Genomic DNA, 84946 nt, shown 5'->3' on the forward strand with positions numbered 1-84946 from the left:
GGGGCAGCTCGGAGCCGAGTTCAACCCGTCGACCGTGAGGTCTCCCGCTCCGCCCGTAACCGGAGGAACGAAATTGCCGAAGAACACCTTGCCCCCTCGCGAAGCATCGATGCCGAACCCGCTGGTTGAATCGATGGTCACGTCAAAAGTTCCGCTAATAACGACGACGCCTCCCCTTCGGCATTGTATCGCGGTGCCTGCGTCTGCGTTCACGTCTAGCCGCCCCGTCGAGGTCAGTAGAGAGCCATCTCGGACGCGAATGGCGATTCCCGAAGCGCTCTTATCGACGCGCAGTAAAAGACCTGCGCTCAGGTTCACGAGGCTAGCTCTCGCACCCTGCCTCAAGTCCAGCGAAGGGGCTCCCGACGCATCGCCAAAGAGTCGTCCTCCCCGGAGACCGAGCGCAGCATTGTTGCTCAAGAAAATGCGATTCAATACAACGAAGCCGCCCAGCCGCGAGAAGTCGCCCGAGAAAATCGGCGAGAGCGTCGAAGCAACTGCGAGGGGTTTCGTTAGACCCCAACCGAACCAAGAGGTGTTCGAGGGCAAGCTAAAGTCATCCCGCGCCGAGGTGGCTCCGGCCGCATCAGCGTCTGTACCAAAGCTCACAAGGGTCTGGTCGAAGAAAACCGCAAGAGCCACATCGTCTATCTCTACGCCGTGCATCTGGATGCGAGATCGATGGAATGAAGCGAACACGGTCGGTCCCGAATTTCCGAGGCGTAGGTTCACGAGGAATAGTCCCACGAGATCGGGGTGATTCCTGAAGGACCCGTCCTTGCCGAATCCTGTCGCGATGCCCACCCCGACTTGAATAGGATCGGTGCGCAGAATATCGATCTCCACATCAGGCTCGATCACTCGATAGGTCGAGCCTGCGGGAGAGGCTGAAAACCGTCTCGCGGGCCTGAAGATCGTGCCATCGTTCTCCGTGATCGTGCGCCGATCCCCAACGGCGGGCCCGGACGTGATCTCCAGAGTTTTCCCCCGGAACGCATCCGCCACCATTCCGCCCGGCCCGAACACCAGCCCCGAATTGCTAGATGCTCCGTCTGCCGTTCCGCTGTTGCCCGTACCAGCAACCGCGACGAATCCGTCTTCACCGGGTTGCCCCGCGCCGTCCCCGATAACCCACACCCTGGCCTGAATGACACGCTCCTTGAAAAGAGGGGCCGCATAGGGGCTTCCGCCGGCGTTACCCGCATGGATGATCACCCGATGAGCGATCACGTCAGGCAGTACGCTCTCGGCCTTGGTGAGCGTCGCAAACGGGCTCGACGGGCTGAGCCCATCATTGGAATCGTCGCCATTCAGACCGGAGACAAACAGGTCGAGCGGGGCGATCGTCTTCGTGGCACTCGTCGGATCGAGCGGACCCCCGATGACAAGGCCACCGGCCACCACGTACTCGGGATCCGCGGTCCACTCCAGCTCCAGCTCTTTGGCCGCCACCTGGACCTGGATCGCCGTGTATCCGGCCACATCGATGCCCCCCACAACGCCATTGATGGGGTCGATCGCCAGGTTCGGCCTCAGCTCCGAGGTCACGTTCGTGGCGGGCCCCCGTGCGGGAGGCAGGAGGCTTAGCGAAAGCGTTACCGCTGGGCTCGTAGACGCTATTACAAGGGGGGAGCCGGTCTTGTTGTACGCCAGCAGGGCCATGCCGATGAGTCCTCCGCCATCCGACGCGGAGGCTACACCGTCTCCCTACCGGATTCCACTTATGAGGGCATGGCGACGGCGCCCTGGGCCTAGTTGACCTCTCCGCCCTGACAGAGAAGGCATGAGTATGTCTCCACAAACCCCTCCTCGGCGGTTGCCACACCAACCATGTACGGCTGACACCTGACGCAGTAGAAAATGTCGCTGTTCCTGCTCTCCTTGTCGTAATTATTCGCTCTCAAAGCCTGATCCACCACATCATCATCGATATCGAACCGGTCCTTCATTAGCCTGCGGAACATGCGCAAGAAGTTCTTCATGAGGTCCAGCACCAGCGCGTCGGCCAGACTTGGATCCTCTCCAAGCGCGATGGCCGACGCCGCCGCGCCCATCGAGCTTCCGAAAAGCACGATCTTCGCGTTCGGCTGGCGCTCGCGCACCCACTTGGCCGCAGCCGCCACGTCGAGCGCTTCGAGCTTCCCCATCGTGCAGGTTCTGCCGCCGCTCTTCCCGTGCGAGCGGAAATCGAAGAACAGCCAGCTCGCCTCAAGGTCGGCCAGCCGAATCATCATCGGCATCAGCTCGCACCGGTTCATCAGGTAGCCGTGGCAACAGATGATCGCCAGTTCGCCGCTGCCGCACTCGCTCCACCACCCATCAAGCTCGACCCCGCCGCTCTCCAGTCCAACGCGCTCCTCCGGAAACCCGAGCATCGCAGGCGACAACCAAAGCGGGACGCGCGGAGGGTGGATGCTGACGTAGGTCACGACGATCAGCGCCCCGATATACAGCACCAAGAGCAACACGATCAGAGATGTAACGAAACCAACCATTGCAGGGGACAATCAGCGACTTATACGTTTCACAGCGGGCACTGGTTCTGATAGAATATCTGGTGTCGAGGATGTACGCGCTCAACTTCTACCCAGAACTGTACGACGATTTGCTGTTGTCGAACCGCAAGACAGTTACGATCCGGCTAGGCGACAAGTCGGACAAGTACGAATCTGGCGTCATAGTATGGATCACTGTCGGGCCGCGGTACGGCAAACGCAAGAAGTTGTTCTCCGCGATTCTGGACCGAGTCGAGGTCAAGCGGATTCAAGAGCTTTCGCCAAGGGACATCGAGCGGGAGAGCCCGGAGCTTCGCACACACGACGAGGTAATCGGCCTCATGTCTCGCATCTACGGTGAGTTCATCACCCCAGCGCACCTCGTGACAGTCATCTACTTCTCCCGGATCGAAGAGTAGCGGTGGCTCGTGTGCGTGTAGCTACTGCCGAGCAATGCCGCGAGATCGATCGGCTAACGATCGAGGAGCTAGGAGTGCCAGTAGCCCAGCTCATGGAGAAAGCGGGGCAAGCGGTCGCCAACGCAGTCGTCGAAATCGCCAGGCCCGGCAGCTTGGTCGCGATTCTCTGCGGTCCCGGGAACAACGGTGGCGATGGGCTGGTCGTCGCAAGGCTCCTGCACAAGCTGGGCTATGAACCGCGCGCGTACCTAGCCGCCGAAGATTCGAAGCTCTCTGACGACTGCCGCGCCCAGCGCGATGTGCTCCAGGAGATCGCAATACCCTGCGCTCAACCGGGCTCCGACGGCTGGGATCGCCTGGCTGCCGACGTGGCGGAGTCGCCAGTCGTCGTTGACGGTTTGCTGGGCACGGGTCAATCCGGCGCGCCGCGCGGCGCGATCCTCGAGTGCGTGGAAGCAATCCGGTCGTCCGACGCGGCCGTTGTGAGCATCGACGTTCCGACCGGCATCGATGCTGACTCAGGCGCGTCGCTCGGAGCACACGTTGACGCCGACGTGACGGTAACGATGGTGGTCGCCAAGCAGTGCTTCTTTCAGGGCAAAGGCTCAGAGGCGTGCGGCGTGTGGGCCATGGCGGAGATCGGAATTCCGCCAGAAGCGTATCGCGGCCCGCTCGTCGGCGCTATCCTGACTGCGGCCGAGGTGTCGAAGTCGCTCGGCGTACGGTCGATCCACTCTCACAAGGGCGAAAACGGGCACGTCCTCATCGTCGCCGGCAGCGAACAGATGCGCGGCGCGGCGACGCTGGCGGCTGCGGGCGCACTTCGCGCGGGCGCCGGGATGGTGACCGTCGCCAGCACCCCGGCTGTGATCGACGCAGTAGCAGCCCATCTGCCGGAAGCAATGCTGATGCCGCTGGACGCCACGGCAGACGCAAGCCAGATTCTCGGCTCAATGGACCGGTACGGCAGCGCAGTCTTTGGACCGGGATTGACGACAAGCGACCCTGTTCCAAAGCTCCTCGCAGAAGTTTGGCGACCGTGGACCGTGCCATCGGTCATCGATGCCGACGCGCTGAACGCCGTCGCTCTTGGCGTTGATCTGCCAAAGGCGGACTGCGTGCTGACCCCTCACCCCGGCGAAATGGCTCGACTGCTCTCGACCACGACGGATAAAGTCCAGAGCGACCGCTTCGGACAGGTGCGCGCGGCGAGCACGAAGTACGAAAAGTGCGTCGTCCTCAAAGGAGCGTACTCACTCATCGCCGAACCAGGATCGGAGATCGCCGTGAACCCAACCGGCAACCCGGGCATGGCCGCCGCAGGCATGGGCGACGTGCTTGCGGGCGTGATCGCCGGACTCATCGCGCAAGGCCACACACCCCTGGAGGCAGCCAAGATCGGCACCTTTTTGCACGGGGCGGCCGGAGACCATTGCGCCGAAACCTACGGCCCTGTCGGCTTCACTGCGCTTGAAGTAGCTGGTGCAATCCCTGTAGCACGGGCTAAACTGGAAGCGTGTTGAGCAGAGCGGCTTGCTGCATCGCCCTTGTGCTGACCGGCGCGGCGGCGTTCGGCCAAGATGACCGGACGGTCCGCATCACGTTCCCATCGCAGGGCGAGAGGCAGATTTGGTTCGGAACGCCCGGCGACTTTTCAGAGCCGACAAGCCCGGTCAGCTCGATTGCGCTAGGCGTGCAACTCGACATCCCGGACGCGGCGATGTCGAAGTGGATTTTCGTGCACACGCTTTCGACAGGCGATGTCGCTGTCCGGAAGGTCGAGGACGCTCTTGAAGATGGCGTGTGGACGATAGCCGACGACGAGTTCGACCACCAGTTCGTAATGGAGATTCGGCTGGAGCACGACGGCTTGGCCGTTGCTTCGGCCATAGTCGAGCTGTCGGCAGCAGGTTATCAAGCGACAAGGCTGATCAGCGCAAACGACGAGGGCCAGGCCAAGTTCTACGCCATACCGTTCGGCGAAGTAGAACTGAGCGTCCAGTACGAATCTGAGGGTGAGGATCTGTCGCTGCCGACGCAGATTTTGAGCGCAAAGGCGGCCAGCGCAACCGCGTCCGTGTACTTGCTTCAGATCACCGATCCTGTGGAGACCGTTGCATCGGACGAGGCGGAAGCGGTTGCCGCTACCGACGAAGTCGAAACAAGCGGCCCGTCGATCCTCGTCTCGATCGTCAAGATGGTGATCGGCCTCGCTGTCGTGGCCGCCATCGGTTACTTCATCATCCAGTACCTGAAGAAGAACAGCGACCAGGCGCAGGAAGGGCTCGCCAAACTCGGCATCTCAGTTCCAGGATCGGGCGGCGATCCAGCCTCAAGCACGCCCGTGGCGCCCGCTAGACCGAAGCAGATCATCCTCGGCGGAGGCGCCGCGCCACAGCCGGCCGCGCCGACGCCCCCCGTTGCGCAAGTGGTGAAGAACCCGCGACTCGTCAAAGCGGACGGTTCGATACTCATAGTTCCCGATGGTGAACAGACCGTGGGTCGCGACGACACAGCAGACATCGTCGTGGCAGGGGAGTCGAGCGTCAGCCGCAAACACGCCAGCCTGACCAGGGAAGGCGACGCGGTCACGATCAAAGACCTAGGAAGCAGCAACGGTACGTTCGTCAACGGTAAGAGAATAAGCGCCCAGCAGACGCTGAGACCGGGCGATACAGTCCAGTTCGGCGGCGCGCAGTACCGGTATGAAGAGTAGAGCATGGGCCAAGTCCTCTTTCGTGCGTTAGCGTGTGGCGCGGGCGGCGTTGTCGGCTGGCTCGTCGTCGAGCCGTTCTTGCCGACTACGGGTCGGCTCGACCCAAGCTGGGCGCCGAAAGAAGCCCTGATGATCACGCTGATCGGAGCGCTCATCGGGCTGGCAGCCGGCGTTATTCAAGGCCTTTCCAAGGGCGGCAAGCGAAACGTTTTTCTCTCTGCCGCGCTCGGCCTGGTCTTCGGCGCGATCGGAGCGGGGCTCGGCCATCAGATCGGCGGAAGGATCTACGAGTCCATGGGGGGCGACGCAGAAGGGCTCGCCGCAATGCCCGCCCGAATCGCTGCGTTCATCCCGATGGGCGCTATGATCGGCATGGCGGTCGGTTGGATACAACTATCGACGCGCGGCCTGTTGTCCGGTCTGCTCGGCGGCCTGATTGCAGGGGCGGTGACCGGCGCGATCTTCGATCCATTGTCGATCATTCTCGCCCCGGCCACAGAAGCGGTGACTGCCGGTTCCCTGCCCGCAGGTCTTCCCGCAGAAAGCGGAGCGCCCGGTCGCGCCGTCCTCGGCCTCGGACTCGGAATCTTCATCGGCACCTTCACGGCGCTCATGGATCGCGCAACGCGCCAAGCTTGGCTGCGTCTCGTGCTCGGTCGCAACGAAGGCAGGGAATGGCCCATCGACGCGGCGCAGACGACCATCGGCCGCGACGAGCGGGCGCACGTGCCGCTCTTCGGCGACATGAACGTCGTTCCGCTGCACGCGGTGATCGAAAGGCGCGGCGCACAGTACGTCCTCATCGACCAAGGCAGCCCGATCGGCATCGGGTGGAACGGCCAGCGAATCGGCGAAGCCGTCCTCAGCCCCGGAGACCAGATTCAGATCGGCTCGTTCAACCTGCAGTTCCTGATGAAAGCGGGCGCGGCGAACCGGGCGATGGAAGGCCGCGCACACGGCCAGCCGGTCGGCGGCCAGCAACCGGGCCAGCCGATTCAACCGATTCAGCAACCCGGCTACACGCCGCAGCAAGCGCCGATGCCAGGCCAGCAGACCGTAGCCATGCAACCGATGCCGCAAACCGGTCAGCAGACGGTCGCAATGCAGCCAACGACTGGACTCGCTCTTGTTGCTGAGAACGGGCCGCTGGCAGGTCAACGAATAGCCATCACCGGGCCGATGGAGATCGGGCGAGAGGCGTCAGGCATCCAGTTGAGCTACGATGCGAAGGCGTCGCGCCACCATGCAAGCGTGACCCCGCAAGGCAACACCTTGGTCGTGCAGGACCTCGGAAGCACGAACGGCACCCTCGTCAACGGACAGCGCGTTCAGCAAGCCGTTTTGAACCCCGGCGACGTTTTGCAGATTGGAACTACGAAGTTTCGTGTAGAGTAAAGGAGACTTTGGCTATGGACAAACCAGAACAATTCGACCCGAACAAGACCGTAGCCGGAGGGCCGGTCGACAACCGCACGCGGGCGATGGACGCCCCGCCGACCGCCAGCGACGCGAACCGCACGACCGCCTGGGAGCAGCCGGAGACGCTCACGGTGACGGTGACGCCAAGCCGAGAGGCGACCATGGCGAACGGCCCCGCGCGCGAACAGTTCTTGATCGAGCTGACCGCCAACGACGGCGGCGCTCTTCCGGGAGTCGGGACGTCCGGCGTTCGCACACCGCTCAACCTCTGCCTCGTGATCGATCGGTCGGGCTCGATGGAGGGCGCGCCGTTGGATTACGCAAAGCAGGCTTGTCAGTACGTCGTCGATCTGCTTTCGCCAACCGACCAGCTAAGCATCGTCGTGTTCGACGAGATCGTCGACGTGCTGATGCCGCCGCAGCTCGTCACCGACAAGGAGGCGATCAAGGACGGCATCGCGCAGTTGCAGCCGGGCTACACGACGAACATATCTGATGCGATGACGATGGCCGCGCAGCAGCTCGCGCCGGGGCTCGAGGACAAGTCCCGCGCGACGAGAATGGTGTTCCTCACCGACGGCGAGCCGACCGCTGGAATCCGCGAGTTCCAACCGCTTTTGCAGCATGCGTTCGACATCAAGCAGCGCGGGATTACCTGCACTTTCCTCGGCTTCGGGCCGGAGTACAACGAAGAACTGCTCGCGTCGATGGCGCGAAAGACCGGCGGCAACTACTACTACATCTCGCAGCCGCAGCTGATCCCGGAGATCTTCCGCACAGAGCTTGAAAAGCTGATGACCGTCGCCGCCGTCAACCCAAAGCTGGAGATGAAACTCTCCCGATGGGTCACCCTTCGATCGGTGACCGGGCAGTCGGTCGCGCCCAGTGGAAAGGAGTTCACGCTCGATCTCGCCGACCTAGAGCGAGGAGCGACGATGTCGCAGGTGCTCGATTTCGAGTTTGAAAACCACCCATTGGGGCACTACCGAGTAGCCGGGGGCAGGCTGACGTTCGAGGACGTCACCGGCGGCGCAAGCAAGGTGATCGACGTGGACCTCGTGATGGAGTTCACCGCTGACAAAGCGCGGTATTCAATGCCGGTCAACCCCTTGGTCGAGCAGGCGTTCCAAGTCTCAGCCGCGTCGCGGGTCGTCGAGAAGACTATCATGGGCCTCAAGACGCACCAGCTCACCGCCGAAGGCGCACTGGCGGAGCTTGAGAAGACGCAAATGCTGCTGATCCAGGACGGCCGCACGGAAGAAGCGCAAGAGGTCACCCTCGCCATGCAGGCGATCAAATCGGGCGACATCGGCGGCGCAGAGAAGACGCTAATGGGCGCCATGCTGCACCTCGATCAGGGCAAGAAGTCATAGCCGAGATCGTGACCGAACTGTCTAGGAAAATCGAGTTCGACGACAGTTCAGACACAATATTCAGTGACGAGTATTCGATACCCTATTGGCGAAGTGGCGCACTCATACGAATGTCAGCTTTACCTGTAAGCGTGGCCGCCTCGAAGCGATCTTGCGAAGGGAAGTACAGCGTCATGGCTTTCCCGTTAAGGCTATTTGCTAGCATTTGTTTAACCACCTGATCGACATTCACGTCTATCGTTCTACCGTATAAAGCCTCGGCCCGACCTAGAGCACGAGCAACCATCTGTGTCAGCTCAGGAATGGTGTAAGTGCCTCTTGGAGTCGATGAAAACTCCAGCGTTCGAGTCGTACCTGGCCGAATCGGTGTAATTTGTCCTCCAACCTGGAGGAGTTTTCCAACGTTTCAGTTGAAGGCGATTATTTGGCCTAGCCCCTCCAAATCAATTATTCCTACGTCAACACTCCATAGCTGCATGCCGGCGTCGGAGTTAAGTATCTTGCCCACGCCAACCATTGCGCCGCTAACTTCAGCAACGCCCGCGCCTCTTAGCGCAGGAATGGTTGCGTTAAAAGGGTAGACGACATCCACCCAGCCTGTCTCGAAGTTGAATTTCATCTTCTGGAACATCGGCTGCCGTAGAGATCTGCCAACTCTGATTGCAACTGGCCCACTCATTGTTGCATTTGGGCCTGGGCTCAGGGCGAAAGATGATAACGTTACGTCCATGCGTACAATCTCACCTTCGATTCTAATGGCTCGCTGGGAGGCCTTCTGGGCCTCCGCACTGCGTGATTGATCTGCGAACACAAGGAAGGGCACTGCCAGCAGCACTGCTGCAGTTCCAGTCATAGTTAACCGTTTCATGTTCATTTCTTTTCTCCATATGCTGTACAGCTGCTACTGCTAATAACAACTCACTGCATTGTAATTCTCCACTTCCAAATGGTGTGATATCTACTACAATAATGAAATGCGCATGAAATATCGCATTTTCTTGCATTATTTCTCCAGGGCTGTGGGCTGGCAGCCATTGCGTTTTCGTCGTTACTCCCTGCTTCTGAAACTTCACGCGGAAGGTGGCCCTCCCGCGACACCATGCCCGGTTTTAGAGCCCAGGACTCTCCATCAGCAAGAAAGCCGAAGTGCCATAGGCAAGCCTGTCGGATCTGTCGTTGCTTTCGGAGTTCGGTTTTTGATCGCCGCGCTAACTACCGCAGGCCGCCGAGTCGCACGTCTAAGCCACCATCCCCCGACCGCCGTCCTTCGACCGAGCCCACCATCCGTCATTCTGAGCCACGTCATCCTGGGTCTGTCGAAGGACGAAGGACGGCGGACGCTGGGCGTGGCTCTGGCGACGCCGGCGAACGGCGTGATAGCCCGTGAGCATCCGCGCGGCTCGCGGGGTCTTTCCTTCGTCAAGCTCAGGACAGGCTCGCTCAGTATGACGCGCTCACCCCCCAACCCTCGATCCTGATCGCGATCGCGTAGTGCCCCACGATACATAATCTCCGTAACCGATGGTCAAACCCACCATTCTCGGTGTCCCTTACGACGCATCGTCCTCATTCATGCGCGGCACGGCAGATGCGCCGCCCGAAATCCGCAAGGAAATCTGGTCCGAATCGCGCAACACTTGGTGCGAAGCGGGCATCGACCTCGACGGGGTTTTGTCAGACGCTGGGGACGTAACGATCGGCGACGATCCGCGAGAGGAGATCGAGGCGGCGGTTTCTTCGGTCTTGAATTCGGGTGCGACGCCGATCGTGCTCGGCGGCGACCACTCGATCACTTACCCGGTGCTGCGGGCTTTCCGTGCCCAAGATTTCGACGTGCTGCACATCGATGCGCACGCTGACCTATACGACTCGCTGGACGGCGACCGGTACTCACACGCCTGCCCCTTCGCCCGGTCAATGGAGGACGGGCTCATCCGTCGCCTCGTGCAGGTTGGCGTCCGCACGATGAACGGCCACCAGCAGGAACAGGCCAACAAGTTCGGTGTCGAGGTGATCCAGATGCGCGACTTCTCTTCCGGAATGCGGCCGAAGCTCAACCCGCCCGTGTACGTGTCGATCGACATCGACGGCATCGACCCCGCGTTCGCGCCGGGGGTCTCGCACTACGAGCCCGGCGGCCTCTCCGTCCGCGATGTGCTGACCATGATCCACGCCCTGCCCGGCCCGATCATCGGCGCAGACGTAGTCGAGTACAACCCCAACCGCGACGTGCAAGGCATGACCGCCAACGTTGCAGCGAAGCTTGTGCGAGAGCTTGCCGGACGGATGGTGACAGCCTAATATGTGTGTGCCACGGTCAGGCCCGTAGGGTTTGTCCGTGATTTGGGAATAGGACGACTTCAGCCCCGCTTTGAGAAGCTGGCTTCAGGCTGCACACTTTTCGCGATGGAGTGCACCGCTCCGTCGACGCCGGCGAACGGCGCGACAGCCCGTAAGCATCCGCGCGGCTCACCCTCCCGAACCTCCGAACCTCCGAACCCCCGAACCCCCGAACTACCCCTCGACCAACGTCCAACCCTCGGCCTTCGCGCGATCCCAATCGTAAACGAACGACCACCAGTTGCGCAGCTTCTTTCCTTTGTAAGTCAAGCCGTGATCGACGCCCGGGATCGCCTGCAGCCAGTAGATGCGCCACTTGATCGGGTCGCGGTCCCAGCGGTCGGCGTTCATCATCTGCGTCTTGCCGATGCCGTCGGGCTTCCAGTCCTCGATGTCCGTCTCGACGTAGCGCGGGTTCGCCCAGTCGTAGTCGCGCTCGCTGTTCGGCGCGTAGTGCGTCCACCCGCAGCGCGCCGGGCTCGTGACGATCTTGTGCGAATAGTCGCTGCCGACGAACTTGCCCCAGAACAGCAGCTCGCTCCACTTCTCGGGCGGGGTCGTTTCGCGGCCATCGACGTGGTTGAGAAGGTGCTCGAGCTGGTGCATGTGGTTCTCCAGCATCTCGCCCAATCCGCGCCCGTAGTTGTAGTGGTAGACCGTGTATGTCTTGCTGAACACCGGCAGGTCGTCACCGTCGCGGTTCGAGTTGCTCACGTCGCCGGTCGGGCTGGACATGTTCGACTCCCACAAGTTTATAACGCCACCGTGGTAACCCCACATCCAAATCTGCTTCACGCCTTGTTCTTCGACCAGTTCCTTCGCGCCGATTCGATTCATGATCGCGTTGTAATCGGGGAGCGGCGGGCTGCTGCCTGTCTTCAACTTGAGAGGGATCGCCTCTTTGAATTCCACCTGCCCGATGACTTCATATCTGAGCGCCGGCTCGCTGTCCAGCTTGTACCCGCGGAACCGCGACCCCCTCTCCAACGCCTCGCACGCCTCCTTCGTCAGCCGCTCGGTCTTGGCCTTCAGGTCTGCATAAGAACCGCCGACGTCGCCCGTGACCGCCCGGTCGATCTGGTCGCCCTGGACCGGGAAGAAGCTGACGACGAACACCTTGATCGTGGACGTCTCTGCAAGAGTCGCAGCCAGCGCGAGAGCAACGATCATGCCTTTAGCATGACACGATAGCCCCCTTCCTCTTGCTCGGCGCGAAGCAGAGCGGAGGAGGCAAGGGGGTTGGGAGATGGAGGTTCCGACAGCGAAGACGTCGCCCGATTTGGCAGTGCGGTGCTTCAGCACCGCCTTTCTGCACAGCGGTCGCGAGTTGAAGGCACATGCTTAGAACCACAGGTTCGCGGAAAAGCCCTACGGGCCTGACCGCGGAACACGACCCTCATGATCGGAAGGTTTGACCCCCTTCCGAAAGCCGCCAAATCCAAAATCGCTCGGCTCATATACACCGACCAGCGATACGTCCGCGCGATCCGGAACCGACAGCCCGACCATCCAGTACGCGCCGTTTACGAGCAACCGCCGGAGACCTTCGTTGAGTAGATCCGTAGCAGCACCCATCGTCGTCGTGAGGATCCGGTTTGCGTTTCCGCTTTCGTTCTTAAAATCACGCAACCAAACGATCGACATCTTGAACTCGTTAAGACCCTGTTCATTGCCAAATACGTTCATCTTCTTGCCTGTGGCCGCTGGCGCATCTGGTCGCATTCCATCTACGACCTCGCCGAACATCAAGGTCGTGCCGTTCGGATGCGCTTCGTACACGTCTGTCGTCACGAACACATCCTTCACACCGCGGAGCACGAGGTGGGATTCGGTCTGTGGACTAAAGATTCCACGTGTGGCCTGAACTCCGTGGATCCCCCAGTGGCTCACCCATGTCTCACCAAGAACGTGCTTCCCAAAACCGCCCGGCCACTCTTTGCTCCGAAAACCGAACCGCTTATACGCGCCCGACTTATGGTCGAACGCGTGAGTCGAAGTCCGAAGCGCGATGATCGGTTTTCCCGCCAAGTAGTAGTCGACGAAGTGCTTCATCTGCTCATCCGGCCACTCGCGGAACCGTAGCAACATTACACAAAGGTCGGCTTCATCCAGCGCTTCGAGACCCGGTTGGTTGTCGCGCACATCGGGATCGATCACCCCACCCTCGCCGATCGAAAACAGCACGGTGCACTTGAAGCCGTGGCGAAAGGCGAGGATCTTCGCGAGCTGCGGAAGCCCCTCCTCCGACCGATACTCCTCGTCGCCGGCCAAAAACACGATGTGCTTCCCCACCCCCGGCCCTTCCGTACCTTCGTACACGACCCAGTCGTTTGCCGCGGATGTCGACATGACAGCAAGAGCGGTTAGTGCGAGCAGCATCACCGTTTCTGCTCGCAGACCAGCCGAAAGCCGACGAAGTGTCCATTGGAGAGCCACCAGCGGCTCTTGGGGAGTTGGGGGTCGTGCGCTTGCCACTCCTTGGACCAGTAACGCCGCAAAGAAGGCGACATGTCACCCAGCGAGTCAGTGAAGATCCCACCGCAAAGAACAGGCTTGCCCGCAAGGTCCGTAGCCCATTCGCCGACGTTGCCGAACATGTCGAAGAGGCCGAACATATTCGGGGTTTTCTTGCCGACGGGGTGTGTCACCTCGTCGCTGTTCCCCTCGTGCCACGCGCTCTCCTCCGAGGCTTCTCCAGCGCGGCACGCCAACTCCCATTCGGCCTCGGTCGGGACGCGGTACTTTTTGCCGGTGACCGAGGAGAGCCAGCGGCAGAACATCATGACGCTCGTAGAGGAAACGTTGATGACGGGGTACCCCTGGTGCCCCCATCCCTTGTCGGGCAGGATGTAGCTGCGGCTCGGTCGTGCGATGGCGTCCGGCGCGAACTCCGTCTGGTCGTATGGGCGCGACGGCTCGCCGCTCAAGAGGAACTGGTCGAAGACCTCCCACACAGTCTCCGTAGCAGCCATATAAAAAGGATTCACCGTGACCTTCTCGTCACCGATCACAACCGTCCCGCCAGGCACAGGAACCATGTCGAACTTGACCGCAGACTCGGGCAGAGTCTCAGTGAAAGGTTTGTCCTGGGCGTCGCCTGGTAGTCGCCAGGTAGTCGCCAAATTGTCGCCAGCACGACAAGGCGACGACAAGACGACGCCGGAGGCAAACGACGACCAGGCGACGGATTGGAAAACAGTCGCGGCAAGAGCAACGGCGGCGATCATGCTATAAGCATGACACTACTCGCCGAGACATTAAGGTCCCCTCCCACCAACGAGGGGGAGGGTTAGGGAGAGGGGGCGAACAGACAAAGTCCTTTCCAATTCTCAGTTTGTTTTCGTCGGATGAAACTTAAACGGAAAGGACTCTCGAGCTTGAACCCCTCACCCAGCCTCTCCCTTAAGGGGAGAGTGGTTGCGACGCGTGGCGCGACGATCCCTGGCTAACGTCAATACTCGCGTTCCCCTTTTCGCCCGGGCTCGGGAACGGGATACAGGCCGTCTGCGCCCGGCATCAGCGGAGACGGCGTCTCGTAAGTCAGCTTGTCAACATCCGGCGCGAACTCGTGCTCGCTGTTGAGCATCTGGTCGAACGAAACCTCCTGGCCAGTGTGCGCGGCCCTGCGGCCCATGCTGCAAGTCAGGCTCGCATAGACTCCGCGCTCGACCTCGTTGTGCGGCTCGTCATTCCGGATCTTTTTGATCAGCACGTCCCACTCGTTCTGGTACGGGTTGCTCCTGTTCGTCGACCGCCAAACCTCGGCCTCGGGGGTCATGACTTGTCCCTTGTAGATCGCCTGAGGCCCACCCATGTCGCCGGAGCGCGCGGCGATCGCGACGCCCTTCGCGCCGTGGACATAACTGGCGAAGTTGCCGTGCGCGCCGGTCATGCAACGGCCGTCGAAGAAGAACTTGCAGCCATCGTCGAACGTGTACTCAACCGCGTACGAGTCGAAGTTCTGATCGACGAACGGCACGCCTTCGGAGTTCTCCCTGTAGTGCCGTCCGCCCAGCCCCTGTGCTTTGACCGGCCACGCGTTCTTCATCCAGCAGAGGTGGTCGACGTGGTGGATGTAGAAGTCGTTGAAACAACCGCCGCTCGCCCAAATGAAGCTGTGGAACCGCCGAATCTGATACTCGAGGTGCGACATGCCGTCGGGCTTCGGGGTGGACTGGAACGTGGCGGCGGGGCCGTGCATCCGGTATCCGCGCATGAACATGATCTCACCGACTTCGCCGTCTTGGATGCGCTTGTGAAGCTCTTGCAGACCGATCGTGTGACGGGACATAAGTCCGACGCCGACTTTGAGATTTTCGGCTTTCGCATGTGCGTTCAGCTCGAGCATGCGTCGGCTGCTCGGCCCGTCGACGGTGACAGGCTTTTCCATGAACACGTTGAGCTTCTTCTCAATCGCGTACCGGAAGTGCACCCACCGGAACGCGGGCGGGGTCGTCAGGATCACGACGTCGCCCGGCTTGAGGGAGTCCATCGCGTTCTTGTAGGCGTCGAAACCGAGGAACCTGCGCTCTTCCGGCACGTCCATCTTGCCGCCGACGTTGTTGCTCAGGTTGTTGTAGGTGCTGTTGAGGCGGTCTTCGAACACATCGGCCATCGCGACCAGCTTGATCGGCCCGCTTGTGGTCGAAACCGCGTTGACGGCCGCTCCACCGCCACGCCCTCCGCACCCGACGAGCGCGACTTGGATCAAGTCGCTGCTCTGTCCGTGGACGCCGGCTTTGGCGATGCCCGGTATCAAGGATGCCGCCGCCAACCCTCCCGTCGCCTGAAGGAACCGTCGTCTCGAAGTCTTGTTCTTGTCTGTGCTCATGGTGGGCTGTTTTCACTTTTGTCAGGCGATTTCCGTTCCGTGTCGGTACGGTTCGCAATCCTTCCCGATGTACCTGACCGCAAGTATAACCAGTCATAGCGAGAACGCGACGACGGAGTTGAGAAGAAATCGTCTTCAGTGGTCTCAATCATGTAATCGAAACTTAGCCCTTGCTCAAACGCTTCAGGACACGCCGGGAAGTCGGCAGGTCTTGAAACAAGAAACTATCATCAGCCTTGGCCGGTGCCTCTAGGTAGTACGTGAGCGTACCATTCCACTCCGTGAAAACGAGCCACTCCTTACGATGGCGGGCGCGCAAAACGCGGTCCATCGTCAATTGGACGTGTTTCTTGATTGCCCGCTTGTTTTCGCCGGTCCCGAAAGTTACTTCCTCGAGCTTCATATCTTCCCATTGACGAATGGCAATGCCATCAGAGCTTTCGAAAACCCAGAATGGATTGACATACCACTCGATCTTAGTTGCGCGCCCGAGGCTCGAAATATCATCTTCATGGTGCCGCCAGACGTTGCGCTCGCGATTCAATCGCTCTGTGAGTTGTTTCACCTGTTCATCCCCTTTTGCAAGGCGCCGCACCCACCACTCCCGAATGAACAATAATGCCAGGGTAGTTGCGACGCTCGCGGCAATTGTTTGCAGGTCAGTCATCGGAGCTCCTCACAAATAGACATGCTACTACTTCGCTACGAATCACGTGCACAATTGCCTCATCGTTGTTTGGTTTTTCCCCATACCTCAGCACGTACTTGCCTGCTCGCGAAACAAGCTGTCGGGGGCGTCCTGAGGCATGACACGCGCCTACATTTCCTCAATACGTCGGAGCCAAGTTTCCTCTCGATTCTGTTGAACGACATGCGTCTGAATCTTGGGTGACCACGAAGGCGTCGAGGCCCAGAACACGTCAATCGAATCATCCGATACGAATGCCGACAACAAGACTTTGTCCTTCAAGATTCTCACCAGCGTCTCCGTGGTAAGAAGTTCCAAAAAGAGCAATTGCTGATTTGCCAGTTTTTGAATTCTAAATGCCGGCGGAAGTGCGTGTAAGTGGGCCGTCGAACTCCTCAGGTCATACGCCTCCCTCAACATTTTCCTGTACTTCGTGCCAGTCAAAACAGCAGCGCGCCTTTCAAAGTCCGCAGCCCCGCTACCTTGACGTGTCTTCAGAACACCATCCAAGGTGCGAACAAACATGTGCATGCGTTCATATGGATTCTGCTCTACGCAAGCGCGGCAGTACGAATTCAACGTGCGCCTGAAGCGCATCCACTTTGTCGGACTTGAATATACGGCTGCAATTATTTCCGCCAGTGCTATCGCTTCAAGTAAGACTTGGCGGTCTGCAAATATGCACTTTGCTTCTTTGTACTGATAGAGTGCCTTTCCCTGAGTACTGGCTCCGTGTATCCGAATCTCGCGTTCTTCGTCATATCCACCGCGCACAACAATGTGATCCTCCGTCTTGGAGCCCAACAACGCAAGTGCTATTCGAATGTAAGTTATCCTATCGTTCAAATGTCGCATTTCCGTACTCCGCACTGTTTGCGGCCCTTTCGGTTGCCCGTGCGCCACGATCTTGACAGAGGCGTCCGCGATGTCCTCTATCACGAACTCTCCAAGCTTTCTCGACCAATAGCTGCCTAGCTCAAACGGTAGGTCATTGGAGATAAGTAGTCCCTCCTTCTCGATATCCTCAAATCCAAGTTGTGCGCCGATCACGTTCAAACATGCGCAGACAAACACTTCTCCGTCAGGTAAAGACCATCTCACTTCACGTTCCCTTTGTGCCATTTATCAACATTCCTCCGTAACTGACTCCTACGGCTACAAGCCCAGCTTCGGCCACAGCACGTCGATCTTAGCTTTCACGTCGTCGGACATGGTGATCAGTTTGGGGAAGTCGCGGGAGAAGCCGTTCTCGCCGGGCCATTTGTGGGTGCAGTCGAAGCCGATCTTGCCGCCAAATCCCTCGGCCATTGCAGCGTGGTCGAGCTGGTCCACAGGTCCCCGTGTGTGCAGAGCGTCGCGGCCGGGGTCGCAGTTTGCGCCTAGCCGGAACAGCACCTGCCCGACGTCCTGCACGTCGCAGTCCTCGTCGAACACGAACACGAACTTCGTGAACGACATCCCGCCGAGCCCCCAGATCGCGCTCATCACCTTGTACGCGTGCCCCGGATACTTTTTCTTGATCGAGACGAACGCGACGTTGTGGAAGCACGCCGCGACCGGCAGGTGGATGTCCACGATCTCGGGCACGGTCAGGCGGATCATCGGCATGAAGATCCGCTCGACCGCCTTGCCCATCCAGCCGTCCTCCATCGGCGGCTGTCCGACGATCGTCGCGGGGTAGACCGGCCGCTCGCGCTGAGTCATGCACGTCACGTGGAACACCGGAAAATCGTAAGCCAGCGAGTAGTAGCCGGTGTGGTCGCCGAACGGGCCTTCTAATCGAGACTCCGAAGGATCGACGTACCCCTCCAGCACGATCTCCGCGTCCGCCGGCACTTTCAGATCGACCGTCTTGCACTTGACCAGCTCCGCGCTCTTTTGTCTTAGGAACCCTGCAAAAGCCATCTCGTCCATGCCAGGCGGGAGCGGCGCGATCGCACTGAAAGTGTAAGCCGGATCCCCTCCTAGGGCGACCGCGACCTCGATGTTCTGTTTCTTCTCGGCGGCTTCTTCCATGTGCCGCGCGCCGGTCTTGTGCATCTGCCAGTGCATGCCGCAGGTGTTCTTGTCGTAGAGCTGCATGCGGTACAGGCCGACGTTGCGCTTGCCGGTGTTCGGGTCGTTGGTGAAGACCAGCGGGAGGGTGATGAACGGCCCGCCGTCCTCGGGCCAGCAGGTCTGGATCGGGAGCTTGGTCAGGTCGATCTCGTCTCCCTCCATCACGACCTCTTGGCAGATGCCCGACTTGACCGTCTTCGGGATCGCGTGCTTGACCTCCTTGAACGCCTTAACGGCAATTCGAAGACCTTCCTTGGGAGATTTCGGAATCGGCGGGGGCAGTAACGCCGCGATCCGCTCGGCGTGCTCCTCGAAGTCGTCGCAGCTCAGCGCCATGCTCATGCGTTTGCGCGTGCCCATCACGTTGATGGACAGTGACATATTGTATCGGAGCCCCCCTCCTCCATTCTTGCCCTGCGAAATGGAGGAGGGGGGTTGGGGGGTGGAGGAGTGGATCGACTCATGCCCCATCACCGCGCTCATTGGGTCGGGCGTCCCCATCCTATGCGGCGGTCCGACGACGTTCTCGAACAGCAGCGCAGGCCCGCCCGCCTTCATCACCCGGTCGGCGATCTCGGTGATCTCCAAGTACGGGGAAACAGGCTCCTTGATACGCTTGAGCTCGCCCTTGCTTTCAAGGACTTCGAGGAAGTGCTGATAGTCGCGGTACGCCACAGCGCTAGTTTACGCTAGGGGCGCAAACTGACTCTCGCCGGGCTGACTCTTGGCTCCCGCCTGACTCGTGTTCCTGTCACTGAGGTGATTTGCCTACCGTCCAGACGCGACGCCGAGTATCCGATCGGCGAGTCCCTCAGGGTCGTCGCCCGCCAACTGCGCGTGATGCAGACCCTCGACGAGCCAGAGGTCTGCGCCGCTGGCCGCGGCCAGCTTTTCTGCGTTGTGCGTGCCGAACATCGCGTCTTCCGTGCCGTGGATGACGAGCGCTGGGCCGCTCCACTTCTTCGCGCCGTCCACGGGCCTCACCTTCGACGGATCGATGCCGCCCTGGATGTTCGCGAACCAGATGACAGGGCGCATCAGGCCCGATCCACCTCGGAACGCGCTTTTCATGAACTCGTCGGATGCACTCTCGAGAGTCGCGAAAGCGCCCTCGGTCACCACGGCGTCGAACAACTCCGGGTGCTCGCCCGCAGCCAGCCAACACGCTGAACCGCCGAGAGAAACGCCGAACAGGACGACCTTGACGTCGCCTTCGTACTGCGCCCTGGCCCAACGGGCTGCCGACGCGATCTCCGCCGCTTCGCCCGGGCCGAAGCCCACCATCTCCGCAAGGCTCGCGTCCTGCCCGTGCATCGCGGGCGCGACGATCTCAGCGCGCTGTTCGAGAAGTTCGATGAGGAGCGGCCAGTGGTCGCGGTTGGCGCCGTAGCCGTGCACCAGGATGACGACCGTGTCGTGCTCGGGCTCGCCCGTTGCGAGCGATCGCGACGCCCAGGCGACGAGGTCGTGCGGTTCGTGGTCGATGATGACGGCCCGCATGGAGCTCGGCATCCATTCGGCGACGTTCCGAGGCGGCTTCACATAGCCGCTCGCCAAGTACCAGCAAAGTCCGAAATAAAGGAGCGGCAACACGCCGAAGTAAACGACCAATCTGATCCACATCCGCTTGCGCCGTTGCGCTTTCATGCTCCATAGGTTAGCCGCTACGGCTGACTCCTGCAAGCTGACTCTTGGCTGAAGCCTGTCTCTCGTTTCACTGACTCTCGTTCCTGCCAATGACAGCGAAGCGAGAGTCAGGAACAAGAGTCAGCAAAGCAAGCGACAGGCTATTGCCGCGCAGCCGCCTCGACCGTATTCCAAAGCAGACTCGCCACGGTCATCGGCCCGACGCCGCCGGGCACCGGCGTGATCCAAGCCGCGACCTCGGAACAAGAGGAAAACTCGCAGTCACCGACGTCCTTGTCCCGGCCTTCGACCCTGTTGTACCCGGCGTCCAAAACGACCGCGCCGGGTTTCAGCCAGTCGCCCTTCACCATCTCAGGCCGCCCGACCGCCGCCACAACAATATCCGCTTCCCGAACCAAGGTAGGAAGATCCACAGTGCGCGAGTGGGCGATGGTCACAGTCGCGTGCCGCTCCAGGAGCATCAGCGCGGCGGGCTTGCCGAGGATTACAGATCGCCCAATCACGACCGCACGCTTCCCTTCGCACTCAATACCGTAATGGTCGAGGAGCTTCATCATCCCAAGGGGGCATGCACACCGAAAGCCGGGCAGGCCCGCCGTCAACCGACCGAGAGACGCCGAAGTGATGCCGTCGACGTCTTTCGACGCACCGAGCGCCGACAGAGCTGCGTTCTCGTCGAGGTGCGGCGGCAAGGGGTGCTGGATCAGAATCCCGTGCACAGCAGGATCGTCGTTCAGCTCAGCAATCCGAGAAAGAAGCTCAGGTTGCGTTGTTTCGGAATCCGCCGACCAAGAGCCGCTCTCTATCCCGCACAGCCCCGCCCACTTGCGCTTCATCTTCACATAAGCCAAGGAGGCACTGTCCTGCGAAGCCACGATCGCCTCGATCCGAGGCACCACGGACATCGCAGAAACGCGATCTTTCAACTCAGCCCGAATCTGACGCGCCAGACCGAGCCCGTCGAGGATTTCTGCGCTCATCCTCGGCGCGACACCTCGGCGTTCTTGTCGAGCACCATCTTCTCTTGTTCCTGCTGAAACTCATCGAGACGCGCAGACAACCCGTCATCGGAGCAAGCGAGAATCCGCACGGCGAGCAAGCCCGCGTTGGTCGCGTTGCCGATTGCCACGCATGCGACGGGTATGCCGCGCGGCATCTGCACGATCGAGTACAGCGAGTCCAACCCGTCCATTCCGCGACTCTTCACAGGCACGCCGATAACGGGAAGCGAAGTCAGCGAAGCGACCATGCCCGGTAGATGCGCAGCACCCCCAGCCCCCGCAATGATCACGCGCAGTCCGCGAGAGCGAGCAGACTTGGCGTATTCGACCATCCGATCAGGCGTCCGGTGCGCACTCACGATCTCAAGCTCATAAGGAACCTCGAAATCCTTCATGACGACCTCTGCCGCCTCCATGGTTTCGAGGTCGCTGTCCGACCCCATGATGATTCCGACGACCGGCTCCGACATGGCACTAGGATACACCTTCGAACGTGTGGAAAAGTTCGGTTCCCAATTCCTGCCCGGGTTGCGGCTTTTCCAGGTTCGTTCACGTCCTAAATGACGGCTCTGCTCGTGTGCGGAGCACTGGTCGTTACAAGGACCGAACGATGACAGGAAGAAACCTCTTCGACTCACAGGTAGTCATCAAGGTGATGGGTGTCGGCGGCGGCGGGTGCAACGCCGTCAACCGCATGATTCAGACCGCTCTAGAGGGCGTGAAATTCGTCGCGCTCAACACGGACATGCAGGCGCTGAACGCATGCTACGCCGAAAAGAAGCTGGCTCTGGGCGATATGATTACGCGAGGACTCGGCACCGGCGGCGACCCGACCAAAGGCCAAGCTGCGGCCAAGGAGAGCGAGCACGCGATCGCTGCGGAGCTGGAGGGGGTCGACATGCTCTTCATCACTGCCGGCATGGGCGGCGGGACTGGAACCGGCGCGGCGCCCATCGTCGCGCAGATCGCTCAACGGCTCGACATCTTGACGGTCGGAGTCGTGACCAAGCCGTTTGGCTTCGAGGGGCCCCGGCGACGGCGTATCGCCGAAGAGGGAATCGCCCGAATGCAGGAGCACGTGGATACTCTCATCGTCATCCCTAACGAGAAGCTGCTGACGGCGGTCGATCGCAAAACGTCGCTCGAAGACGCCTTCAGGTACGCCGACGACACCCTTCGCCAGGGGGTCCAGGGCATCAGCGACATCATTCTCAAGCCAGGGCTGATCAACGTTGACTTCGCCGACGTCAAGAGCGTCATGAAGGACGCGGGCGTCGCGCTCATGGGGCTGGGCCGAGGAACCGGGGAGCACCGAGGTCGAACTGCGGCAGAGGCTGCAGCGACGTCACCGCTGATAGAGACCGACGTTCGCGGTGCGAAGCGGCTGCTCATCAACATTACCGCCGGACCGGACTTCAGCTTGGGCGAAGCGAACGACATCATGGAGTACGTCATGCAGTTCGCCGACGCGGAGGACGCAGCGATCTTCATGGGGCACGTCACCGACGAAAGCATGGGCGATCAGGTCTCCGTGACCCTCCTCGCGGCCGGAATGCCTGCAGTGTCCCGCCGACAGGCCGACCGCGAAGTGTTCGTCAGAGAGGAGGCGCCGACGTCCTCCGGCGAGGACGCCGTAGCGCGGCCAACGCTCGACGCCATCGAACTCGACGAGATCGACTTCGACATCCCGGCGTTCCTGCGGCACCAGCACTCCGGCCGAAGATAACAAACGACTTGCATCGAAACGTACTGGTCCAACGAATAGCCCCGCCCCCGTGGCGGGGCATTTTTTTGACGGGTCGCTTGCTTTGCTGGCGCTGGCTTCGCTGACACTTGCTGCGCTTACTCTCGTGACTGCCCGCAGAGTCAGCAAAGCGAGTGACGCAACCTAGCGCTTGTCCAAACCCCGTGCGCCCAGGAAATCCTTTAACACGTCCCGCCCGGAGAGATGATGCTCGTCGACTCTGCGACCGCTGCGCATCGACCAGGCGACGTCCACCTTCAAGTTCTGCGAATCATTGAACGCCTTCATACGCTCGTCGTAGTCGCCGACTTCGACCTCTCGGTCGTACTTTTCGCGGAACCAAACCTTGTCCTGCGAGAGCCGAGGCTTGATCACAGCAGAGCAGTCATCGGCCGGATACCCCAGGCACAGGCCAAAGACGCCGAACGTGCCATCAGGCAACTCCAAAAGCTCGGCAACGGCCGACGGCGAGTTGCGCAGCGCCCCGATGTAGCAGATACCGATGCCGGTCGATTCGGCCGCGCACACCAGACGCTCGGCAGCGAGCGCAACATCCACCAGCGCCATGGTGTAGTACTCGTTGTAGTCCAGCCCGAGACACTCCTCGCCAACCTCTTTTGCAACCTCGCGAATGCGGAAGTGGTCGACGATAAAACAGAGGAACCAACTGGCGTCGCGAACTTGATCCTGATCCGCGCAAAGCTCGGCGATCGCGGCTCTGCGATCCCGTTCCTGGACGGAGATCACCGACCACAGTTGCAGGTTGCTGCTCGTCGCGGAGCTCTGAGCCGCCGCAATCAGCCAACGCATCGTCTGCTCCGATATCGGCGCCTCCGAGTAGTTGCGAACCGAGCGATGCGCTAGCAGCCTGGCAGGCAGTTCAGAGGGCGGCGATGAGGCGCTGGAGCCGTATCGGCGGTTCCAAGACTCCGACGGAGATTCGTCAAACACAGCCGGAATTATGAACCCTCGAGGGCCGCGCTCAATTCATCGAGGTACCAGTCGATCCCGCCGTACCCCTCGACCCTTCCGATCTCTTCGCCGTCGGCGTTCATGAAAATCGTGGACGGGATGGATTTCACTTCATGCCGAATCGAGAGCTGAATCGTCGCCGGCGAGTTCATTATTATGCTGACTGGCACAAAGTCAGTCAATTGGTCGGTGATCGGCTTGTGTTCCATGGCGTCGTCAAGCAGAAACTCAGATTGATTCTCACCCGGCTTCCAAAAGACCAGCATGACGCCTTGGCCGGTCTCTTCAGCCGTCTCGAACGCCTGTGCATAGGTGTCCGTCCAGGCAACAGTGCCCAGCTTGTCGCCGTGATCAACCTTCTTAGCGCCATTCCCGCAGCCAAGCAACGCCAAGGCAGACAGTGCGAGCACGAGCGGGGCCAGCAATCTATAAGTACTCATTGATCAAATTCTCAAGCCGCTCCTGCCGTCCAGACGTTCGAGCGGGCTCATCCGCCGCTCTAGCGTGTTCGGCGCACTGCTCCAGCGAACGCTCACCCTTTAGAACGCCATCCCCAAACGGATCATTCCAACCTGAGTAACGATCAGCCAAGATTCCGGCCAGTCGACCGTCTTGTCGAATCCTGCAAGCGATCTTGAGCCCGAAAGCGAAGGCGTCCATCCCCCCGATGTGCGCGTACAGCAAGTCGACCGGCTCGTGCGATGCGCGCCTGACTTTGGCGTCGAAGTTCAGACCGCCGGTGGTGAACCCTCCCATTTCCAGCACCTCGAGCATCACCTGCGTCGTGAGGTACACGTTCGTCGGAAACTGATCGGTGTCCCAGCCTAACAGCTCATCGCCGCAGTTCGCGTCTACCGAACCGAGCGCACCGGCATACCGAGCGACTCTCAGTTCGTGCTGCATCGTATGGCCGGCGAGTGTAGCGTGGTTCGTCTCAATGTTGAGCTTGAAGAACCCCATTAGCTCGAACTCCCGCAGGAAGTTCAGGCACGCCTCGACGTCGCTGTCGTACTGGTGTTTGGTCGGCTCCATCGGCTTCGGCTCGATGTACAGCTGTCCCTTGAATCCGATCTCATCGGCGTACTCGGCCGCGAGCCTCAAGAACGTCGCCAACTGCTCCCGCTCTCTCTTTAAGTCTGTGTTCAGCAGCGTGTCGTACCCTTCGCGCCCACCCCAGAACGTGTAGCCAGCTCCGCCGAGCTTTTTCGTCGCGTCCATCGCGCTCTTGACCTGCAGCGCCGCGCGCGCAAAGACGTCCGGATTCGGGTTGGTCGCCGCACCGCACTGGTAGCGAGGATGGCTGAACAGGTTGGCCGTACCCCAAAGCAGCCGCACACCGGTCGCCCGCTGGCGGTCCAAGGCGTACTCGACCATCTGGTCGAGATTCGCCTCGTACTCGTGAGGAGACTCGCCCTCCGGCGCGATGTCCGTGTCGTGAAAACACCAGTAGCCGACGCCAAGCTTCTGGAACAACTCGAACGCTGCGTCCATGACGATTTTGGACTCGCCAACGTCCTTCGGCACCAGAGGCCACGGTCTGACCATGGTAGCCGAGCCGAAAGGATCGACGCCGCCGCCGCGCATCGTGTGCCAGTAGCAGACGGCGAACTTCAGGTGCTCGCGCATCGACTTGCCCGCAATCTCGGACTCGGCGTCGTAGTGCCGGAATGCCAGCGGATTCTGGCTCTCCGGGCCCTCGTAGGCAATCGGCGAATCGACCTCGGGGAAAAACGTCACCTTCCGAGCGCGATTCTCTTCATGACGTCGTAGGCAACAGGATCAATGAGAATGACTCGGATCCATAGCTCTAGCCGCTGGTCGATGGTCATTGTCTTCGGGTCGAGCGTCGGGTCGAAAAACCGTGGATTGAACGCTTTTGCCGCTGCGGCAATCTGCCCTTCGTTGAGCGTTTGATTCAGCTCGGCTTGAAGATCGGCGACAATACCGTCGATGATCGCCTTTCTCATCATATTGAACGCGCGAAACATGTTCAGCATACGCGCCATGAAGTCCTCTGTCGGAATCTGACCCCGGTCCCTCGCCTTTTTCAGCGCCGCGTCGATCTCGACCTCGAAGGACTTCATCATCTCGTACTCCTTGTCGTTGTGGCGCTTCATCTCAGCACGACCCTTTTCGAGCACAGTAAGAAGCTCGTCCGCCTGCTTCGGCGTGATGAGCACCGGCAGAATCTGATTGTAAATCTCAATCTCCTGAACCTTGCGAACAATCTCATCGCTGTGCTTCGCTTGAGCAGGATCGACCTGTGCCAGGGCAGAGGCGGAGAGGCAGGCAACTATGACGAGGGTGACTAGCGGACGGAAGTTCATGTTTGATCGTTCTCCTGCGAATTGGACGTATCTGAAGCTGCCGCCGTTTCTGAACCTACCGCCGATGCGAGCATAGCTGCGGCCCCGAGTACCTGAAGGTGGATGAACAACAGACCTAGAACCGCTACGATCGGCCAGGCCCACAGCGTCAAGGCGCCATCTCTCGTACCGCCGAGCGCGTCCAGCGCGAACAGTCCCACGGCCAGCACGAACAGCCCTAAAATCAGGCCGCCAGCCCCAAACATCACCCGTTTCTGGGGTGTGAGGCCCTGCATGCGCGTTTTCAGCGCCGCCGAACGTCTGCGCATGGCCAAGCCGTAGGCGATCCAGACCAGAAAGCAGACAGATGACTGCAGCCAGATCATAGGCCCGACCTTACCTGAAGGCGTTCGTACACAATATGGGCACATGATCGTGGTTTACGGAACCGTGTGCCTCGATCTCCTGCATCGAGTCGATTTCTTGCCCCAAAAGGGTGGCTACACGGAGATCACCGAGGAGATTCACATGCTCGGCGGCGAAGCAGCGAACACGGCTGCTGCGCTCGTCCGATGGGGCGCAGACACGACGTTGGTCGGAAATCCGATCGGCCAAGGGGCACAGGCTGATCTGTTGGCTGCGCTGCTCCGCCAACACGGGCTTGGTCAGGCATTGCTTCCCCACGCCGACCACGCAGCGCCCGTTTGCCACATTTTCGTTACTCCCGATGGCCAGCGCACGATGTTCGGACGTGGATTCGCGGAGATGGAGAAGAGATGTGATCCGGCTCTCGCGCCTCTGCCGGCCGGATCGTGGTTCACGGCAGATCCGAATCACGGCAAGAAGGCCCGCGAGGCGATCGCGTTGGCCTCGAAAGCCGGTATGAAAATCTACTTGCTCGACTTTGTCCGAGACGACGAGACGGTTCCCGTTGGAGCGATCTGGCAGAGCAGCACCGCGTGGGTCGGCCGATTCGGCGATGCCCAACACAACTGCGACTGGGTTTCTCGCTGGCTGGAACAGCACGACTGCTTCGGAATCCTCACGGACGGCGTCAACGGGTTTGTCGCAGGCAGCAGGGAGTTTGGAGTCCACAAGTACCCGGCGGTCGATATCCCTGACTCGGTCGACTCGACCGGCGCTGGCGACATGTTCCGCGCGGGGGTGCTGTTCGGGCTTGCCGCTGGCTGGGAGATCGCTCAGTGCTTCACGTTCGCTTCGACTGCAGCGGCGTTCAACTGCAGGAAGCTAGGCGCGATCGGCGGACTCGAGTCAAAGCAAATGATCGACGCGTTCTTGGCAGACCATCCGGAAGTCGCCGGCCATTACGAGTCAGCGAAGCGATAGGGACTCAGGCCCGCTCACGCCATTGTGGTGCGGGTCTCCAGACCTGCACGTATGCGCGGAGCCGACGGCTGGCGCGGCTCGCGGTGACGCTCGCCCTCCCAGTTCGTGTAGTCGCGCTTGCTGCTCCGAGGAGCACAAACGCGCAGAATGGTTGTCCCGATGCCCGCGCGACATGGAGCGCGGACTCTTAGTTCGCATCTCGGCCTTCGGACTCTCAGTCCGATGAAGGCACGCCGCCTGCCGTGAACAGGTGAAAATGATATCGTCCCGGCGTCTATCTGGCGACTACTTGGCGACCACCAGGCGACGAGTTCCGAGCTTTGCTCACGGCAACCGACCCGCTGAACACCTCGCTGGGCGAGGACGTCGCCAGCAGTTCGCCCTGCCAGGAATCCGCCGAAACGGTAGTCTCGCCACCTTTGCTGACCACCCTGATCTCGCCGCCAAAGCCGCGTCGGCGCATCGCGACAACCGCCGCCGCGCTCGCGCCGGTGCCGCAGCCAAGCGTCTCGCCCGCCCCGCGCTCCCAGATACGGATGCTCAGCTCAGACTCGCTCACGATCTTGGTATAGATGATGCTTGTGCGCTCGGGGAAGAGGGGGTCGACTTCGATCTTAGGGCTGACGGCAAAAAACGTTCGGTCATCGGGAAGCTCGTCCACGAACGAGACGAAGTGCGTGCTTCCGACGTTGACGGCCGTGCCGATAACTCCGCACACGGGCTCTTCGACCAGTTCCGTCTCATGAAGTCCGGTGTCGAGAGGAACCGCCTCGGGATCGAAGTTCGCGCGCCCTCCGTCGGTGGAAACGCGCCCGTCCTCATGGACGGTTGCCGACACATTGCGCCCGCCGTGCTCGATCACGTGGCTGGCAGACACCCAGCCGCGCCGAACCGCATAAAGCGCCGAGCAGCGAGATCCGTTTCCGCAGACGTCCTCGGAGCCGTCAGGATTGAACATCCGCAGCACTAGCCCGACGCCCTGCGAATCCAAAACCAGAAGCCCGTCGCTACCGATCGACGTGCGCCGGCTGCAGAGCGCTCTTGCGAGATCCGGCAGGCGCTCGTCGCACGCAACTCGCTTCAAGTCTGAGAGTTGGACGAGCACAAAGTCGTTTCCCACCGACTGCATCTTGCAAAACGGCAGCACGCTCATCTCAGGTGCTCCAAGTAGTAGAACGCCCTTCGCATCGTCGCTTCATACCAGCGTCCGTCAGGCGAGACGAGCGGGAACCACCACGCCGAAGGGCGGTGCCCGGCGTTGCGCAACCCGTCTGTCGCAATGACCGCTTCTCGGATCAGCTTGAGTCGCATCAGCTCCGCCTCGAAAGCGATCGCCTTGCGGCGGTCGCCGCTTCTGAGCACCTCCGGACTGTTGACCAGCGCATCCTGCTCCGCCTTGAGATCACGCCAATCTTTCTTGGCCCGCTCGATCTCCTTGGCCACGCGCGAGACCTCGTGTGTCAATCGCTCTCTCTCGTCAAATTCCGCCTGAGTCGGGCTCCTTTCAAAAATATTCGCGCGCCAGTGAGCGCCCTTTTCGACTTCGGCTATCGACCGCTGCTCCCTCAACCTCTTGGTGCGCTGCACTAATTCGCTCCTTCGGTCCTTGATCTCGCCAACCTCGGCGTTCAGTGACAGCATCGACGCGTTGATCGAGTCGTACTCCGCGCTCAAAGAGCTCCACTGGCCCGCGAGGTGAGAGTCCAAGAACTGGAACAGCTCCAGCGGTCGCCTCAACTCCGCGAGCTTCGCCAGCAGGGAGGTCTGCTCATCGGCCACGCCTCGCCACCGCTTCGCGAAACTCTCTGCGCTCAGCTCGTCAACTCCGAACGGCCCGCGAAGCGGAGGGGGCAGTCGGAACCACGACTTGCACTCGATCAGCGCGTCCCAAGGCTCATACCGGACTCGTAGAATCGGCTTCAGCGACAGGTCCAGACCGGCCGCGGAGAGCTTCTGGTGCAGCAGCCGACTGTACTTGACGTAATTGCTCGCGCCCTCGTGAAACACGAAGACGAACTCTGCCGCGAGCATGCCGATCAGGGTGACGGCTTTGCCGACGACTACCACGTCCTCGCCGAACTTGCGTTCGAGAACTCGTGCGAGATCAGAGACGTTCTTCAGCGGCTTCTTGAACGAGAACCCGATCGGCTCCGTGGTCATGACGACTCCTCCCCGTTTCCCCAGCTTGAGCGTCCCCCGCCCTCGGCCTGGGATGTAGACGTCGAACGGCAGAGCGCCTGCGCCAAATCGGCTCAACGGGTAGATCTCTGTGCCCTCGATCGTCTCGTCGTACGCCTTGCACGCCGCATCCCTGGTATTCGGATCGATGAACAGGTTCAGTATCCGAAAACGGGGCAGGTCGCAAGTACCGGAGTTGAGGCGCAGGAGCACGGTCGTCTTCGTCACCTCAAGATCGACTTCGCTCTTGGATACTTCGCCGTACAAGATCGGGGCGAGCTTCGCGTAGTAATCGGCCAGGTTCAGGTTCTGACGGTCGTCTGCCGCGTCACAGGCGATCCCCTTCAACCCCTCGCCGACGGCGACCGCACGGGCTCGCTCGTCGCCTGCGATACACTCCAAGCTCTCGTCGATCGCCCACTCCAGCGTGTCGTACAGCGGGTCGAACAGCCTGCTCAAAGCCGTGTCAGCCGTGGTCCTGCTGCTCGGCTCGTAAGAGACAACGCCGCGCCAGCCCCAAGCTTCCGTGATGCCTTCCAGGTATCCCGGCCGTGCGTGGGCGATGCGGGCAACCTTGCCTCCCGCCGCTGCCAGGCGGTCTCTTCCGATGACGGTCTCTGAGCCGAACAGTGCGGAGAACTCACCTGCGGCGCTCCATATCGCCTTCGTCGTCGTGTCGTTGTGCGGCAGGGCGTGGTACCCGGTCTTGATCGAGCGGTGCGAGTACTTGGCGAAGTAGTCGGTGTCGTGAATCCCGCACACGAACTTGCGCCTGAACCCGAGCCTGTGTCCGGCTTGGATGACGCCGATTTTCAGCGGCTCGTCCCAAAAGACGGTCTGCCCGAGCGCCAAGAACGGTGCGCCCGGCGCTAGGTTCTCCAACTCGTTCAGAGCGGCAGTCTGCGACCGACAAAACTCTTCCATATCAACGAACCGTTAGATTGTACGGCAGTTCCGATCCGCCGTGCGGGCCTGTCAGGGCCGGGAAGTTCGGCTCTCCAACTACGTAAGGCCGCAGATCGGCACCGCGTTCCACCTAGGATCTAACGTGCGTTCCTACCTGTAAACCCTGCAAATCTACTGGGATTCGCCGATATGTCCTATGGAAGCAGCCGAACCAGGCAGCCTCCGAGATCAACCGGTATGCAGGAATCCGCATCCAGCGCGCGTTCAGAATCGCCTGTCAGCATCAGCATGGCAAGCCAAATTACTGGCGTCGAGGTCCACACCCTGCGGTACTGGGAAAAGGAGTTCCCCGGGTACCTAAGGCCGAAGCGGACCACCGGAGGCCAGCGACGGTACTCGCCCGAGGACATTCGGACCGTATTCACGCTGAAGCGGCTCCTACGCGACGAGATGTTCAGCATCGCCGGCGCCAAGCGCCACCTCGTCAAGATCCACGAAGTCAGCCGAGCCGCCTAGCTTCTGCTTCACTCTCTCAATTGTGGTGCGGCTCTCCAGAGCCGTACGCAACCAGCCCGATAACCGTCATCCTGAGCGAAACGTAGGCGCGCGGAGCCAGCCCCAGACCCGTCATCCTGAGCGAAACGTAGGCGCGCGGAGCCAGCCCCAGACCCGTCATCCTGAGCGAAACGTAGGCGCGCAGAGCCAGCCCCAGACCCGTCATCCTGAGCGAAACGTAGGCGCGCGGAGCCAGCCCCAGACCCGTCATCCTGAGCGGATCGAAGGAGCGCGGGTCTGGGGCGGTCGCATCGAGGTAGAGTTCTCGCCAATGTGAAGTACCCCGCCGTCTACATGCTCGAATGTCGAACAGGAAAGTTCTACATCGGAGTCACGTCCGATCTCGAATACAGGCTGTCGGAACACGAGCACGGAGTAGTCGAGGGTTTCTCGAAGTGGAACGGACCGTACCAACTGGTCTGGTCCACGAGCTTCCCAGACATGGATCAGGCGATTCAGTTCGAGAAGAGAATCAAGGGTTGGCGGCGAGAAAAGAAGATCGCCTTGATCGAGGGGCGAATCGAGGACCTGCCGGGGCTGGCGCTTCCTTATAATGAGCGAGAAGTTCAGTAACCCCCCACCGCGCTCCTTCGATCCGCTCAGGATGACGGTGGGCGGTACAAAGCTTCTTTAGCTAGCTCTGGCTCGGAAGGGCCGGTTCTTCCGGCTCCTCGATCGGAACTGACGCCTTAATTTTCTCCAGCTTCTGCTCGAAGATCGCAAGGCTCCGCCCTTTCAGACCACTTTCGCCGCCGTCCAGCATCTTTGCCAAAGCTACACACTCCTTGCGACTGAACCGAGCGCCGTGAAGCGAGTGCTCCTCGAACGCCTCATAAGCAAGCGGTGAGACGGCCCGCGCACACCTAGCCATCGCCTCAGCAAAGACCCGGATCTCGTACTGCGCATGGCTGTCCATCCGCAGGCGCAGAAAGTGGAACAGGTTGTGGAGGTCGATCTGCCAATACCACTCCGTGTAGAGCGAAAGCGGAAGGTTCGTTCGCGCCAACTCCCGTGCCAGGCCCTCGTTGATCATCCCCTCGTAGTGCTCGTAGATCACAGCCTGGTCGTCCACCAGCTCTTTGAGCATCTTCTCAACCACCGGGTCAGCGAGCGTCTCGTCGCTGCGCGCCTGTTTGTTGTCGCTGCTCTGGCAACGCATCTGGTCTTTGGCAGGCACGTAGAACTCGTCCTTCATGATCGAGTACCGCCCGCTGATCTCGTTGAGCCGCGCGGTCCTGTGCCGCACCCACTGGCGCGCGACGAAGATCGGCATCTTCGTATGGAACGTCAAGATCACCTGCTCGAACGGGCTGGTGTGCTCGTTGCGCAAAAGGTAGTGGATCAGCCCGCGATCTTGCCGCACGGTCTTCGTGCCTGCACCGTAGCTCACCCTCGCAGCCTGAACGATGCGATCGTCCCCTCCCAGGTAGTCCACCAGCCGCACGAACCCCTTGTCGAGGACTTTGATCTCCTGGTCGATCAGGGCATCGGCTTCGGGGACGACAGTTCGGGCCATTGATCGATTTTGGCACGGCGTGCTGCAACGCGGCCGGCCCGTTTCCCGCAATGTTCTTAACAGGGCGGCGCCGTGAAGAGACAGACAAAACAGGTCGCGTGGATCTTTGTGCTTTTCGTGCTCCCTATCGGCGGGCTCATCGGTATCCAAGCGTTCGGACAGTTCGCAAGGATGGAGCACGGCGCGCTGGAGGCATGCCACGCCTATCTTGAAGACAGAACGGGCGAGAAGATCGACCTAGAACGCTTGGAGACTTCGGCGATCGAGGTCGTGTTCCCCAAGCCGTTCGACAAACGGTTCAGATCGACCTGCACCTATGGCGAGGTATCCGTCGCAATGGAGGCCAGACCGTTTGAGGATTGAACCATCATCAGTACCATCGGGCTAGACTAGACGCAACCGATGAACAAAGGCACGATGATCGCCATCGGCGTACTGGTCGTTCTCGCCGGCTTCTGCTTCCTGTGGATGTTTCAGATGTTCAAAGGGTTCGAGGTCGCCATGGACGAGTCCAGGTCGAACGCAAAGACGTTCGGCGAGGAGACCGTGGCGCTGTTAACGCTGAACTGGGATTTCGAAGACATCAAGCTGCGGTCTGCTCAGAGCCTCGTGGACAGCGACCAAGATGGAACGCTGTCGGCTCAGCTTCGGGCATATGGAGAGAAACTCGGACAGCTGAAGTCGAGCATCGGGCAGGTCACAGACCTTGCGGTCGACAACAACGGAGAATCGCAGGTCTTGCGCGCGACGTTCGTAGCCGAGGTCGATTTCGAGAACGGCTCAGCCACGGTCAAACTCGAACTTGCAAGACTGCCGAGGAACTCCTGGCAACTTGTGGGAATCGAAGTGCTGCCCGACGAGGGGACGGTCAACTAGCGACCTGCTGGCCGCACAGGTCCACGAAGTTCTGCACGATCGTCATGCCCTGCTCGGTCATGATGGACTCTGGGTGGAACTGGACGCCGTAGATCGGGAGGCCCGTGTGCCGCAACCCCATGATCTCGCCGTCGTCCTCGGCTGTCGCAGAGACCTCGAATCCGTCCGGAACCGTGTCGCCGGTCAAGATCAGCGAGTGGTACCGAATCGCCCGAAACGGATTCGGCATGCCAGCGAACACACCTTTCCCGTCGTGCCGCACCATCGAGGACTTGCCGTGCATGATGTTCTTCGCTCGCGCCACCGTGCCGCCCGCGACGTAGCCGAACGTCTGATGCCCCAAGCACACTCCGAACAGCGGCACGCCCTTCAGTGCACCGTTCGGTTCGAGGACTTCGCGCGAGATGTCGATGCACACGCCAGCCTTGTCCGGCGTGCACGGACCCGGCGAGAGCAGAATCCCCACAGGATTCCTCTTAATGATCTCATCCAGGTCGATCTCATCGTTCCGCTCGACCTCGACCTCCGCGCCGCACTGACCAAGGTACTGCACGAGGTTGTACGTGAACGAGTCGTAGTTGTCGATGACGAGAATCACGCGTGCTAGTTTATCCCGGCCTCGCGTGATAGGTCCTATACGTCGTATAGGTCTTATCCGAAACTGCGTCCTGGCAGGATCGCCGTACCCGTTCACAACGAATCTGTCGGGAATTGTCCGCCAATCATGATAGTATTGTAAACATGACCTTCAAACAGATTAGCCGTCGCGACGTGCTGGCCGTCGGCCTTGCCGCTCCGTTTGTACTCAGCTCGGCCGTTGCACAGCAGCGAGAGAGGCCGCCCGCGATCGCGGGCGAAGCCGTACAAGAGTTCGTGATAGCCGGTCACAGGGACCTGGACAAGGTCAAGGAGATGCTCGCCGAGACCCCCGGGTTGCTCAACGCCACGTGGGACTGGGGCGCAGGCGACTTCGAAACAGCACTCGGCGGAGCCGGCCACATGGGCCGACGCGACATCGCCGAGTACCTGATCGGAGAGGGCGCAAGGGCCGACGTGTTCGTCCACGCGATGCTCGGCGACCTAGCCGTGGTGAAGGCGATGCTAACGCGATTCCCCAACCTCAAAGACGCCAAAGGCCCCCACGGAATCCCGCTGAAGCGCCACGCCGAGAAAGGCGAAGAGCGAGCAAAGGCCGTGCTGGAGTATTTGGAGTCGCTGGACGACTAGACCACGACGCCGCGTCGCTCGGCGACCCGCCGCTCGCTTTCGTCAAGCAGCTTCTTCCGGAATCGCAGCATCTTCGGCGTAGCCTCGAGCAGCTCGTCGTCGCGAAGCCAGCTCAGCGCCTGTTCTAGCGAGAAATCCTTGTGCGCGTCGAGCGCGACCGTCGACTCCTGCGTCGAGGAGCGCATATTGTTGGCCGCCTTCTGCCGCGTGACGTTGACGATCATGTCGTCGTCGCGGCTGTTCTGCCCGATGATCATCCCGGCGTAGACCTCGGTGCCGACCGGATAGAAGAACCTGCCCCGCTCCATCACGTACTCATACGCGTAGCGCGTGATCTTGCCCATATCCTTGCTGATGAGCGAGCCGTTGACGCGCGAAACGATCTCGCCGCGGAACACCTCGTAACCCTCGAACATCGACGCCATCAGCCCGTCGCCGCGCGTCAGCGTCAGGAACGCGTTGCGAAAGCCGATGACCCCGCGCGTCGGGATGCTCGCCACGACTTTCGTGCGGCTGCCGCCGAGCGTCACCATGTCCTCGATCTCGGCTTTTCTCCGGCTCAGCTCCTCCATGACTCCGCCGAGTGATTCGTCGGGCACCTCCAGCGTGAGCTGCTCGATCGGTTCGAGCTTCCTGCCCGAATCGTTCTCCTTGTAGATCACCTGAGGCCGCGCGATCGCCATCTCGAAACCCTCGCGGCGCATCGTCTCGATGAGCACGCCCAGCTGCATCTCGCCGCGAGCCGCGACCTTGACAGTGTCCACCGGCGCAGTGCGGTCGATCTTCAGGCTGACGCTCACCTTCTCCTCTCTCTCAATCCGCTCGCGGATCTTGTGGATCGTGAGGTACTTGCCCCCGTCCTTGCCCGCAAGCGGCGAATTGTTAGCGTAGAAGCTCATCGTGAGCGTGCTCGGCTCGACCTCGATCCGCGGAAGCGGCTCGATGAACGATGCGTCGCAGATGCTGTCGCTGATCAGCACGTCGTCGAGCCCGCTCATCATCACGATCTCGCCAGCTTCGGCGGTTTCGACCTCCACCATCTCAAGCCCCTCGTAGACCCAGAGCTTGGTGACGCCGAACGCCACCTCCTTACCTTCGCGGTGCTGGACGAGCCTGTCGCCTATGTGCAGTCGCCCACGGAGCAGTTTGCCGCCGAACATCCGCCCGAGGTAGTCGCTGTAGTCGAGGTTGTTGACCTGGAGCTGGACCGGCCCGTCTTCCTGTACCGTCGGCGGGGGAATCTCGTCAACCATTGTGTCAAGGAGCACCTGCAGATCGGTCTCCTCACCATCTGGTTTGTTCCTCGCAAATCCGCCAGTGCCGCTGACGTAGATCACCCGAAACTCCAGGTCGTCCTCCTCTGCGCCGAGGTCGATGAACAGGTCGATGGTCTTGTCGTACGCTTCGAGCGGGCGCGCCCCGTCGCGGTCGATCTTGTTGATGCATACGACGACCTTGTGGCCGTAGTCCAGCGCCTTCTTGAGTACAAACCGGGTCTGCGGCATCGGCCCCTCGCACGCATCGACGATCAGCAGCACGCCATCGACCATGCTCAGCACCCGCTCGACCTCGCCGCCGAAGTCCGCGTGGCCGGGGGTATCGACGATGTTGATCTTCGTGCCCTTGTAGGTGCAGCTGGCGACCTTGCTCAGGATCGTGATCCCCCGCTCGCGCTCGAGTTCGTTCGAGTCCATCACGCGGTCTTGCACGGCCTCGTTCTCGCGGAACAGTCCCGCCTGACGAAAGATCGCATCGACCAAGGTCGTCTTCCCGTGGTCGACGTGCGCGATGATCCCGATATTTCGAACGTCCAGAGGCATTTGGGGGCCGAGAGAATGTACCTCTGAAGGTGGTTTTGCTGTTGGGAGCGCTCCCCCGCTTTCGACAAGTTCTGCAGGCGCAGGCTACGCCTTCCCCCCAAATAAGTCGTATATGACTCATACGACTTATCCTGATGCGCCGCGCTCCCCTATAATCACTGCAGTGAGGCAGTTCTACGACGAGAACGGGTTCTTCGTGGTCGAGGGCGCGCTTTCGACTGCTGAGATAGAGGCTTTGAACAAGGAGACCGTGAAGATCTGTCGCGGCGAGCGCGGCAACTTCGACGGGCACCAGGAGACGACCGACGACGAGACCGACGACGAGGTCATCGGCAAGTACCTCTGCATCCACTTTCCGCACAAGATCTCTCCGTTGATGACCGAGCAGATCAGCCACCCAGCAATCGTCGAGGCACTCACTACCGTGATCGGCCCGAACGTCAAGTGCATGCAGTCGATGCTGTTCGTGAAGGCTGCGGGCAAGCCCGGCCAGGCGTGGCACCAGGACGAGGTGTACATTCCGACCCGTGACCGCTCGCTGACCGGCGTGTGGATCGCGCTCGACGACGCGACGCTCGAAAACGGGTGCCTCTGGGTGATCCCCGGCTCGCACAAGTCCGGCGTGCTGTGGCCGATGCGGTTCCACGAAGACGACCGGTTCGACTGTTCGCACGAGTCGTACCAGACGCCGTACTCCGACGACGACGCGGTGCCGGTGGAGGTCAAGGCCGGCTCGATCGTCGTCTTCAACGGGTACTTGCTGCACCGCTCTTTGCCGAATCGCGCTTCTTCCGGATTCAGGCGCGTCCTGGTGAACCACTATATGAGCGCAGAGTCGCTCCTCCCCTGGATCTGGCCCTCGGAGCCGACCGGTCTGGCCTTGCACGATCACCGCGACATCATCCTCATCGCAGGCGTCGATCCTTATGCGTACAAGGGCACCGAAGAGATCATGAAGCCCCACATCCGCCCTGACGGCGAAGGCGGCTGCGTCGACGGCGTGCGCAAGGACAAGGGGTACGGCTAGATTTCGGAGTGCGCGGACGCGTCCGCGCTTTTGATAGTGGTGGAAATCGTGTTTTGTACTTGCGGATTCGCTTCGGTAGCGCTATGGAAAGCTCCAACGCGTCGGAGCACTCCCGAATCTACTCTGGAGGGTGGCGCTCCTGCGACACCGGCGAACGGCGCGACAGCCCGTGAGCACCCGCTCGGCTCACGAAGACGCTAGCCTTCAACAGCCGCTCGTGCGGCGGCGATGTTCGCCTCGGGAGTCGTGGTCATCGTCACGCAGCCGGTGCTGATCACGAGCCTCTCGCCTCCGGTCTGGGAGATTGCATCCTTAACCTCGGCGGTCACCTCGTCGGGCGTACCGTGCAGCATGACGCCCTCGCGGCCGATCCCTCCGACGACTGCGCCCTTCGTGAACTTCGCATGGCCTTCGCCGAGCGTCGGCGACGTCTCGCGGTCGTGCCAGTTGACCATGTCGACCGGGTACTCGTCGAGCAGCTCGAACATCGGGTCGGGGCCGTGCAGGTGCATCAGCACGTGCGTATCTGAACCTGAGAGCGCGTCCAGCACCGTCATGTCGTAAGGCACGCCGAACTCCCTGTACTGCTCGTCGGTCGCCATGCTCCTTCCGATGTATTGCGTGGCGAAAAAGATGCTGTCAGCGCCGCTGTTCAGGCTGGCGGTGATGTAGCGGGCCATCGTCTCTGCAACGGTCTCCAAGCCCGCCTTCAGCGCATCGCCGTGGTCGCGCATGCTCTCCGCCAGCAGCTCTTCTCCCGCGAGCTGCTTGCCGATCGTCAGCGGCGAGAAGATCGTCTGCAAAACGTGAACGTCCGGCCCGACGCCCTCGCGGACAAGCCGCAGCGTCTCCAACTCCCGCGCGAGCACTCCCGCCTTGAAGTCCAGTGCTGGAAGGGCGGCCCAGTCCCCCGGTTCCTGAACGGCGGGCTCGATGCACTCGCGCGTGCCCTCCTCGTTGTCCTTGTGCTTGAACGTCGCTCCCCAAGCCTCCGCCGGATAGCTCGATGTCGGCGTGACCTTCACCAGGTCGAAATCGAACTGCTTTTGAAAGCTGATGACGGCATCGGCATGCCCTTGCGCAGTCTGATCCTCGTGCGGAAAGTGCCTCCAAAGCGCAATCGGCACCCTGTCGGTCTTCTCCCCTCTGATGGCGGCTTCGATTCGTTCCCTATGCGTCATTGTCGCTTCGATTGTACCGAAGGAGCGAAGCTCAGTTTGGGGGTGCGACCTTGCCTGCGGGGCGCACGTTCTCGCCGGTGGTCTTCGTCAGCGCGTCGCCGAGGTCGCGGCGGGCTAGCTCGGCCAGCCGCAACAGCCGCTCGACGATCTCGGGGTACTCCTCGACCAAATTAACCGTCTCGCCAATGTCGCGGCGCAGGTTGAACAGCGACAGCCCGATCTGCCTTTGCACCTGCCCGGCGCTCTTGCCGCCAACCCCCGGCGCGCCTTCTTGGTGCCGGTGCTGGTGCGGGAGGTGCAGCTTCCAGTCCCCCACGCGCACGGCCTGCAGCTGCCGAGGCCAGTAGTAGAAGAAGTACCGGTGCGGCGAGACGTCGGTCTCGCCGAAAAGCACCGGTGCGATGTCCCTGCCGTCGATGATGCGGTCCTGCGGCTCGGTCGTGCCGGCCAGCCGTGCGATCGTCGGCAGAAAGTCCATGGCGTTCACAAACGTGTCCGAAACCCGGCCAGCGGGCACGCGCCCCGGCCACCAGGCGATGAACGGCTCGCGCATCCCGCCCTCGAACGTCGTCCCCTTCCCCTCGCGCAACGGCCCGGAGACCCCAGCGTGGTCACCGAACGGCAGCCACGGCCCGTTGTCGGACGTGAACAGCACGAGCGTGCTCCTGTCCAGCCCCTCTTCGCGCAGCGTCTTGATGATCTGGCCGACAGACCAGTCCACCTCGACCATCGCATCGCCGTAGTACGTGTGCCCGCTCTTACCCTTGAACGGCTCGGAAACCCCGAGCGGTACGTGCCCCATCGAGTGCGGAAAATACAGAAAGAACGGCCCGTCCTTCTTGCGCTTGATGAAGTCCACCGCGTACTCGGTGTACCGGCGCGTGAGCTGGTCCTGGTCCGCCAGCGTCTTGACCTCCTCGACCGGCTCGTTGCCACGGTAAAGCATCAGCGGCGGCCAGTCCTTGCCGAGCCCCGGCCACATGTCGTTGGAGTACGGCAGCCCGAAGTACTCGTCGAACCCCTGGTTCAGCGGGAGCAGCGGCGGCGTGATGCCCAGGTGCCACTTGCCGACTATCGCCGTGGCGTACCCCTGCCCCTTCAAGATGTCCGCGATCGTGATCTCATCCGGGTGCAGGCCGCTCTTGCTCGCTGGGCCCAGCACTCCCGGCACGCTGACACGCTGCGGATAGCAACCGGTGAGCAGCGCCGCCCGAGAGGGTGAGCAAGCCGGCGAAGCAACCAGAAAATCCGTGAACCGCGTCCCCTCGGCGGCCAGCCTGTCGAGGTGCGGCGTCTGATAATGAGTCTGCCCGTACGAGGAGAGATCGCCGTAGCCGACGTCGTCCAGGAAGATGATGACGAAGTTGGGCCGCTCCTGCGCCTGCGCCAGCCCACCGGCAAGGAGACATAGGGGGATTAGGCTTGCCCGCATGCGGCGAGTTTAGCAGACCGGCTAGCGCGGCAGCCCCGGATAAATCTCTCTGTCCAAGGAGGCGACGACGACCTTCCACTCGTCGTCGATCTTCCTCAGTTCGAGCTCGAATCGGTCTGGAAACGCGCTGTTCTTATCGGAATTCCTAATCAGCTCCATTCGGACAGCGGCTTTGTCTTCGCTCTGCCTAACGGAGTCCTCGATACTGAATTGAAAAACGTAATGCGGCCCAACGACGCTCGTCGTGTACTCCCACTTTTCTCGCAATTCGTCATCGGTGACGCCATCCATGTGGCTCAGCTCCACTAGCACGTCGACATCGCCCTCTGAGAGCGCAGCCATGAACTTGGCGCCAGTTGTAGAGGGCGATTCGCCCGCCAGCACGACGATGAGGATGAGCGCCAAGACGAACGCGCCCAATATGATCGTCAAGTACGGTACGCGCCCCAATCGCTTCATGCTCATGTTGATTCTTCAGTTCCGTTCTACATGCTCTGCAACAACGCTATCGTGAGTTCCGTGTCAATTTGCCACTTTGAAAGCGGCTTTACCATGTAGAACGGCACGAAAGCTTGACCGAACCCTGCCGAAAAGTAGCCCATAGTGACGATCGCGCTGCGCCCCTTGCGCTCGATACTCACAACGCGAATACCCTCGCTGACACCCATCAGATTGAATACGCGAACCTGCAACTCTCGTGCCGATCCGCTCTCAGGGTCCTGCAGCACCACCGCGCTCAGCCGATCTCCGTCGTTGCTCAGCACCGCTACGTGATACAGTTGCAGCGCGCTCTCTGGCCCGCTGAACTGAGCGCTCGCGAACACCGAAATCGTGAGAATCGCCATGACGCCTGCCGCGACGATCGACGATGTCTGTCTGGGGAAACTAGTCAACGAGCGCGATTTTACCAGCCGTGTGAACTCCGATCCTCTTGTCTCGTCCCCTCTCACAGGCCATAATGTATGGGTAGGTGCACGGTATGAGCGAATTCTCACGTAGAGAGCTGTTTCAGCGTGGCGGCATGATCGCTGTCGGCATGATGGCGCCACCTTGGTTGGCTGCGGTTGCAAGAACTGACCTGGTCAAGAGGTCCCTAGGCGGCAAGGCGCCTTCTGAAAACGTACTCGTCGTGTGCCAGTTTTCCGGCGGCAACGACGGGCTGAACACGATCGTGCCGTACGCCGACGCCGAGTACGCCAAGATTCGCCCGACGATCGGAGTCAAGGACGACGAGGTTATCAAGCTGACCGAGTCGATCGGACTGCACCCCGAGATGGGCGGAATCGCCGAACTGTACCAGGAGGGCAAGGTCGCGATCATCCAGGGCGTCGGGTATCCGCAGCCGAATCGATCCCACTTCCGGTCGATGGACATTTGGCACTCGGCCAGTCCGACAGGCAAGATGAAGTACGGCTGGATCGGTCGGCATTTCGATAACGAGCTCTTGGCAGGTCCCGTCAACGCGATTTCCGGGATTGGCCTTTCGGTCGAAAAGCCGAGAGCGCTGAACGCCAAGAACGCGAGCATCCCGTGCTTTGCCAGCCTCGCCGATATCCAGGCGATGGTCGGCAATCAAGACGTTGAGAGGATGCTGAGAGAGATCCAGGGGAAGGAGGCCGAGGCTGGCAGCGCGACGCGAGCCATACAGATGGCGAACAACACGGCGCTGGACGCGATGGCCGAACTGCAGAGCAGACTCTCAACTTTCACTCCTCAACAGACGTACGCCAACGACCGGTTCGGCAATTCGTTCAAGCAAGTCGCCCAGATCGTTGCCAGCTGTCCGCTGACGCGAGTCGTGTACATCAGCGCCGGCGGATTCGACACGCACAGCAATCAGATCGTGAACCACGGTCGGTTGATGAAGCAGTTCTGCGACGCCATTCTCGCGTTCCAGCGGGAGATGGAGGCCGTCGGACGGGCGGACAAAGTGATAACGCTGGTGTTCAGCGAGTTCGGCCGTCGATCGTACGAGAACGGAAGCCAAGGCACCGATCACGGCGCGGCCGGACCGATGATGCTGATCGGCAGCAAAGTCAAGGGCGGTCTGCACGGCCCGCACCCGAGCCTCACCGATCTGGATCGCGGCGACTTGAAGTGGAGCACTGACTTCAGACAGGTGTACGCGACGACGCTTGACAACTGGATGGGCAGTGACTCTGGGACGGTTCTAGGCGAGGACTTCACGAAGCTGGACGTGCTCGAAGCTTAGGTCGAAGACGTTCTCGAACGCCTTGGCGATCAGCGGCATCGCTTCGTCGATCGTCACCTTGCGACCGCACGCCTCGCTCAGGCTAGTCACGCCGTGCGTCGAGATTCCGCACGGAACGATGACGTCGAAGCTGCTCAGGTCGTTGTCGCAGTTCAAAGCGATTCCGTGGAGGCTGACCCAGCGCCGGACCTTGATCCCGATTGCCGCTATCTTCTTTTGGTCAACCCACACACCCGTGTTGACAGAACTCCTCTCGCCCTTTACACCCAGATAGTCGATAGCCCGGATCACCGCCTCCTCCAAGCCGCGCATCCACTTGTGCAAGTCTTTGCCGTGCTTGCGCAGGTTGAAAATCGGATAGACGACCAGTTGGTTGGGGCCGTGGTACGTGACGTCTCCGCCCCGATCCGTCTTGACGACTTCTATTCCGAGACTCGCGTACTCGTCTGCGGAAAGCAGGAGATTCGACTCTTTGTGACTCGCTCCCAGCGTCAACACCGGATCATGCTCGACGAACAGCAGCGTGTCATCGCCGCCTTGCTCCACGTCTTGGGCGATCCGCTTCTGGAAATCCCACGCGGCGACGTAACCCATGTGCCCGAGGTCGATGCAGCGAGCGTTCATGATGCCAACGTCGGGTTGAGCACGAAGTACACCTTGTGACCGTCGATCTGCTCGCGCATCTCGGCGACACGCTCCTCTTTGACGTGCTCAAGAACCGGAAAGGTGATCGCAATGCCGCCGACCGGGGCATCCCGCTCAACGTGAGCTGCAATATCGATGATCTCGTTGAAGGGAACGTCCGATAGCTGCGCCGAGGTTTTTCCGGTATGAATGCCGACCCGAACCCGAAACGGATCGTCGAGACGATTCACTCCTCCGTTGAACCGCGCAATCTCCGACTGGATCTCCTTTCCTGCGAACAGGGCGTCGACGCACCTCGAAAACGTCAGCACGGCCCCGTCGCCCGCCGTCGACAGGACGACTCCGCCCTGGCTCGCCGCGATCCTGGCGACAAGGTCCTGAAAAGCGCGAAAGCTGTACTCGACGTGCAGCGGATCGGCCGAGGCCTTCATCTTCGTGCTGTTCGCGACGTCTACGGACATGACGCACGTCGCCTCGATCCTCGGATTGAGCCTCCATTGAATCTGCACGATCTCCGCCAGCACGATCGCTGGATCTCGCTCCCTGAGTCGCCGATGCCGCTTGGTTTGCTCATCGACGTGCGATGCCATTCCAGACACCACGGCGAGCACCAAGACCCCGGACATGCGCAAGTAGGCGCTGCCCTCGAGGAAGGTAAGCCGAAGCCAATCCGACCCATATTGGCCGTACGGCACCGCTAAGACCATGGTCGAGGCGAGAAACATGAGCCCGAGAGACAGCAGCGCGCGCCTGACACCTCCCGAACCGTAACCGACCCCCAGGTACGTTGTGCCGGCGATTCCGAGCATCACGACCCGGGCCATCGGTGGTACGGAACCTGTAGTCGACAGCGAGCCGAGGAATCCAAGCTCGATCGCACCCAGAAGCAGTCCGATTGCTACCGCCACGATCGGGTAGAGCCGCGACTTGCGCAGGGTGTCGAGCAGATTCAGGTCGCGCTTGAGCGGCTGGCCGTCCGCCTTGAAACCCTTCAGCCGCGCCTGGAGATAGAACAGCCGATCGAGAAGATCCTGACGAGAAAGCTTCTGCTCGTGCCTCTCTTCATGCTTGAGCCGCGCGTATCCGCCAAGCAGCGCTACAGGCCCCATGACGCCAAGATAGACCGCGCCGAGGACGAGCGCCGCAACGATCGGGGGGAACGTACTGTCGGCAGAGAACGAGCCCTGGAAGGTAAGCACCCCAGCAAGACCGAGTGCCACCACCCCCGCCCCGAAGATCGGGTACCGCATCCGGCCGTGCCGGGCGTAACCCACAGCCTGAAATGCCAGCATGACCACTAACGCCGTGGCCTGGGCTCTGAAGACGCCAGCCAGAGGATTGGGCTCGTTCGCCGCTTGCATCGGAGTCGTGAACCACTGCCTCATGAAATCGAAGAGCTGCACCACAGCAAACCCACCGACGAAGGTAGCGATGATGAATGCGTACGGCCTCCCTGTTAGACGCGTCGTCACGTCGCAGACGTAGCTCCAAAGGTTCTCGATTAGCTGCCGGATCGACCGCCAGAGAGCCTCGCGCGTCTCGGAGCGATAGCTCCTGCGCTGCAGAGCGTCGAGCACCTCCTCGACGAACGACTTGGACAGCCCGAAGTCCGCCGCCAGCTGCTCCGCGTCATGTACTACGACGTACGGATCGGCTTTCAAATGGGCGGCGAGATCGTCGAGCGACGACGAAGCCTTTTCCTCGGGAGCCGTCGTAATTTCGGGCAAGACAACCTCTCAGTACAGTACTACCCCAGCGAGCGCAAGAGTTTCCAGTCCTCCTGCCGACCTAGGCGTCACCCGACTCGTGCTCTTCCGGTGCTTTCTTGGCAACAGCCTTCTTCGCCGGAGCGGCCTTCTTCGTAGTCGCCTTCTTGGCTGCCGTAGCCGTCGACTTAGACTTTGCGGGACTCTTCTTGGCCGCTGGTTTCTTGGCAGCGGTTTTCGCGGGTGCCTTCTTCGTAGCGGCCTTCTTAGCCGGTGCCTTCTTCGCCGCCGGCTTCTTCTCTGCCGGCGAACCAGCGGCCTTGCTCGTTGCGCGGGACTTGCGAGCTGAACCCTTGTTCGCCTTCAGCTCCTTGATAACTGCCCGGACGTGCTTTGCCTTGCGGTGTCGCCTCTGCCGAAGCTCCTTGTTGCGAACTCTCATACTGTGATGCCGAGGTTACCCTCTCAACCGGTCCGGCCTATGCAAAGCCGCAGCACAGTCGTACCCGTTGACCAGTTCCGAGGGCGCTACTCCTCCTGCTGCGACGGTTCAGCGACAACGGCTTGCCTGCGACTGCCGAACCAGAAGAATGCGGCCAGGCCGCCCACGATCATCACCCCTGCCGCCACCTGGGCTCTCGTCATCACGTCGCTCCACGCGTACGCGGAAGTGGCCAGACCCCGCGCTACCTCGTCGTCTGTACCCGCACGCCAAAACTCGTAAATGTACCGGCTGACTCCGTAAGCGACGACCGCGGCGACGAACGATTGGCCGGGGACGAGCTTTCGGCGCTCCAACATGGACAGAACTCCCGCTCCGACCAGAAGCATCGCAGAGTCGAAAATCTGGGCGGGCGTGAACTGATAAACGTACGATCCCTGAAACACGCCGTACCAGGCGTCGGTCGGACGCCCGTAGCAACAGCCGTTCATCAGACACGCCACACGGCCAATCGCCCCTAGAATCAGCAGCGGCAGGCCGATGATATCGAACATCGACGACAGCGGAATCTTGGCCCGCCAAGACCACACCCAGATTCCGATCAGCGCGAACCCGATGCCCCCAAAACTTGTCAATCCCGCGAACTGAAATGTCCACAGTTCGTCAGGATGGCCGGAGAAGTCTTCCCAGTGCTGGGCGACGTAAACGATCCGGGCGCCGAGGATTCCTGGGATCAACGCCCATATCAGGACGTCGTACAGGCTCTCCGGTTTGACGCCGTGCCTCGGTGCGCGCCGACCGGCGAGCCAGACTGAGAACATGAGGCCCACCGCAATGATGAGCCCGAACGTCCCAACCTTGAATCCGAAAACTGTGAAAAGATCAGGGTGCATTCATCCGAAAGGATAGCAGACCACCAGTGACTACGATTGGGCTTGCCGACCGACTCAACCCGTCTATAACGTCGCAAATCGCCGCATCATCTCGAGGTACCGAACGGTAGCGCCCAGGGCTCTTTCTTCCTCGTCGGCGGCATGATACAAAATGATGATCTGGCTCCAAGCTTCGCGAACGTGGTGTTCTCGACTGATCAAGAATCGGCGACCAGCATCCTCGCTCGGATCGACGACCGTCATGAGGTGTTGATCGATCGCGTCCTCGAGCAGTGCGGCAAGCTGTAACTCCATCCCTTGTCGCCGCGCGGAAGGAAGAAACTCGTACAGCGTCGCCATCAAGATCGGTCCTTTGCCGCCGGCGGAGGCGTCGAACGTTGACCTCACCAGTCGAATGCCCTCTTCGACGTCGCCTAGCTCCGCAGTCGCTTCGGCCAGTCGCAGCGAGTCGTTCACCCGGCGATCCTCAGATTCAGCGTGTTCAACCGCGACCGAGTACAGATCGTACGTTGCCTGCCAATCAGGTATTTGGCGGAAAAGGTCTCCGTACATCCACGCCTCGTCTGGCGCCACGGCCTTGACATCAACGTCCGCAAGGAGGTCCACGACGTAGTCGCGCAGTATCTCGCTTCCCTCTTCCGGGCTGAGCTGACGTCGTAGAATTCGATCGTCAACTGTGCTGCGAGCGCGGCCGAGTCGCTTCTGTAGAGCCTCTGGACCTACCGCGCTGGCCTCAACGTCTTCCTGATTCGGCAACTGGCCAAATTGACATCCGGCGAAAGCCATCGAAGCAACAAGGAGCAAGCCCGCCCGCCCGGCCTGCGCCTTTATTCCTCGGCGGTGGTCATCCATGTTAAGCCACCGCCGGGTTGCCTGGCGAATGCTACGCGTCATGCTCGTGCGACCCCATTGGAGAATCGTGCTGAATCGAAAAGCGAGTCGCGATAAATTTCACCGCCACAGTAAGTTAGAACTGGTTTTCCCCTCATTTGCATTCCATGGAACGGCGTATTCTTGCCTTTCGAGAACGTTTTTTGCACGTCGAATGTCCACTCAACGTTCGGATCTATGACCGTCAGCTGAGCAATCGGAGTTTCGCCTGGTTTCAGCGTGCCCGCCTCGAGCCGCAGAATCTCTGCGGGCTTCGTGCTCAACTTCCTCACCGTCTCGAGAGGCGAAAGCACTCCCTTGTGCGTCGCATGAGTCAACGTCACCCCGACCGCGGACTCTAGCCCGACCATCCCGAACGGCGCCTCCTCGAACGGCACGTCAACCTCGTACGGCGCGTACGGCGAATGGTCGCTGGCGATGCAGTCGATCGTGCCGTCGTGCAACGCTTGAAGCAGGATGTCCACGTCAACGTCGGTCCGCAGAGGCGGGGTCGTCTTGAAGTTCGGGTCGAACTCTCCGACGGCGTCCTCGGTGAGGCAGAAGTGGTGCGGGCAGATCTCGCAGGTAACCGGCGCGCCGAGGTACTTGGCCTGGCGGACCATCTCGACGGCGCCCCACGTGCTGACGCGAAGGATGTGGATAGGGCAGCCGGTGTTCAAAGAGAGCAGGCAGTTGCGCATCACCATGATCTCCTCCGCGCTCCTCGGCATGCCCTTCAACCCGAGCATCGCGCTGACAGCGCCCTCGTTCATGCTGCCGTCCAAAGTCAGCGAGAGATCCTCGCAGTGCGCCATGATCGGAAGGTCCAGCTGAAGGCAGAACTCCATCGCTCGCTTCATCACGCTGGAATCTTGAACCGGATGTCCTTCATCGCTCGCAGCGATGATGCCAGCAGCCTTGAGGGCCGCCAAGTCGCTGACCACCTCGCCAGCCTGCCCTACCGTCAAAGCTCCGACAGGTGCGACGAACACGCCGCCCGCTTCCGGCGACGCGGCGCGGTCAAAAATGAAATCGACGAGAGCCGGAGTGTCGAGAGGCGGCGTAGTGTTCGGCATGCAGCAGATCGTTGTGAATCCGCCGGCTGCCGCAGCCTGCGTTCCGGTCTTGATGCTCTCTCGATACGTCTCTCCTGGCTCGCGCAGGTGTACGTGCATATCGACGAGCCCTGGGCACAGCCACAGACCTTGGCAGTCGTAAACATCGTCCGCGCCCGTCTCATTGACCTCGCCTCCGATCTGGCTGATCTGTGCGCTCTCCACGACGACGGTGCAAACCTCATCCATCTCCTGCGATGGATCGAGGACGCGGCCGTTCTTGAAGACTGTTTTCACTCTCCGCCCTCCCCGTTGCCCGACGATTGCGGATCTTGATACATCCAGGTCAAGACCGCCATTTTTACGAAGATTCCGTTCGAAACTTGATCGTTGACGCAGCTCGCCTCGCTATCGGCAACCGAATCGTCGACTTCGATCCCCCTGTTGAGCGGACCTGGGTGCAGAACGATCGCTTCGGAATCGGCGTACCGCAGGGTCTGTCGGTTGATCTGATACAGACGCCGATACTCCCCGACCGAGCTGAGCAAGCCGTCCGTCATTCTCTCCTTCTGCAGTCGCAGGCACATCACCACGTCGGCTCCGGCGAGCCCCGACGGCAGATCGTAGAACACCGAGCCGGGCAGCTTGCCCGTGTGACTCGGTATGAGCGTGCGAGGACCGACAAACCGGACGTCGGCGCCCAGCTTGTGCAACAGCCAGGCGTTGCTGCGCGCAACGCGGGAGTGCAGCACGTCGCCGACGATCGCGACGGTCAGTCCCTGGATGTCGCCCTTTCGCTCCAAAATCGTCAGCGCATCGCCCAGCGCTTGGGTCGGGTGCTCGTGCTGGCCGTCTCCAGCGTTCACGACGGGACCGCCGAAGTACTTGGCGGCGAGCGTCGCACCACCGGACGACCTGTGCCGAATGACCAGACCTTCCAGTCGCTCATATCGCAGCGTCAGAATCGTATCCTTGAGCGTTTCTCCCTTGCTCATCGAGCTGCCGGTACCCGAGAAGTTGACCATGCGGTACCCGAGGTAGTTCGCTGCCTGCTCGAACGACACCCGCGTCCGAGTCGAGTTCTCGAACAGCAGGAGCCCAATGACTTTCGGCTCGATCCCCTTCAGCGGCTCGCGGCTCGTGACCGCCTCCTTGTAAGCCGCCGCGACGTTGAGCAGCTCGGTGATATCGGTTGCTTCCAGGTGGCGGATGGCGAGCAGATGCTGACTCATTGAGCTGCAGCCTCCCGCTCTGCGGCCGTCCGCAGAACCACCCTGTCCTCGTCGTCGTCCTCGCTCAACAGCACCTCGATATAGTCGCTGTTCTGCGTCTGCACTACCTTGCCGGCGTAGTCAGGCTGGATCGGAAGCTCGCGGTGCCCACGATCGACCAGAACGGCCAGCTGTACGCTCTTGGGCCGTCCGATCTTTACGAGCGCGTCGAGAGCCGCTCGGACGGTCCTGCCGGTGAATATGACCTCGTCTACCAGGATTACGCGCTTCCCTTCGACGCGAAAAGGTATCTCGCTGTCATCGGAGTCGACGACCGTGTCATCGTCGCGGCTCGACCTCGCGTCGAGCTTCCCGCAAGGCACCGTCGTGCCCTCGATCTGAGTCATGGTGAACGCCAGCCGCTTTGCGACCGGGTATCCGCGCCGCAAGATGCCAACGACGACGAGATCTTCGGCGCCTTGATTCGACTCCAATATCTCGTGCGCCATGCGGCCGAGGGTTCGGCGCATCGCGGCGGCGTCCAGAACGACGACGCTCATCGACCTGATTATGGCCGGGCAGCGGTCGGCTGTCAAAGCCCTTTGGCCAGCGCCTTGGCCTTGTCGACCGTCTTGAAGTGCATCTTGGCGACGGCTGCGAGGGCATCCTCGCCCCTTTCGTCGATGATTCTTGCCGCGGTCTCATCCACCTGGAACCCAGCGCCCTTCGGCAGCGTGACCCCAAAATCTGCGCCGAGCCGCTGCAATCTGTGCAAGAACTCGGCGCGGGCGAGCACGCTGGCCGCAGCCACCGCGAGGTCGGCCTCAGCTCGGACCCTCGAAATCAGCTCGATGCTCCTTCCTTTTTGCATCAACGCCCGCTTGAGCCCGGCGGGGTTCGCAAACTGATCGCTGATGACGACGTTGCAATCCTGTTTCTCCAGCACGTCCTCGATCGCCCGCGCGTGTCCCCAGGCCAGTAGTTTGTTAAGATTCCCGATCTTCTTATACAATTCGTTATACTTTTTTGGGCCGATAGCGACGATGGAGTGTGGGCAAGTGCGCTTGATGACACGAGCGAGTAAGACCGCCTTCTTGTCGGTCAGCTTCTTGCTGTCCTGCACTTCTTCCAACTCTGAGCAGTGCTCGGGGCCGACGTAGCAAGCGGCGATCACGAGCGGCCCGAAGAAATCCCCCTTACCACTTTCGTCCACGCCGATCCGCTTGTCCGCCACGGGTTTGACGATACCTTGCGGCGGGGCGAGGCGCGGGGAACAAGGTGCGAGGATTCAGGGTTGAGGGTCTAGGGTCGACCATCATTGGGAGGGCGAGCGTCCTCGCGAGCCGCGTAAGCCGAGGAGTCTTGCTTGTGAACTCCTCATGGAGGGTCGTGCTCCTGTGCGACCTTACCTTTCGGCGACTACAACATTGGCATTGCGGCGGCAGCAATTCGAATGCTGACTGAATGCCGGCGCTCCGTCTGACCGCGAGAGCGGTGTCGCAGGAGCGCCACCCTCCAACACGACCGGGAAGTGTGAGCAAGCACGATCGCGCGTGTCAGGAACGCGTGTCAGCGAAAGCGCGTGTCAGGAACGCGTGTCAGCACAGCTACCAGGCATCTCTATCTCCTCCTTCTGAGCATCGCGCAGATTGCGCCGATCCCTAAGATGACGAACGTCGCGGGCTCGGGAACGAGCTGGATCATATCAACGTGCAGGGGCGCAAATTGAAGATCCTCATCACTGACGAACTCGAACATCACCCAACGAGCTTCGTCCGTCACGACTCCCGATCCTTGGTGAATGAGTTGACCGTCGAAATGCGCGGTCATCGAATCGCCCGTTCGCGCCATTCGGAATTCGTGCATGCCGCTGCGGGGCGCAGGAATGGAGTTGCTTCCGGCACCGTTGAACCATGCCGTGGCCAGCGGCGTCTCCCACGAAGGCCTCGCCTCGTAATTGACTACACCAATCGAAGAAAAACTGGGGAGAGCTAAGCTTCGAAGGATCCTCACTTGCAGCCGGTGAAACTCCGCTTCGTCCCAACCCATCAACACAGTCATTTCGAAGTCGGCCAGCGGATCCAGCCGTGCAAAGAGGTACACCTGTCTGAGCCCGGGGGGCCCCCCGAACAGTCGCGTAACGTGGAGCATGCTGTCGCTCACGTTGTGCTCCCACTGGGTACCCTCGCTGAAGAAGCGCCAGTGGCCGGCGAGCTCGTTTCCTTCGAAGTGATCGAAGAACTGCGCTGCCGCAGTGAGCGGCATCGCCAGCGCGAGCATCAAAACGTACTTTCTCATGATTCTCTCCTGTTAACGTTTAGCGTCTTACCAAACTCATTATACGACACATTCTTGTCCAGATCAGAACCACCCCAGTATGCAGGTAGATCATGTGAACGGCGATCAGACCGCTCTGCCAATAGCCTACTGCCAACAGCCTACTGCCCACAGGCGCGGCTCGCGAGGACGCTCGCCCTCCCAACTGCCAACTACCGAAGGTTCTCCGGATTCAAGCCCTCTAGCTCCGGCAGGACGAACAGCCCGTCCTTGCGGATCACCACCCCGTCGAAGAGAACCTCTCCGCCGCCGTACTCCGGCCGCTGGATGCAGACGATGTCCCAGTGCACTGCCGAGCGGTTGCCGTTGTCGGCGTCGTCGTAGGCGTTGCCGGGGGTCATGTGGAACGAGCCGCCGATCTTCTCGTCGAACAGCGTGTCCTTCATCGGGTGCATGACGTAGGGGTTGTAGCCGAGCGCCCACTCGCCGAAGTACCGCGCGCCCTCGTCGGTGTCGAGGATCTCGTTCATCTTGCGGGTCTGGTCGCCCGCGTCGCACTCGACGACCTTGCCGTCCTTGCACACGATCCGCACGTCCTTGAACTCCGTTCCCTGGTAGAGCGAGACCGTGTTGTACTGCAGCACGCCGTTGACCGAGTCGCGCACAGGCGAGGTGAAGCACTCGCCGTCGGGAATGTTCCGCAGTCCATAAGACTGCCGCACGTCGATGTCTTTGATACTGAACGCGATGTCCGTCCCCGGCCCTTTGATCTCGACCCTGTCGGTCTTGAGCATCAGCTCACGCAGAGGCTCTGCCGCCTTCTGCATGCGAGGGTAGTCCATCGTGCAGACGTCGAAGTAGAACTCCTCGAACGCGTCGGTCGACATCCCTGCCTGCTGCGCCATCGACGGACTCGGCCAGCGGAGCGCCACCCATTTGGTGTTCGGCACGCGCTCGCCCAGCACGACCGGCTGGACGAAGTTGCGGCTCCACATCGTCATGACCTCGTCCGGCACGTCGCCCGCCTCGCTCACGTTGTCGCTGCCGCGGATCGAGATGTAGGCGCTCATCTGCTTCATCTCGTACATCTCGATGTCGGCGATGGTCTTGACGTTCTCTTCCGTCATCCCCATCATGAGTTGGCGCTTGACCCGGTTGCTCTCGAGCCGCATCACTACCTGAGCACCCTTACTGCGAGCGACACGAACGACCTCTGCGACGACGGTGTCCGGAATGTCGATCGCATGAATCAGAACCGTGTCATCGGCGGACAGAGAGGTCGAGTGGGTGCAGAGCAGCTCGGCGAGCTTGGTGACGCGCGGGTCGGTCATGCGCGAAAGGTTACCGCCACGCACACGGACTGGTTCTCCTTTACGCCTTCTTGCGCCGGCAGCAAACACAGATGAACCTCGGTTGCCTTAGGAGGCCATGGCAGCTCCGCTTTGATTGAGCGCGTTGCGCGCTTGCCTTACTTCTGCCGAAGCGTTACGGTTCGATCGCCAAGGCCGTCGGTGAACGTCGCGGTCTCACCGTCCGGCCACGACACCCGAACCTCGACGGGACGGTCGTCCTTCCCGAATCCGAAGAAAAGGCACGACGTGGATTGAGAGAGATAACCCGAACCGGCGTAAACCTCCGCCGTCTGTTTCGCTCCTTTCTGCGACAGCACCGTCACCTTCGCGCCGACCGCTGTCGGGTTGCCGGGTTTGCCTTCAAGTCTCACATTCAGCAGTCTGTTCCCGGCGTTTCCCCTGTTCTGGAAAACGCGCAGCCTGCCGCTGTTGGTGCCGACGGTCAGGTCCGGCCAGCCGTCATCGTTGACGTCCGCAACGGCCATGCCCTTCGCGTCCTCCGGTACGATCAGCGCGCTCTCCTTCGGCCAGACAGGTGCGAACTCACCGTTTCCGAGGCCTTCGAGCAGGACGCTCAGTCCGCCGTCCCAGCGCCCGGTCTCCCGCTGAGGCCCGAAGAAGTTCTGGACGATGTAGATGTCCGGCGCGCCGTCTCCATTGAAGTCCGTAATGGAAACTCCATACCCCGGTGAGGCCTGGACGAAGCGCGGGAGCGGGCGCACGTCGAACGTACCGTCACCTCGGTTGATGAACACCGCTGATTCCAAGAAGTTTGCGCTCAGGCCAGTCGACTTCGAGAGCTTCTCCGGCGTGTAGATGTCCTGCGTCGTCGCCAGCGCAAACTCTCTGTACGTCCCGAACTTGTCGGCGACGAACGGCATCGCGTTTGCACTGCAGCTGCGTCCTCGCACCGGGTACTCCGTGCCGTCCTCGAACATCGACTCCACCAAGTCCAGGCGTCCGTCTCTGTCGAAGTCGCTCGCATACAGCCTGGCCGGATATTGCGGGCTGGCGATGTATTTGGTGTTGAGCCCGGCGTTGGTCGCTACGAAGTCGATGTCGCCGTCGCCGTCCACGTCACCCGCTGCGATGCCGTTCCACCAGCCGGTATGCCCCGCGAGCCCGGCCTCCTCCGTCGCATCGGCCAACTTGCCTTGCGCGTTGAGGTACAGCTTGACGGATCCCCATTCCACGGCGATCAAGAGGTCTGGCCACCCGTCCCCGTTCGCGTCGGACCACACCGCGCCGGTCACCAGTCCAATCCGCCTCAAACCGGGCGCAAGCGTGTCGCTGACGTCCACGAACTTTCCGCCGTCGTTGCGCAGGAGCCGACTGTTGGGCGTCTCCGGATACTTGCCCGGAACCACTCTAGCGCCGACGAACAGATCGAGGTCTCCGTCTCGGTCGAAGTCGCAGGCCGCCGCTACACTCCCGCTGTCCGCAAACGAAGGCAACGTCCCGGCGGACGCCTTCGCGAAGGAACCTGAGCCGTCGTTGAGGTACAGGCGATCGCGCAAGAGCCTGTTCCCCGGACTGCTTTCGACTCCTCCGCTCACGACGAACAGGTCCTGGTCGCCGTCGCCATCCGCATCAAACCAGAGACAGGCCATATCTTCGCAGGCCGCGTCTTCGTTCCAAGGCCCGCCAGTGGCCTTCACGAACTTGCCGTCTTCACCGCGAATGAAGAGCGCCCCCGGCTGGCCCGCCGCGCCACCGACGAACAGGTCATCGTCGCCGTCCCCATCCGCATCGCCCCAGGCGAGACCCGGACCCAGCTGCGAAAGCTTGTATGGCAAGAGCGGCTCCCGCTCGTAGTCGTCGAACGGCTGCTCCGTGTGAACAAACTCCAGGCCGGCCTCTCCGGTTGTGTCAACAAACTGCCCTTCATAATGAGCGGTCTTCGGCGGGGCTGGCCGCGACGAAGCTTTTGGCTCCGTCAACGTGTAAAACCTGTCGGCTCGCAAGTCCTTGACGACTTGCTTCACACCGCTCGGCCAATCTACGGTTAGCCGAGAGACGCGCTCCGAATCTCCCAGTCCGAAATGAATGAGCGGCTCGTCCTGCGACAGATACCCCCGGGCGAGCGTCAACTGCCTCACCTGCGATCCCGCCTCAGTTTCCACGGTTACCTTCGCCCCCACTCCGAAGCGGTTGCTCTGCGTACCGACGAGCCGGATCAGAAGCCTGTGCTCCGACTGGCTGTCGTTTCGATAAACGATCGCGGGGTCGTGCATGTTGTTTATAACGATGTCGAGATCCCCGTCGCGGTCTAAATCGGCGAACGCAGCCCCATGAGTCACGCCGCGAAAGTCGAGACCCCACTGCCCGCCCACGTTTTCAAACTCGAGGTCTCCGAGGTTTCGGAAAGCCAAGTTAGACTCAGGCTGGCGCGGGCGTTCGTCAATCAGCCGACTCGCCTCATCGTTGCGGCCCTGCTCCATCAACAACTCCCACTTTGTCGTCCAGTCTGAGTCGTTGACGTTCTTCTCCATTCCGTTCGTAACGAATACGTCCACCCGCCCATCGTTGTCGAGGTCGCCGAACTTGATCGACCAGCTCCAGTCCGTATTCGCCAGACCGGTCAAGTAGGCGACCTCCATCAAGCGGTCCGTGCCCGTGTTGAGGTAGAGCGTGTTCCGCATGTACTGTCTCGGCTCGGCGGAATCGAGGAACCACGCCGACCAGCCCATCGCGCCCATGGTGGTCTTCTGCATGAAGTGGGTGGTGCTGGACATGTCGCCGACCATGAGATCGAACAGCCCATCGTTGTTGATGTCCGCCGAGTCGGCGCCCATAGAGAACCACGTGGTGTGGGGAACGGTCTCCTCAATCACATCGGTAAAGGTGCCGTCGCCGTTGTTCCGGTAAAGGTGGTCGGACGACTTCAGATCGTTTGCCACGTAGATGTCAGACCAGCCGTCGTCGTTGTAGTCCCACCAGGTCGCCGACAGGCCCAAGTCATAGCCGCCGATGCCCGCCTCGTCCGACACGTTCGTGAAGGTCCCGTCGCCGTTGTTGCGGTAAAGAAAGTCTCTTTGGCCAGCTTCCACGTAACGCCCGCTCATGAGCGCCCACTGGTCCCACTGGTCCGGGCGGATGGTGAGTTCGCCGTCGATCTCAATGTACTGGATGATCGGTGCTTCTGCGTAGGCCGAGAGAAGACGGTAAGTTACGAGATACAGGTCGAGGTCGCCGTCCCGGTCGTAGTCCGCGAACGCAGCCATCGTGCTAGCGCCGGGGTTTGCAACGCCCGCAGCTGCGGCCGATTCCTTGAACGTGCCGTTGCCCTGGTTGATATACAGCAGGTCAGGAGCGTTGATGTTGCAGACGAACAGGTCGAGGTCGCCGTCGTTGTCGACGTCCGCAAAGCTGGCTCCGGCACCCATCGCATCCCCGCCGTCAACCCCGGCCTTCGACGTAACGTCTTCAAAAACCAGATCGCCGACTTGGCGGTACAAACGGTTGGCGCCGTCTTGGCTGACGAAATAGATATCCGGCTTTCCGTCGCCATCGTAGTCCCCAACGCACACGCCGGACCCGTTGAAGAGGTACTTCTTGTAATGCTCCTTCAGAAGAACGTTCTGAAAATCGATGCCCGACTCATCGGGGGAGAGAGCGTGAAAGAGCTGGTCACCGCCGCTTGAAGGGTTTGCGAGCGCCACCGACTTTACAAGGCTCTGTACGCGCGCATCTTTGCGGCATCCCGACAACAAGAAGAGAGCTGAAAAGAGTGCTCCACAAAGTAGCACAGTAGACGAAGAAACACGCCGGAATCCCGGGGTTCTGGTCGGAGCGCTGTTATTGCTCTGCATGTAACGATCTCCTTTCCCTGACCGCTCTCTGTTCGCCGGCGCGAAATCCTTGAAGGGCTGATCCAGGAACAAAGTATACAATAGTCGGGCTAGGTTCGCGGCCGCTGCACAGCGTTCGCAGGTGGCGTGCGGCGACGCCCGGATCAGCCATGCGCCAGTGGTTATCGCTAAGGACTAAGACGCCCCGGCACTTCTCTGTGCCAGGGCGTCGAGTTCAGCATTTAGCTGAGGTCGTTAGGCTGCCTTCTTGCGTCGTCTGCGAGCGACGAGCGCGGCTAGACCCAGGCCTAGAGCGATCATCGAAGCAGGCTCCGGGATCGGGGCCGCAATTCCGAGGTGCCCGTTGTTCCCAGTCTGGCCATCGAAGTCCCTTGGGTTCGGCGCGAACGGACCGGTCAGGTTGCCGGCAATGTCCGCGGTGAACCCGGTGTCCGGAGATCCCTGAAGCACGCCGGCCAGCGTGTAGCCGCCCGCCCGGTAGCCGCTCAGGCCGCCCTGGAGCGGAAACGAGAAGCCTGGTGACGGGTTCTGGCCGAAGTCTGACTGCCACTGCGTCCCAGTAGGCAGACCCGTGTTGGTGTCTACCTCGGCAACAAACGGCGGGTCTGTAGGGAGTGTCCCCCTGGTGTGCGCCCACAGGTTTCCGGTCGCGTCATCATACGCGAGTCCGTAGACGCTCATGTTGTTCGGGAACTGGTTGAGCAGAGCCCCGCCCATGGTGGTCTCGATCAGGTCGCTGCCGAAGCTCTGCGTCCAGAAGCTTCCCGCACCGGCGTTGCCGGTCGGGTCGAACGCAAGCGCGCGCCAGGTCGTGCCCGTGCCGGGCGTGGTGCCGAATATAATCTGAGTTCCGCCGCTTCCGTCGGCGTTGTGGCGAGCCACTCCCCCGCCCCAGCCGAAGTAGACGTTGTTCGCCCGGTCAACCGCGCCGTCTCGATACCCCCAGGCATCAGTCACAGCTCCAGCGACTTGGTTGTACTGGCCTGTGAGCGTGCCGGTCGCGTCCAGCAGATAGACCACATTTGCTCTACCGCCTGCAGCCGGGATGAGCCGAGACGAAAGGTGAAAAACCTGGGCATGGGCACCCGCGAAGCAAGCGCAAAGGGCAGCCGTAATCAAATATCTAGTTATTTTCATTTTCCCTCCATCAGGAATAAAATCAGTGCCGCACGACACAGCTAACCCTCGTGAGCTTCGCCGATCTGATTATATCGGTTCGTCAAGGGTTTTCGACAGAATGGCCGAATAACAGGTAGTTTCACCAGGTCACCTCTAACGTCCAGTACCAGGGTCGTACGGTGGATCAAGACGACGTCATCGGCGGACAGAGAGGTCGAGTGGGTGCAGAGCAGCTCGGCGAGCTTGGTGACGCGCGGGTCGGTCATGCGCGAAAGCTTACCGCCAGACACAAGAACGCCCCGGCACCGTCTGTGCCAGGGCGTCTAGTGCTAGTAGCTGAGGTCGTTAGGCGAGCTTCTTGCGCCGTCTGCGAGCGACGAGCGCTGCTACACCCAGGCCGAGAGCGATCATCGAAGCCGGCTCCGGAACCGCGTTGACCCTGTAGGCTACGTCAGCGCCGATGTCTATCCAGCCAGGAGGCCCGAAGAACCCGCCATTGGGGTTCGCCTGTATGGCATTGCTGCCGCCGTTGAAGGTGCCGGCAGCCCAACGGACAACGCCCGTCTGACCGAAGGGTGAGAAGTTCATTTCCGGCTGGATGCTGGCCCAGTACGTTCCCGCAGCTGGCAGCGTGAAATTAATCGTTGCGCCGAGCACCGACGTCTCGGCAAAGCCCATTGGGCCCGAAATGGTCATTGAGCCTGGCGCGAACGTCTGGGCATATATGTCACCCTGGTTCAATGCGCCTGCGGCGTTCGGCGATGAATAGATGTTGACGTGGTAGTTGGTAACCGTGCCATCGGTGAACATACCGTTCAAGAAGCCGGCGAATCCGCCCATGAGTACTTCGATAGTCGTGACAGTCAGTTGGCTGCCTGTAACAGTGAAGTCCTCAAGAACTTGAACGTCTAACGCGCTGTTCGCAGGACTGAAGTCCTGTGCAGCGTTCAAGCCCACCAAGTCTGCACCGGTGCCGCCTGTAATGTGATCGAGGACTTGTGCGTTGGCAAATGTGCCGAGCGCGAAAACCGCCACGATAACAAGGAATTTATTGCGCATATTTTTTTTCCTACTCCGATAGAAAGAATCTCGTCAATCCCAAGCGGACAGCCATTTGGCGCTTTTGCCGCTGGCCAAGCGGCTTCTAATAAACCGCCGCCGAAGGACCAACGCTCTGATCATATCCGAACTTGACCGAGGTATTTGATTATTTCAGGGGTTTAGGCCAAATACAGGCAAAGATACCAGGACGTTAATAATGCCAGTCCAGGTTCGTCACGAGCTTTGCGTGCCGCTCGATGTACTCGCGCCTCGGTTCCACCTTGTCGCCCATCAGCCGAATGAACATGGCCTCGATCTCGACTTCTTCGGCCCGATCGTAGTTCACGCGCACGAGCTTGCGGCCTTCTGTGGACATGGTCGTCTCCTCCAGCTCCTCGGCCATCATCTCCCCGAGGCCCTTGAACCTGGTGACCGTGTACTTCTTCCGGCCGAGCTTGCTGATGATCTCGTCCCTCTCTTCTTCGCTGGCGGCGTAATGCCTCTCGCTGCTGCCCACCTTGATGACGAAGAGCGGCGGCTGTGCGAGGTAGATGTGCCCGTTGACGACCAGCGGCTTCATATACCGATAGAAGAACGTGAGCAGCAGAGTGCGGATGTGCTCTCCGTCCACGTCGGCGTCCGTCATGATGATGACCTTGTGGTAGCGCAGCTTGCTCAGGTCGAAGTTGTGCCCGCCTCCGTTTTCTTCAGCCTCGCCGATCGAGCCGTCGAGTCCGCCTCTGATCGTATCGACCGCGATGCCGACGCCTAAAGCCGCGATCAGGGATTTGATCTCTTCGTTGTCGAGCGCCTTTTCCAGCCTGGCACGCTCGACGTTCAGGATCTTGCCGCGCAGCGGCAGCACAGCCTGGGTCATCCTGTCGCGCGCCTGCTTCGCCGATCCGCCCGCCGAGTCGCCCTCGACCAGGAAGAGCTCGCACTCGGCGGCGTTCTTGCTGACGCAGTCGCTCAGCTTGCCAGGCAGGCCGAAGGAGTCCATAGCCGAGCTTCGCTTGATAGCCTCTGCCGCCTTGCGCGCCTCCTCTCGCGCTCTCTGCGCGATCGAGGCCTTTTCAACGATCCCTTTCGCTATGCCCGGATTCTCTTCGAGGAACTCCAGTAGTCCGTCGCCGACCAGCGAGTTCGTCGCGCCTTGTACTTCGGGGGTCACGAGCTTCACCTTGTCCTGCGAGTTGTAGCTCGGCTCTTCGAGCTTGAGGGCGATCACGCAGGTCAACCCCTCGGCGACGTCGTCGGCGGAGAAGTTCTTGTCCCTCTCCTTGATCAGGTTCATCTTGCGGCCGTAAGAGTTGATGACCCTGGTCAGCGCCTGGCCGAACCCCGAAACGTGCGTCCCGCCGTCCGGCTGGTGGATGTTGTTGGAGTACGCGAGCAAGCTGGTGTGGTACCCCTTCTGGTACTGCATGGCGACCTCGATCTCCATCCCTTTGCGAACTCGCTGAAAGTAGATCGGCTTGTGCATCGGGTCGTTCTCGGCGTTCATGTCCTCGACGAGCTGCACGATGCCCTGCTTGAAGCAGAACGTCTCGTTCTGCTCCGGATCCACCTCGTCCTCGAACACGATCTTGAGGCCCGCGTTCAAGTACGCGATCTCCTTGAGGCGATGCTTGATGATGTGGCGGTCGATCTCGATCGTCGTCAGGACTTCCTTGTCGGGCAGCCAATGGATGATCGTTCCGGTTCGGTCAGAATCGCCGACTACCTCGACGGAAGACGTGGGCTTGCCGGCCGCGTAGCTCTGCCGGTACACCTTGCCGTCTCGGTGCACGGTTGCGATCAGCCACTTGGAGAGGGCGTTCGTACACGAGACGCCTACGCCGTGCAGCCCGCCCGAGACCTTGTAGCCGCTGCCGCCAAACTTGCCGCCTGCGTACAGCACGGTCATGATGACCTCGAGAGCGGACGCCTTCTCCTTCTTCATGACCCCGACTGGGATCCCCCGCCCGTTGTCGTCGACGCTGAGCGAGCCGTCCCTGTACAGCTTGACGAGGATCTCGGTGCAGTGTCCGGCCAGCGCCTCGTCGACCGAGTTGTCGAGCACCTCGCGGAACATCTGGTGCAGCCCCTTCTTGCCGTTGTCGCCGACGAACATGTCAGGGCGCTTCCGCACCGCTTCGAGCCCTTCAAGAACCTGGATGTCGGCGGCGGTATAGGCGCCTTCGATCTTCTTGTTCAGCTTCTCCTGGGTGTTCTGCTCGTTGTCCTTTTCGTCTTTGTTTTCCGGCATAGAGGTCTCTTTGACTGTGGCTTGGAAGCGGTGGTCAGACCATGCGAATTTCAGGTCGCATTCTAAAGTGGATTGTACCCTCATTTCAGGGCGATTCCGGGTTCGAATTGGGCCGATTCCGAAACCTGTTCCAGCCTGCTCGATTCCCGGGCTCGACTGACGCCCTCGGCCATAATCTGCCCGATGCCTCTGCTCGAGAGCCTGGCGCACCGGTTGCTCCTCGGCCTGCCCGCCGAGACCGCGCACAATCTGGCTCTCAAGTTCATTTCGCGGGGCCTTTCTCGCGATCGTCAAGTCCGCGGCGGAGACCTCTCGCACTCACTGTTCGGGGTGCGCTTCCCCAACCCGGTCGGTCTCGCGGCGGGGTTCGACAAAGACGCCGTGGCCGTCGAGGGTTGGAAGAGGCTCGGCTTCGGATTCGTCGAGCTCGGCACGGTGACGCGACACGCTCAGCCGGGCAACCCCAAGCCTCGGATGTTCCGACTGAAGCCGCAGCGAGCGCTGATCAACCGGCTGGGGTTCAACAACCACGGCGCGGACGCGATGGCTCGGAACTTGGAGGGCAAACAGGCCGGGATACCGCTGGGCGTGAACATCGGCAAGTCGAAGGCGACCCCGCTCGACGAAGCGCACGCTGACTACGCGTATTCGTATTCGCTTCTGAAACGGTTCGCAGACTACGTTGTCGTCAACGTATCTTCGCCGAACACGCCGGGGTTGCGCGAGCTTCAGGACAAAGACTCCCTTCGCAAGATTCTGGAGACGCTCAAGGAGATCGACCCGCGCAAGCCGCTGTTCGTCAAGATCGCGCCCGACCTGACGCCCGGTGGGATTGAAGACGTTGTCGCGGTTTCGCAGGAGATGGACCTCACCGGCATCGTCTGCACCAACACGACGGTCTCGCGCGACATGCTCCATCTTAACCCAGCTATCGAAGGCGGCCTCTCCGGCGCCCCGCTGACAGCGATGGCCGACGAAGCGCTGCGGTTCACTAAGGAGTGCGCGGGCGACTCGCTGAAACTGATCGGAGTCGGCGGGATCATGAGCGCCTCTGACGCGCGCCGAAAACTAGAGCTCGGCGCTGACCTTGTGCAGGTCTACACCGGCTGGGTGTACGGCGGCCCGGGGTTCGTCTCTGAGCTAGTGGGCTGCCTGGGAGAATGGGACATATAGGTCGTATAGGTCCTATAAGTCTTATAAGACCTATCTCTCCCCAGGCAGAACGATCCCGCGCATGATCACCCGCTGCGCGGCCAGGAAAACCAGCACCGACGGGATCGCCGCCAACGCGACCGCAGCCATCATCACCGACTTCGGCGCGATCTGCTGGAGCTGGTAGATGAACACCATCAGCGTCCAGATCTCGCGGTCCTGCGCGACCAGGAACGCGTGCAGGAACGCGCCGTACGCACCCATGAACGCCAGCAGCGCCATGTAGCCGAGCACCGGCTTGCTGAGCGGCAGCGCCAGGCGCAGCATCATGCGCGACTCGCTCGCGCCGTCGATCTGCCCGCTCTCGAACACCTCGCGCGGCAGCGAGTCGAAGAACCCCTTGAGCAGGAAGATCATATACCCGTTGGCCGCCGTCGGCAGCACCAGAGCCGCGAACGTGTTGAGCAGCCCCATGTTCTTCAGCAGCAGGAACGCCGGGATCATCGCTACCTCCGCCGGGAACGCCATCGTCGCCAGCAGGAAGATCAGAATCCGCGCGGTCGCCTTCATCGGGAACCGGGAGAGCGCGTACGCCGCCAGCGGGTTGACGATGAGCTGGGTCAGCACCGCGAGCACGCAGAAGATCACGGTGTTCCACAGCGCGCCGCCGTGCAGGGCGATGTAGTCGATCACGTACCTGTAGTTGCGACTGGACATCTCTCGCCTGACTTGGCCTCGATCGGCGTTCAACGTCGCCAGGTCGAACGCCCGCGTCGGCATCGGCTCCTTCGAGATTTGTGCCCAGAGCATCTCGGCGTTCGTAGTCCTGAATCTCTCAGGCAGCGCTTCTGCCTCGAACTCAGAGGCTTCTGGCGACGAGGCGTCCCACGGGATCTGCTCGAACTGCGCGGCCTCTCCGCGAATGCTCGCTGGAACGAGGTCGATCTGTGCGCCGTACTTGGACCGCAGGAACTCCTGGAAGATCCGCGTGGTTCGGATCGGGATTCGGAACTCGCTCGGCAGAGAACCCTTGAACCGCAGCCAGTCCTCCCACTTCCGATCCTGGCTCGGGCGCCACCCCTTTCTCTCCAGCAGTTCGTTCGGCACGGCGATCGTCTGGAACGCGCCGTTGATCTCGTTGTAGTCCGAGTTCAGCGCGTCGATGTCGCCGTCGTACTCCTCGCGCAGCCACCCCTGCCAGCGCATCGTCAACCTTCCGGTGATGTGGTTCGGCGCGTTGCGGAACCCGGCCAGCCAGAGGTCGGGAGGAAGGTCAAGCAGAAGCTGATCGTACTTGGCGACGGTGTCCGCTGAGGCGTCGGCTCCGGCGCTTGAGAACGAGATCAGCGAAAGGTCGCCGGCGTACTTGTCGTCGATGTACTTCTCAACCAGCTCCTGGTCGTCGGTCCAGAACGACGGGATGATCCGGTTGTCGTCCTGGTCGGTCGGCCCCTTGAACCCGGTCGAGACCATCATCAGGAACGGGTACAGCGTAGTGATCGCGGCCAGCGACAGCACCGCGTACAGCACCGCCATCGCAAACCGAGCCCGCGCCCCCCGCCGTCCGACTTTCCCGACTACCGGCATCCTAAGGCGATTCTGTCAGGCTCCGTGGTCTGCTGTCGCGGTCAATCAGTCAGGAACTGCACAGGACTTCCTGGCTAGTCAGCATCTTTGCGGTGCTGTCAGGTCGTCAGGCAAGCAACGACCTGACATGGTCCAGTGCCTGATCGGTCTTCTCCACCGATAAGCTGTCGAGCTTGCGAAGTGCTACAGCATCAACCATGGTCCACAGGTGCGAGGGGCGGATGTAACTGCAACCGTCTGGATCGTTCGCCATGAAATCCGCGCCGGTCGCGTCCGAGTGCCCAATTGGAATCAATGCCTGGTCATTGGGGTCATTCTGCGAACTGATCATGCAAACCAAATAGTCGGACGAACCGCCATACGCAACTTCAGCGAGAATGAGAGCTGGGCGCCGCTTTTCTCCACCCTCTTTGAGCGGGAACGGCACGACAACAATATCGCCTCTTACAAATCTGCCCATGCGGCATCCTCTTCAGATGCATTCCACACCCGAGAGAGCGCATCTTCAGACAGCAATTGGCATTCGAGGCGCTCTGATGCACTGCGCAATGCGTCAAAGTCAATTGTTATGTACACCGACTTCACCGTGATGTCGCCATCATGCTCTCCCTTTGTGACCTGACCGACAAATTCTCGGTCGGACACCTCGTCATAAAACACTGCTGCCATTTTATTTCCTCTGAGTTACCTCAAATTGGCGCATCGCCAGCAATTCGCTCTCGCAGGTCACTTCAACCGAATGTTGCCCTACGGAAGGGAACACGATACCACGGAACTCTAAGACCATATCCAACACCTGCAAAGGGCTGTCTGCCCGGATTTCGCCTTTCATCTCTAACAGCGAGGCTCCTTCCGGCTGGACGATCCGCACCATGATCTGGCATGGTTCCAAAACGTTCGTGAGGCTGATAACTACGAACATTCGATCGTGCCGCATCGGAGACTGGGAGCCGCTGATGCCGTTAAACGTGCCTATAAATGACTTGTTGCCGGTTCTTTTGTCCTCTACGACGTAGTCGCAGAGTAATAAGGCGACACACCGAGGAGACTCCGAAGCCATGCGACCTTTATTCTACAACGAATCGTCGGTGCAGATTGTTCTCGCGATTAGTCCTCCAGGTTCAAAGCCCCGCACCTTCACGTCAATTTGAGTCAACGCTTCTCGGCGTCCTTCTTCTCCTTCTCCCTGCGCCTCGCCTCTTCCTGCTTTGCCTCGTCAAGCTCCTCTTTCGGAACTTGAGCTATCTTCTCTGCGAGGTCTCTGAACTTGTCTGAGTCCGCGTTGTCGGGCATCTGTTCTCTTTCGGGTTCCATTGGGGCCCCCACGTTCTTGTAATCGACACCCCTATTGTACTAGGTTCAAGACAACCTAGCCTCCACGCTCCGAAAGCTCGATTACTGGCTCTTTTCGCGCTGGTTCAGCCAAGAAATCCACGCGTATTTGTACTGGGATAGACTCAAACCCCGTAAAAATACCAGAATCCCAGTATTTTTACCAGGTACCCAGCATTTCTAACAGGGAATACAGGGCTTGTCAGGCACGCAGATCGGCTCCCCTCCGGAGCTAGCCAAGGATGGCGAGCTGCGGGCCTTACGGAGGAAAAAAGGAAAAATGTCTTTTCGCATTAACACAAACCTTTCGGCGATGAATGCGCTCCGAAATCTCAACATGACGGGCGTACGATTGGCCACTTCGATTACCCGCCTATCGACCGGACTCAGAATCAATTCGGCAGCAGACGACCCTTCTGGCCTGATCGCATCGGAGAACTTCCGCGTGCAGATCAGCGGCGCAGACCAAGCGATCCGCAACAGCCAAGACGCCCTCAACTACACAAAAACAGCTGAAGGCGCCCTCGACGAAATATCGCGACTCATGCGAGAGGTTCGGTCTCTTGCAGTCGCATCTGCGAACACGGCGACCTTGAGCAGCTCGCAGCTCCAAGCCAACCAGACGCAGGTCCAACTCATTACTAAGTCCATCGATCGTATTGCGGAGCAAACTCAGTTCGGTCGAAAGAAGATCCTCAACGGAACGGCAGGCATCAACGCTATCGTCGTCGACTCGGTTAATATCAAGTCCCTCAACTTGGGCGGACAGATCGGTACACAGACGCTACAGCAAGACGGAGCAGTTGATGTCAACGTAACGACCGTTGCAACCAAGGCAACGCACACTGGCACGAGGACGACGGCTGCCGCCGACCTCGCGACATACGTCAACACTGCGCTCGGCGCGCCTGGCTCGTTCAGCATCAACGGCCATACGATCACCATGTCGGCATCGGAAACCTTCGGCGACATCGTATCGAGGGTGAACGAACTGTCCGGCCAGACAGGCGTAATCGCAGAGGCGATTTTCGGTGGCGGCGTCGGTCAGATCCAGTTGCGGCAGACGACGTTCGGCTCTAACTTCAAGGTCAACCTCGTCGATGCCAGCGGCATCATTCAGACGACAGCCGGCACAGCCAGCGTCGCAGGAATTGACGCAATCGCGGACGTGACTGTCAGCAACCTGACGCCAGTCACCTTCACCGCTGGCGCGAGCGGCTCCGACGGCCTGACTCTGTCCGACGTCAACGGCAACCGCGTTGTCTTGACAGTAGCCGGCAACGCGATCGCCAATCTGGTCGGCGCTGGCCAGGTCATCGTCGGCTCGGCGCAGTTCCAGATCGGCGGCAACGCAGGTCAGACGACCTCGCTCTCGATCCCGAACTTCAGCTCGAGCGCGCTCGGATTCTCGGGCATCGATCTGACGACGGCCGCAGGAGCGACAGCAGCAATCGAAATCGTCGATAATGCAATAGACGGCCTGAACCTGAAGCGCGGAGAGATCGGATCGTTCATGCGGCACGTGCTGCAGTCGAACATTCGCTCGCTCGGCGTGACAAAGGAGAACTTGATTGCGACAGAGTCGATGATTCGTGACACCGACATTGCCGAGGAGATGACCAACTTCACGAAACTACAGATTCTGCAACAGACCGGCTTGTCCGTGCTGGCGCAGGCTAACGCGGCTCCTCAGTCCGTTCTCTCTCTTCTGAGAGGCTAAATTGAAAGCCGCAATGAACGCGAAGAGACGCCCGGGGTTAACGCCCCGGGCAACCTCTCCGCAATTTGAAACCGCGTGGCGCCCGCCGCCAGAACGCATCCCCGCTTAGGGCGTCACGCATTTTCTTCTCTCTCTTTATTCTGCGGCGGTACTCTCTTCTGCCGCATGTCTCCCGTCTACCTTCCCGACGAGGCCGCCACCCGCGCGCTCGGGGCCAAGCTCGCGAGCAAGCTGACGGCCGGAGACGTGGTACTCGTTTCCGGCGTGCTCGGTGCAGGGAAGACGACTCTCGTCCGCGGTCTCTTGCAGGCGCTCGGCCACACCGAGCCGGTGCGCTCGCCGACCTTCAACCTCATCCAGATCTTCGACACAGACCCGCCCGTGATGCACGCCGACCTTTTCCGCGTGAAATCGCACACCGGGATCGGGATCGAGGACTACCTGGGCACCCACCTCTGCTTGATCGAGTGGCCTGATCGCGCCAAGGGGCTGGTTGAGCCCTCGCATAGCTGGCGCGTCGAACTGGCGTTTGCTGAGAAGGGCAGGACAGCGGTTGTCGAACCGCCCGAATTGTGACGAGCCATACTATCGGCATGCCAGTCCGGGTCGGAATGTTGAGCGTGGGGCACGTGCACGCGCCGAGCTACGTGCACTGCTTTCAAAACGCAGACGACGCCGAGTTCGTCGGTTTCTGGGACAAGGACTCTGCGCTGGCATCGAAGTTCGGAAGCGACTTCGACTGTAAGCCCTGGAAAGACCGCGACGCGCTGATCGACGCCTGCGACGCGGTAGTGATCGCAGGCGAGAACCTCGACCACGCCGAACTGATCGAAGCGGCCTGCACCAAGGGCAACGCGATGCTCTGCGAAAAGCCGCTCGCCGCAACCCGAGACCAGAGCGACCGGATCAGAGCGGCCGTGAACGACAGCGGCGTGATCCTGATGACCGCGTTCCCCTGCTCGTTCTCCCCGGCGTTCGAGAGCGCGATCGCCAAGATCAAAAGCGGCGACATCGGCAAGGTGCTGAGCGTCTGCGCGACCAACCACGGCCAGTGCCCCGGCGGCTGGTTCGTCGAGAAGCACAAGTCAGGCGGCGGCGCGATGGTGGACCACGTCGTTCACGTCGCCAACCTGCTCGAAATCCTGCTCGGCGAGCAACCAATAAAGGTACAAGCGGTCACAGGGAACAACAGACACGGCGAAACGTGGGAGGACAGCGCGATGCTGAGCCTTCAGTACGCCAGCGGCGTGTTCGCCACGCTGGATTCAAGCTGGTCGCGGCCGGACGCCTACAAGACTTGGGGAGACGTCACGATGAAGATCGTCGGCGAAAAGGGTGTTCTTGAGCTAGACCTGTTTTCGCAGGCGCTGGATCGGTATCAACAGGACGGCACACAACACAGTACGCTGTCGTACGGCACCAATCTGGATCAACTGATGGTTAACGAGTTCTTGCGCGCCGTTCGTGAGCAGGACGCGCCGAAAACAGGGCTGGTTGCAGGCTTGAGCGCCTCACGCGTGTTCTTGGCCGCGTACGAAAGCGCGACTATAGGCGCTCCAGTCGCCGTCTAGTCGGCCTGCCAGTCTGCTACCTGCTTGAAGTCCGTCGCTCGGACCAGGCGAGCGCGTTCCGGCTGGTCGCGCGGAGACCACACCAGCACGCCGAGCGGAGTCGCGGCGGCGCGCTCTTCGTCCAGCAGCCGATGCCGTGCGCCGGTGCCAACGTTGATCAGGATCGACCCTCCGGCTTCGCGACAGATGATGTAGCTGCTCGACAGCGCCGAGGTGACGCTTCCTCGAATCTCGGAAAACCGCCTGTGGCTGAAGTCGTCGAGGCGGCCCATTCCGATGAACGTCGTGCCGTAAGGCGTGGTCTGCTCGGTCAAGAACCGTACGCGATCGGGCAGAATCCACGCGTTCGTCGCACCGTCGGCGACTCGTTCGTACGACATTACATCGTTGTACGGATCGTACATGGCCACGGTAATTCCGCCGTTGTCGCGGACGAGCATGACAAGCTGGTCGCCGTACGACTCGAGAGTGTCGGAAACCGGCCCTGTGGACATCGAGTAGCCATCGAATCGGCCGACAAGGTGCGCTTGCGGCCTCTCGTCGCCGATCTCGATTCGCACGAACGCCTCCAGCCACGTCTTCCCCTCCGCGTCGTCCCACCGGGCGAGCAGGTACAGAGTGTCGCCGAGCAGTTCGTAGCCCGCAATCGCACTGAGCGCGGCTTGACGCGTGCCCGCCTCGATCAGTCGCACGTTCTCCTCGATCTCCTCGACGGACCACAACTTGCGAGTGTTCGTCATCGAAGGAAGCCCCGTGTATCCACCCTTGTCGCTGTAATGGATGCCGATGCCGCGGTTGTCGAACGTGATCACCGTGCCGTCCAGCTCGATTCGCAGCCGATCTGCGGAGACCGGCCGATGCTCGGTTATCGAGGAGAGCGATACCGTGTAGACTTGCTCCGCGTCGACTATCGAAAACGTCGAGTCTTGAAAGGAAATATCCGGCTGCGCGAGCAGAGCGCTGGCGAACGCGACCGCAGTCAACATCACTGACAGTATGAACTGCTGCGACTGCCCGATCTACGACGAGGATCGCCAAAGATGCCGCGACGGAAAGCTGAACCCGGCATCCTACGGCGCAGCCGTGGAGGTCGCCAACGTGTTCGGAGTTCGGGCGATCTGCTCGTTCAACGATCACAAGCAGCGGCTGGTGAGCACCAGAGCTTGTACTTACGACGGCAAACGACCAGCGGGCATAGATCAGAGCAAGCATCCATAATGGAGGCATGCCTGCGTCGGCCATGCGAAATCTGTACTCCCTTCACCTCATCGACGCGGAGCTGGTCAAGTTGCGAAATCGAGCTGCTGCGCTGGACCACGGCAAGGCAGCGGTGCAAGCGATCAAGGACTTCACGCCAGAATTTGACGAGGCCGACTCAGCGGCCAAGAGCCTCGACCAAGAGCTTCGCGACCGAGAGTTGCAGGAGAAGTCCTTCACGGAGAAGTTGGCGAGCCTTGAGGCGCACTTGTACGACGGGAGCCTGCACAGTCCCAAGGAGATCGAGAATGCGAAGAGCCAGATCGAAATGAACCGCCGGCTCTCCTCAGAAAACGACGACCGGCTCTTCGCTCTCTTTGAGCTGGCCCCTCCTGCGGTCGAGCGAGCAAGCGAGCTGAACATCAAAATGGAACAGCTCAAAGTCGAACTGGAACGGCACAAACAGGCCGCCCTTCGTTTGCACCAGGAGATCAAGCAAGAGTTCGATGCGCTCAAAGCCAAGCGCCCTGACGCAACGGCAGGGTGCGACGACGATCTGCTGTCAACCTACGAGGCTATTCGCAAGAGAAACGGAGGCATCGCCATGGCCACGACCACCGACGATTCGGCATGTAGCGCGTGCGGAGTCAACATCTCCCAAAAGAGCCTTGAGCGTGTATTTACCGACCAGTTGACGACGTGCGAGCAGTGCCAGCTGATCATTGTTGCACCGCAGATGTTCGATGAAGAGGAATGAGGCTAACGATGACCCGCTACTTCAGAGGATTCTTCGCACTTGCGACCGGATTACTGCTACTGACTAGCTGCGCGAAGCTCCCAGGAGGAGGAGGATCGTCCGACTTCACAAAACGGCTGGTGTTCACCATGACCGTCGATGAGAAAATCCGGACCAATCTCGAGGGGTTCCCGTACATTTACATCTTTGCACTGCGCCTTTCGACGGACTCCAATCCGATCGATGACGGGCCGCTGCCGGTCGTGATCCCCGGCGGGAACGGATTCGTCGCAGGGAACTGCACGCACTACATCTTGTGGAACCCTCTGGTGTTCCCCGAGTATCAGATATTCAAGTTTCTCGACCCGGAGCTCAACCAGTCCGTACAGACCGGCATACCGATCAACTACGTACAGATCAAAGAAGGGGACAACACGCTTCAGTTCGAAATCGATATGAGCCAGTTGGTGCCTGCAGGCGACGTCGATACTATCAAGAGCATCCAAGTCAACTTCTTGACGATGAACAACACGAACACCGGCGGAGGAGATCGGTTTTGGGACGCGCTCGGCGACGGTCGGATCCAGGGCGAAATCAACAGCTACTTCACGTTCCAACTGGATTTCGCCGACCTGTACACGAATCAGAACACGGGAGACATCGAGCCGCCGGGCGACGTCGTCGACCCGGACTTGGACATCATAGATTGGTCGATCGAGGTGAGGCTCCCGTAGATGCCGCGCGTCTCGATCGTCCTGACGTGCTACAACCACCTCGATCACCTAAAGATAGCAGTCGACAGCATCATTGCGCAAACGTTTACCGACTACGAAATCATCGCGCTCGACGACGGCTCCACCGATGGCACGCGAGATTGGCTGAGCGAGCTGCACCGGCGAGAGCCGCAGATTCCGCTCAAGCTGTTCTTCAACGAAGAGAACCTTGGCACTTACGGCACGCTGAACAAGGGCATCGACGTTTCGACCGGCGAGCTAATCGCGGAGTTCAACGACGACGACGTGTGGGCGCCCGAGAAGCTGGAGAAGCAAGTGGCGATGATGGACGCGCACCCGGAGATCGGGCTCGTCCACACGGCGGGCTACTTCATCGACGGCGACGGCAACGAGATCAAGGACAACCCGCTCGGCTTCGAGTGGCCTAAAACCAGCACCGGCGACGTGCTGCCGGAGCTGATCCCCTTCAACAAGATCATCGCCAGTTCCGTGCTGGTGCGGCGCGAGTGCTTCGAAAAGGTCGGGAAGTTCAACACGAGCTACTTCGGCTCCGGAGACTGGGAGATGTGGTACCGGATCGCCGAGGAGTACCACGTCGGGCACGTCGACGAGCCGCTGACGCTCTACCGCGTGCACGGCGGGAGCGCGAGCCACCTCACTGACAAGATCGCCAAGGACGACAGGCGCATCCGCGAGTGGATGACGCCACGGATCGACGGGTACGCAGACCGCGGCTGGCCGCCGGGGCTTCTCCGCAGGATCAAGGCCCACCACTGGGCGTGCCTGGGGACGGCGCGAACTTGGGAGGGCGACGTGAGCGGCGGAAGGCGGGCTTACGTCGAGTCGCTCAAGCTGATGCCCTGGCGGTTCAAGAGCGTCCTGCGCCTGGTGGCGACTGTGCTACCGCGACGGGCTTTCCGCGCCCTCAAGTGATTCTTTGTCCCGCCCGTACAGCCGGAAGAACGCCAGCCAACCGAACAGCGTAACGGCCGCGACGACGATCCTAGCCCAATCCGGCACGCGAGGGTCGAAGCTGAAGAACCCCTCGATCGGCGCGGCCATCATCGTCATCACAAGCGACAGGATGACCAGCACAAAGCCGTCCTTGCCGGCTTTTCGCAGGGCCTCCGCTCTGCTGTCCCTGCCCGGATTGATGATCGCGCCCGCCATTACAAACCCGGCGGCGCCCGCCATAAATATCCCGCCGATCTCGGTAATGCCGTGCGGAATCACGGAGAAGATCAAGAAGCCTGCCTGCCCGGCCAACACGACCTCGTGCAGCAGCGCCCCCATCATAGCTCCGTTGCCCCACATCGACGAAACTCCGAAGATGCCCACAGTTACTAGGCTGAGCGCAGCCGTCACAATGCTGACTAACGGATTGTGCTGAGCGTAGAAGAACGACGCCCCGATGCCCTGGATTCCCGTTCTCTCTTCGTGTTCGCCCGACTTCCAATGCTCGAAAGTCTCTTCCATACCCGGCGGCACGAACATCTCGAGGTAGCCGGGCGACGACTGGATCAGGCCGTAAGACACGACGATTCCTGCAAAGAAGATCACCATAGCGACTCGAATCGCAACCCGTCTGCGGCGGACCACTTGTGCCACGGAAACGAGCGAATCTTGGATAACCGTGAGGAAAGGACGCCTCGGCGCCCGGTACAGCTCAGCGTAGGCTTGCCCGACAAGAGCGTTCAGATAGTCGACAACCTCTTGGTTAGAGGAGTGCGTCATCAGATACGCTAGATCCGCCGACGTCTGCCTGTAGAGCCGCACGAACGTCTGCAGCTCATCCTCGGACAGCACCTTGAAGTTGCCGTTGCACCTCCCCAACAGGCGCTGTAGCTCCCGCCAATCGCTCTGTCTTCGTTCGAAGATCGCCTCTTCGCTCAGCATCGTTCACAACCTGCCCGATTTCCCACAATTCGTACCGGCCCCTCGAAAACCTCTGCCGTGGTTCCGGCGTACTAAGGGTTATGCGATGGGAACACGGCACGTCTTGAGTCTGTCCATCAAGATGGTGTCTGTACTGGAATACTGGCACAGATCGTGCGTGAATTGAGCCAGTTCGCCGCTTTGTGCTGTATTGCGCACAGCGTCGCCCTTCGGAGCCGTGTATGCGAAAGAACGCTGATCACGACGACGGCATACCTAGCTACCTGAGCCGTCTGACTAGAGCGCCTCTTCTGACATCAGAAGAAGAGGTCGTCTTGACGCGCGCCGCGCGACGTGGAGACGGCCAAGCTCGCGAGCGGCTGATCGAGTCGAACATGCGGCTCGTGATCAACATCGCCAAGAACTACCGCAACCAGACGATTCCGCTCGAAGACCTGATCCAAGACGGCGCGATCGGGCTCATGCACGCCGTTGAGCGGTTCGACCCTGGGCGCGGGTACCGCTTCTCCACCTACGCCACGCACTGGATCCGACAAGCGATCGGGCGGGCGATCGACAACAAGTCGAAGGCGATCCGGCTTCCTGCGCACATTTCTCAGACCCTCAGAAAGATAGAGCGCATGAAGGCCAAGGTCATGCGCGAGCAAGGGAGCGAGGCCACGGCGGATCAGATCGCCCGAGAGCTTGGGATAACCAACAAGCGCCTCCAAATGCTGCTCGTCGCTTCGCAAGACCTGCTGAGCCTGGACATGACGGTCGGCGAGGGCGACAGCACCTCGCTCGGCAGCTTGATCGAGGATCAGCTGGCCGCCAACCCTGAGTCGGTCGTCATCACTTCAGAGGTCGTCGACGAGCTGCACGCGATCATGAACCAGCTCAACGACCGGGAGCGGAAGGTGATCATGTACAGGCTGAAGTTCGTGGAGCCGCGCGACGGAGCCTCCTTCCGCGACGAGCTGTCCCAGGAGTTCCAGGTCAGCCGCGAGCGGATTCGACAGATCGAGGTTCAAGCCATCAAAAAGCTCCGCCAGGTTGCCCAGCGGCGACGCCTCCGCGAGTACCTCAGCTAGGTTCCCAACCCGACCAGGCCCAAAAAAGATACACTGTCGCCGAAATTGGTGGCGTGTATGAGTGGGCAAATGGACATCAATCGCATCATGGAGGTGCTGCCGCATCGGTATCCGATGCTGCTAGTCGACCGCATTCTTGAGTGTGACGCCGGCAAGAGCTGCCGCGGACTCAAGAACGTAACAATCAACGAGGCGTTCTTTCAAGGGCACTACCCCGACCAGCCGATCATGCCCGGCGTCCTGATACTGGAGGCGATGGCGCAGGCGGGGGCCGTCATCCTGTTGAGCGAGGACAAGTACAAAGGCCTGATGCCGGTGATCGGCGCGATCGACGACGTGAAGTACAGAAAGCCCGTCGTCCCCGGCGACCAGCTGATCTTGGACGTTGAGCTGCTGTGGGTGCGTCAGAATATCGGCCGCATCAAAGCAGAGGCCAGTGTGGACGACGAGCTGGTAGCCAGCATGATGATGACCTTCAAGCTGTTGGAACGAGAGTAGAGCGTGCCAAAGATTCACGAATCGGCCGTAGTTGATGCGGGCGCAGAGATCGACGACGACGTCGAGATCGGCCCGTTCTGCGACGTGCGGGCCGGAGTGAAGATCGGAGCTGGGTCACGGCTCGACTCCCACGTCACGATCTTGAGCGGGACGACGTGCGGTGCGCGCAACATCTTCGCGCAAGGGTCGATCATCGGCGGCGATCCTCAAGACAGAAAGTGGCAGGGGCAGCCGACGTTCCTCAAGATCGGCGACGACAACGTGTTCCGCGAGTACGTCACCGTCCATCGGGCGACGGGCGACGGTGGCACGACGATCGTCGGAGACAGGAACTACCTGATGGCGTACTGCCACCTCGGCCACAACGTCACGCTCATGAACGACATCACCATGGCGAACAGCGTCGGCGTCAGCGGTCACTGCACCATCGAGGACTTCGTCAACATCGGCGGCATGGTCGGCATACACCAGTTCGTGCGCATCGGGCGGCTGGCGATGGTCGGCGGGATCAGCCGCATCGTGCGCGACGTGCCTCCGTTCATGCTGGTCGAGGGAATCGTCGACCAGAAGGTTCACGACATCAACGCCGTCGGATTGCGCCGGAACGGCATCACGCAGGCGCAGCGGCTGGCGTTGCACAAGGCCTGCAAGCTGATATTCAAGTCCCAGCTCGGGCTCACGCGGGCGATGGAGATCGTGCAGCGAGAGGTTCAAATCACGGCTGAAGTTCAAGAGCTTCTGGCGTTCATGGAGCGCGTTATGAAAGGGAAGAACGGCCGCGGCGACCAAAGATGAGGGTCTTCTTCAGCGCAGGCGAAGCGTCGGGCGACGCGTATGCCGCAGAGATTCTGAAGCTGCTTCAGCCTGAAGCGTTGAACTACTTCCGAAGCCGATTCGCCGATTTCCAGCACGACATGGAGTCTTCTTCGAGCGAGGAGCTTCTCAAGGCGCTCCAGAGCGAGGCGATGGGGCTGGACTCGCTCGACGTCGTAGAGCTGGTCATGGCGTTTGAAGAGGAGTACAACGTTCATCTTCCGGATGACCTCGCTGCGGGGCTCTTGCCCAAGCACGACCTGATGGAGTTCATCTCACGCTATATCATCAACGACGCGAAGATGACCGACATCGCGTTCCAGGCGATAGGGGGCCGCCGACTGGAGGAGGCCGGGGCAAGGATCGTCGCGGACTCGTCGAAGTGGGGCTCCGTCGGCATCGTGCAGGCCGCCCGAGTTTCGCTGCGCGTGATCGCAGGTTTTTATCGTGCGAGGGCTGAACTCCGGAGGGGCAGCCCGGGCGTCTTCGTGCCGATCGACTTCGGGTTCTTCAACGTCAAACTAGCTCGCTACGCGAAGGGCTTAGGGTGGAAGGTGCTGTACTTCATGCCGCCTGGCAGTTGGCGCAAGGAGAAGCAGGGCACAGACCTGCCGGAGATCACGGATGCGATCGTCACCCCCTTTCCGTGGTCCGCCGAAATGCTGAACGACATGGGCGCCAACGCACACTACTTCGGCCACCCGCTCAAGCAGATGGTTGGATCGGTGCAGACTTCTGGCGAGAGGACGGGAGTCGCGATTCTGCCGGGCAGCCGGGTCCACGAGATCGAGCAGAACATCCCGATCATCGCTCGCGCGATCGAGGACATGGACTGCCCGATGCGGATCGCGCTGGCTTCGAACCTTGACGAAGAGGACGTGATGCGAGTTTGGCGCAAGTCCTCGTCGCACGATCCGATCGTCAGTCGGGACACCTACGGCGTGCTCAAGACGTCGCGCGCCGGAGTGATCTGCAGCGGGACCGCCACGCTCGAGGCGGCGCTCTGCGGCTGCCCGTGCGTCGTCATGTACCGCGGCGGATGGGCAACCGAGATCGAGTACCGGCTGCGCAAACCGCAGTTCGAGTACATGAGCCTGCCCAACATCCTGCTGGACAAGCCTCTGCTCAAGGAGCTGATCCAAGAGACGGCGACTGCGGATGCGGTCCTCACTGAGCTGGAGGACCTGCTGCGAGAAGGCGATCGGCGGGATACAGTTCTCAGGGGGTTCGCCGAACTCGCCGAGTCGCTCGGCGGCAGGGACAGCCTGACCAGCACGGCGAACCTGGTAAAAGCACTGGTTTCAGACGATCGGTCCTAGGCCGCTGAAACTACTCGGCGGCCGAGCGTGTTGAACTAGACAGCAAGTAGAGTAAACCGCGACAAGCGCAAAAGCTCCTCTCCTCAATTCGCCGAACCGGAGGCCTCACTCCCCCGGTTCGGTTTTTTTTGTAAACTGGGTCCATGGGCCTTGGCTGGGACGGTGAACTGATTCGGTTGGTGCCGCTCGATTTCGAGCGGCATTTTGAGAACTGCTACCGGTGGATCAACGACGAGGAGGTCAATCGCTGGCTCTGCGCCGGCGACTTTCCGATGACGAGACTCGGCGAGAGAGAGTGGTTCGAGAAAGCCCAGCAGCCGAGCGACTCAACCGTGCACTTTGCGATCGAGACCCTGGACGGCAAGCACGTCGGCCAGAGCGGGATACACCAGATCAACTTCCGCCACGGCACGGCGTTGACCGGCAGCTTCATCGGCGACCCGGACGAGCGCGGCAAGGGATACGGCACGGACGCTGCGAAGGTTCGGGCGTGGTACGCGTTCCACATTCTGGGGCTCCGCATGCTGTACTCGGAGTACTTCGCGGGCAACGATCTATCGCGGCGGATGCAGGAGAAGACCGGCTACCGGGAGTACGGTGTCAGGCCGAAAGCCATCTGGAAACAGGGCGAATACCGCGACTTGGTGCTCACCTATTTCTCCCGCGAGGATTGGAAAGCAAGCCAGTAATGGGGAGGGCGAGCGCGTCATCCTGAGCAGATCGAAGGATCCCGCGAGCCGGGCGACAGCTAGTGGCACGGACAAACCCTTTCGGGCCTGAGCGTGGCACACGGGAATTGGGAGTTCGGATTGGTTCGGAGTTGTTCGGGTTGGTTCGGGTTGGTTCGTGGGTTCGGACGTTCGGAAGATCGGTTCGAGACCCTAGACCCTTGACCCTTCCCTGAGAACTGAAAACTGCCAACTACCAACTGAAAACTGCAATCGAGACTCGGGAGTCACAACTCGGCACTGAGCCTTTGCGCCTGCTAGAATCCACCGATGGATCCGATCGTCGTGATGGGCGCGGGTGCGGCGGGGATCATGGCCGCCTATCGCGCCGCCGAGCTCGGCGCAAACGCCATCCTGCTCGAAAAGACCTCGCGCATCGGCACGAAGATCCTGATCTCCGGCGGCGGCAAGTGCAACATCACGCACGACGGACCTCTCGAAGACGTGCTCAAACCGTTCCGCCCGAACGAGGCGCGGTTCATCCGCCCCGCCTGCTACCGCTGGACCAACGACCAGATCGTGGCTTTTCTCACGGATCGCGGACTGCGCGTCTACACCCGCGACGACGGCCGCATCTTCCCCGTCGACCAGACCGCCAAGGACGTCGTGGCGATCCTGCACGCGCGGCTGAAGGAGGTCGGCGTCGACATCCGGCTCGACACACCCGCCACAGGGGTCGAGCGCGACGGCAACGGGGTCTGCGCAGTTCTCGTCGGTGACGAAACCATCCGCACGCGCTCCGTCGTGCTCGCCGTCGGTGGAAGCTCCTATCCGAAGTCCGGCACGACCGGCGACGGCTGGCGCTGGGCGGTGAGGCTGGGGCATTCGCTGGTGCCGATCCAGGCCGCGCTCGCGCCGATCATCCTGCGAGGCAAGAGGTGGCAGCCGTACTCGGGCGTCGCCCTGCGCGACTGCGAGCTGAAGGCCCGACAGGGCGACAAGGTGTTCGTGCGATGGCGGGGCGATCTGTTGTTCACGCACATCGGAGTTTCTGGACCTTGCACGCTCGGGATCAGCCGGGAAGTCACGGAGGCTTTGGAGCGAGGCGAGGTTTCGCTCGAGGTCGATCTTCTACCTGATACGAGCTTCGAGTCGTTGAACGCCGATCTCCAGGAGTACGCGCGTGCGCACCCGAAGCGCCGAGTCTCGACATACCTGGAATCGGTTATGCCGAACCGCCTTGCTGACGAGATGTTTTTGTCGGCTGGCCTTTCCGTCGAGTCCGAGATCGGACAGCTCAAGCGCGCTGAGCGAAACCGGTTGGTCGCGTGCCTGAAAGGCTGGAAGCTTGGGACGGTGTTCGAGGTCGTCCTCGACAAGGGCGAGATCGTCGCCGGGGGAATCTCTCTCGACGAGGTCGATCCGCACTCTATGCGCTCGCTCAAGTGCCCCGGCCTGTTCGTCTGCGGCGAGGCGCTCGACATCGCCGGCCCAATCGGCGGATACAACCTGCAAGCGGCGTTCTCGACCGGCTACGTCGCAGGCGAAAGCGCTGCCGAGAAGTAGTTCGAGAGGGCGAGTCCGGGTGTGGACTGACCCTTTGCTGGGCAATTGGTATGTGGAATTATCGGAAGACGTCTCTGGAGACGTGGTACGCCAAGCTCTCAAGCTGTTCGGTAGTCCTGTTCAAGTGCATGAGCGCTTCGCGTTCGACGCGGCTATGCCCGGAGCCGACGACGGTGGAGCTCTGGCGCGTGCTCCGTGCCGCCCAGAGCGCCTCAAGCATCGCACTGTCGGCCGCCCATGCGGTGTCAGTCCACAGGACGCGCCACGTCTTGGTCAGGCAACGGTAGATCCACCGTCGGCGTGCCAGCGCACGGTTGACCCTCACCCACGCCTGCGAGCACCGTTCCAGTTCGCTAACCACCTCGGGAGGCCACAGATCGCCGAGCATCCCCTTCGAAGCCTCGTTCCGCACTTTGCGAAAGTTCTGAACCAACTCTTCGTCGAACTCGCGCCTATCCTTGAAGTTGGCCTCTTCCCTCACTCCCCCAGCGACCACGACTCCTAAGATTACGACGACCCCGCCTATGATGGCCAGGGGCTCGCGCGAAGCAACCGCAATCGCCGCGCCGAAAAGAACGATGATTGCACCAAAGCCAAGCCACGACGGATCGCGGCGCGGCGCGGCTGAGTCGAAACGCATCAGGAACCTGCTCAGGAAATCTGTGACCTGCACTGTCCGCTCCTTGCGTTCTGCCATGAGAATTTCAGGACGCCTTGTTCAATTTTACCGCGATACTTCGCATTCCAGTTCCTCCCGGTGCTGGACGGTCGTCCTCCTGGGCGACCTCAGCTTCCGAACTACTCTTCAATGTGACATTGCCGCTAGCCACCACAGGTACCAATCGCGGTATCGCAGGATCCTTCGATCCACTCAGGATGACGTGCCACCCTCCCCGGCTACCGCAGCCTGGGAAGGCTAAGGCACCTTGACTCCGACCACCGACAGGACTAAACTGAACCGTGATCACTTCCCTCATTGCCAGCTTCGTCTTGAACGGCCAATCCGTCGAACTCAGCCACTACGACGCGCTGAAGTGGCGCAACATCGGGCCGTTTCGCGCGGGGAGAACCGTCGGCGCGTCTGGAATAGCCGAGCAGCCGAACACCTTCTTCGTCGGTGCGAACAACGGCGGGGTGTGGAAGACCACCGACGCGGGCCGGACTTGGAAGCCGATCTTCGACGACCAGCCGACCGGCTCGATCGGCGACGTGGCGGTCGCGCCCTCCGACCCGATGGTCATCTACGTCGCGAGCGGCGAGAGCCTGCAGCGGCCCGACCTCTCGACCGGCGACGGGATGTACAAGTCCACCGACGGCGGCGAGACTTGGACGCACCTCGGCTTGCGCGACGGGCAGCAGCTCGGGCCGATCCTCATCGACCCGGAGAACCCAGACAGGGTGTTCGTCGCGGTGGTCGGCCACCCCTACGGCCCGAACGAGGAGCGTGGGATATTCCGCACGCTCGATGGTGGCAAAACCTGGGAGAAGGTGCTCTACAAAGACCCCGACACGGGCGGCGCCGACCTCCAGTTCGACCCCGACAATTCGCAGATCGTCTACGCGACGATGTGGGAGCAGCGCCAGGGGCCGTGGGAGAACGCGGTCTGGCAAGGCCCCGGCAGCGGCCTCTACAAGTCCACCGACGGCGGCGACACCTGGCGGCAACTCACCGAAGGGCTCCCGACGTTCGAGGACGGGCTAGGAAAGATCGGCATCTCGGTCGCGCCCTCCGACGGCAACCGCATCTACGCGATGGTCGCTGCTTCTGAAAACCCCGGCGTCTACCGCAGTGACGACGCTGGCGAAAGCTGGCATTTGGTAAGCGACCAGAGGCGCCTCTACGGGCGTGGAGACGACTTCGCCGAGTGCAAAGTCGATCCGCTCAACCCCGACGTCGTGTACGTCGCCAACACCAGCTTCTACCGCTCCGAGGACGCAGGCCTCACTTGGACTTGCATCAAGGGCTCGCCCGGCGGAGACGACTACCACACAGCCTGGATAAACCCCCTCCACCCAGAGATTATCCTGCTCGCGGCCGACCAGGGCGCGACGATCACCGTCAACGGAGGTGACACGTGGAGCAGCTGGTACAACCAGCCGACCGCGCAGTTCTACCACGTCAGCACCGACAACCAGAACCCGTATTGGGTGTACAGCGGCCAGCAGGAGAACGGCTCCGTAATGGCGAGCAGCCGCGGCAACGACGGCCAGGTCACCTACCGCGAATGGCACTGGGCCGGCGGCGACGAGTACGGCTACCTCGCCGCCGATCCGCTCAACTCTCGCTACGTCTACGGCGGTCGGATCAAGCGGTACGATAAGGTCACCGGCGAGATCGTCGACGTGCGGCCGACGGTTCCCTACCGAGTGATCCGCACCGCGCCGGTCGTGTTCTCGACGGTCGATCCTTCGGTGCTGTTCTTCGCGGGCAACATCCTGTTCAAGACGCGCGACGGGGGGCAGAACTGGGAGACGATCAGCCACGACCTGAGCCGAGAGCAGCCCGACGTGCCCGCCAGCGTCGGTAAGTACTTCAACACTGACATGGAGACCATGGACAGGCGCGGCGTGATCTACACCGTCGCGCCCTCGTACCTGGAGATCGACACGATCTGGTGCGGCACGGACGACGGCTTGATCTGGGTGACGCGCAACGGTGGAGCGAGCTGGATCGACGTGACCCCCGCATCGATCACCTCGTGGTCGAAGATCTCGATCATGGACGCAGGGCACTTCGACGCGAAGACCGCCTACGCGGCTGTTAACCGCATCCGGCTCGACGATCAGATGCCGCACATCTACCGCACGCACGACGGAGGTACGACTTGGACCGAGATCGTGAACGGTCTGCCGCCCGGACCGATCAACGTAGTTCGCGAAGACCGTTTGAGGCCCGGCCTGCTGTTCTGCGGGAGCGAGACGGCGGTGTACTTCTCGATCGACGACGGCGACAACTGGCACCCGCTTCGGCTGAACATGCCAGCGACGTCGATCCGTGACCTGGTCGTGCACGAGGACGACCTCGTGATCGGCACGCACGGGCGCGGGTTCTGGATACTCGACAACTTTTCTTTGTTGCGTTCTATCGACCGCACGATGGGTGCGTCGAAGCTGTTTCCCCTGTCGGCGGCGTACCAGTTCGAGCGCAACTGGAGCCGCGACACGCCTCTCCCCCCCGAGGAGCCCGCAGGCCAAAACCCTCCCGATGGAGCGATGATCGACTACTGGCTTCCGAACGACGTCGAAAAGGTGACGATCGAAATCCTATCTTCGGACGGATCGATCGTGCGTACGTTCGCGAGCGACGACCCTCTCGTCGAGGTCGATCCCGACAGCCTAACGGTCATGCCCGGCTGGCTGCGCCCGCAGGTGAACCCGTCGGCAGCACGCGGCTCGCACCGTTTCGTTTGGAACCTGCGCGCAGAGGCGGTGGTAGACCCGAACGCACGGCGCAGGCGCGGCCCACCGATCTCCGCGATCTGGGGCGACACGCCTCTCGGCCCGCTCGGCGCGTGGGTCTCGCCCGGGACGTACACCGTGCGGCTAACCGCCGGAATCCGCGTGATGACGCAGACCCTGGAGGTCAGACCCGACCCACGGTATTAGGCCCCGAACCAGTGGCTGATCAGCCGCCTTTGGCCCAGATGAGATGCGGGAAGAACCACTGAATTGCGATATGCGATTTCAGTCAAGACCATGTTCCTATGACCAGCGTGCACGGAACGGTCTTCTCATGGTCCATCGACTAATGCTCACACTGTGCCAGAATGTCGCGTGCTAAGTTGGCTTCGCGTTCTTGAGCCAAATCGAGCACACCATATGGACACAATTCCACGCACTCAAGGGTTACATGTCATTCCTCGCTGGGCGATTATTGCGGGCGTCGTCTTGGCATTTACCGCCGTCCTTTCCTGCGCTCAGCCTACAGTCGACTACCAAAACCCCAAGTCTAATTCCTCATCCGAATCCGTATCCAAATCCGAAGACAGTATGAGTATCACCAGGATCAACCGATTCTCAGCGAACGCCGGTACGGGCGAAGAGCTTTATGAGCTGATCAACTCCTTTATGCCACTCATCCGAGGCTCAGATGGATGCATCGACGCCCAGTTGCTGCGCGGCGTCGACGACCCGGACAAGATCGTTGTGATCGAGGTCTGGAGAGATCAAGAGGCCCACAAAGCGTCTGCTAAGAATGTTCCGCCTGGAACGTTCGAAAAGGCGATGGAGCTGATGTCGGGCCCTCCAAGTGGCGAATACTATAACTGACCCTCTGCAGTGAACTGCTGGCGAACAGTGCTCAGTACCGCCTTCGGCTAAAACATGCGATTCACTGCCTAATTGAGCCGGAATCTGTGGCAAGCGCACGGGTTGCAAGACAGCCCGTGGCACCCTCAAATCATCCTCCCAAATCTCACGAGCAAACCCTGCGGGCCTGACCGTGGCACACAGTGATCGACTAGGGGCCGTCGTTCCGGCAAAACCTTGGATACTTCGGTGGATATTAGACCGTTTGCCCCGATATCAAGCCTGAGTTCTTCAGTCGTTGCGCTTCTATGGTTGCCTTTGCAATAGCGAGCATGTCTTTCAGCAATACACGTCCCTTTGCATTCGACGGTCGATCCGCTTTCGCCTGAACTTTGAAGACTTTCACTTGTTTGGGCGCGGTTACGTTTGCATTCAAATACCAGAGATTCTCGCTCCGCTTTTCAACAGCAAGCCAATCCCCGCCGTTGCTGCGGTTGATGAGAATGCGCCCTTGCCCGGCGTGAACAATCTCGTAAAGCACACGACCTGCGCTGCGGCTCTTCATGGCCGCCTGGCCCAAGTCCAGCTTGTACGCCGAAGCACCACTGCGATCCCAGGCCTCTCTGAGGAATAGAAGCACTCGTTCACCGATCACAGCATTGCTGACGTCACAAGCCCACGTACCCTCTGCGACGAACTCTATCGATTCATTCGGCGCAGCGCCCTTGAGCCCTCGAACTACCCTCGCGACCGCGACGCGAACACCAGACCTATCCACGATCTGGGTTACGTCAGCGACGACGATGACCTGGCTCGAGCGAGTAATGCTCTCGAAGTTGGTCTTTGGGACTCTATTGCTGGCCGACACTGGAACAACGAGGCCGAGCGCGACGATGACTGCGATCCAATACTTCATATTTCTTCTTCCCGACGACTCTTAGTGTACGACGGCACTAGCGTGGTTCACTTGCCATTGCCATTTTTAGTGGATTGAGCTGCCGCTTCGGGGGCTCGACGCCTTGCAAGTGCCCGTAGAGGTCGTGCTCCTTGCCTTCTGTGATCTGCACTTCGGCGAACACGCCCGGTGAAGCTTCGCCGCGAGCGTAGACCCAGCCGTCGATCTCCGGCGCGTCGCGGAACGAGCGGCCTGCGACCCAGCCGTCCTTGCATTCGTCGACCAGCACGCGCAGACTCTGACCTTCCCACCGCTTGTTCTTTTCCAGCGAGACGCCCTGCTGGATGCGCATGAGGCGGTCGAAGCGCTGTTGTTTGACCTTCAAAGGCACTTGACCGGGCATGTCGTGCGCGGGCGTGCCGGGCTCGCGGCTGAAGAGGAACGCGCCGACGCGGTCGAGCTTCGCATCCTTGACGAAGTCGAGGAGATGGTCGAACTCCGCGTCGGTCTCGCCGGGGAATCCGACGATGAACGTCGTTCTTATCGCTACATCGGGGATCGCCTTGCGAACCTTGTCAAAAACCTGCAAATACCGCTCGCCGTCCCACGGCCGCTTCATCCGTCGCAGCACATCGGGGTGCGTGTGCTGCAGCGGGATGTCGATGTAGTTCAAGACGTTTTCGCACGTCGCCATCGCGTCGATCACCTCGTCGGTCAGGCGGTTCGGATAGAAGTACAGCAAGCGTATCCACTCGAGACCGTCGACATCGTTCAGCTCGCGCAGCAGCCTGGGCAAGGTGAACTCCTTGTACAGGTCGAAGCCGTACTGCGTCACGTCCTGCGCGATCAGGTTGACCTCCTTCGCACCGGTCCTCGCCAGATGGTTGGCCTCTTGCAGAACCCGCTCGATCGGCTTGCTTACGTGGGGGCCGCGGAACGAGGGGATCGTGCAGAACGTACACCGGTGGTCGCACCCCTCGCTGACCT

At 60.8% G+C, this 84946-nt stretch carries 84 protein-coding genes; 31 read left to right on the plus strand and 53 right to left on the minus strand.

All coding sequences use genetic code 11. The features are described 5' to 3' along the window. Together IH944_13300 and IH944_13305 are read right to left on the minus strand one after the other, a co-directional pair. Positions 1-1662 (minus strand): hypothetical protein (locus IH944_13300; protein ID MCH7905525.1); only part of this gene is annotated, 1662 nt, incomplete at its 3' end. An 89-nt stretch (positions 1663-1751) separates the two neighbouring features. Beyond that, entirely contained in the window at positions 1752-2495 is a 744-nt protein-coding gene (locus IH944_13305; protein ID MCH7905526.1) for an alpha/beta fold hydrolase, read from the minus strand. A 71-nt stretch (positions 2496-2566) separates the two neighbouring features. On the opposite strand from IH944_13305, the gene IH944_13310 reads away from it, so the two are divergent. Genes IH944_13310 through IH944_13330 form a run of 5 tightly spaced genes read left to right on the plus strand, consistent with a single transcriptional unit; the run spans position 2567 to position 8422 of the window. After that, entirely contained in the window at positions 2567-2914 is a 348-nt protein-coding gene (locus IH944_13310; GenBank protein ID MCH7905527.1) for an RNA-binding protein, read from the plus strand. A gap of 11 nt (positions 2915-2925) precedes the next feature. Beyond that, positions 2926-4437, plus strand: a complete 1512-nt coding sequence (locus tag IH944_13315; protein MCH7905528.1) for an NAD(P)H-hydrate dehydratase — start codon at positions 2926-2928, stop codon at positions 4435-4437. Further along, complete coding sequence (locus IH944_13320) at positions 4431-5630, plus strand: FHA domain-containing protein (GenBank protein MCH7905529.1); 1200 nt, start codon at positions 4431-4433, stop codon at positions 5628-5630. The genes IH944_13315 and IH944_13320 overlap by 7 nt, the downstream gene beginning before the upstream one ends. Positions 5631-5633: 3 nt before the next feature. Further along, positions 5634-7025, plus strand: a complete 1392-nt coding sequence (locus IH944_13325; protein MCH7905530.1) for an FHA domain-containing protein — start codon at positions 5634-5636, stop codon at positions 7023-7025. Between the two features lie 14 nt (positions 7026-7039). Next, positions 7040-8422 carry a VWA domain-containing protein gene (locus IH944_13330; protein MCH7905531.1) on the plus strand — a complete coding sequence of 461 codons (1383 nt, stop codon included), beginning with the start codon at positions 7040-7042 and terminating at the stop codon, positions 8420-8422. Positions 8423-8828: 406 nt separating this feature from the next. Here IH944_13330 and IH944_13335 read toward each other — a convergent pair whose 3' ends face one another. Continuing rightward, positions 8829-9296, minus strand: coding sequence for a hypothetical protein (locus IH944_13335; GenBank protein MCH7905532.1), 468 nt, complete (start codon positions 9294-9296; stop codon positions 8829-8831). 647 nt (positions 9297-9943) lie between these two features. On the opposite strand from IH944_13335, the gene speB reads away from it, so the two are divergent. Further along, positions 9944-10723 carry an agmatinase gene (gene speB / locus IH944_13340; protein MCH7905533.1) on the plus strand — a complete coding sequence of 260 codons (780 nt, stop codon included), beginning with the start codon at positions 9944-9946 and terminating at the stop codon, positions 10721-10723. Between the two features lie 213 nt (positions 10724-10936). Here the strand turns inward: speB and IH944_13345 are convergent, their stop codons facing one another. The 10 genes from IH944_13345 to purE all read right to left on the minus strand — a co-directional run bounded on the left by IH944_13345 (position 10937) and on the right by purE (position 21457). Continuing rightward, a complete protein-coding gene (locus tag IH944_13345) occupies positions 10937-11932 on the minus strand; it encodes a hypothetical protein (protein MCH7905534.1) in 996 nt (331 codons plus the stop codon). Positions 11933-12130: 198 nt separating this feature from the next. After that, a complete protein-coding gene (locus tag IH944_13350) occupies positions 12131-13141 on the minus strand; it encodes a hypothetical protein (GenBank protein ID MCH7905535.1) in 1011 nt (336 codons plus the stop codon). Continuing rightward, on the minus strand, positions 13141-13989 hold the full coding sequence (locus IH944_13355) for an SUMF1/EgtB/PvdO family nonheme iron enzyme (GenBank protein ID MCH7905536.1): 849 nt from the start codon (positions 13987-13989) through the stop codon (positions 13141-13143). The genes IH944_13350 and IH944_13355 overlap by 1 nt, the downstream gene beginning before the upstream one ends. 224 nt (positions 13990-14213) lie before the next feature. Further along, positions 14214-15593, minus strand: a complete 1380-nt coding sequence (locus IH944_13360) for a Gfo/Idh/MocA family oxidoreductase (GenBank protein MCH7905537.1) — start codon at positions 15591-15593, stop codon at positions 14214-14216. A gap of 163 nt (positions 15594-15756) precedes the next feature. Next, positions 15757-16260, minus strand: coding sequence for a hypothetical protein (locus IH944_13365; GenBank protein ID MCH7905538.1), 504 nt, complete (start codon positions 16258-16260; stop codon positions 15757-15759). Between the two features lie 150 nt (positions 16261-16410). Further along, a complete protein-coding gene (locus IH944_13370) occupies positions 16411-17403 on the minus strand; it encodes a hypothetical protein (protein ID MCH7905539.1) in 993 nt (330 codons plus the stop codon). A gap of 33 nt (positions 17404-17436) precedes the next feature. Next, positions 17437-19014 (minus strand): menaquinone biosynthesis decarboxylase, encoded by a 1578-nt coding sequence (locus IH944_13375; GenBank protein MCH7905540.1) that lies wholly within the window; start codon positions 19012-19014, stop codon positions 17437-17439. Positions 19015-19107: 93 nt separating this feature from the next. Next, positions 19108-19986 carry an alpha/beta fold hydrolase gene (locus IH944_13380; GenBank protein ID MCH7905541.1) on the minus strand — a complete coding sequence of 293 codons (879 nt, stop codon included), beginning with the start codon at positions 19984-19986 and terminating at the stop codon, positions 19108-19110. Positions 19987-20126: 140 nt separating this feature from the next. Next, positions 20127-20966: a bifunctional 5,10-methylenetetrahydrofolate dehydrogenase/5,10-methenyltetrahydrofolate cyclohydrolase gene (locus IH944_13385; GenBank protein ID MCH7905542.1), complete on the minus strand. Its 840-nt coding sequence runs from the start codon at positions 20964-20966 to the stop codon at positions 20127-20129. Then, on the minus strand, positions 20963-21457 hold the full coding sequence (purE, locus tag IH944_13390; protein ID MCH7905543.1) for a 5-(carboxyamino)imidazole ribonucleotide mutase: 495 nt from the start codon (positions 21455-21457) through the stop codon (positions 20963-20965). Before purE ends, IH944_13385 begins: the two co-directional genes overlap by 4 nt. A gap of 140 nt (positions 21458-21597) precedes the next feature. On the opposite strand from purE, the gene ftsZ reads away from it, so the two are divergent. Beyond that, positions 21598-22713, plus strand: coding sequence for a cell division protein FtsZ (ftsZ, locus tag IH944_13395; GenBank protein MCH7905544.1), 1116 nt, complete (start codon positions 21598-21600; stop codon positions 22711-22713). Positions 22714-22875: 162 nt separating this feature from the next. On the opposite strand, the gene IH944_13400 is transcribed toward ftsZ, so the two are convergent. Genes IH944_13400 through IH944_13420 form a run of 5 tightly spaced genes read right to left on the minus strand, consistent with a single transcriptional unit; the run spans position 22876 to position 26395 of the window. Further along, on the minus strand, positions 22876-23682 hold the full coding sequence (locus IH944_13400) for a nitroreductase family protein (GenBank protein ID MCH7905545.1): 807 nt from the start codon (positions 23680-23682) through the stop codon (positions 22876-22878). A gap of 8 nt (positions 23683-23690) precedes the next feature. After that, entirely contained in the window at positions 23691-24143 is a 453-nt protein-coding gene (locus IH944_13405) for a hypothetical protein (GenBank protein MCH7905546.1), read from the minus strand. Continuing rightward, a complete protein-coding gene (gene xylA, locus IH944_13410; protein ID MCH7905547.1) occupies positions 24130-25440 on the minus strand; it encodes a xylose isomerase in 1311 nt (436 codons plus the stop codon). The genes IH944_13405 and xylA overlap by 14 nt, the downstream gene beginning before the upstream one ends. Next, a complete protein-coding gene (locus IH944_13415) occupies positions 25437-26030 on the minus strand; it encodes a hypothetical protein (protein ID MCH7905548.1) in 594 nt (197 codons plus the stop codon). The genes xylA and IH944_13415 overlap by 4 nt, the downstream gene beginning before the upstream one ends. After that, the gene (locus IH944_13420) at positions 26027-26395 is read right to left on the minus strand and encodes a hypothetical protein (protein MCH7905549.1); all 369 of its coding nucleotides are present in this window, start codon (positions 26393-26395) and stop codon (positions 26027-26029) included. Before IH944_13420 ends, IH944_13415 begins: the two co-directional genes overlap by 4 nt. Positions 26396-26438: 43 nt before the next feature. Here IH944_13420 and IH944_13425 point away from each other — a divergent pair, with 43 nt between their 5' ends. Continuing rightward, positions 26439-27356 carry a carbohydrate kinase family protein gene (locus IH944_13425; GenBank protein MCH7905550.1) on the plus strand — a complete coding sequence of 306 codons (918 nt, stop codon included), beginning with the start codon at positions 26439-26441 and terminating at the stop codon, positions 27354-27356. Positions 27357-27630: 274 nt separating this feature from the next. Here the strand turns inward: IH944_13425 and dapF are convergent, their stop codons facing one another. Next, positions 27631-28509, minus strand: coding sequence for a diaminopimelate epimerase (dapF, locus tag IH944_13430; protein MCH7905551.1), 879 nt, complete (start codon positions 28507-28509; stop codon positions 27631-27633). Beyond that, the gene (locus tag IH944_13435; protein ID MCH7905552.1) at positions 28506-30458 is read right to left on the minus strand and encodes a hypothetical protein; all 1953 of its coding nucleotides are present in this window, start codon (positions 30456-30458) and stop codon (positions 28506-28508) included. The genes dapF and IH944_13435 overlap by 4 nt, the downstream gene beginning before the upstream one ends. A gap of 270 nt (positions 30459-30728) precedes the next feature. Between IH944_13435 and IH944_13440 the strand changes: the two genes are divergently transcribed. After that, the gene (locus IH944_13440) at positions 30729-30956 is read left to right on the plus strand and encodes a MerR family transcriptional regulator (GenBank protein MCH7905553.1); all 228 of its coding nucleotides are present in this window, start codon (positions 30729-30731) and stop codon (positions 30954-30956) included. 16 nt (positions 30957-30972) lie between these two features. On the opposite strand, the gene IH944_13445 is transcribed toward IH944_13440, so the two are convergent. After that, positions 30973-31206: a hypothetical protein gene (locus IH944_13445; protein MCH7905554.1), complete on the minus strand. Its 234-nt coding sequence runs from the start codon at positions 31204-31206 to the stop codon at positions 30973-30975. Between the two features lie 62 nt (positions 31207-31268). Here IH944_13445 and IH944_13450 point away from each other — a divergent pair, with 62 nt between their 5' ends. Further along, positions 31269-31568 (plus strand): GIY-YIG nuclease family protein, encoded by a 300-nt coding sequence (locus IH944_13450; GenBank protein ID MCH7905555.1) that lies wholly within the window; start codon positions 31269-31271, stop codon positions 31566-31568. A gap of 61 nt (positions 31569-31629) precedes the next feature. Here the strand turns inward: IH944_13450 and IH944_13455 are convergent, their stop codons facing one another. After that, positions 31630-32511, minus strand: coding sequence for an FAD-dependent thymidylate synthase (locus IH944_13455; protein ID MCH7905556.1), 882 nt, complete (start codon positions 32509-32511; stop codon positions 31630-31632). A 72-nt stretch (positions 32512-32583) separates the two neighbouring features. Here IH944_13455 and IH944_13460 point away from each other — a divergent pair, with 72 nt between their 5' ends. Continuing rightward, a complete protein-coding gene (locus tag IH944_13460) occupies positions 32584-32874 on the plus strand; it encodes a hypothetical protein (GenBank protein ID MCH7905557.1) in 291 nt (96 codons plus the stop codon). Between the two features lie 39 nt (positions 32875-32913). After that, positions 32914-33387, plus strand: coding sequence for a hypothetical protein (locus IH944_13465; GenBank protein ID MCH7905558.1), 474 nt, complete (start codon positions 32914-32916; stop codon positions 33385-33387). Here the strand turns inward: IH944_13465 and IH944_13470 are convergent. Beyond that, the gene (locus IH944_13470) at positions 33380-33985 is read right to left on the minus strand and encodes an aminodeoxychorismate/anthranilate synthase component II (protein ID MCH7905559.1); all 606 of its coding nucleotides are present in this window, start codon (positions 33983-33985) and stop codon (positions 33380-33382) included. The two genes, IH944_13465 and IH944_13470, sit on opposite strands and share 8 nt — an antisense overlap. A gap of 248 nt (positions 33986-34233) precedes the next feature. Between IH944_13470 and IH944_13475 the strand changes: the two genes are divergently transcribed. Then, a complete protein-coding gene (locus IH944_13475; protein MCH7905560.1) occupies positions 34234-34614 on the plus strand; it encodes an ankyrin repeat domain-containing protein in 381 nt (126 codons plus the stop codon). Here the strand turns inward: IH944_13475 and typA are convergent. Continuing rightward, positions 34611-36434, minus strand: coding sequence for a translational GTPase TypA (typA, locus tag IH944_13480; GenBank protein ID MCH7905561.1), 1824 nt, complete (start codon positions 36432-36434; stop codon positions 34611-34613). The two genes, IH944_13475 and typA, sit on opposite strands and share 4 nt — an antisense overlap. A 112-nt stretch (positions 36435-36546) precedes the next feature. Here typA and IH944_13485 point away from each other — a divergent pair, with 112 nt between their 5' ends. Beyond that, positions 36547-37461, plus strand: coding sequence for a phytanoyl-CoA dioxygenase family protein (locus IH944_13485; protein ID MCH7905562.1), 915 nt, complete (start codon positions 36547-36549; stop codon positions 37459-37461). A 197-nt stretch (positions 37462-37658) separates the two neighbouring features. On the opposite strand, the gene IH944_13490 is transcribed toward IH944_13485, so the two are convergent. Genes IH944_13490 through IH944_13505 form a run of 4 tightly spaced genes read right to left on the minus strand, consistent with a single transcriptional unit; the run spans position 37659 to position 40967 of the window. Continuing rightward, positions 37659-38642, minus strand: a complete 984-nt coding sequence (locus tag IH944_13490; protein ID MCH7905563.1) for a uroporphyrinogen decarboxylase — start codon at positions 38640-38642, stop codon at positions 37659-37661. Between the two features lie 31 nt (positions 38643-38673). After that, on the minus strand, positions 38674-40074 hold the full coding sequence (locus tag IH944_13495) for a sulfatase (GenBank protein MCH7905564.1): 1401 nt from the start codon (positions 40072-40074) through the stop codon (positions 38674-38676). Between the two features lie 21 nt (positions 40075-40095). Beyond that, a complete protein-coding gene (locus IH944_13500; protein ID MCH7905565.1) occupies positions 40096-40539 on the minus strand; it encodes a hypothetical protein in 444 nt (147 codons plus the stop codon). A gap of 20 nt (positions 40540-40559) precedes the next feature. Beyond that, complete coding sequence (locus IH944_13505; GenBank protein ID MCH7905566.1) at positions 40560-40967, minus strand: hypothetical protein; 408 nt, start codon at positions 40965-40967, stop codon at positions 40560-40562. A gap of 86 nt (positions 40968-41053) precedes the next feature. Here IH944_13505 and IH944_13510 point away from each other — a divergent pair, with 86 nt between their 5' ends. Beyond that, positions 41054-42286 (plus strand): DUF1501 domain-containing protein, encoded by a 1233-nt coding sequence (locus IH944_13510; GenBank protein ID MCH7905567.1) that lies wholly within the window; start codon positions 41054-41056, stop codon positions 42284-42286. On the opposite strand, the gene lipB is transcribed toward IH944_13510, so the two are convergent. The 15 genes from lipB to IH944_13585 form a co-directional block, all read right to left on the minus strand. Next, complete coding sequence (lipB, locus tag IH944_13515) at positions 42245-42910, minus strand: lipoyl(octanoyl) transferase LipB (protein MCH7905568.1); 666 nt, start codon at positions 42908-42910, stop codon at positions 42245-42247. The genes IH944_13510 and lipB overlap by 42 nt on opposite strands. After that, complete coding sequence (locus IH944_13520; protein ID MCH7905569.1) at positions 42907-44658, minus strand: hypothetical protein; 1752 nt, start codon at positions 44656-44658, stop codon at positions 42907-42909. Before IH944_13520 ends, lipB begins: the two co-directional genes overlap by 4 nt. Before the next feature lie 61 nt (positions 44659-44719). After that, positions 44720-45079, minus strand: coding sequence for a hypothetical protein (locus IH944_13525; GenBank protein MCH7905570.1), 360 nt, complete (start codon positions 45077-45079; stop codon positions 44720-44722). 86 nt (positions 45080-45165) lie between these two features. Continuing rightward, entirely contained in the window at positions 45166-45972 is an 807-nt protein-coding gene (locus IH944_13530; GenBank protein ID MCH7905571.1) for a prolipoprotein diacylglyceryl transferase, read from the minus strand. 63 nt (positions 45973-46035) lie between these two features. Continuing rightward, a complete protein-coding gene (locus IH944_13535; protein MCH7905572.1) occupies positions 46036-46824 on the minus strand; it encodes a hypothetical protein in 789 nt (262 codons plus the stop codon). 38 nt (positions 46825-46862) lie between these two features. Further along, entirely contained in the window at positions 46863-48194 is a 1332-nt protein-coding gene (locus IH944_13540) for a dihydroorotase (protein ID MCH7905573.1), read from the minus strand. Beyond that, positions 48191-49129, minus strand: a complete 939-nt coding sequence (locus tag IH944_13545; GenBank protein ID MCH7905574.1) for an aspartate carbamoyltransferase catalytic subunit — start codon at positions 49127-49129, stop codon at positions 48191-48193. The genes IH944_13540 and IH944_13545 overlap by 4 nt, the downstream gene beginning before the upstream one ends. After that, positions 49126-49668, minus strand: a complete 543-nt coding sequence (gene pyrR, locus IH944_13550; GenBank protein MCH7905575.1) for a bifunctional pyr operon transcriptional regulator/uracil phosphoribosyltransferase PyrR — start codon at positions 49666-49668, stop codon at positions 49126-49128. The genes IH944_13545 and pyrR overlap by 4 nt, the downstream gene beginning before the upstream one ends. A gap of 32 nt (positions 49669-49700) precedes the next feature. Then, entirely contained in the window at positions 49701-50354 is a 654-nt protein-coding gene (gene rnhC, locus IH944_13555) for a ribonuclease HIII (GenBank protein ID MCH7905576.1), read from the minus strand. A 374-nt stretch (positions 50355-50728) separates the two neighbouring features. Beyond that, entirely contained in the window at positions 50729-51406 is a 678-nt protein-coding gene (locus tag IH944_13560) for a PEP-CTERM sorting domain-containing protein (GenBank protein MCH7905577.1), read from the minus strand. Positions 51407-51597: 191 nt separating this feature from the next. Next, positions 51598-52716, minus strand: a complete 1119-nt coding sequence (locus IH944_13565) for an aminopeptidase (protein MCH7905578.1) — start codon at positions 52714-52716, stop codon at positions 51598-51600. A gap of 137 nt (positions 52717-52853) precedes the next feature. Further along, the gene (locus tag IH944_13570; protein ID MCH7905579.1) at positions 52854-56399 is read right to left on the minus strand and encodes a VCBS repeat-containing protein; all 3546 of its coding nucleotides are present in this window, start codon (positions 56397-56399) and stop codon (positions 52854-52856) included. Between the two features lie 384 nt (positions 56400-56783). Further along, the gene (locus IH944_13575) at positions 56784-57686 is read right to left on the minus strand and encodes a PEP-CTERM sorting domain-containing protein (GenBank protein MCH7905580.1); all 903 of its coding nucleotides are present in this window, start codon (positions 57684-57686) and stop codon (positions 56784-56786) included. 327 nt (positions 57687-58013) lie between these two features. Continuing rightward, the gene (locus IH944_13580) at positions 58014-58727 is read right to left on the minus strand and encodes a PEP-CTERM sorting domain-containing protein (GenBank protein MCH7905581.1); all 714 of its coding nucleotides are present in this window, start codon (positions 58725-58727) and stop codon (positions 58014-58016) included. Between the two features lie 193 nt (positions 58728-58920). After that, positions 58921-60957 (minus strand): type IIA DNA topoisomerase subunit B, encoded by a 2037-nt coding sequence (locus tag IH944_13585; GenBank protein MCH7905582.1) that lies wholly within the window; start codon positions 60955-60957, stop codon positions 58921-58923. 183 nt (positions 60958-61140) lie between these two features. On the opposite strand from IH944_13585, the gene IH944_13590 reads away from it, so the two are divergent. Next, positions 61141-62130, plus strand: a complete 990-nt coding sequence (locus tag IH944_13590; GenBank protein MCH7905583.1) for a quinone-dependent dihydroorotate dehydrogenase — start codon at positions 61141-61143, stop codon at positions 62128-62130. 30 nt (positions 62131-62160) lie between these two features. Here the strand turns inward: IH944_13590 and IH944_13595 are convergent, their stop codons facing one another. From IH944_13595 to IH944_13615, 5 genes are all read right to left on the minus strand, one after another. Further along, complete coding sequence (locus IH944_13595; GenBank protein ID MCH7905584.1) at positions 62161-63696, minus strand: carbohydrate ABC transporter permease; 1536 nt, start codon at positions 63694-63696, stop codon at positions 62161-62163. Between the two features lie 106 nt (positions 63697-63802). Beyond that, complete coding sequence (locus tag IH944_13600) at positions 63803-64156, minus strand: type II toxin-antitoxin system PemK/MazF family toxin (protein MCH7905585.1); 354 nt, start codon at positions 64154-64156, stop codon at positions 63803-63805. Further along, positions 64141-64365, minus strand: coding sequence for a hypothetical protein (locus IH944_13605; protein ID MCH7905586.1), 225 nt, complete (start codon positions 64363-64365; stop codon positions 64141-64143). Before IH944_13605 ends, IH944_13600 begins: the two co-directional genes overlap by 16 nt. Before the next feature lies 1 nt (position 64366). Further along, complete coding sequence (locus tag IH944_13610) at positions 64367-64756, minus strand: hypothetical protein (GenBank protein ID MCH7905587.1); 390 nt, start codon at positions 64754-64756, stop codon at positions 64367-64369. Between the two features lie 92 nt (positions 64757-64848). Continuing rightward, positions 64849-65010, minus strand: a complete 162-nt coding sequence (locus tag IH944_13615) for a hypothetical protein (protein ID MCH7905588.1) — start codon at positions 65008-65010, stop codon at positions 64849-64851. A 298-nt stretch (positions 65011-65308) separates the two neighbouring features. Here IH944_13615 and IH944_13620 point away from each other — a divergent pair, with 298 nt between their 5' ends. The 3 genes from IH944_13620 (at position 65309) to IH944_13630 (ending at position 68319) form a co-directional block, all read left to right on the plus strand. After that, positions 65309-66748, plus strand: a complete 1440-nt coding sequence (locus IH944_13620; GenBank protein ID MCH7905589.1) for a hypothetical protein — start codon at positions 65309-65311, stop codon at positions 66746-66748. Positions 66749-66913: 165 nt separating this feature from the next. After that, positions 66914-67324 (plus strand): tRNA (adenosine(37)-N6)-threonylcarbamoyltransferase complex ATPase subunit type 1 TsaE, encoded by a 411-nt coding sequence (gene tsaE / locus IH944_13625; GenBank protein MCH7905590.1) that lies wholly within the window; start codon positions 66914-66916, stop codon positions 67322-67324. Between the two features lie 17 nt (positions 67325-67341). Further along, positions 67342-68319: a Gfo/Idh/MocA family oxidoreductase gene (locus IH944_13630; GenBank protein MCH7905591.1), complete on the plus strand. Its 978-nt coding sequence runs from the start codon at positions 67342-67344 to the stop codon at positions 68317-68319. On the opposite strand, the gene IH944_13635 is transcribed toward IH944_13630, so the two are convergent. Continuing rightward, positions 68316-69305, minus strand: a complete 990-nt coding sequence (locus IH944_13635; protein MCH7905592.1) for a hypothetical protein — start codon at positions 69303-69305, stop codon at positions 68316-68318. The genes IH944_13630 and IH944_13635 overlap by 4 nt on opposite strands. Before the next feature lie 10 nt (positions 69306-69315). On the opposite strand from IH944_13635, the gene IH944_13640 reads away from it, so the two are divergent. Genes IH944_13640 through IH944_13655 form a run of 4 tightly spaced genes read left to right on the plus strand, consistent with a single transcriptional unit; the run spans position 69316 to position 71919 of the window. After that, the gene (locus IH944_13640) at positions 69316-69537 is read left to right on the plus strand and encodes a hypothetical protein (protein MCH7905593.1); all 222 of its coding nucleotides are present in this window, start codon (positions 69316-69318) and stop codon (positions 69535-69537) included. 7 nt (positions 69538-69544) lie between these two features. Further along, positions 69545-70273, plus strand: coding sequence for a hypothetical protein (locus IH944_13645; protein MCH7905594.1), 729 nt, complete (start codon positions 69545-69547; stop codon positions 70271-70273). An 8-nt stretch (positions 70274-70281) separates the two neighbouring features. Next, positions 70282-70986 carry a hypothetical protein gene (locus tag IH944_13650; protein MCH7905595.1) on the plus strand — a complete coding sequence of 235 codons (705 nt, stop codon included), beginning with the start codon at positions 70282-70284 and terminating at the stop codon, positions 70984-70986. Next, positions 70987-71919, plus strand: coding sequence for a glycosyltransferase (locus tag IH944_13655; protein ID MCH7905596.1), 933 nt, complete (start codon positions 70987-70989; stop codon positions 71917-71919). On the opposite strand, the gene IH944_13660 is transcribed toward IH944_13655, so the two are convergent. Further along, on the minus strand, positions 71887-72882 hold the full coding sequence (locus IH944_13660) for a stage II sporulation protein M (protein MCH7905597.1): 996 nt from the start codon (positions 72880-72882) through the stop codon (positions 71887-71889). The genes IH944_13655 and IH944_13660 overlap by 33 nt on opposite strands. 221 nt (positions 72883-73103) lie before the next feature. Here IH944_13660 and IH944_13665 point away from each other — a divergent pair, with 221 nt between their 5' ends. The 6 genes from IH944_13665 (at position 73104) to IH944_13690 (ending at position 78816) form a co-directional block, all read left to right on the plus strand. Next, positions 73104-73952, plus strand: coding sequence for a sigma-70 family RNA polymerase sigma factor (locus IH944_13665; protein MCH7905598.1), 849 nt, complete (start codon positions 73104-73106; stop codon positions 73950-73952). A 57-nt stretch (positions 73953-74009) separates the two neighbouring features. Beyond that, a complete protein-coding gene (fabZ, locus tag IH944_13670) occupies positions 74010-74450 on the plus strand; it encodes a 3-hydroxyacyl-ACP dehydratase FabZ (protein ID MCH7905599.1) in 441 nt (146 codons plus the stop codon). 3 nt (positions 74451-74453) lie between these two features. Then, on the plus strand, positions 74454-75245 hold the full coding sequence (lpxA, locus tag IH944_13675) for an acyl-ACP--UDP-N-acetylglucosamine O-acyltransferase (protein MCH7905600.1): 792 nt from the start codon (positions 74454-74456) through the stop codon (positions 75243-75245). After that, the gene (locus IH944_13680) at positions 75242-76582 is read left to right on the plus strand and encodes a hypothetical protein (protein MCH7905601.1); all 1341 of its coding nucleotides are present in this window, start codon (positions 75242-75244) and stop codon (positions 76580-76582) included. The genes lpxA and IH944_13680 overlap by 4 nt, the downstream gene beginning before the upstream one ends. Positions 76583-76725: 143 nt before the next feature. Beyond that, positions 76726-77271, plus strand: coding sequence for a GNAT family N-acetyltransferase (locus IH944_13685; GenBank protein MCH7905602.1), 546 nt, complete (start codon positions 76726-76728; stop codon positions 77269-77271). 309 nt (positions 77272-77580) lie between these two features. Continuing rightward, the gene (locus IH944_13690; GenBank protein MCH7905603.1) at positions 77581-78816 is read left to right on the plus strand and encodes an aminoacetone oxidase family FAD-binding enzyme; all 1236 of its coding nucleotides are present in this window, start codon (positions 77581-77583) and stop codon (positions 78814-78816) included. 58 nt (positions 78817-78874) lie between these two features. On the opposite strand, the gene IH944_13695 is transcribed toward IH944_13690, so the two are convergent. Continuing rightward, positions 78875-79513 (minus strand): hypothetical protein, encoded by a 639-nt coding sequence (locus IH944_13695; GenBank protein MCH7905604.1) that lies wholly within the window; start codon positions 79511-79513, stop codon positions 78875-78877. 263 nt (positions 79514-79776) lie between these two features. Here IH944_13695 and IH944_13700 point away from each other — a divergent pair, with 263 nt between their 5' ends. Further along, positions 79777-82422: a glycoside hydrolase gene (locus tag IH944_13700; protein ID MCH7905605.1), complete on the plus strand. Its 2646-nt coding sequence runs from the start codon at positions 79777-79779 to the stop codon at positions 82420-82422. 384 nt (positions 82423-82806) lie between these two features. Then, positions 82807-83085: an antibiotic biosynthesis monooxygenase gene (locus IH944_13705; protein ID MCH7905606.1), complete on the plus strand. Its 279-nt coding sequence runs from the start codon at positions 82807-82809 to the stop codon at positions 83083-83085. A gap of 235 nt (positions 83086-83320) precedes the next feature. Here the strand turns inward: IH944_13705 and IH944_13710 are convergent, their stop codons facing one another. Both IH944_13710 and rimO read right to left on the minus strand, forming a co-directional pair. After that, the gene (locus IH944_13710; protein MCH7905607.1) at positions 83321-83980 is read right to left on the minus strand and encodes a hypothetical protein; all 660 of its coding nucleotides are present in this window, start codon (positions 83978-83980) and stop codon (positions 83321-83323) included. Positions 83981-84017: 37 nt separating this feature from the next. Continuing rightward, positions 84018-84946 (minus strand): 30S ribosomal protein S12 methylthiotransferase RimO (gene rimO / locus IH944_13715; protein MCH7905608.1); only part of this gene is annotated, 929 nt, incomplete at its 5' end.

This window comes from Armatimonadota bacterium, assembly GCA_022563855.1.
Lineage (GTDB): Bacteria > Armatimonadota > Fimbriimonadia > Fimbriimonadales > Fimbriimonadaceae > JADFMN01.

Bases quoted from the DNA above. Each gene is read 5' to 3' on its own strand.
- IH944_13455 (MCH7905556.1), bottom strand. From the start codon at position 32,511: ATGGCCCGAACTGTCGTCCCCGAAGCCGATGCCCTGATCGACCAGGAG.
- IH944_13380 (MCH7905541.1), bottom strand. From the start codon at position 19,986: ATGAAAGCGCAACGGCGCAAGCGGATGTGGATCAGATTGGTCGTTTAC.
- tsaE (MCH7905590.1), top strand. From the start codon at position 66,914: ATGTCTCCCGTCTACCTTCCCGACGAGGCCGCCACCCGCGCGCTCGGG.
- IH944_13620 (MCH7905589.1), top strand. From the start codon at position 65,309: ATGTCTTTTCGCATTAACACAAACCTTTCGGCGATGAATGCGCTCCGA.
- IH944_13545 (MCH7905574.1), bottom strand. From the start codon at position 49,129: ATGAGTCAGCATCTGCTCGCCATCCGCCACCTGGAAGCAACCGATATC.
- IH944_13325 (MCH7905530.1), top strand. From the start codon at position 5,634: ATGGGCCAAGTCCTCTTTCGTGCGTTAGCGTGTGGCGCGGGCGGCGTT.
- typA (MCH7905561.1), bottom strand. From the start codon at position 36,434: ATGCCTCTGGACGTTCGAAATATCGGGATCATCGCGCACGTCGACCAC.
- IH944_13640 (MCH7905593.1), top strand. From the start codon at position 69,316: ATGAACTGCTGCGACTGCCCGATCTACGACGAGGATCGCCAAAGATGC.
- IH944_13335 (MCH7905532.1), bottom strand. From the start codon at position 9,296: ATGAACATGAAACGGTTAACTATGACTGGAACTGCAGCAGTGCTGCTG.
- IH944_13565 (MCH7905578.1), bottom strand. From the start codon at position 52,716: ATGACCGACCCGCGCGTCACCAAGCTCGCCGAGCTGCTCTGCACCCAC.
- ftsZ (MCH7905544.1), top strand. From the start codon at position 21,598: ATGACAGGAAGAAACCTCTTCGACTCACAGGTAGTCATCAAGGTGATG.
- IH944_13500 (MCH7905565.1), bottom strand. From the start codon at position 40,539: ATGAGCATGAAGCGATTGGGGCGCGTACCGTACTTGACGATCATATTG.
- IH944_13615 (MCH7905588.1), bottom strand. From the start codon at position 65,010: ATGGAACCCGAAAGAGAACAGATGCCCGACAACGCGGACTCAGACAAG.
- IH944_13530 (MCH7905571.1), bottom strand. From the start codon at position 45,972: ATGCACCCTGATCTTTTCACAGTTTTCGGATTCAAGGTTGGGACGTTC.
- IH944_13330 (MCH7905531.1), top strand. From the start codon at position 7,040: ATGGACAAACCAGAACAATTCGACCCGAACAAGACCGTAGCCGGAGGG.
- IH944_13435 (MCH7905552.1), bottom strand. From the start codon at position 30,458: ATGGAAGAGTTTTGTCGGTCGCAGACTGCCGCTCTGAACGAGTTGGAG.
- IH944_13655 (MCH7905596.1), top strand. From the start codon at position 70,987: ATGCCGCGCGTCTCGATCGTCCTGACGTGCTACAACCACCTCGATCAC.
- IH944_13385 (MCH7905542.1), bottom strand. From the start codon at position 20,966: ATGAGCGCAGAAATCCTCGACGGGCTCGGTCTGGCGCGTCAGATTCGG.
- IH944_13525 (MCH7905570.1), bottom strand. From the start codon at position 45,079: ATGAGAGTTCGCAACAAGGAGCTTCGGCAGAGGCGACACCGCAAGGCA.
- IH944_13705 (MCH7905606.1), top strand. From the start codon at position 82,807: ATGAGTATCACCAGGATCAACCGATTCTCAGCGAACGCCGGTACGGGC.
- IH944_13560 (MCH7905577.1), bottom strand. From the start codon at position 51,406: ATGAGAAAGTACGTTTTGATGCTCGCGCTGGCGATGCCGCTCACTGCG.
- dapF (MCH7905551.1), bottom strand. From the start codon at position 28,509: ATGAGCGTGCTGCCGTTTTGCAAGATGCAGTCGGTGGGAAACGACTTT.
- IH944_13360 (MCH7905537.1), bottom strand. From the start codon at position 15,593: ATGAGCACAGACAAGAACAAGACTTCGAGACGACGGTTCCTTCAGGCG.
- IH944_13660 (MCH7905597.1), bottom strand. From the start codon at position 72,882: ATGCTGAGCGAAGAGGCGATCTTCGAACGAAGACAGAGCGATTGGCGG.
- IH944_13465 (MCH7905558.1), top strand. From the start codon at position 32,914: ATGAACAAAGGCACGATGATCGCCATCGGCGTACTGGTCGTTCTCGCC.
- pyrR (MCH7905575.1), bottom strand. From the start codon at position 49,668: ATGAGCGTCGTCGTTCTGGACGCCGCCGCGATGCGCCGAACCCTCGGC.
- speB (MCH7905533.1), top strand. From the start codon at position 9,944: ATGGTCAAACCCACCATTCTCGGTGTCCCTTACGACGCATCGTCCTCA.
- IH944_13665 (MCH7905598.1), top strand. From the start codon at position 73,104: ATGCGAAAGAACGCTGATCACGACGACGGCATACCTAGCTACCTGAGC.
- IH944_13415 (MCH7905548.1), bottom strand. From the start codon at position 26,030: ATGAACTTCCGTCCGCTAGTCACCCTCGTCATAGTTGCCTGCCTCTCC.
- IH944_13370 (MCH7905539.1), bottom strand. From the start codon at position 17,403: ATGGCACAAAGGGAACGTGAAGTGAGATGGTCTTTACCTGACGGAGAA.
- fabZ (MCH7905599.1), top strand. From the start codon at position 74,010: ATGAGTGGGCAAATGGACATCAATCGCATCATGGAGGTGCTGCCGCAT.
- IH944_13495 (MCH7905564.1), bottom strand. From the start codon at position 40,074: ATGCGGGCAAGCCTAATCCCCCTATGTCTCCTTGCCGGTGGGCTGGCG.
- IH944_13650 (MCH7905595.1), top strand. From the start codon at position 70,282: ATGACCCGCTACTTCAGAGGATTCTTCGCACTTGCGACCGGATTACTG.
- IH944_13690 (MCH7905603.1), top strand. From the start codon at position 77,581: ATGGATCCGATCGTCGTGATGGGCGCGGGTGCGGCGGGGATCATGGCC.
- IH944_13305 (MCH7905526.1), bottom strand. From the start codon at position 2,495: ATGGTTGGTTTCGTTACATCTCTGATCGTGTTGCTCTTGGTGCTGTAT.
- IH944_13635 (MCH7905592.1), bottom strand. From the start codon at position 69,305: ATGTTGACTGCGGTCGCGTTCGCCAGCGCTCTGCTCGCGCAGCCGGAT.
- IH944_13485 (MCH7905562.1), top strand. From the start codon at position 36,547: ATGACTCATACGACTTATCCTGATGCGCCGCGCTCCCCTATAATCACT.
- IH944_13440 (MCH7905553.1), top strand. From the start codon at position 30,729: ATGGCAAGCCAAATTACTGGCGTCGAGGTCCACACCCTGCGGTACTGG.
- IH944_13355 (MCH7905536.1), bottom strand. From the start codon at position 13,989: ATGATCGCCGCCGTTGCTCTTGCCGCGACTGTTTTCCAATCCGTCGCC.
- IH944_13645 (MCH7905594.1), top strand. From the start codon at position 69,545: ATGCCTGCGTCGGCCATGCGAAATCTGTACTCCCTTCACCTCATCGAC.
- IH944_13600 (MCH7905585.1), bottom strand. From the start codon at position 64,156: ATGGGCAGATTTGTAAGAGGCGATATTGTTGTCGTGCCGTTCCCGCTC.
- IH944_13680 (MCH7905601.1), top strand. From the start codon at position 75,242: ATGAGGGTCTTCTTCAGCGCAGGCGAAGCGTCGGGCGACGCGTATGCC.
- IH944_13310 (MCH7905527.1), top strand. From the start codon at position 2,567: ATGTACGCGCTCAACTTCTACCCAGAACTGTACGACGATTTGCTGTTG.
- IH944_13585 (MCH7905582.1), bottom strand. From the start codon at position 60,957: ATGCCGGAAAACAAAGACGAAAAGGACAACGAGCAGAACACCCAGGAG.
- IH944_13630 (MCH7905591.1), top strand. From the start codon at position 67,342: ATGCCAGTCCGGGTCGGAATGTTGAGCGTGGGGCACGTGCACGCGCCG.
- purE (MCH7905543.1), bottom strand. From the start codon at position 21,457: ATGTCGGAGCCGGTCGTCGGAATCATCATGGGGTCGGACAGCGACCTC.
- IH944_13575 (MCH7905580.1), bottom strand. From the start codon at position 57,686: ATGAAAATAACTAGATATTTGATTACGGCTGCCCTTTGCGCTTGCTTC.
- IH944_13605 (MCH7905586.1), bottom strand. From the start codon at position 64,365: ATGGCAGCAGTGTTTTATGACGAGGTGTCCGACCGAGAATTTGTCGGT.
- IH944_13420 (MCH7905549.1), bottom strand. From the start codon at position 26,395: ATGATCTGGCTGCAGTCATCTGTCTGCTTTCTGGTCTGGATCGCCTAC.
- IH944_13405 (MCH7905546.1), bottom strand. From the start codon at position 24,143: ATGAGTACTTATAGATTGCTGGCCCCGCTCGTGCTCGCACTGTCTGCC.
- IH944_13590 (MCH7905583.1), top strand. From the start codon at position 61,141: ATGCCTCTGCTCGAGAGCCTGGCGCACCGGTTGCTCCTCGGCCTGCCC.
- IH944_13580 (MCH7905581.1), bottom strand. From the start codon at position 58,727: ATGCGCAATAAATTCCTTGTTATCGTGGCGGTTTTCGCGCTCGGCACA.
- IH944_13595 (MCH7905584.1), bottom strand. From the start codon at position 63,696: ATGCCGGTAGTCGGGAAAGTCGGACGGCGGGGGGCGCGGGCTCGGTTT.
- IH944_13535 (MCH7905572.1), bottom strand. From the start codon at position 46,824: ATGGATGACCACCGCCGAGGAATAAAGGCGCAGGCCGGGCGGGCGGGC.
- IH944_13345 (MCH7905534.1), bottom strand. From the start codon at position 11,932: ATGATCGTTGCTCTCGCGCTGGCTGCGACTCTTGCAGAGACGTCCACG.
- IH944_13350 (MCH7905535.1), bottom strand. From the start codon at position 13,141: ATGCTGCTCGCACTAACCGCTCTTGCTGTCATGTCGACATCCGCGGCA.
- IH944_13695 (MCH7905604.1), bottom strand. From the start codon at position 79,513: ATGGCAGAACGCAAGGAGCGGACAGTGCAGGTCACAGATTTCCTGAGC.
- IH944_13365 (MCH7905538.1), bottom strand. From the start codon at position 16,260: ATGACTGACCTGCAAACAATTGCCGCGAGCGTCGCAACTACCCTGGCA.
- IH944_13685 (MCH7905602.1), top strand. From the start codon at position 76,726: ATGGGCCTTGGCTGGGACGGTGAACTGATTCGGTTGGTGCCGCTCGAT.
- IH944_13610 (MCH7905587.1), bottom strand. From the start codon at position 64,756: ATGGCTTCGGAGTCTCCTCGGTGTGTCGCCTTATTACTCTGCGACTAC.
- lipB (MCH7905568.1), bottom strand. From the start codon at position 42,910: ATGAACGCTCGCTGCATCGACCTCGGGCACATGGGTTACGTCGCCGCG.
- IH944_13490 (MCH7905563.1), bottom strand. From the start codon at position 38,642: ATGACGCATAGGGAACGAATCGAAGCCGCCATCAGAGGGGAGAAGACC.
- IH944_13445 (MCH7905554.1), bottom strand. From the start codon at position 31,206: ATGACGGGTCTGGGGCTGGCTCCGCGCGCCTACGTTTCGCTCAGGATG.
- IH944_13425 (MCH7905550.1), top strand. From the start codon at position 26,439: ATGATCGTGGTTTACGGAACCGTGTGCCTCGATCTCCTGCATCGAGTC.
- IH944_13710 (MCH7905607.1), bottom strand. From the start codon at position 83,980: ATGAAGTATTGGATCGCAGTCATCGTCGCGCTCGGCCTCGTTGTTCCA.
- IH944_13510 (MCH7905567.1), top strand. From the start codon at position 41,054: ATGAGCGAATTCTCACGTAGAGAGCTGTTTCAGCGTGGCGGCATGATC.